Here is a 112,021-nt window from a genome sequence, read left to right as displayed (position 1 = left end):
GAGGTGAGGAAAGGGCCCCGAGGGGCCGGCACACCGCTTGCCCTCGGGCCGCCGGCACATGCGCCGAGCGCCTGAGGATCGGGGATGGTGCTTGTCGACCAGGCGTGGGTTTCTACGATCACAGGTGTGCGTCATTCCTTTCTTCACCGCGGCCGTCGTTTGTCCTACCTCGATTTCGGCGGGCCCGGCCGGCCCGTACTGGCCCTGCACGGGCACTACAACGAGGCCGCCGCGTTCGCTCCCCTGGCCGCCGCGCTCTCCCCGGATTGGCGGGTGTTGGCGCTGGACCAGCGCGGGCACGGGGAATCCGATCGCGCCGACTCCTACGGCCGGGAGGACTACGTCGAGGACGTGGCCGCCTTCCACGACCACCTCGGGCTCGGCCCACTGCCGGTGGTGGGGCACTCTCTCGGCGGGGTCAACGCCTATCAGTACGCCGCCCGCCGCCCCGGACACGTCACGGTCCTGGTCGTCGAGGACATCGGCGCTGTCGTCGACATCGACACCGCGTTCACCCGCCGCCTGCCCGGACCGCAACCCACCCGTGAGGCCCTGGCCCAAGCGCTCGGAACCGCCGCACCCTACCTGGAGTGTTCCTTCCGCGAGAAGGACGACGGATGGGGGTTCTCCTTCGACATCGACGACACCATCGCCTCCCAACAGGCCCTCACCGGCGACCACTGGGCCGACTGGACCGGCGTGACCTGTCCGACCCTCCTCGTCCACGGAACCCGCAGCGACGAGATCACCCCCGCACACGCCCGCGAGATGCACGCCCGCCATCCGGGCCCCGCCCATCGCGTCGAACTCTCAGCCGGACACGTCGTCCACCACGACGCCCCGGACGACTTCGCGAACGCCCTCCGCACCTTCCTCGCCACCTGACGGCCGCACACACCGTGACCCGGCGTGAGCCGGCCGGGTCGTACGGGCACCTGGGGTGCGTCGCCGCTCTGCTGCTCACCGGCGGCCTGCTGCTGAGTCTCACGGTGGCGGAATCCTGGTTCTGGCTCGCTCTCACCGGCTTCGCGCTCATGACCGCCGTCCACGCCGTGAAGGACGTCCGCCGGCTCCGCACCCGCCGCAGCGCCGCTTCCTGATCCGTAGGACAGGCCGTAGGGGCGGTCGCGCCAGCCGTCAGCCGTCAGCCCCACGCCTACGAGCGGGCTCGGTAACAGCCCCCGACTGCGCTGAACCCCACGACGAGGTCAGGCCGTCAACGACGATGCGCCTCTCATCGCCCACGCACCGACTCAGCCACCGCGGGCATCGGCCGGCGGTGGCTCAGCCGGAGCGTCATCGCCCGGGTATTTCGCACCACCGGATCACCGGGGCTGCTCCGCCCCCGGCTCACCGCCGGAGTCCCCACCTTGCTGCCGCCCGGGCTCGTTACCAGGGTTCGAGCCCGTGCTTCCGCCCGGCTCCTGCCCCGGCACCCGGCCCGGCGTCTTTCCCGGGCCGTTGCCGGGGACGGCGCCCGAATCCTGGCCCGGCGCCTTCCCGGGAGCCTGGCCCTGATCCCTGCCCTGACCGTTCCTGGGCGCCGTTCCGGGATCGTTGCCAGCGCTCCTTTCCTGGGCCTTGCCCGGCTCCTGGCCGGATTCCGGCGCCTTCCCGGGAGCCGTGCCGGGGGCCTGGCCCGGCGAGCTCCCGGACTCCTGACCGGTGTCCTTGCCCGTGTCGTGACCGGGGGCCTTCCCAGGTTCGTGGCCGGATTCCGGCGCCTTCCCGGGAGCCGTGTCCGGGGCCTGACCCGCACCCTTGCCAGGGTCCCTACCGGGTGCCTTCCCGGAACCCGTGCCCGACTCCTGGCCTGGCACCTTCGCCGGATCGTGGGCGGGCCCCTTGTCGGGCTCCTGGCCAGGCACCTTCCCCGACTCCTTCCCTGGGGCCTTGCCCGGATCCTGGCCGGGCACCTTGCCGGGCTTCCCGCCCGACTCCTGACCGGGCACCTTCGCCGGATCCTGGTCCGACTCCCGGCCCGGCACCTTCCCCGAGTCCTTCCCAGGGGCCTTGCCCGGGCTATCGCCCGATTCCTTGCCAGGCGTCCTCCCCTGGTGCTCGCCGGACTCCTGGCCCGGGTCCTTCTCCGAGTCCTTGCCCGGCACCTTCCCGGGAGCCTGGCCGCGCTCCTTGTCTGCGTCCGGTCCGGGGGCCTTGCCAGGCTCCTGGCCCGACTCCTTCCCCGGGTGCTCGCCGGACTCCTGGCCCGGGTCCTTCTCCGAGTCCTTGCCGGGCGCCTTCCCGGGCGTCTTCTCGGGCGTCTTCTCGGGCGTCTTGCCCGGGTCCGTGCCGGATTCCTGGCCCGGTGCCTTGCCGGACTCCTGGCCCGGTGCCTTCTCCGAGCCTTCATCCGGGTTCTCGCCCGGCTTCCGGCCCGGGTCCGGTGCCTTCCCAGGGGCCTGGTCCGGGACATCGCCCCGGGTCTGGCCCGGGATGCCGCCCGGGGCATCGCCCGGGCTCCGAGCGGGGACGTTCCCGGGGTTCTGGCCCGGCGCCTGGCCGGGGGCCTTGCCGGGAGGCTGGTTCGACGCCTGGCCGGGGGTGGTGGTCCCCGGGGGCTGGTTCGGGGGCGTGTCAGAGGGTGGCTGGGCCGATCGCGGGTGGGCCGCCGGCAGGACCGGGTAGGCAGAGCCGGGGGTCTGACCCTTCGGGGGCGGGACCTCGCGGTCGTGATTGCCCTCCGCCGCTCCGCTCGGGCGCTCGTACCATCCCCTGCGGTCCTGGTCGAAGACCGTGACGGTCTTCACCGGCTCCACCGCGGGCTTGACCGCGACGAGGCCGGAGGACCGGAACGAGGACCACTTCGCGCCGCTGTACGTCTGCCTGCCTCTGACCGCGACGGGCGGATTCAGGGGGTTGCCGCAGGCGCAGCGGACCCGGGGCACGCCCCGGCCGTCGACCAGCACGGGAGTGCCGGCCTGCAGCACCGCCTGGTAGCCGGTGGGTGCGCCGTTCCGGTATCCGTGATTGGTGACCCTGGTGTCCCAACCCAGCCGGACGGGCGTCAGCGACCGCAGGTACGAAGGAATTTCGGGCTGCCGGATACCCAGCGAGACGGCAAACGCCCTGCCCTTGTCCGGGTGCTGCGTGAGGAATCGGCTCTGTTTCTCGACGTCACAGCTCGCGACGTTGCGCGTTCCGCCGTACAGCCCCGGATATCCGCCGTCGACCTCGAGCGTGCGCGCAGTGCCCGTGGTTCCCTTGCTGCCCGTACCGTCCTTCGCATTCACACCCGCGGTCATGGGCGTGACCTTGGCGACGCTCTCGGCCTGTGCGGCCGTCGAAGGAGTGAACGGGTCGGGCCCGGCCTCCGGAGCGGCCTGGAGGAAGACCTCACCGCCCACCGCGGTGTTCCCGCCCAGCACGGTGAAACTGAGGACCACAGCCGACACCACGGCCACCGCCGTACTCACGCCCAGCACGGCTCTGCGCGATCGCCACCTGCGAACCCGTCCACCACCACCCGCCGGCGGCAGCGAAGACCCGCCGGAAGAGGCCGGAAGAGGCCCCGACGGGGGCCCCGGGGGAGGCGGAGGGCCTGGTGCCGGCCGGGAGGGCGGCGGCGGGGGCGGGGGCGGCGGTTCTGCATGCGCGCCCCGGCCCGACAACGGGCCGGGCGGCGGGCCGGTGGGGCACTCGGAGGAAGGAGGCAGGGAATTCACGACGCCCGCCTCCCGACACAGGGCAGCGGGCAAACCATGGTGACTCGCATGCTCTCACTCCTTCCGAACCGTCAACGCCTCCACATCCCGGAGGTGGAACCTGGAAATTTGGAACTCTGGACGTCTGGAAACGCCTCGGCGGGAACTGCCCACTGCGCGTGCGTCCGTCTTCTGAGTAGGCCCCCTCCCCCGCACCTCGTCAGGCCGCGACCTTTCGGGACTTGACAAACCCCCCTGCATAAAACCGGGCGTCTACCAACAGCCCGACCGGGCTCGTCGGCGGTCGTTGCCCGGCACGACGGCTGCGCTCTCTGGGCCGGCAACAGACGGGGCCGGGGGCCAGAGCCCATCGGCCGCTACCGGTGCAGTCGGCTCCACTCGGCGCAGGCGGGCGCGAGGAGGAGCCACGTCGCGGGCGCGAAGCCGCTCTCCGGAAAGCCGGTGCAGGGGATTGCGCGCTCTTTGGGGCTCTGATCAGGGCGTTAGCCTTCCGCCAACGTCTCGGAAACTGCTGTATCGCGGTCGGCACCGCCGTCCTGGCGGGCATCGCGGAACTCCGGTTCGCCGACCGCCAGCACAGCAGGCCGGTCCGTCAAGTCACGGAATATGGGGACATGTGCGCCGGGGGCGTGGAGGGCCTACTGGAGTTGTTCCGCTTAACCGATTCCCTCCCGAAGGAGCACTCCCCATGCCCTGTTCATCCCGTAAGTAGCGCTTTGCCCTTGTTACCGTCTCGGCCGCGTTCGTCGGCGCCGGCGTGCTGGTGCCCAGCAGCGCCTTTGCGGCGCCGGCGCCCTCGCCGGTCAGTGAGGTCGCCACGACGACCGTGAGTCACGTGGACCTCGCCAAGGGTGACCGCGGCGACCACCACAAGAAGGGCGACTGGAACAACAAGCACAAGAAGAACAAGAAGAAGGGCAAGCCCAAGGACGTGAAGAACATGCCGGGCTGCAAGGTCTACTGCGAGCACAAGCCCAACCCCGCCCCCGCACCGGCCCCCGGCGGGTGACCGACCCACCACCGAGACCCTCGCACCACCCGGGACGGTGGACCCCACCCGCCCCGGACGACCCGGCGCCGATCCGCTTCGCGATCAGCGCCGGGTCGCATGCTGCCACGAACCACGGAACCCCCGGCTACTGAGCGAGCCCACTCTAGTCAAAGTTGACTAGAGTGGCTGCATGAGCGAGAAGACGATTCCGATCCTGCCGTGCCTCACCCTTCAGCCCGTTCTCGATTTCTACATCGCGCTCGGATTCGAGGTGACCTACCGGCAACGAAGTCCCAACCCCTACGCAGTCGTGGAACGAGGAGGTATCGAGCTCCAGTTCTTCGGTCTGAAGCAGTACGAGCCGGCCGAGTCGATCAGCACGTGCTACGTGGTGACCGATGACGTGGACGGGCTGCACCACGCCTTCCGAGCCGGCCTCAAGGCGGCCTACGGGAGGGTCCCGACCCGCGGGTTGCCACGTATCGGGCCGCTGAAGGACATGTCGTACGGCGTGCGGCAGTTCCTCATGACCGATCCGGGCGGCAACTGCATCCGTGTCGGGCAGCGGACGAGCAAGGACCAACGCCACCGACCCGCCCCCGACGAGACCTTCGCCCGGGCTCTCCACATGGCGTCCCTCTTCGCGGATTCGAAGGACGACCCGGCGGCCGCTGCAAAGATCATCGATCGCGTCCTCCGTCTGGAGGACGAGCGCCCCACGCCGGCGCAACTGCTGCGCCTCCTGGTCCTGCGAGCGGATACCGCCGGGCGCCTCGGTGACAGGGAGACCATGACCACCGCCCTCGATGAGGCCGCCGCGGTTCACCTCACCGCCGAGGAGCAGGAGTCGGTGCACGACGACATCGAGCGCCTCGAAGACCTCCGAGACCAGGGACCGCGATGAGCCCGTGAGGACGTTCTCCTGGTGTGCGCCCGCCGCCCGCCGGCGCAGTTCCCCTGCCGCGTGCGCGTCGGTCAGGTTCCGGGCCCGAGCTGCTCCGCTTCCTCGGCGGGCTGCGTAGAGTACCTGCGGTCATCGAACGGAGAAGACGTTGGACGCGGTCGAGTTCCCTCTCGGCGCTCGGGTGCGCCGGGCCCGGCGATGGCTCGTGGCCACGAACACGGCGGGTGCTGTGGTTGCGGGAGCCGCTGTGGCGTCCGTGGTGGCCGACGCCTCCGGCGGGGTGCCGGTGCCGCGGGCGGTTCAGGCGGGCCTGGTGCTGGTGACGCTGTTCGTACTGCCCGTCGCATGGGTGGGGGTGCGCGCCGTCTGGGCGCTGCGCGGGCGTGCCGAGCTGTTCGCCGCCGCCCAGGAGCACCGTCGGCGGCGTCCCACCGACCGGCAGCTGGTCGACCACATGCGCGACGAGCACCCGCTCACCCCGCTGTGGTGGATGGTGGCCGTCCTCGGCGGCCTCGGCACGCTCTGCCTCGGGTTCGCGCTTCCGTTCGCCGTGGCGGGCGGTGCCGTACTCGCCGGTGGACTCCTCGGCACCGGGCTGGCCGCGTCCCTGGCCGCCCTGGCCCTCGCCGTGCCCGGGATCCGCCGTGCCGACCGCCAAGGCGCGCAGGACCGGAAGTTGCGCAGCGAACTGTGGTCGCTGCCGAACGCCGTCGAACGCCGGCTCACGGTCTCCCTCCTCGGCGCCGGCGACGGGGCACACTCCGGCGTCTGAACACACGGCCGGGGAACCGGCTTTGCATACCCGCGGCCGAACTCGGCGTGGGCTGGGCGCGGTAGACCACAAGGACCGGGAACCGTCAGGATGTGGGAGAGAGGGCACCGGGCGCAGGGTCAGTTCTCGGGCGGCTCGGCGGTGAGGAGTTCGCGCTTCACGTACTCGTAGTCGGCCAGGGCCTGTGGGTCGCCGTGGGCGTAGTCGGTCCAGAATCCGGGGCGCTGCCAGCGGGCGTCCGCGAGGCGGGTGCGGCCGCCGTCGATGACCAGGGTCCAGCCGGGGGGGGGTATTCGGGTGTCCACTGTCTCGAAGTCGGCAGGGTCCCAGAGGAGTCCGGGGTCGGGTGTGCCGGGGCCGAGCACGCGGATCTGGCAGTCGATGTCGTAGGTGACCATCTCCAGAACCGGGTAGATGCCGCCCACCCGGATCCCGTCGAACTCCGTGACCGGGACGTCGGCCGCGGGGTGGATGATCTAGACCACGAACCGTCGCCGCGCCGGCCGTGCGCTGGCGACACTCGCCCTCGGCCTGTCCGCGGTCGCGATCTCGGCCGCACCGGCACCGGCCGCCGCAGGCGGCGAGAGCACCGTCCTGGCGGGCACCCCCTGGAACAAGACCCGCGGCGAAGGCGGCGGCAGCGGCGAAATCTGCGACGGGGCCCGGGCCACCGGAACCATCTTCGACGCCAGGGCCGACGGCCGGTGCCCGTTCATCAAGTTCTACTACGCGGGCGGCGGCCACAAGTCCAGCCCGCACGTCGGCCCCGCCGGAGTCAGCAGGTGGATCGAGGTATGGGCGGATCAGGGCAAGTACTTCAACGGCACGGCATCGGCGGAGTGGCGCTCCTGCTGATCACCGCCGAAGGGTGGCCCCCGGGCCGGACGCTTCCCGGTGCTCCGCCGGGCAGCCCCGGACACCCGGACACCCCTTCGTACGGAAGAGCCCCGACCAGCCGGGGGGTGGGCTGGCCGGGGCCGGCCCCGGCCGGCGGGGGGGATGCCGGCCGGGGGCATGCGGGGTGGAGCCGCCGGGGCAGTCGCTTCGCAGCGGATCCCCCGACTCCAGCCAGACGATCCTCGCAGGCGAACACCCACCAGGCCCGCCGGACACGCATCCCGGCGGGTACCACGCGAGCGGATCCCGTCCGGGCCGGTGGAGAGCGGGTGCTGTTCCGGAATTCCGGAACAGCACCCCCGTACGGATACGGCGGCGCGACCGGGAAACACCACCGGCAAGGACCGGGCTCCGATGCTCACCCATTCGGCCCGTCGGTCACGTGATCAGGCCCGCGTTGCGCAGTGCGGTGAGGCCCTCCGCGTAGTTCGCTTCGATGTGGGCCAGGATGTCGGCGTCCGAGATAGTGAGCTGCTTGTGCGCGGCGCACTCCTGGAGCCAGACGATTCCGGGCTGGACGCTCAGACTCTTGAAGCTGCTCTTGCCGTCGCTGCCCTGGAAGCCGTACTTCTTGTGGTTGTTGGTGAGCCACTGGATGACCGAGGCGGTGTCCTTGGGCAGCGGTGCGAGGGCCGCGACGCCGGGTGTCTGGGCCTTGCCCTCGATCCCGGTGGCCACCTCGGATGCGCTGGAGTCGCCGCCGAGCACCCCGGCCTTGTAGAGCGCCAGGCAGGCCCTCATGTACTCCTGGCGGCGTGCCGCGTTCACATTGCCCGTGACGCTGTCGGCGGCGTTCCGGGCGTGGTCGAAGAGGCTGGGGCTGGTCTGGAGGATGTCCTTGCGCATGAATTCCATGGACACCTCGAACCGCCCGCGTTCCATCCAGTAGTTCGCGAAGATCATGGGGTCGTTCGTGATGGCGGGGCTGCCCGCGTTCTGCCACTTGGCCGCGTTCGACTCGACCGTCTGTGCCGTCACCTGCGGATAGGCGATCTCGGCCACGTACGGCTTGGTCTGCCACCCGGAGCCGTCCTTCTCGAAGATGTGCCCCAGGCTCTTCGCGGACGTGATGTCGTACCAGGCGACGTCGCTCCCGCCCAGCTGGAGGACGACATCGGGGCGGGTGTTGCCGTGGGTGACCTGCATGGCCACGGAGAACTTGAGGCCGGAGGCCGGACCGGTCCAGGACTTCCGCTCGGTGAGGAACACCTTGGTGGCGAGGGACTCGATGGCGTAGCCGGCCATGGCGGGTACCAGCGCGGCTATCTCCGCCTTCTTGCCCGGGGCGGCCTGGAGGTACTCCTGCCACTGCTCCGCCCACCGGCCCAGATATCCGTCCGTGAGCGCGAGATTGGCGTCGGTCGGGTTCTGGGTGGCCTGGAGCCAGGCGATCTGGACGGCCGCGTCGAGCTTCTCGCCGAAGCCCACCAGGTCCTTCCCGACCTCCTCGCTGGGGGCCTGGCCGGACGTCGGGTAGGGGTGGACGGAGCGCTGCACGGACTCTTGGCCGGCGCCGGTCCGTTCGGCCGGGCCCTGCGTCTCCCGGCTGGGCACCGGTCCGCTCAGAACCCTGGTGGCGTTTGCCTCCGCCTCCCGCTCGAAGCGGTCCGACGGGTCCGAGAGGTGCAGTCCCGACCCGTTGTCCGTGCCGGCCACCGGGCCCTGCCGCTGCTGGATGACGTGGGTCAGCTCGTGGGCCAGGGTGTGCCGGTCCGCGCCGCCGCTGCCGATGACGACGTGGTTGCCGGAGGTGTAGGCGCGGGCTCCGATCTCGGCGGCGGAAGCGCGGGCCGCCTCGCCGGTGTGGATCCGTACGTCGGAGAAGTCGGCGCCGAGGCGGGCTTCCATCTCGGTACGGGTGGCGTCGTCGAGGGTGCTGCCGGGGGTGCGCAGGACGCCGTCGACGGCGGAGCGCTGTACCGGCTGCCCGGTCTGCTGGTGGTTGCAGTCGGCGCCGTGCCGGTGTCGTTCCTGGGCCCCTGGCTGTCCGGGCCCGCGGAGCATCTGGACGACTGCCGCGTTGCCGACGGTGCCCTGCAACGCGAGGAGGCCCGGGGACGGCGTCGGGCTCGCGGCCCGGGGCTGGCGGGCCGGGGCCCTGCCCTTGCGTACCTCGGCGGACCCGGCCCGTTCTTCGGCGTGCATGCAACCTCTTCCTCGGCGAACAGACGACTTCCCGTCTGGATACCCGAGGCGCGGGCGGTCGGGGGATGTACCCGAGGGCAGAACAGGGGCAACGTGCGTGGGCCGTACAGGTCGAACTCAGGTCCCGTCGAAGGCCGCGTGGCCTGCACCGGGTCTTTGCCGCCTGCTGTCCGGCGGTCCCGCGCACCCACGGCACGGCGGGTGAGCGCCGTGCCGTGGGTGCGCGGTGGTGGGGGGGTCAGGAGAGGGTGAAGGCCACCGTGGCGTTGTCGCCGGATCCGCCGGTGCGGGTGCAGGTGCGGCCCGCGGGCGCGGTGCAGCTGTAGGAGTTGCTGCCGCTGTAGGGGTTGTTCCAGTGGACGGTGACGTGGCCGCCGCCCTGGACCTGGTAGGTGGCATAGCCCTGGGTGCCCGTCATGAATCCCTCGGACTCGCTCTGCCACGTGCCGCGCTGACCGGGCATGACGTTGACGGGCGGCAGCTGGTTGTCGCTCCAGATCCCGTGGGAGAGGCCCGCGTCCGTGCGGGCCAGCAGGCCGCCGGTGCTGTTGTTCAGGGTCACCTGGGTGCTGCGGGCCGCCTGGACCGAGGCGGGGCCGGCGGCCGGATCCGACGCGGCGAGGGCCCTGGGGCCGCCGGTGATGGTGAACTCCACCCCGGCGTTGTTCCCCGAACCGCCCCTGCGCTGGCAGTAGTAGCCGGTCGGGACGTCGCAGCTGTAGGAGTTGCTGCCCGCGTACGGGTTGTTCCAGTGGATCTGGACCTGGCCGCCCGGGACCGCGAAGTTGGCGGACCCCTCGGTTCCGGTCAGGGCGCCGCAGGACTCGCTGGCCCAGCTGGTGGTCACGCCGGCCGGGATGTAGTCCACGGGCAGCTGGCCGTTGGTCCAGCACCCGTGGTCCAGGTTGGCCCACACCCGCTGCATGCCCTGGCCGGACTGGTTGCGTACGACCACGTTGGTGCTGCGTGCGGCGTTCACGGACACCGGGGCCCGGTCCGGGTCCGCGGGAGAGCCCGCCGCCTGGGCGGCCGGGGCCATGGCCAGCGCACCGGTGAGCATCACGGCGGCCGTGAACAGCGAGCGCAACCGGACGCGGGAGGAAGGGCGGCGGGAGGGGCGGGAGTCGCGCGAGGAGAACATGGCAGGGCCAACTTTCTTACGGGGCTGCGGGGTTGAGGAGCGGGCGCAGGTCGCAGGGCTCACCGGCGGAAGGGTCACCGGTACCAGAGGACGTACTGCTGCTGGCGCACGTACTCGACGTAGTAGGTGACGGCCGAGGCGCTGAACACCATCAGGTTGCCCGCGAGTTCCGCGCCGGCGCGGTCCGTGTACTCGCCTCCCCACTGCCAGAACTGGGCGGCCTGCGCCGTTCGCGCGGAAGGGGCGGGGGCCGGGGCGGCGGAGGCGGCGGGTACGGCCGCGCCGGCCACCACGACGGCGCCGAGCAGTGCGAGGGCAAGGGTTCTGACACGGCGGCGGGAAGCGGCGGACATGAGCGGTCCCTTTCTTCTACGGACCCCCCTGGGCCGGGCGGTCGGTACGGGCACCACCCTGCCCGTGGCGCTCAGGCCCGGGCATCGTGGAAATCCACGAACACGGCCCCGCCCGCGCCCGCGTCCGTGTTCACATCCGCGTCCGCGTCCGCGTCCAGTCGCGACGTGAGCTGGGTGCGGCGGGTCACGCCGAGCTTGCGGTAGGCGTGCGTCAGGTGGGTCTCCACGGTGCGGCGGGCCAGGTGGAGCGCCGCACAGATCTGCTCGTTGGTCTCGCCCCGGACCGCGAGCCGTACGATGCGCAGCTCGGCGTCGGTGAGTGCGGCGCCGCCCGCGGTCGTCGGCCTGGTCCGGCGGGCGGAGGCCGCCCGCAGGGCGTCCTGGGCCGCGCGCACGAGCCGTCCGGTACCGGCCGCTGCGGTGTCCGTGGTGGCGTCCCCGGCGGCATCCGTGGTGGTGGGGGTCTCGGGTCGCAGGAGCCGGAGCGCCAGGGCGTGCGCCTCGTCCAGCAGGTCGCGGCCCTTGCGGCCGTTCCCGCCGGCGATCCGGGCGCGCCCCAGGTCGATGAGTGCTTCCACGAGTTCGACGGGTGCCCGTGCCGGGCGCAGCAGGGACACGGCCTCCTCCAGCAGTTCCAGTCCCGCCCGGGACCCCGAGGCCGCGGCGCAGGCCCGCAGGGCGCGGCCGACCGTGCGCGGGGTTCCCCAGACCCGGGCGTGGGCCAGTTCCTCCTCGGCGAGCTCCCTGGCGCGTGCCGGGCTGCCCAGCCGTACCAGGGCCAGGGCGGCGCCGGACCGCCAGGGGGTGGCGACCGGGCTGACGAAGTCGCGGGCGTGCTGGCCCGAGCCGCAGGCGAGGTGGTCGGCCAGGGCGGCCTGCCAGTTCCCTTCGGCCGCGTGCAGTCGGGCCCGGGCGTAGCGCACCTCGTTCCATTCCCACGAGCTGCTCGCGCCCTGCCCGCCCAGGCTGTGCAGCACCTGCCGGGCCGCGCCGGGCCGGCCGAGCTCGCAGTGCGCCAGGGCCACCATGGACGCCACGTGGGGCATGCGGATGCCGTGGCCGGTGCACGCGTCGAGGAGTGGGGTGTTCTCCCGTACGAGCCGGTGGAAGGCGCCGGACATGAGTGCCGCTTCCGCCCGGATGCTGATCAGGCACTGGCGGCCGATGTCCGTCAGGTCGGGCAGCGCGGGCGCGGCGGGGAGGGAGCTGTCGGCCAGGGCGCGGGCCTCGTCCAGCCGGTCGGCCCACTGGAGGAGGGTGGCCGCGCTGCCGAGCCAGGCCGTACGGATCGCGGGGTGTACGGGCGCCGACAGCCGCGGCCGTACGCGTTCGAGGACCTCGGCGGCCGAGAGCTGCCCCGCTCCCGCTTCGTACTCGGTGATCAGTCCGCACGCCAGCGGTTCCAGCGCGGGGGGCGCGGAAGCGGCGAGGTCGCGCATGGCGGCCACGGCGCCGCGCCACTCGGCGGCGTCGTGCGAGGCGATCAGGGCGGCCACCGACTGCAGGACCCGCACCAGTTCCCCGCAGTCCGTGGCGGTGCTCTCCCGGTGCAGTACGCCGATGGCGGTCGCGGGACGGCCCCGGGCCACCAGGGCCGCGCCGAGGGCGGGGGCGATGGCGGCCCGCTCCTCGTCGCAGGCGAGCTCCAGGGCGGCGCGGAGCCGGCGGATCCCCGCATCGGCGGAGTGCGGCAGTTCCAGTGCGCCGAGGCGCAGGGTGAGCGCGGCGCGCCGGTCGGGGGCGAGCGGTCCGGTCAGCGCGTGCCGCAGGAGGGGGACGGCGTCGGTGGTCCGTCCCGCCTGCAGGGCGTCCTCCGCGGCGTCCTCGAGCGATTGGATCATCCACTCCTCGTCGGGGCTCTCCACGTGCAGCAGGTGGGTGGCGACGAGCCGTGCGGGGGCGCCGCGTTCGTCGAGCCGACGGGCGATCCTGGTACGCAGGGAGCGCAGTTCGGCGGGGTCGGCGACCGCGAGGGCCGCCTCGCGCGCCAGTGGTTCGGCGAAGAGGCGGACGGCCCAGGCCGTCCCGGGGGACTCGGCCGGCGGGCCCGGACGGGGGTGGGGGCGGGGGTGGGTCCGATCGGTGAGCAGGGTCCGGCCCGGCCGGTCGGCTCCGTCGCCGTCCCGGGTCCCGTGCTGGGTGCCGTCCTGGATGCCGTCCGGGGTCCCGTCCTGGATGTCGTCCCGGTCTGCCTCCTGCGGCGCGGACTCTGCCGCGATGGAGAGCGTGAGGCAGGCCTGCCGGGAGAGCGGGTCGGCGCGTGAGGTGAGCCAGTCGCCGATGGCAGCGCGGTAGTGCGGCACCGCCCGGCCGGCGGCGGCGAGGTCGGCGGCGGCCGGGCCTGCGAGGTCGCGGAGCAGGGCGTGCAGCAGTACCGGGTGGCCTGCGGAGGCCCGTACACACAGGTCGAGGGCTTCGGCGTCGGCGGCGTGGCCGTGGGCCCGTGCGAGCCGCAGGACGGCCGGGGCGCTGAGCGGTTCGAGGGTCGTGGCCGTGCCCGTGCTCTCGTGCAGCGCGAGCGGGTACGAGCCCGAGCGCTCGGTCAGGAGCAGCAGGACGGGTAAGTTGCCGAGCCTGCGTGTCAGATAGCCGATCCAACGCCGTGAGGCCCGGTCGGCCAGGTGCACGTCGTCGACGGCCAGCAGGGCGGGCCGGTCTGCCACCCGCCGTGCCAGGTGGGCCAGCAGGCGGTGGAAGGTCCGCTGTTCGTCGGCGGCCGGCTGCTCCGCGAACGGGACGCCGTCCGCCTCGGGGAAGAGCTGACGGACGGCCGCGAACGGGAACCGGGATTCCTCGCGCGCGCACCGCAGGTGCACGGCTTCCATGGACCCGCCCGCCGTCTCGCGCCGTACCGCCTCCTCCAGCAGTGCCGTGCGGCCCATGCCGGGCAGGGCTCCCCAGAGCAGCCAACGGCCTGTGCCGGCCCGGGCCGAGGCTCCCGCGGCCGCCGCCCTCGCCCATGCGTCATCCCGTTCGACCAGCGAGTTCCCCGCCACCCGTAACACCTCCGTCGCGCTGTCGCCCCCGGCCCGGCCTCCTTATGAATCATCGGCGGGCGGGTCGGGCGGGGAACCAGTGCTGTCGGCCATCCTCGAATCTGGCGAGATCCATGCAGAGGACACGTAATCCGGCCCCGCGGCGGCTCGAACCCGTCGTGCGGCTCGAAGGATCCACCACGGTGGTCGCCGTCGTGGGCCGGGTGGCGGGTGGCGGGTGGCGGAGCGGTGTCGGCCCGGTGTCGGGGACTGTCGGTCCGCTGTCGGCGGCTCGTCGGCGCCGCTTGGCACTTTTGCAGAGGCGGCCGCCCCCTTCACCGGGCGGCCCGATCCCCTGAGGAGCCTCCATGCACACGCCTGTCACGATCATCGGCGCAGGACTCGGCGGACTCACGCTGGCCCGCGTCCTGCACGTCCACGGCATCGCGGTCACGGTCTACGAGGCCGAACCGTCCCCGTCGGCGCGCATGCAGGGCGGGATGCTCGACATCCACGACTACAACGGGCAGCTCGCCCTCAAGGCGGCCGGCCTGATGGACGAGTTCCACGCCATCGTCCTGGAGGGCCGCCAGGCGATGCGCGTCCTCGACCCGGACGGAACCGTACTGCTCGACAGGGCCGACGACGGCACGGGCGGACGCCCCGAGGTGCAGCGCGGCGAGTTACGACAGATCCTGCTCGACTCGCTGCCGGCCGGCACCGTCCGGTGGGGGCACAAGGCCGCCGGTACCCGCCCCGTCGGCGGGGGCCGCCACGAGGTGACGTTCGCCGACGGCGGCACCGTCGTCACGAGCCTGCTGGTCGGTGCGGACGGCGCGTGGTCCCGGGTCCGGCCGCTGCTCACTCCCGCCGCACCCGAGTACGCCGGCACGTCGTTCGTCGAGACGTACCTGTTCGACGCCGACACCCGCCACCCTGCCGCCGCGAAGGCGGTCGGCGGCGGGATGCTGATCGCGCCCGCACCGGGCAGGGACATCTTCGCCCACCGGGAGAGCGGCGACACCCTGCACACCTACGTGGCGCTGGCCAGGCCTCAGGAGTGGTTCGCCGCCATCGACTTCACCGATCCTGCCGCGGCCACCGCCCGGATCGCGCGGGAGTTCGACGGCTGGGCGCCGGAACTCACCGCGCTCATCACCGACGGCGACACCGGGCCGGTCCTGCGCCCCCACTACACCCTGCCGACCGGGCACCGGTGGGACCGGGTCCCGGGGGTGACCCTGATCGGCGACGCCGCCCACCTCGCGGCACCGAACGGCGAAGGCGCCAACCTCGCCATGCTCGACGGCGCCGAACTCGGCCGGGCCCTCGCCGCCCACCCCGGCGACATCGAGGCCGCGCTCACCGAGTACGAGCAGGACATGTTCCCCCGCAGCAGCGAGGCCGCCGCCTTCGAGGGTGCCGAGATCCACGGGATCGGCCCCGACGACACCACGGACCACACCCTGCAGGCCCTGCACGCCCTGGTCGACAGGGTCACCGGGAAGGACCGATGAGTCACCGGGAGCGTGGGAGGACGGCGAACCGCCCGAGGGGGACGGCGCCACCGCCGGGCCCCGGGCGGGTACCCGGAGCCAACCCCGGGACGGCCTCCGCGCCTTGGGCCGACCGGAGCAAGCCGGGGCCCGGTCGGGGCACGGTTCCCGTGGCGCGGCCGGATGCGCCCTAGGGTCGGGCTCGGTGTCTGTGCCGGAACGAGGCGGCCGCCGGGAGATCCGGCGCGCCGGCCGTGCCGCCGTCCGGCGACGGCGGATGCCCCTGGGGTGAGGAGTGTGGATGAACGGCTGGGCCGTCGTGGTCGCCGGGGGTGCGGTCGTCGGGTACGGGGTTCTGTCGCGGCGCTTGTCGACCACGGTGGTCTCGGGGCCGTTGGTGTTCATGCTGTGCGGGCTGGCGATCGGCCCGCTGGGCCTGGACCTGTTGGACCCGGCGCGGGACCTTGAGGTCACGCGGGCGTTGCTGGAGGGCGCGCTGGTGCTCCTGCTGTTCTCGGACGCGGCCGGGATCAGGGCCCGGGACCTGCGCCGGGAGGAGTTCCTGCCGCTGCGGCTGCTCGCGGTGGGGCTGCCGGCCACGATGGCGCTGGGATGGCTGGTGGCCTGGCCCCTGCTGCCCGGCCTGGGCGTGTGGGAGCTGGCTCTGGTCGCGGTCGTCCTGGCGCCGACGGATGCCGCACTGGGCCAGCAGGCCGTCTCCGACAAACGGGTGCCGGCGCTGGTCCGCGGCGGCCTGTCCGTGGAATCCGGGCTGAACGACGGCCTGGCGCTGCCGTTCTTCGTGCTGGCCCTGGCGGCGGCGGGCGAGGGTCACGGTCATCCGGGGATTGCGGAGACGTTCCTGCGGGCGCTGCTGCTCAGCAGTGCGATCGGAATCGCGGCCGGCCGGAGCGGGGCGAGCCTGCTGCGCTGGTCGCTCTCGCGGGGGTGGAGCAGCTCCGACTGGCAGCAGTTCCTGGCACTCGCCGTTCCGGTCATCGCGTACGCGGTGTGCGTCTCGGCCGAGGGCAGCGGTTTCATCGGCGCGTGGGTCGCGGGCCTGGCCTTCGGCATCCAGCTGCGGCGGGCGCCCGCCGACCGGGACGCCCGTCCCCGAGGCGTGGAGCCCGAGGAGAGCACGAGGTTCACCGAACGCCTGGGCCTGCTGCTCTCCTCGCTGTCCTTCCTCGTCTTCGGCGCGGTCATCCTGGGACCGGTACTCCAGCACCTGACGTGGCGACCCGTGGTCTACGGGCTGATCAGCCTGACCGTCGTCCGTATGCTGCCGGTCGCCCTCGCACTGGCCGGCAGCGGTCTGCGTCCCGCTTCCGTGGCCTACATCGGCTGGTTCGGTCCGCGCGGACTCGCTTCCCTGGTGTTCGGCCTGATCGCCTTCGAAGAACACCTGCCCGGAGGGGCCTTGACGAGCGAAGTGGTCGCCGTGACCGTCGGTCTGAGCATCCTCCTCCACGGGGCCACCGCCCCCTACCTGGGAAACCGCTACGGCGCCTGGTTCACGCGCAGGCTCCGCGACGAACCGAACCTGCGGGAGAACGCCCTCGCCCAGGACGACACACCCCGCTGAAGGGCTCGCACCCGAAGCCACGACCTGGCGCCGGACGGCCGGCAGCAGCGCGGGCTCCTCGGCGGAGTGCAGCGGGACCGGGGTCACCCCGGGTGCGCGGCCGTTGTACGCCCGTCCGTCAGTGCGCGGACGCTCCGAATTCCGCGTGCTGCGGGTGGAAGGCGTACTCCGCATCGTCGTCGCAGGGCGGAGAAGGAGATCCGGCGCGCCTCCGCCCGTGCCTGGTGGTGCGGTATCGCCGAAGCCGTGTCGTCGCCGGCGGCCCGGGAGTGTGAGAAGGGTGGCGCCGAGGCACCGGTCGGGGCTGTCACGCCCGTTGCGGCCGGTCGCTGCGCCAATGGGGTGGTCTCCCCCGCCCGGGACCGTCCGCGAGCACGCCCTCTCCGAAGTAGCCCCGGGCCCAGCACCATCGTGGTCGGGCCATCAGCCATGCGAAAGGTGAACATGCGTACTCGCAGCACTGTCATCGCCCTCTCCGCCGTTCTCGCGGCGGCCTGCGCGACCCCCGCGCTCGCCTCGGCCTCCGACATCGACACCCCGGCGCAGACCCTGCCCGCCATGGACCACCGGGGTCTGACGGCGATCGGGCTGACCTCCGACCAGCGTCTGGTGGAATTCGCCGTCGCCCAGCCGTCCAAGACCCGGGCGGTGGGCAGGGTGGCGGGCCTGCAGGGCGACACCAGGCTCGTCGGTATCGACTTCCGCGTGCAGAACGAGAAGCTCTACGGGGTCGGCGACCGCGGCGGCATCTACACCCTGGGCACCACCGACGCCCGGGCCGTGAAGGTCTCCCAGCTCACCGTGGCCCTGTCCGGCATGCGGTTCGGTGTCGACTTCAACCCCGCCGCCAACCGGCTGCGCGTCGTCTCCGACACCGGCCAGAACCTGCGCCACAACATCGACGACGCCGCGGCCCCCCTGGGCACCACCGTCGACGGCACGCTGACCAACCCCACCACCCCGCCGTCGACCGCCATGGGCGTCACCGGCGCCGCCTACACCAACAACGACCTGAACGCGGCGACCGCGACGACCCTGTTCGACCTCGACACGATGGCCGACCGGATCTCCCTGCAGTCTCCCGCCAACGCCGGCACCCTCGCCCCCACCGGAAACCTGGGCGTCAACGCCGCACCGGACGCCGGCTTCGACATCTACTACGACGCCAAGGCCGGCACGAACAAGGGATTCGCCGCCCTCGGCACGGGCAGCTCCTCCAGCCTGTACGAGATCAACATCCTCAACGGCAGGGCCACCGGCCGGGGCGCGTTCGCGAACCGGCAGCAGGTCACCGACATCGCTCTGCCCCTGAACCAGGAGCGCTAGAGCGCCGGAGCCCCGGCGAAGTCCGGCGCGGCCGCCCGGGGCGGCCGCGCCGTGTTCCGGAGCTCGACGGGGTGTTACTTCGGCATCAGGACGGTGTCGACGATGTAGACGTTGGCGTTGGCCGTCTTCACGTTGCCGCACACGACGTTCGAGGTGTCGTTGACCTTGTAGGACTCGCCCGAGCCGCTGGTGGTGAGCCCGGTCTTCTCCAGTGTGTCGAAGGAACCGCTTCCCAGCTGCTGCGGGGTCAGCTTCTCGCCCACGACGTGGTAGGTGAGGATCTTCGTCAGCATGGCCTTGTCGGCGAGCACCTTGTCCAGGTCGGCCTTCGGGAGCTTCGCGAAGGCGTCGTTGGTCGGCGCGAACACCGTGATGTCCTTGGCGTTGTTGAGGGTGTCGACCAGGCCGGCCTGCTTCACCGCGCTCACCAGGGTGGACAGGGCGGGGTTGTTGGAGGCGGCGGTGGCGACGGGGTCCTTGGCCATGCCGTCGAAGGAGCCCGCGCCGTCGGCGGGCACGCCGGCACAGGCCGGGCCGAACGGCTTGTCCATCGCCGTCGAAGCGTCCGGCGTGGCCGGCTGGGACGCGGCGGAGGTATCGCTGCTCTTGTCCGCGGAGGATCCGGAGGCGGAGTCGCTCCCGGAGTCGGAGCAGGCAGCGAGGGAGAGGGGCAGGACGGCGGCCGCGGCGACGGCGAGGGCGGTACGGCGGAAACGGAGCGTGCTGGACATGGCGAATCTCCTGGTGGTTTCCATACGGTTTGCTGCGGATGAGAGGTCTGGGGGCCGGCGCGTGGCGGGCCGGCCGCGGGCTATCCGGCGGTGACGAAGACGCTGTGCCGGCCGCTGGCGCCGTCGGGGATGGTCCGCGTGCGCTGTTCGGTCTGTGCCGTGCCGGTGCCGTCGGTGGCGCGGACGGTGAGGTTGTGGCCGCCCGGGGTGGTCTTCCAGGGGAGGGACCACTGGCGCCAGGTGTCGGCGGTGGCCTGGGGGGCGAGGTCGGCGTCCTGCCACGGCCCGTCGTCGATACGGACTTCGACGCGCTGGATGCCGCGGTGCTGGGCCCATGCCACCCCGGCGATGGTGACGGTTCCGGCGGCGGGCCGGGCGAAGGGCTTGGGGGTGTCGATGCGGGCCTGGGTCTTGACCGGGGCCCTGCGCGCCCACTTGCGTTCGACCCAGTACGGGTCGTAGGCGTCGAAGGTGGTGAGCTCGATGTCCTCGATCCATTTGCAGGCCGACACGTACCCGTACAGGCCCGGGACGAGCATCCGTACGGGAAAGCCGTGGTCGAAGGGCAGGGGCTCGCCGTTCATCCCGACGGCCAGGATCGCGTCGCGGCCGTCCATGACGTCCTCGACCGGGGAGCCCAGCGTCATGCCGTCCACCGAGCGGGCGACCAGCTGATCGGCCGTGCCGCCGTCGGACGGCGGCCTGACGCCGCATTCGCGCAGCAGGTCGGCCAGGTGTACGCCGAGCCAGCGGGCGTGGCCGACGTAGGGGCCGCCGACCTCGTTGGAGACACAGGTCAAGGTGATGTCCCGCTCGATCAGCGGCCGGGCCAGCAGTTCCCGGAAGGTGTAACTGCGGGGGCGGGTCACCCCCTTGCCTCGGATGCGCAGCCGCCAGGTGTCCGCGTCGACCCTGGGGACGACCAGCGCGGTGTCCACCCGGTAGAAGTCCTTGTTCGGGGTGGTGAAGGCGCTGATGCCCGCCGCCTTCAGCTGGACCCCCTCGGGCAGCGGCCGGGCCGGGGAGGACGGGGCAGGCAGCTCGACCGCGGCGCGCGAGGCCACGGCTCCCCGGCCGCGGCGGCCGGTCAGGGCCCGGCCGGCGGCGCCCGCCCCGGTCGCGGCGACTGCCGCGACCGATGCGGCCAGCAGGAAACCCCGCCGCGACCAGCCGTCCGGCCCCCTTTCGGGGGAGGCCGGGCCGGTGGACAGCTTTCCGGCCAGGAAGTACAGGATCGCCGCGCCCGCGGTCGCGCCGGCGACCGAGGGCAGGGCGTCCGCGGGCCCTTGCGCGTCGGGGCGGGTGAGGGCCGCCGCCGCACCGATGAAACCGAAGAGGAGCACGCCCGCTGCTCCGGCACGCCGGTGGCGCAGGGAGACGATCCCGAGGACGACACCGAGGAGACCGAGCACGGCGAGGATCCCGAGCTGCAGGACGAGCTTGTCGTTCTCTGCGAAGGTCCGGATCGCGAAATCCTTCACCGCGGCCGGTGTCCGGTCGATGGCGGCGCCGCCCACGACGGTCACCGGGCCTGCCTGCGGCCGTACCGGTGAGGCCGCCAGTTCCGCCACAGCCAGCGCCGTGTAGCCGGCCAGCAGGCCGGATACGGCGCCGAGTGCGCCGCGTGCGAAGGATGTACGGAAGTTGCTCACATGGGCCATTCGCGGTGCTCCGTCCGGCGGATTGGTTTCCCGATCAGGGCTTTTCCTGCCGTCCGGAACGGACGGGTGCTGCGGGTGGCGGTACCGGCCGTCACCCGCAGCAGATCCCCCGGCCCGTGACCGGCCGTTGCAGGCAGCGCGGAGTCACGGGCCGAAGTGGGTGGGGGTCAGGCGTTGATGCAGGTGTTGCCGAAGGCGGGGTTCAGCAGCCCGATGACGCTGACGGAGTTGCCGCAGGCGTTGACCGGAATGTGGATCGGGATCTGGATGAGATTGCCCGAACCGACGCCGGGCGAGTAGGCGGCCACGCCTTGGGCACCGGCATCGGCGGAAGCCGCCGATCCGGCACCGAGGACGGCGGCCGCGGCGGTGAGGGCCAGTGCGGCACTCTTGATAACTCGGGACATGACTGCCTCCAAAGGTCGGAAATCCGGACCCGGAGCCCGTCTCGGGCTCCGGGGAGGCACTGCTTTCGGGCCTCAGCACGGGTTTCGGTGCCGCGGGAGCAGCGGCTGGGCCGTAGGGGCCGGGTTCGCTCGATCGGATGACCACCGGGGTGCGGTGTTGCCTGCCGTAGGGCAATCCGCGCAGGTGGCCGCTACGAAGCAGGTGCAACACCGGCAGGACGCATACAGCCGGCCCCGGGGCATGGAGGGGCCGGTCCTTCTCTCTGTGAAAGAGCGGTTGATGGCATCGAGGCGCAAGGGTCGGCCGTCTTTGCGCGGCGTCGGGCCGCAACAGGTCGTGCGGCGACGCGGGGCGGGGTGCCGGTGACACGGCCGCTGCGGTTCGGGAACGCGGACGCGGGCGGGCCGCGGCTGGAGGAGGTGATGGAGAAGGTGGGCCACGGGGACAAGGACGCCTTCGCCGTGCTCTACGACGCTGTCGCCTCCATGGTGTTCGGGATCGCCGTCAAGGTCGTCCGGGACCGGTCCCAGTCGGAGGAAGTGGCGCAGGAGGTGATGATCGACCTGTGGCGGCAGGCCGCCCGCTACCGCCCGGAGCAGGGGTCCGTCATGACCTGGGTGGCGACGATCGCGCACCGCAGGGCGGTGGACCGCGTGCGGTCCGCGCAGGCCTCCGCCGACCGCGAGCACGCCAACGCCGTACGCGATCAGGTGCGGCCCTTCGACGCAGTCGCCGAACAGGTCGAAACCCGCCTGGACAGCGAGCAGGTACGCCGCTGCATGCGGGGGCTGACCGAACTCCAGCGCCAGGCCGTGACCCTCGCCTACTACCGGGGCCTGACCTACCGCGAGGTCGCAGAGGCGCTGCGGGCCCCGCTCCCGACCGTCAAGACCCGGATGCGCGACGGACTGATCCGGCTGCGCGACTGCATGGGGGTGACCACATGAAACACGACGCACACCTGCACACCCTCACCGGCGCGTACGCACTGGACGCACTCACCGGCGAGGAACAGCACGCCTTCACCGCGCACCTCCGCCGCTGCGAAGCCTGCCTCGGAGAGGTCGGCGAGTTCGAGGCGACCGCCGCGCGTCTGGCCGCGGCGGTCAGCCTGCCTGCGCCCGCCCCGATGAGACAGGCGGTCCTCACCCACATCGACACCGTCCGTCAGGCGTCCCCGCGCACGCGGCCTGCGGCACCGGCCCGGCTCACCTCCGCGCTGACGCGCAGGGCCGGAGCCTTCGTGATCGCCGCGAGCATCGCCGCCGCCGCGGCTTTCGGCGGAGTCGCCGCCTGGCAGCACCGGCAGAGCGAACAGGCCCGTACCCAGGCGCAGCACAGCGCCCGGCAGGCCCAGGACCTTGCCGTCGTCCTGGCCGCCCCCGACGCCCGGACCGTGCACGGCCGCACCACCGGCGGAGCCACCACGACGGTGGTCACCTCCGCACTGCGCGACCGGGCCGCCTTCGTCAGCAGCGGCCTGCCCACCCCACCGGCCGGCAGGACCTACCAGCTGTGGTTCGACGATCACGGCACCATGCGCCCCGCCGGCCTCGTGTCCCGCGACGGCGCCACCCTCATGGAAGGCGGTCCCGGGAACGCCCGTGCCGTCGGCCTCACTCTCGAACCCGCGGGCGGCTCCCCCCGGCCGACCACGACTCCCCTGCTGCTCCTCCCCCTTACCGTCTGACCAGGACGGGAGTCCGCGTCAGGCGGTCAGGACGAGGGGGTGGGGCCCGGCGCCGCCGGGGTTTCGGCGGACCAGAAGTCGGAGCGGACGTTGGGGGTGGGGACGGAGGCCTCGCCCTCGTAGGTGGGGCCGTTCGCCACCTTCGTGGGCGGTGCCACCTTCGACTCGCCCACGCAGGGGCTGGTGACTTCGAAGAATGCCTGCCCCGCGTGACCGAAGAGGAGGCTGATGCCGAAGCCGTCACGGGAGGTGGCGTAGATGGCGGGCATGTCCTTGCTCGGATTCACCGGGCCGATCCGGTAACCGCTCGCCTTCCAGAAGTTCTCGACCACCCCGAGGAAGTTGCCGCGACGCTGCTCGGAGACGACCGTCGTGACGGTCCAGTAGCGCGTCACGTCGCAGCTGCCGGTCGTCGTCGTGTCGTGGGCCCATTCGATGTCCGGCTTGATCGCTCCGATCGTCGCGTAGAACATCGCGTCGGCGCGCTCCGCCGCTCCCTGCATGTCCATGCCTGCCAATGCCCCGTTTCTCTGCTTGGTGCCGCCCAACAGCCCGCACCCGGCGAGCAGCGCTCCGGCCACGGCCATCGCAAGAACCAGGCGGATGGTCCGCGTGATGCGCTTCATCGATGCTTCTCCCTCACGATGTTCTCAGGATGTCCGGCGACGATGGTGGCGATGTTGTCGGCCGACACCCTGTCCTTCTCCGGTGTGAAGTACTGGGAGTGGGCGTCGAACCCTCCGCCCTCGACGACCATCCTCGGCCCGTCGTCGACCAGGAAGCGCTGTGCCCCGAAGGCCTTGCTCGCCGGGTCCTTGCCGAAGTACACGTCGTCGTTGTCGATGTCGAAGAGGTCACGTCCGACCACGACCCCGACCGGGCCGCCCAACATCCAGCCGAGCGCCGACTCGTCCTTCGTGGGCAGGTGGGTGACCGGGTCGTTGTCGGCGGCACCGACGAACACGTGGTCCTTGCCCACGCCGAGCTCCGTCGCCTTCTGCGCGTCCACGCCGGGGCTGCCGAGCAGGATCACATCGTCGACGCCCGGGATCCCGCCGGACTGCTTGGCGGCCGTGCCCACGGTGAGCGAGCCGTAGGAATGCCCGATCGCCGTGACGTGGGGGTCCGGGTTCTCGTTCGTTGCCGAGATGCCCGCCATGAACTGGTTGTAGGCCGGGGCGCCCCGCTGCGCGTCGCCCTTCGACATCACGTCCACGTTCTGCGGGGCGTCGTAGCCCAGCCAGACGATCGAGGCACTGGACGGGTCCACGCGCTGGGCACCCTTGGCCGTGTCCTGGGCCCGCTTCATCGTGTCCTTGACGAACTCGTCGTTGAGCTTGGTGCTGAGACCGGGGACGTACGCCGAGACGTTCTTGGAGGTGTCGGGGTTGCCGTACGAGACGATCGCGCGGCCGTTGCCCTCGTCCCCGATGCCCAGGAGGAACATGGGCGGGCGGCTCGGCTCGTTCAGCTTGTCCTGGATCATGCGCAGGGCGTTGAGCTTGGTCTTCGCGTCGTCGCCGCCGTGGCGCGCCAGGTCGTCGATGAGGACCGGCAGGTAGTTGCGGTTCGCCTCGTCGCGGGAGACCGCCGGGATGCCGTCCAGGCCGCCGATCAGGTCGGGGGCGATCTCCAGGTACTCCCGGCGCTGTTCGTCGCTCAGGCCGTCCCACCACTGCTTGCGCTCGGCGGGGCTCTTGTCCTGCGGGACGCCTTCGCCAAGGTAGGTGCCGGCGGTGGAGCGGACGTCGGAGGTGTCCTGGAAGACGTCCCTCAGCGTGGCCTCGGTGACGTCGAGGCCCTTCTCCGCCTTCAGTCCGCCGAGGGTCTTCGCGTACCGGGCGTCTATCTCGTGTGCGGACCGCAGGGCCCGGGCGACACGGTCGGCCACGTCCTGCGCCTTCGCCGCGTTCGGGTTCAGCGGCTTGAAGCCCGTGTAGCCGGGGTAGAGGGGCGACTTGCCCTGCGAGCCGAGGCCGGGCGGTTCCAGCGCGAGGCGGGAGCTGCCCTGGACCGTGCTGCCGGGGGCCTGCTTCTTCGCCCCGGTCAGGTCCTCGACCTCGGTGGCCGGGTAGCTGACGGAGCCGTCCTCGTGGACGGTGAAGTTCAGGGCGGCGGCGTCCGCGAGGGCCTGCTTCAACTGGTTCTGGGGCTCGGCGAGATCGCTGGCGAGTCCGTTGAGCGCCGTACGGACGAGGGCGCACTCGGAGTGCAGGTACTGGAAGTTGCGGCTGAGGCGCTGGAGCCTGCCGAGGGCCGCCTCCGCCGAGTCGCTCTCCTGGGTCTCGCGGAGCTTGGCGGACATCGCGCGGTCGACCCGTACGCGGTCGGAGTCCGAGCGGCCCGAGACCTCGTGCCACTTGTCGCCCGCCTCCGTGAACTCGGAGGTCTTGAGGTCGCGCAGCAGCTTCCAGGTGAGGGTTGTGGTCATCGCTTCTCGTCCGCCTTGTCGGCGCCGTCGACGCCCTTGAAGGACGTCTTGATCGCGGCGTCCGTCTCGCCCATCTCCTTGGCGACCGTCAGCAGGGTCCCCTTGAGCTGCTCGCACTCGTCCCGCACCGACTGGAGGCGTTCCTCCCAGGACGTCAGTACGCCCTTGAGGGCCGCGACGGAGCTGAGGCCGGCGGCTCCCGTCTCGATGCCCTCGTGGCCGGGGCCGAGCGCCGCCCGGCTCGTCTCCGTGCTGGTGCGCAGCTCGCCGGCGGTGCCGGAGGCGCTGGTCCAGGGGCCGTTGCTGTGCTTGAGGTTTCCGGGGCCGCCGCCGGGCCCGCCGCCGGTCCCGGGGTCGGGGGCCGCCGAGGCGAGTCTCATCGCGGGCCCGCCGTCGGTCGGTCCGAACAGCTCCTGCCAGCGCTCCGAATAGGACACTGCTCCCCCGTCTACGTCTGTGTTCCGCTTCTGCGCCCCGAGAGACTAACGCAGGCCACGCACGTGTGTGCGATCGGGAACGGGTCCCGCCCCGGGGAGCGTGGCCCGCTGCCCCGGACCGGGCCGGGGGCTGCGCGTAGGGTGGGCGGAACCTCCGTGCTTCCCGCCGCCGTCCCCGGGAGAGAACTGCCGTCATGCGTATGGTCTTCGCCAGTCAGGTGATCGAGTGGCGCGGGCCTGCGCCGTTCTACTTCGTCCCCGTGCCGCAGGAGCAGTCCGCCGACGTACGGCAGGTGGCGGCGGCTGCCACCTACGGCTGGGGGGTCGTTCCCGTCGGGGCGAGGATCGGCGAAGTCACCTTCGAGACGTCGCTCTTCCCGAGGGAGGGCGGGTACTTGCTGCCGGTCAAGAACGCCGTCCGAACGCCGCTGGGGCTGGCGGCGGGGGACGAGGTGACCGTGGAGATGACGGTGCGCCTGCCGGGCTGAGCGCTGCCGGTCCTGTGGGCGTGCGACGCGTGAGCGGCCGGGTCGGCGGGAGCCGGCGGGGCGGCTCCTGACCGGAGTCCTCCGCAACCGCGCGTCCTGCCGGACCGGTTCATGTACTGCTCCGGTCCCCGCTCGCCGGCTCGTCCTGGGGGCGGGGACCGGAGCCGCAGCCGCCCGGCCGTTCTTCGGCTGCCGGTGGGGCGGCTCCGTGGGTGCCCCCGCCGGATCGTGTCTCAGCCCACCGGGTGACCGGGCTCGTAGTTGGTCAGCACGCAGCCGTCGGCCTGTGCCTTCTCCAGCCGGTACCCCGTCGGCGCGGAGAAGCCGGGAACGCAGTTGAGGTAGAGGAACTGCTGCTGGTACAGGCCGAACCGGGCGGCCGGGTCGTTGGTCTCCACCGCGATGTTCTCGCCGACGAGCAGCAGGCTCTGGGTGGCCCGCAGCCTGCCGTCTTCCTTCAGGTCGGCGAGCTGGGCCGCTTTGGCCCTGGTCTGGAGCTTCTTCATGTCCGAGACCGTGTCCAGCCAGCTCAGGCCGTGGGCGCGCTGCGCGCCGGCCGGCTCCCCGCACAGGGCCCGGCCCGACAGACCCCAGGTGAGCGGGGCGTCCTTCACCACCGGCGCGTAGTCGATCGACTCGACCGCGACGGTGGCCGGGTCCGTCGAGAAGTGCGAGCAGTCGAGGCTGGATTCCACGAGCTTCCTCAGCTCGCCCATGCTCGCGGCGCGCGGGAGCCCCAGGCTGCCGTGCGCGGGCTGCCCCGGCTTTCCGGTCGCGCCGGCTCCGCCCGCCGGGTCCTGCGGGGTCTGCAGGTTCGGGCTGCCCTGGCCGTCCTCGCTGTTGACGAAGTCGCCGAGCACGCAGCCTTCGACCAGGGCCTTCTCCCGCTTGTAGCCCTCGGGGACGGCGGCGGTGGGATTGCAGGTGAGGACGCGCAGGTCGGAGCGGACCAGGGCGACGGCCGTGCGTGTCCGGGTCGGGACGGCGACGAAGCCCTTGCCGACCAGCACCCTGCTTTCGAGCCCGTACGAGCCGTCACCGGCGGCGATCTTGTCCATGACGTATTGCTTGTAGCCCTCCTGGAAGGCCTTCATGTCCGCCGGGGCGGCGATGGCGATGTCGCCCTTCTCGGGCTCGTCGCTGCAGACGCCGAGCTCCTTGACCGACCACTGTCCGGCCTCGGGGAAGTCGCCCGACGGCAGTCGCGGGTCGTCGGGGGACGCGCCGAGGTCTTCGCAGGAGGTGAACTGGCGCATGTACCGCTGCGCTTCGGCGAGCGGTCCTGTGCTGCCGGCGGACGCGGTCGCGGCGGGCGGGGCGGCTTCCGTGCCGCCCTTGCACGCGGAGAGGGCGGCGAGGCAGGTCAGGGCGGCGGTCGTGGCGAGGGTCCGCTGGATGCGCATGGGTCGCTTTCGTAGGGGCGATGGGGGTGGCATGCGCATGCTAGGCAGCCGTCCGAAGCTTGATCAAAATGGTTCCGCCGGTACCGGCCCACGGGTCGGCCGGGCCCCGCGGCCGTCGTATGTCTCTCCGGGGCAGGGCGGTCACCGCCCGCGTTCGGCTCCGCCGGGCGCCGCGCGCGGTGCCCGGCCTCACCTCGCGGGCCTCCTGCGGAGCGCCCATGCTGAGGAGTAGGGCGCCGTCGTCCTGAGACTTGTCCTTCCCGAAGGCCGAACGGAGGCGCCTGAGAGGAGGAGGAAGTCATGCGAATGCGGAGAATCCTGGGCCTCGCCCTGGCCGCGGCGACCCTTGCCGGCATGAGCGCCGTCGGCGCTGTCGGCGCCGAAGCCGCCTCGTCTCCGAACATCACCAGGGACGAGTGCACGGCCGCCGGCGGACAGGTCACCTCACGCCCGTACGCCGGCTACTCCTGCGCGCTGCCCGACGGGACCACGCAGCCGATCACGTGACCCGTCGGCGCACGGCCGGGCGACCGGCGGCCGTCAGCGTCTGCGGCCCCATCCGCGGGCGGGCCGCGCGCCGCCGATGCCGGCGACGTGCAGCGCGAGTACCGCGAGACCGATCAGCATGAAGTTGGTGGAACTCAGGACGTCGTTGGTGGCGATGTCGGCCGCGTTGATGAGGAACGCGATGAAGAACAGGACTGCGGCGGCGATGCCCAGCATGGTCGGGCTCCTTTCGGTCGGTGCCGACCGTGTGCCCCGTGCGGGCCGGACCATGTGCTGCCGCTCGCGCACCGGGGCCGGACCGCCGGACCCCGACCCGCAGCGGCCGTAGCCCCGCGGGGGCAGTTCGGGGTCCGGAGGCTCTGCGAGCCCGAGCCGGACGAGTGGCCGGTCGTGGACGCCTTCGAGCACGGGCGCGGGACCGTGACGTTTCCCCGGCCGTGCGGGCCGTCCCGGTGAACGCGGCCCGCGCGGCAGCACCCTCTCCGGCTGAGCCGTACTGCCGCAGGCCGGCGGAGCCCCTACCGCACAGCCGGCGGCCGCCCCGTGAGCCGCGTACCCGAACTGCGCGGCCGGCACCTGAGGCTGCGCGAATCCGCGTCACGGATCATCGTGGGCCTCGCCCTCGTCCATGGCGGACGTGATGCACGCCGCGGGCCTGCGCCGCGAAGCGATGCTGCGCCGGCTCTTTCGCACCCAGGGCTGCTGGCACGACGTCACCACGTACGCGGCGGTCGCCCCGGAGTGGAAACTCCAGGCCACGGAAGCCGAGTCGGCGATCCTCGACGGCGCGCCACGCCTCCAGGGATGTCACTGAGCGGGTGCCGGGGACACCTGCGGACCGGGTGGTGCGGGCGGGGGCCCGGACAGTCCGTCAGTACAACGGGCCGGAGGGAAACCCGTGATCCGGCGGGAACGGATCGGGCAGGAGGGGAGCCGGCTGGGCGGCGGCTCCCTGCGCGCGCCGGTCGGCCAGGCGCGCGGGCCACTCTGCCGCCCACATGATCGCGGCGGCCCCCGCCAACTGCCGGAAGCCGTCGGCGTGAAGACGGGGCTCCACGAACGCGAAGGCCGCGCAGGTCAGCCACAACACCAGGCAGTGGTAGGCGACGAGGACGATCGAGGCGATCCCCGGTACGGGCAGGGACAGCGTGATGCGCGGCAGCATGAAGAGGGACGCCACCGCACACAGGGCGAGCGCCTGCCGCCACCCCGGCGCGGCGTCGAGCCGGACGCCGTCCAGCACGAGCACGGCGAGCGCGAGTCCGGCGGCATTGAGCAGTACGGCGGCCAGCGAGCGCGCGGCCGCGGCGCGGCCGGCCCGGCGGCGGCGGAACAGGCCGAGGAAGGTCCCGGCCGTGGTGGCAACGACCGCCACCAGCAGCCCCGAGACGAAGACCGGCCACAGTCCGCTCAGGCGCGCCGGCAGACCCGCGGCGGCGCAGATCCGCACGCCGGCCCAGAGGCCGAGCGGATACACGGTGAGCAGGACCAGCAGGTTGACCAGGGTCTGCACGACTCCGAGGAACATCAGACGACGCATCGGGGCGAAGAACTCCCGGTCCGAGCCCCAGAGATCGGGCTCTTCCGCGAGGAGCCCCCGGGCCCGTCGCAGGGAGGGCCGCATCAGGAGAGCCGTAAGGCTCGACGCCGCCCATATGCCCGCGCTCACCAAGGCGGCCGTCAGTGCCACCACGAGTATCTGCCGGCCTGCCGAACCGGTCAGCCGGAAGTCGACGACCAGGAGTGCGGCCACCGCCACGCCGGCGGCCACCGAAGCCAGCCGCAGCACGGCGGCGGCACCCCTTCCCGTACGTCCGTGCCCGAGACCGGTATTGACCGTCATCAGCCCGCCCCCTCCGTGAGTCGCGACTCCGACAGAAGGCATGCCCTGCTCGGGCCCTCACCAGCCATGCGGGGTCGCGCAGGTCCGGCGGGGCCGAACTCTGCGGGCGGCCGTCACTGATGCGGGATGCGGATGCCGGCGGCGCGCAGGTTCGTTTCCGGCTGGACGAGCCGGTGGGCCCCTGGCTGCCCGAACTCGCCGACCGCCGGGTGCTGAAGCGGCCCGACGGCGGCTGTCAGTGGGCGGGGGCCCAGAAGGCGGTCAGGTGGCCGTCGCCCGGGGTGAGGCTCTCCCACACGCCCGGAAGGTCCACCACCACGACGCCCGACGTCGGGAGCCCTTCCCTCAGCCGGTCCAGCAGTCTCGGCGGGCCGGTTCCGCACAGGGCCGTGGCCAGCTCGTGGATGCCGGTGTTGTGGCCGACCAGCATCAGGCGGCTCACCCCCGCTCCGCGCTCCGCCAGTACGGTGGCCAGCACGTTCGGGGCCGCGTCGTAGAGCCTGTCGTCGTACACGGCGGGCGGCACGTCCGGGAGGGCCGGGGCGATCAGCTGCCATGTCTGCCGTGTCCTTCGGGCCGGGGAACACAGAACCAGACGGGGCGCGAAGCCCGACTCGGCGAGCCAGCGCCCCGTCTCCGGCGCGTCGGCCCGGCCGCGGTCGCTCAGGGCGCGTTCGAAGTCCTCGGCCACGTCCTTCGGCACGGCCTTCGCGTGGCGTACCAGCAGCAATCGGCATGCGGCCGGCGCGTCGGAGGCCGAGGACCTCACGTGGGGCGCGGGACCCGGGGACATGGCCATCTCCTTCACGGCGGTGCCGGTAGCGGTAGCGGTAGCGGTAGCGGTAGCGGTACAGGCTCATGGTGCGGGGAGGCCGGGGAGTACGCATCCTCATGTGCGCGGCGGCGGTTGCCCGGGCGGTCGCGTCCCTCGCACGCGGCGGGTCCGCTCGGGGGGTGGCGTCCAGTGACGTTTCTGTGGTGAACGGGATGGCCCGTTGGGGTGAGTAAAGACTTGGTATGCCGCAAAACAGGGGATGGCTAGGAAATGATCAGTTTTGGGTAAAGCGCTGCTGCGTCGCAGTCGCTCCCCTCCCCCATGCGCCACGCACCCTCGAAGGAGCTGACGATGAGTTACGGGACCAAGCTGCGGGCCCAGATCGCCGAGCCGGGCACCACACCCCTGATCGGCGTGCACGACATGTACTCGGCCTCGGTCGCGGCCGGGCACTACGACGGGATGTTCGTCTCCGGTTTCGGGTTCGCCGCGTCCCACTACGGACTGCCCGACATCGGGTTCATCGCCTGGCCCGACATGCTGGCCTTCGTCCAGCGGCTGCGCGGAGCGTTCCCGCAGCACCACCTGCTCGTGGACATCGACGACGGTTACGTCGATGTGGAGGTGGCCTGCCACGTGGTGAGGAGCATGGAGCGCATCGGCGCCTCCGGTGTCATCCTCGAGGACCAGAAGCGTCCGCGCCGGTGCGGGCATGCCGACGGCAAGCAGGTCCTGCCGCTCGCCGAGTACCTGGAGAAGCTGGAAGCGGTGCTCGAGACCCGCAGGGAGCTGCTCGTCGTCGCCCGCACGGACGCCACCGAGGAGGCCGACATCCTCCACCGGGCCGAGGCGCTGGCCGCCACGGACGCCGATGTCGTCCTGGTCGACGGTGTCCGCAGCGTCGAGTGGATCCGGCGGATCCGCGACGTCGTCGGGTCCAAGCCGCTGCTCTTCAACCAGATCGCCGGCGGCAAGTCCCCGCGGCTCTCCCTCGGTGAACTGACCGACCTCGGCGTCGACGTGGCCATCTACAGCACGCCCTGCCTCTTCGCGGCGCACCGCGCGATGGACACCGCCCTCGCCGAACTGCGGCTCGCCGACGGGCGGCTGCCCGCCGCGGAGGGCGGCCGGGAGATCGGCGTCGGGGAGTCCACGGAGCTGCTGGCGAAGAACATCGCCCGGCACCAGCCGGTACCTCCCGCGCGCGAGAGCGCGGGCGTATGACCCGCGCGCGCGTGCGGGCCGCCGCCTGCCTGGCGGTGACCCTGATCTGCGGCAGCGCCGGACCCGCCGCCGCCCACGGAAGCCTGATCACCGTCATCGACAACTCGCACTCCGACTCCGTCCTCGAAATCGACCGGACGGCCAATGTGCAGAGCGGGAGCGGGACCGCCGGCAGCGACCACGACGGCAGTGTCGTCGAGGTACTCACCGCCCTCGTCCCCGCCGTGCGCGCCGGCGGCAGCGGCGCCTGACACGAGCCTGCCCCGGCGCTCCTTCGGGAGTGCCGGGGCAGGCTCGCGGTCGGCCGGGTCAGGCGGGGCGGCCGCCGAAGGGGGCGCCGGTGCCGTAGTAGGTGCCCAGCTCCCGGTGGTAGCCGGCATCACCGAGGTGCTTGTCCCGGTGGAACTCGGGCGCGTCCTTGATCTGGTCCTTGGTGCGGTCGACGTAGACCTTCTCCTCGGCCTCGTCGATCCGGATCACCGTGCTCGCCGGCAGCAGGACCTCCTTGCCGAAGATCCACACACCGGTGTCGACGACCAGGTAGGCGTCACCGACCTCGTCGGAGTGCTTGTCGACCTTGCCGATGCTGCCGTCGGTGGCCTCGACCTTGTAGCCGGTGAGGTCCGTGGCCTGCAGACGGCCCGCAGTCGACTTGTAGCTCCATACGTTCTCAGTCACGCGAAACAACTCCTCCGAATTACCTGAGGGCCACCATGATTTCGGCCCTCGTCTTTCGTGCTTCGGCCTGTTCGTCGTGTGCCCCCGTATCGCCGGTTCATTCACGGCGGGCGAATCGGGTGCCGGTTGCGGGTCCCGGTCCTCGACCGGGTTTCCCCCGTCAACCGGTTGCACCTGCCGGGGGAATCGGCTTTCCGGCGTGCGGACTACCAGCGGTACCAGCGTCCGTGGCCGGTCTTCGGGCGGGCCACGAAACCGATCAGCCACAGGATCAGAACCGCGATCGCGAACCACCACAGGATTTTCACCGCGAAACCCGCACCGGCGAGAATCAGGATCAGCAGAAGAACAAGAAGCAGGGGAACCATGATTATCAACCTCCGGACAGTCGAATGCCCAGGGTTTCCCGTCATACACCCGGGATTTTGCGGGTAATTCCGGCCGCCGGCGCCTTCGGGCTGCGAGCCCGCCGCCGGGTTCCGGGCCCGGGCGGGCGGCTTGCTGTTCCTTCTTCTCCCGCGGCGGGCGCAGGTTGCTCAAGCATCTGGACGACACGGGCTACGACGTCGACCGCGAGATCGCCGCCCTGAGCGCCGCCCGGGCCGGACTCCGCGACACGGACACCGCGCCGGACGCGCCGGCCGCCTGACCGTCCGGCCCCGCCCCACCGCGGCGCCCGCGCGCCGGTCCGTCAGTTGAGCTGCAGGACGGTCTCGTCCGCCTCCTCGAACAGCCGGACGATCATGTTGCGGAGCTGCCTCGTGCTGTTGGCCCGGGCGGTGAACAACTCCAGCATGTCGGCGTGCCGTTGGGCGCGGGGTGCTCGGGAGACCCTCTGGGTCCACCCCGCGACCTGGCCCTGCAGGGTCGTCTCGATCACGTCGAATGCGGAGCCGGCGGACTCCTTCGTGATCCTCTTGCTGATCAGCATGTCCGCGATGCGGCCCAGTTCGCGGTGTACGAGGACCAGGGCGACGTGGGGGCTCATCCGGGCGCCGGGGGGCGTCACCTCCCGGTTCGGGTGTTCTTCGATCTCGTCGATCAGGATGTCGATGTCCTCCAGTTCGTCCTCGACGGCGTCCACCGCGGACGCCAGGGTGGAACTGGCCGGCCGCGCCGAAGACTTCACCTCGATCACGGACCCCCGCTGTGCGGGGGGCAGCACGGAGGTGCCGGGCACCGCCCGGTCCGGTGTGCGGATCGGCGTACGTCCCAGTCGTGCAAGGCCGGTTCGGGTGTCCAGGGCGGACGCGAGTGCGCGGTGCAGGTCCGTCTGGTGCTTGGCGAGAAGGGCGTCGAGAGCGGCCTCGGCCGTGGCCTCGGCGCAGGTTCGGGTGTCCTGGTAGTGGTCACTCATTGGTCTCCGCCTCCTTCATCAGACCGAGAACGTGGATCAGTCGCGCGCGTGCACGGGAGTAGGCCTGCCGCACCGCGGCGGGGTTCTTGCCCAGGATCTCGGCGGTCTCCTCGTGACTGAAGCCGTCCAGGTTCCAGGCCATGGCCTCTCTCTCCGCCGGCGACAGTGCCGCGAGGAGGTCGACCATCCGTTGCTGCTCGTCGGTGAGGATGACGAGTTCGACCGGACAGGTGCCGCCTTCCCGGTCCGGGACCGGGTCCGTGGGGAAGGCGCGGCTGCTCGTCTGCCGGAGGTAGTTGCGGTACGCGACCTTGCGGAGGTAGGCCGCGGGGTGCTCCAGCGACCTCCATTTGTCCGGCAGCAGTGTCAGGAACGCCTCGTGTGTGGCATCGGCCGCCTCATAGGGGCTGGCGCCCAGGTGCATGAGGAATGCCGACACCCTGGTCATCTCCACGGTGTAGAACGCCTCGAACCCGTTGTCCTGCTGGGTCGGTGGCGTGTTCAGCAGTGCCGGGGGGACGGTCTTGATGTGGGTCGGGGCGGGCAGCTCTGTCACAGTCACCGCTCCCCGCCGCGGCCGGCGAAGTCGCCGATCAGGATCTCGACCTCGCGGTCGGTGGACCGCTCCGAGAGACGGCTGCCCGGCGGCAGCGACCGGACCCGCTCCGAGAGGCCCTGCTGTGCGACTTCCGCCCGGCGGACCTCCGCCCGCTCCTTGACCACCCTGTACGCCAGTCGGGCCAAGGCGCCGACCACTGCGGTCACCACCGCCGACACCGTCATCATCGTCGGATCCACGATCTGCCTCTCGACTCAGCGGTGCGAATGCGCGCCGCGTCCGGCCCTTGAAGCAACGAGAGGGCCCGAATGTGACATCGCACCGAAAAATTTCGCCGGCCGGGACCTGAGTGGGCGTGACGCTCGCCCGTCCGGGTCGTTGAACCGACAGGTCAGCGAAGTGCACGAAGGCCCCGAGTCGATGTCGGGGCCTTCGTGGTGTCTGCCGGCATGTGGCGCGGGGCCCGGGTCTGCCGTGCGTCCCGGCCCACGGTCGCGATGCCGGGTGTCGTGCTCCGGAGCCGCCCGGGCCGTGACCGGCCCGCAGGATCTGCCGTTGCGGACCGATACTGTCCGTAATGAGACGGATCGTGCCGTTGATGAGGTCGACCGCCGACACGGCCATGGGTGGCGGTGTCCTCCAGGGCCCCGATGACCCGGTCGGCGGCGGCCCCGGTCGTGGGCGTGTACGCAGCTCGCCGGCGCCCCGGCGTGCCCGGCGGGCACGCGATCGCGGTCCGGGGCGGGCGGCCCGCTCTGATCGCCAGAGCGCTTTGCCCTCATTACGTAGATATTCTGTGAAGTGTGATCGAGTCTGGACGGCCGCGGCACCGCCGGCGCCCCGGCCCGGGAAGACTTGTGCGGCTGTCGCCGGTCATCCTGACCGTCGTCATCGCCAGCCTGGCTTACAACACTCCGCCGGACATGGCCTTCAGTCGCCTCCTGCCCGCGGCCCCGGCCCTCGCCGCTGCCATGTGGCCGGTGCTCCCCACCGTCCTGCTCGGGACGGTCTGCCTTCTTCTGATGATCGGCCTCGGTCTGGTCTTCCCCGATCTGGGGACGTGGTGGACGGCTGCGGGGATCATCGCGGTCACCGTGGCCGCCGCGTACGGAAGCCACGTCCGGCTCCAGCGGGAGCGCACCCTCTTCCAGGTGCGGCTCGTCGCCGACGCGGCGCAGCAGGTGGTGCTCAGCCCCATGCCGCGCCGCTTCGGCAGTATCGAGATCGAGTCGCTGTACCTGGCGGCCGCGGCCGAGGCACGCATCGGCGGGGACTTCTACGAAGTGGTCGACACGCCGTACGGGGTCAGGCTCCTCATCGGTGATGTGCGGGGCAAGGGCCTGCCTGCGGTGGGGGCGGCCGCGGCGATCGTCAACGCCTTCCGGGAGGCCGCCTACGGCGAGAGCGACATGGTCGACGTCGCGCGCCGTATGGATGCCAGCAGCACCCGGTACAACGCCGCCTTTCCACCCGAGGGGCCGATGGAGCGCTTCGCCACCGCCCTTCTGGTCGAGATCCCGCACGAGGGCAGACGTATCGGCATCCTCAACTGCGGGCATCCTCCTCCACTGCTCCTGAACCGCGGGAAACTGCGTGTCCTCGATCCGACCGCCACCTCGCCGCTGCTCAGCCTCGCGGACCTGATCGGCGACCGCTACAGCGTCGACTTCTTCGAGTTCGCCCCCGACGACCTGCTGCTGCTCTATACCGACGGGATCGCCGAGGCCCGCGCGCGTGACGGCGAGTTCTTCCCGTTGGAGGCCTGGATGAGTGTGCAGCCCCCCACGCCGCCCGGCGAACTGCTGACGGCTCTTCACCGTGACCTCGTCCGTTACAGCAGAGGACGGCTGGACGACGACATCGCCGCTCTCGCCGTGCGCCTGTGCAGGCCCTGAGGCTGCGGTTCGGCCCTCGGGGTGCGGAAATGCCGGTGGCGGCGCGCGGGTGCGCGCCGCCACCGGGGGGTGCGGATTACTTGGACTGGTAGACGCCGAAGACGTCGAGGACCAGGTCGGCGTCCTGGTCGCCCTGGTTCCAGAAGGTGATGGCGCCGTGCTCGCCGTCGCCGGCCTGCACCAGGTTCGGGACGATCGCGCCGGCCGTCCAGTTCAGGGTGGAGGAGCCGGGGCGCGGTCCGGTGGGTGCGGCGGGCTCGCCGGGTGCGGGCAGCGGGTAGGGGCTGGGGGCCACCGAGAGGAATCCGTCGCCGCCGGTCTCGGTGACGGTGGTGTTCAGTACGTAGGCCTCGACGCCGGTCGCGGTCGCGGCCTCGGGCGTGAATCCCTGTGTGATGGCTTCGCGGGCCCGGAACCTGCCGCCGGGCCAGCCGTAGGCCTCCTCGCGGGTGTCGAGCGTCCGGAACGGGGTGAAGGGCAGGAAGGCGGCCTTGCTGTCCTTGCTGTAGTAGCCGACGACATCGACGACCACGTGGGCCGGCAGATAGGCCCCGTTGAAGATCTTGATCGTTCCGTCCGGGGCCACCGGCACGATCACCGCGTTGGCGACGGTCTGGCCGGCCAGGAAGTTCAGGTTCGATGCCGTCGGGACCGGGCCGTCGCCGGAGAAGGCGGTCAGGTGGCCCAGTCCCCCGGGTTCGGTCACCGTGACGTTCAGTGCCACGGCCGTGATGTTCTGGGGCACCCCGCGCAGCCCGCTGATGGGGGTCGTGAACGCGCTGCGTGCGGCGAGCTTGCCCGGGGACGTGCCGAGGCCCTCGCGGGTGTCCACGAACCGGGCGGGCGTCATCGAGGTGTAGCCGTCGGCGGAGGCCCGGGTGAAGTAGCCGGTGACGTCGGCGATCAGGTCGACCGGCTGCTGGCCGCCGTTGTAGAGCTCGATGTACCCGTCCTCGCCGACCGGCACGATCACCAGGTTCGGGATGGATCGGCCGGCCGTGTAGTTCAGGTTCGAGGTGCCGGGGCGGTCGTAGCCGGCGCCGGGCCACGCGGTCACGTACCCGCTGTCGACGGTCTCGGTGACCGTGACGTTGAGGGCGACCGCGGTGACGCCCGCCGGGACGGCGGCATTGCCCGCCACCTTCACCCGGGCGGAACCCTGCCCCGGGACCTTGGCCGCGGGGGCGCCGGTGCCGGTGCCGTAGCGGGTGTCGAGGAGGCGGGTCGGGGTGTGCGGGGTGAAGTCGGATCCGGGGGTGAGGAAGGCGCCTCCGTTGGTGGCCTGGACGGCGTTGGCGGTGTCGGTCACCGTCACCTTGACCTGGTACTCGCCGGACTTGTCGTACGTGTGGGAATGGTGCAGTTCGGCGGCGCCCTGGGCGGTGAGCGTCTCGGTCTTCCCGTCGCCCCAGGCGATGACGACGCCGAGTGCGAAGTCGGCGCTCGTGATCAGGGTGGTGAGCTCGATGCCGTGTGCGGTGTAGCTGGTTCCGCTGACGTCGACCGCGAGGGTCGGGTTGGCTCCCGCGTCCGGTGCGGCTGCCTGCGTGGTCTGCGCGGCTTGCGCGGTCTGTGGTGCGGCGGTCTTGGCGTTCGCCTTGCCGCTCCCCTCGGCGGCGGCGGGCAGGGCGGTACGGACGGTGCGGTCGGCCGGGCTGTGGAAGCCCTCGGAGGTGGATGCCTCGGCTATGGCCTCGGCCACGCCGGCCGCGACGGGTACGGGATCCGCCGCCTGCGCGGTGCCCGGGATGATGCCGAGACCTGCGGCCACGAGGGCAGCGGTCATTACGAGTCGGTGGTTGCGCACCGGCCCCCCAGTTGTGGTGATGAGCGAAGAGCGGCCACCGTATGGAAAGTTCCGGCCAAGGGTCACGGGGTTCTGACGCGATTCACTCCATAGGGGCCAATGCTTTACCCGCTGTGCGGTTTGCGATCGACAGGAGGGGGGTGCGGCGGCCGAGGGGCAGGAGGTACTGGAGGGGCTGGTCCGGGTCGTGGAGGCCGAGGAGTTCGTGGGCCAGGTCGTCGTGGAAGCCGCCCAGCGGGGTCCCGCCCAGGCCCAGGGCCGTCGCCGTGAGCAGCAGGGTCTGGGCCAGGTGGCCGGTCTCCAGGAGGGCCAGGCGCAGTGCGCGCAGTCCGTAGCGGCGGCGCAGCAGGCCGAGGTCGGCGTAGAGGGCGAGGAGTACCGGTGCCTGCGCGATGCCGATCCAGTCCGGGTCGGCCGACGGGCGCGAGAGGTAGGTGGACAGGGCGGTGATGTCCTCCTGCGGTGCCACCGGGCCGATGCGGCGCAGGGTCCGGCGCTCGGGGACGCAGTCGTAGGTGCCGGCCGGGAGCCCGGCCACGTCGAGGACGAGGAGGCGGACGCGTGCGGTGTGCAGGGCGCCTGCGCTGGGGTAGGGGCGGTGGGTCAGGGTACGGGTCGTGCCGTCGGCGAGGTGCTGCTCGCTGCGGCCGCTGTCGGCCAGGGAGTGCCACAGCAGGGCGCCGAGCGTGCCGGCGTCGAGGGGGCCGGTGAGGGCGCCGCGGAGTGAGGAACGGGCCGCGAGGACGGCGCCCAGGGACACCTGCGGCAACGGATCGGCGGGGAGCGGGACTTCGGCGGCGGCCGTGGCCGGCGCGGTGTCCTCGACGGGGGCGGACGGACGCAGGGCCGAGTCCTCGCCGCGGCCGATCTGGAACTTGCTGCGCTCCAGGTACTGCAGGTCGGGGGCGGTGTGGCCCGGCGGGAAGAATCCGGCCGGGCCGTCCTGCGTGTCCAGCAGGGTGCGCGCGGCCAGCCGGCACACGGCTCGTTCCTCGTCGGGGCTCACGCCCAGCCGGTTGAACAGCATGTGCAGCTGCGAGCCCCAGACCGCGGCCCGGGTCCGCTCCCCCAGGCCGTCGAGCAGTGCGTCGGCCTCCCGGACCCGTTCGGCCCAGTGCGCCGGCCAGGGTGCCGCCGTGCCCGCCCGGAGGCGGTCGCGCAGGTCCGCGGCGCGTCCGCCGAGGGTCGTGCGCTGCGCCGCGTGGACGGTGTTGACGCGGGTGTGGACGGCGGCGGCGGGCAGCAGCGGTACCTCGGTGACCCAGCGCCAGCCCGCCGCGTGCGCGCGCAGCCAGCGTGCGGCGGCGAGCCGGTCCATGCCGAGTGCGTACGCCGTGGTGTGCGCGAGGTCCGCGGCCGCGGTGAGCCGGGACGCGGCCGCGGACCCGGTCCCGGTGGGCAGGGCCCGCAGTACGTCGAGGGCGGTGCGGGTGGAGGCTGCGAAGACGGCCTCGGCGACGGGCAGCGCCTGCGGTCCGCCGTAGCGCCGGGTTTCGGGTGCGTAGGGCACGGCGCGGATCTCGCCGTGCCGGGAGGGCCAGGGGCCGGGTACGGCGGGTACCTGCCGTGCCTTCCGGGCGAGCAGGTCGGGGAGTTCGGGGAGCCGCGCGGTGGTACGGACCCGGATCCGTACGTGGGGGCCGTCCTGCCCGTAGCGGATGTAGAACCAGTCGGTGGCTTCGCCGGCGGCCACGAGGCCGTCGAGGAGCGGGGCCGCGTCATGGACCAGGAAGCGGTCGGTGTCCTCGGTGGTGGAGTGCAGGAAGAGGTGGTGGCTCTGCCAGGTGCCGGCGCCTGTGCCGGTGGCCGTGGCGGTGCCGGTGTCGGTCGCGGTCGCGGTCGCGGTCGCGGTCGCGGTCGCGGTCACCGTGGCGGTGTCGGTGCCTGTGGCGGTGTCGGTGCCTGTGTCGGTCGTCGTCACGTCGTCCGGTCCTCGTCGTCGCAGGTCGGGTCAGGGGAAGGGGTGGGGGTGCAGGGGCAGTTCCTCGTGGCGCCCGGGCCGGGCCGTGCGGCCCAGGCGGTGGGGCACTTCCAGCAGCCGGGTCAGACCGAGGGTGCGCCGGTTGACGTGCCCGAAGGTCATCGGGAGCGCGCCGGGGACGATGGCCTTCACACAGTGCAGGCCGAACCTCTCGCGCAGCCCCGGCTCGCTCTGGTCGACGGTGATCACCTCCAGTCCGGTGCGGGCCAGCCGGTCGACGGTCCGCGTCAGGAGGCCGGAGAGGTCGGGCACCGGTGCGGGGGCGCCGGGCCAGGCCTCGGCGACGGGCACGGCCGGGGTGTCGGCGAAGAGGAACTCCAGCCGGGGGGCGGCCTCCGGCAGGGTGCTCAGCCCGACGTGGTCGTCGAGGGTGAGTACGAGTTCCGGGCGCTCCAGCATGGGCCGCAGCCGCTCGGGGTCGCGCGGTCCTCCCTCGGCGAAGGAGCGGTGCGGTGCCTCCAGAACGTTGGTGACGACCTCGGCGACGGCGGAGCGGATGGCGGCGCGCGGATCGTGGTGGGCGCCGGCCGCGAGGAACATCCGCGGCGCGTCCGGCCGGCCGCCCTCGTAGCGGCAGACCGCCAGGACGGCCGGGACGGCGAAGTCGTTGGTCGCGTCGAGGAGCAGGAGCCGGTAGCCGGCCGCCGCCGCCCGGTCCGCGAGCAGCAGGGTGTCGGTGTCCTCGGCCGGCGGGCGGATGCGGCGCAGTGGGGTGGCGGCGTACCAGGCCATGAGGAAGGCGTCGCGTTCCGCGACCTCGAACAGCCCGTACAGGGCGGCCTCTTCGGGGCTGTTGCCGAGGCCGCAGCCGTTGGAGGACTCGTACACGACGCGCGGGCGGCCCGGGCCCGGCACGTCCCAGTACGCGACGTGCTCGGGGACCGCGGTCGGTCTGCGGTGGGTGAGGGACCAGCCCTGCACCCAGTGGAGCGGCAGGTCCGGGGTGTACGGGACGGTGGGCGAGCCGGGGTGGCCCTGGTGGGCGGGGTCGGGCAGGCCGAGCCGCTCGGGGTCCAGTGCCCGGTCGGGGCCCAGCTCGGCGAAGGAGGCCCGCAGGTCGGTGCGGCGGCCGGTGGGGCGCATGCCCGCATGGCGTTCGACGGCCTCGAAGAGGGCGATGCGCTCGCTGTCGGCGTAGGTGCGCGCCCGACCGTGGCCGCCGTCGTCGACGGACCGGCCGTCGGTGACGAGCGCGCTGGTGAGGCTGAACGCCGAGTCCTCGGAGCGGTGCAGCAGCCGTACGGGCCCGAACCGCTCGTCGTACAGGGCGGTTCGCAGTGCGGCGCCGGTCGTACGGGGGTTGGAGCCGCGCAGGAGGGCCGGGTCGGGTATCGGGCGCGGCCCCGAGGGCAGCGGGCGGAGCCGGGCCTGTGTGTCGGAGGGCAGTGGGTGGCACACGTCGCAGCCGCCGACGGGGCGGACGCGGTGGGTGGACCAGGTGGCGCGGCCCTGGTGGACGATGTGGACGACGGCCGAGTCGTCCTGGTCGAGGAGCCTTTCCCCGTCGAGGAGTTCCTCGTCGAGGAGTTCCTGGACGAGGGCCTCCACGGCCGGGGTCAGGGCCGGTGAGGGCACTCCGGCCAGGGTCAGCTTCGGGCTCTGCCACGGGACCCGGCCGCCCGCGGTGGCCAGGCGCTGGTACTCGGTGCAGACGAGGCAGGCCGCGCCGCCCGGCCGGAGCACGGGTCCGATCACCGCCAGCGGCCCGTCGTAGCGGACCGGGACCAGGGCGACGGGCCGGCGCAGGGCGTGGCGGCTCAGTTCCTCGGCGAGGCCGAGGGTCCAGTGGGTCAGCAGGACCGCGGCCCGGCCGGTGGTGGTGGCCAGGGCGGTGGCGGCGTCCAGTACGGGGGCGGCGGCGCGGGCCGGGGCGGGGGCGGTCATCGGGTCTCCTCGGCGGTGCGCAGCACGGTGAAGCCGAAGGAGCGCAGCAGGCCGGCGGGTTCGGGGGCGGGGGCGGGGTCCGGCGTGGGCGCGGGGCCTGCTCCGGACAGCCGGTGCAGGGTGTCCTGGAAGGCTTCCTCGCGCCCGGCCAGGTCGGCGAGCCAGCCCCCGCTCCAGCCGAGGTCCTCCCAGGCGGCGGTGCGTGCACCGGCCACCGCCAGCGGGGCGACCGCGCCGCCGGAAGGGCGGGGCCGGGCGGCGGACGGCCCGGCCGCGGCGGTGCGGGCGGCGGTGACGGCGGCCAGCGCGGCGAAGGCCGCGGCGTCGCCGGGCGTGGCCTCGACGGCCTCGCCGAGCACCGGGCCCGGCCCGTGCCCCGGGCCCGCCGGGGTGCGGCGGACCACGGCCCGGTAGGCGTGCGCGCGGGGGGCCGCCCGGTGCACCTCCAGTCGCGCGGCGACGTCGAGCCGGTCGGTCAGGATCTTCCACCAGTGGCGCAGCTGCGGGTGGCCTGACCATCGGGCCGGGTCCACCGCGGTGCGCCCGTCCGGGGCGGCCGCGGCGAGGCGGCGGGCGGCGCCGTGGCGCAGGGCGCGGCCGAGGGCGTGCCCGGGGCCGGCTCCGACGGTGAACGTGTCGTCCCCGAGGAGGAGTTCGGCGGCGCGGCAGAACAGTTCCAGCCGGGCCAGGTCCAGCCGGGGCGCGCCGCCGGTCAGGGTCCGGGGTGTTCCGGTGTCCCGGGTGGCGGGGCCGGGGTCGGGGGCGGGGGCGGGGGCGGGGGCGGGGGCGGGGGCGGGGGGGGGGGCGGGGGCGGGGGCGGGGGCGGGGGCGGGGGCGGGGGCGGGCAGTGTGCAGGTGGCGAGGGGTACCGGGAGTTGGGGCAGGTCCCCCGGCAGCGGTCCGGGCAGGGGTCCGCAGCGGGGCTCCCCGAGGGCGGCGATGCGGCGCAGTGCCTCGGCGAGGTCGGCCGGGGGTGCGAGGCGGACGTGGCGGTCCGCGTCGATCCGCCGGGGGCCGAGCCAGCTGTGGAGGTCGGCGCGCGGCGGGCGGGCGTCGGCGAGGAGGACGGCGGGGATCCCCGGGAGCAGCCGGGGGTCGTCTCCCTCGGCGGCCGGGTCGGGCAGTGCGGCGGCCGCGCACAGCAGCCGGTGCGCGGCGGCGCCGGCCAGCAGCGCGGCGAACGCGCCCGGGACCTCGTGGGGTTGCGGTGCGCCGGCTTCCCCGGCGCCGTCGGCGGCGTGGGTGAGCCGGGCCTCCAGGGCCGCGGCGTCGGCGCGTGCCTGGGCGGCGCTGCCGGGGGCGGTCACGTATCCGGTGCTGCCGCTGCGGCCGGCGGCGACCGTCCGGTCCCGGCCGGCGCCGCGGACGGTCAGCAGGACCCGGTCCCCGGGCAGCCCGGGGTCGGGGGTGGGGGTGACGGGCAGACCGCCGGCCTCCAGCGCGCGCACGGCGGCGGTGGCGGCCGGGGATGCCGGGTCGAGGGCCAGGACCTCGGCCCGGGCGGTGGCGAGGGCGGCGGCCGCGTCGGCGGGGTGCGCGGCCGTGGCGTCGATCCACCGTGCGACGGCCGGGTCCGCCGGGCCGGTGGGGGCCGGGGTCGCGGCGGCGGGTGGGGCGGGGACGAGGAGGTCGTGGTCGGCGAGGCGGCCGACGAGGGTGTCGACGGCGGTGCGGACGGACGAGCCCGGCGCCAGGCCCTCCCGGAACTGCGCGAGGCGGCCGGTGCGCAGGGGTTCCTCCAGCAGGCCCCACACCACCGGAACGGCGGTGCTGCCCTCCAGCGTGACGCTGCCGCGCCGGCCCCGCAGGTGCAGGCCGGCGCGCAGCGGTGTGACGGCGGTGCCGGGGCGCAGCCGGTCGCCGGGGTGCGGCCGGGCGTCGCCGTTCGCGCGGCCGCCCGTGCCGGGGTCCGTACCGGGGGCCGTGTCGGGGTTCGTGCCGGTCATGTCCGTGCCTCCACCGCGTCGATGACGGCGTCGATCTCGGTGCGCCAGTCGCAGCCGGTCAGGGCGGGCACGGCGCGGACGACCAGGTGCGCGGCGAGGTAGCGCTCCAGCGGGCGGACGTCGCAGATGGTCAGCAGCCGGTACAGGGCGTTCGTGCAGGCGCGGTGGATGAGGTAGTCGGGGCGGCTCCACATCGCGCCCTGCGGGTCGGCGCGGCGCAGCAGGCGGTGGAACTCGCTGTAGCGGGTGCGGATGTCCTGGTTCCAGCGCTCGTACGCGACGGTGTCGCCGGTGGCGGCGGCCCGGACCCGGTAGGCCAGGGGGTCTCCGTGGAGGTCGGCGCCGGCGTCGTAACGCTCCTGCGCAAGGCGCCAGGCGCCCTGCGAGAAGGCGGCCCAGGCCTGTTCCCAGTCGTCCGCGTGCCCGTCGGCGATCCGTGCGACGAGGGCGGTCGCGGTGTCCCCGGCGCGCTCCGCGTGCCGTTCGAAGGCGGCGCGCAGCCTTCCGTCCGGGTCGTCGTGGAGCAGGAAGTCCTCCAGGTGGGAGACGTAGGACCAGTGCCCGCCGGTCAGGCCGCCGGGGTGGGCGCAGGCGTGGGCCGCGAGGGCGGTCACCGCGAGGCGGAGCCGGGCCCGGTCGGTGTCCTGGTGGCGGCCGAGGAATTCGGCGCCGGAGCGCAGGGCGTCCAGGCCGGACCGCAGCAGGTCCTCCCGCAGTCGGGTCCCGTCCGCTCCGAGCAGGCCCCGTACGAAGGACCGGTCGACGGGCTCGATCCGGACCGTGTTGTCGGGGTGGACCGGCCCGTAGGGCGGGGGGACGAGTTCGGCGCGTCCGGACTCGGCGGCCCGTTCGAGGAGTTGGGCCTCGGTGAGGTCGCTGTGCGAGGGGTGGGCGCGCAGCCGGGCCCGGATGCGGGCGGCCGCGGCCTCGGCGGTGTGCGCCACCCGGGCGGGGTCGGTGCCCTGCAGGCGCAGCCGCAGGTGCGGGCCGTGCAGCCAGTGCCGCTCGACGTGGGCGGCGATCCCGCCGTCGGTCCCGTCGGCGGAGACGGAAACGGAGGCGGCGAGCGGCAGCATCACCTCGCGCAGCAGCGGGGCCTTGACCGGGTGGTGGTAGTACGCGACGACGTCCAGCGCGCTGCTGTCGCGCGGGTCGTCGCCTCCTGCGGGTGCGGGGGCCTCGGGGTCGGGGGGCGGCATGTCCGGTGTGCTCCTCTCCTGGTGCTGCGGGCCGGGCGGGCGGGTCGGCGGGCGGGGCATCGGGCGGGTCATCGGGCCGGGCGTCGCGGGCGGCCGTCGCGGTAGACCTCGAGGACGAGTTCGACGGCCCGGGCGGGCGTGTCCAGGCCGCCGGGTGCGGGCAGTGCCTCTTCGAGGACGACGCCGTCGGTGTGCCGGGACAGCCATTTGGCGAGGCAGCGCAGGTGCAGGGCGTTGCCGAGGTCGGCGAGGTGCGGTTTGGGGCGGGCCAGCCGGCTCAGGAAGTCCTCGGTGGCCCGGCCGGTGGGGGCGCCGGCCAGCGGGTGCAGGAAGATCTGCTCGGGCAGGCCGAGCAGGGCGCGCCAGTGGGCGGCGGCCGCCGCGGGGACCCGGCCGGGGCCGGTGTCGGCGGTGAGGTCGGTGCGCAGCCGGGCCACGACGCCGGGCGGCAGCAGCCAGCGGCGGCGCTGGAGCACCACGTGCCGGTGGCGGAGCCGGGAGCCGACGGTGACGGTGCCGCCGGGCGCGGGCAGGGCGTGGCGGGGGGCGAGGGGGCGGAAGTCGACGACCCCGCCGGGGTGGTCGCCGAGGTGGGCGGCGATGCGGGCGGGCAGCAGTACGGGGGCGAGGAAGCCGGGGTAGAGCACGTCGAGCGGTTCGCCGGTGGCCCGCAGGTGTATCCGGACCTGGTCGGTGGCTTCGTCGTGGACGAGTTCGAGGTCGGCCTCGGAGATCGGGGTGCGGTGCCGGTCGGGGCCGATCTCGTCCGGGACGAGGAGGGGGTGGAGGTTGGCGTTGAACCCGCCGACGGGGCGGATCTGGGCGGGGCGGGCGCCGGGGGCGAGGCCGCGCCGGATCTGCCGGGACATCTCGGCGGTGGCGCGGGGGTCCAGGGAGTCCAGGAAGCGGCTGGCGAACCGGCCCCATCCGCCGTAGACGTGGTTGACGGCCAGCAGTCCGGAGGCGGGGTCGCGCTGGAGGAAGTAGGCGTAGCTGAGGGGCCGTTCGACGGTCGGGGCGGGGAGCCGCTCCCCGAGGGTCTTGAGGGTGTCCGCGGGCAGCAGCGCCTCGTCGCGGTCCCCGGCGGGGTCGGGGGTGCGGTGGCCGGCGGGGCCGCTCCGGTCGCGCAGGGCGTCGGCGATCTCGGCGCGCAGCCGGGCCAGTGGCTCGGTCGCGCTGGGGAACGCGTCGCGGTCGGCGGGGTCGAGGAGGGCGATCCGTCCGGCGGACTCCCAGGCGGCGGTGACGTCGGCGCCGAACTCCCAGGGGTGCGCGCAGCGTCCGCCCGGGCCGTAGCGCTCGACGAAGCGGTCGCGGACGGCGCGGCGGACGAGATGGCCGAGGTCGAAGAGTTCGGCGAGGGCGGTGACCTCGCCGAGCGCCTCGTGGTCGGCGGCGCCGAGGAAGCCGTCGAGGGCCAGCGGGTGCGGGGCGACCACGTCCTCGGACAGGACGGTCAGCGGGGCGGAGGCGGTGGGGACGGGCCGGCCCGCGGCGGCAAGTTCGGCGGTCCAGCGCCGGGTGAGGTCGGTGAGCCGGTCGGGGCGTTCGGCGGCCGGGGCGGCGGCGAACCGGTCGGTCAGCGAGCCGAGTTCGGCGATCCGGTCGGCGCGCTGCGCGTCCTGGGGGTGGCCGGGCGCGAAGGAACGTAGCCAGGCGGCGAGGCGGCGCAGGGGGTCGGGGTCCTGCGGGGGGACGGGGTCCTGCGGGACCAGCAGGCCCGCACGGGCGAGCCGGTCGAGGAAGGCGGCGGCCGCGGCCCGGCCGCCACCGTCGTCGTCGCCGGCGGGGCGCAGCGCCGTGGCCAGGTGCTGCGTCAACTCCGCGAGCGGTACGGGGTTCTCGGCGAGGCCGGTGAGCAGGCGCAGTGCTCCGCCGGAGGCCACTTCCGCCTCGTCCTCGCCGGGCACGAGGTAGCGGCCGCCGGCGAAGGAGGGCCGGTCGCGGGAGTACGCGGCCCGCCCGCCGGCGGTCCGTGCGGTGCTGGTGATGCGGTGGGGCAGGGTGGTGCGGCGGTGCGGTGCGTCGAGGAGGGCGAGGGTCAGCGCAGTGGTCAGGGTGCGGTTGGCCCGTACGACGGACCGCAGGGGGCCGTCGAGGAGGGGTGCGGCGCCCCAGGAGGTCACCGGGCGGGCCGGGCCGGCGGCGAGGGCGGGGCCCGCGGCGGCATCGGGGGCGGGTGCGGGTGCGGGGGTCAGTGGGCCCCATCCGACCGCCGTGAACCACGACAGCGGGCTGGTCTTGGTGCTGGCGCGCAGGGCGTAGCGCAGCACGGTGGGCTCCTCCTTGCGGGCCCGGCGGTCGTCGGCTCCGGTGGCGGCGCGGTTCACGGCGCGCAGCAGGTCGGCGCTGGTCAGGGCGGTGGCCCGGGCGAGGGCGGGTTCGCGGCAGAGGGCGGCGAGTGCGGTGCGTTCGGCGGCGAGGGCGGGGCCGGCGGCGGCGTCGAGGGCGGTGAGGAGGGTGTCGCGGTCGGCGCGCAGGGTGAGCCAGGCGGCGAGCCGGGGCAGGCGGGCCGGGAGGTCGCCGAGTCGGGCGAGGACGGCGGGGCGGGGTTCACGGCCGTTGTGCAGGGCCCGTCGCAGGGGCAGGACGACGTCGCGGTGGAAGTCGGCGGGGTGGCCGTCGCGGGCGGCGTACAGGTCGTCGCAGAGCGGTGCGGCGGTCAGGGCCAGTTCGGTGTCGAGCCGGTGGAGGCGGGCCAGCAGGTCGCGGAAGGCGGCCGGTGCCGGCTGCTGGGCCGGGTGGGCGAGCACGGTGGCGCGGGCCAGCGCGTAGGGGGCGGAGCGTACCCGGTAGCCGTCGGCGCCGGGGGTGGGGTGCGGCTGCGGCTGCGGCTGCGGCATGGGTTCCCGTCCTGTGGGTGGGTGCGGCGCGCGGGCTTCCCGCCGGGCACGGGGCACGGCGGGAAGCGTCTGCCGAGCGGTGGTGCGGTCATGCGGTGGTGCGCCGGTGTCCTGCGTTACACGGGGAGTTCCGGCAGCTGCGGGTGTGCGCAGGAGGACGAGCCGCAGGAACAGGAGCTGCCGCCGTTGGACGCGCCGCCCTCGGGCAGTGCGACCGTGTCCCGCATGGAGGTCACGGTGAGTTCACCGAGGTCGAGGTCGTCGAGGTCGAAACCGGATGACTGTGTGCCGTCGTTCATGGGTTTCCTCTCGTGTTCGGGGTCGGGGTCGGATCGGGCCGGGGTCAGGCCTGGAGGGCGACCGCGTCGTGCGGCTGGGCGCACGACGACGAGCCCTGGCAGGAGCAGGAGCCCCAGGACGCGCCGCCCTCGGGCAGTGCGGCGGTGTCCCGCATCGAGGTGACGGTGAGGTCGCCGAGGTCGAGCTCCAGGTCGTGGAGTTCGGCCTCGGGGGTACGCGCGGCGTCGGACATATGTGTCTCCCGGGATGTGGAAGCGGAAAGCCGAAGGTGCACTGAACGTCGGTCGGCCGGATCGTTCGAAAGCATTGCGAGGCCTAACGGAGGGCGGCAAGCGCGTGGGACTTCTGCTCGCTACCTGGGCAAGTCCGGTTCGACTCGGTCACGTTGCTGCCGGCCGAAACCGGCCGTACGGGTGTGCCGGCCGGTGTTCCGGCCGCTCTCCAGTATTCCCCGGGGTCCCTCGAGGCCCGCCGGAGCGTAAGCGGCCGCATTTTCCCGGTGGGGGCTCGGGAATTGCGAGGTGGGGCGGTCCGAGCCGGATGGCGCAGGCCGGGTGCGGGCCGGCGACTTCCGGCAGACCGGAAAGCGGTGGTCCGCGGTCCGCAGGGCCTGGGTGGACATCCGGTCACGGGAAGGGGATTCGGCCGTACCGGGATTTCCGTTCCCCCTTTCCCGGTCGCTTTTCCGTCACACGACGCAGGGGGCGGAATCGGTTTTCCGCCACTCGGGGGCCACCCCCGATCGGATTTCATTCATCATGCATTTATCGCATGCCCGCATGCGACCGCCGAGATCAATTGTCCGATTCGGACACCGATATGACGGAGTATGTTCTTGACCAATCACCTCAGGCCCGGTTCTTCCGGCCCACGGCTGTTCCTGGCGCTGCTCGCGGCCCTGTGCGCAGTCATCGGTACCACCGCGCTCGGTACGGCCCCGGCCGCAGCAGCCGACCAGCGTCGCCCGATCTATGCCGTCGCGCACCGCGTCAACACCCTGGACGGCGTGGACGCCGCGCTCCGGCACGGCGCCAACAGCATCGAGATAGACGTGTGCGCCTGGTGGAACCCGAACGAATGGCGGGCCTATCACGACTGTTCCTCGGCCGGCGACAACCGGCTGGGCCCCGGCTTCGACAGCATGATCGACCGCATCCTCTCCCACGCCGGCTCGGGACGCCGGCCGGCGCTGGTCTGGCTGGACATCAAGGACCCGAACTACTGCGGGGAACGGGAGAACCGCGGGTGCAGCGTCGCCGGACTGCGTGACAAGGCACAGCGGTTGACGGCCGCCGGGATCCCGGTGCTCTACGGGTTCTACGAGTACCACGGCGGCAGCACCCCGGACGTCGGCGGCAGGGGCTGGAAGAGCCTGGAGGGCCGGCTCGGCGCTCTGGAGGGGATCACGACGACCGGAACCCGCGACCGGGTGCGGGATGCGTTCGACCGGTCCGGTTCCGGATTCCCGGCGGGTCGCCGGGTGATGGACTACGGCGACAGCGACATCACCAAGGGGTTCGGCAACTGCACGGAACCCACTTACTACACGTGCGCGGAACTGAAGAAGGGTGCCGGGGACCGTGATGCCGGACAGCTCGCGGCCACCCTGTCCTGGACGACCACCTACAACGATCCGTGGTACGTCGACAAGCTGCTGGGCGAGGGGCGTGTGGACGGCATCATCGCGGGCTACGGGGCCTTCACCGGGGTGCGCGAGTACGACGACAGCTGGCAGTGCGCCAATGCCGTCGGCCTCGTCCGTGACTGGGTGAACCGCCACAGCGGCACGCATCGCATGGCCGGCCCGGGTGACCGCCTGTTCCGGTAGGGCACGCGCATCGCCGGTCGCACCGATGCGTGTGGTGCGTGTGGTGCGTACCGGTGCGGATGCCCCGCGGCGGTCGTTGCACCGGTTGCGGCCGATCGGCCGGGCGCGGAGCCGTGGTTCACAGGATTTCGATCGCACGTACGATGCCGGGCATGATCGTCGCTTCCGTCGACCCCACCTCTCAGGCTTTCGCCATCGGCGAGGTCATCGGAGTCATGTCCGCCGCCGCCACGGCTGTCGGACTGCTCTGGTGGCTGACCCGCTCCTGGCGCAAACAGTCGGCCCCGCCCGGCACCGACCCGGCATCGGCTCTGCGCGAGAGGAGGAAGCGGACCGGTTTCATCGCCGGTGCGACCGTGCTGATCGCGGTGGTCGCGAGCGTGAAGGCCGCGGCCTCCTACCATCCCGAACCCCGCGCCGTCGAGGCACGCGCCTCGGACGGCGCCCAGGAGTCCCTCGTCATCGTCCTCCCGGCCGCTTTCGAGGACTACCGCCTGCTGAGCGGTGAGGCCGCCGAGCGCGCCGAGACCGAGGTGCTGGCCGGCCGTGAACTCCCGCACAGCATGAGGACCGGCTACTACGATCGGGGCGCGGACGGATCCTTCGACCTCTTCGTCCTGGTCAACAGCGCCGACTGGGACCCCAAGGTGGCCGAGGACAAGGCGACCAAGTCCATCTCGCAGGAGTTCCGCAACTACTTCACCGCGGCGAAGGCCCGCGACGTGACCGGTTTCGACGCGGGCGAGCACGGCGGCGGCCTCAGCTGCGGCCTCGTGGCGGGCCCCGACGGCGACCAGACGCTCTGCGCGTGGAGCGACGCCGCCAACTTCGTCGGGGTACGGCTGGTCCGGGAGAGGGACCTGGCCGGCGCCGCCCGGACCACCCTCGCGCTGCGCAACGCGGCCACACGCTGACGTACGTGCTGCCGGTCCCCTGATCCGGCCGGTCTCTTTGCGAGAGTACGCAGTGGTTGGTTCGGGTTCGGTGCGACGGTCCACGCGGGCGACGGCGAAGGGGTGCAGGCGTGCGGAAGCCGGCGATCGTCGAGGCGCCGTCCGTGCTGGGGCTGCGGCCCTCGGGGGTCCAGGACCTGCCGGCGGCTCTCCTCGGTGCCGGCCTGGCCGAGCGGCTGGGGGCCGTGCGGGCCGGCCGGGTCGAGGCCACGGCGTACGACCCGGGGCGGGACGGGAGCACGGGGATCCTCAATCCGCTCGGCATCGCACGGTACTCGCTCGCCCTGGCCGACGCCGTCGGCAGCGTCCTGGACGGTGGTTTCTTCCCCGTGGTCCTCGGCGGCGACTGCAGCATCCTGCTCGGCAACCTCCTGTGCCTGCGGCGCCGCGGACGGTACGGCCTGCTGTTCCTCGACGGCCACACCGACTTCTACCAGCCGGCGGCGGAGCCGACCGGCGAGGCGGCCTCCATGGAGCTCGCACTGGCCACGGGCCGTGGGCCCCGGCTGCTCGCCGACCTCGAGGGCCGCGGGCCGCTGGTGCGCGACGAGGACGTCGTCGCCTTCGGCTTCCGTGACGCCTGCGAGTCCGCCGGGGCCGGGATGCAGCCCCTGCCTCCGGGGCTGCTCACCGTCGATCTGGAGGGTGTGCGTGCGGCCGGTGCCGGCGCGGCGGCGCGCCGGGCGATCGAGCGTCTCGGGGACGGCGGGAGCGCCGGATTCTGGGTCCATCTCGACGTCGACGTCCTGGACGACGCCCTCATGCCGGCCGTCGACTACCGCATTCCCGGCGGGCTGACGTGGCCGGAGCTGGAGAGCGTGCTGCGGATCGCGCTGGCCGACGAACGCGCCGTCGGACTCGATGTCACGATCTTCAACCCGCGCCTGGATCCCGACGGGACACTGGCCGCCCGTCTCTGCGCGTGCCTGTGCCGAGGGTTGTCGGCGCGGACCGGCCACGGGAGTTGAGCGGCGACGCGCACCCGGGAGGGGTGGCGGGAGGGGCTTCAGGCGGGCAGGGCGGCGAGCCAGTCGGTCAGGATGCGGTTGATCTCGGTGGGGCGCTCCTGCTGGATCCAGTGGCCGCAGCCGTCGAGGATCCGGGAGGAGACCAGGCCGGGCAGGGTGGTGGGGAAGGCCTTGATCGCATCGGCCATCCATGTGGTGGAGGCGTCCAGGCCGCCGCCGACGAACAGGGACGGCTGGGTGAGGGGGGCGCCGTCGAGTTCGGCGAGGTCCTCCCAGTCCCGGTCCATGTTCCGGTAGCGGCCCAGGGCCCCGCTCAGGCCGGTCCGCTCGAACTCCCCGGCGTAGACGTCCAGGTCCCTCTCGCCGAGCCAGCCGGGCAGCCGGCCGGTGGGGAAGCGGTCGCGCAGTTCTGTGCCCCGGCCGACGAAGTGCGGGCCGGGTGCGTCGGGGGCGGGCATGGTGTCGGCGGAGAAGGCGGCGTAGAAGCCCGCGAGCCAGCCGCGCACGTCGGGCTCGATCTCGGCCTCGGCCCGGCCGGGCTCCTGGAAGTAGGAGACGTAGAACTCCTCGTCCCGCTCCGCGCCCAGCCGGGTGAAGACCGTGCTGGGCCGTGGCCCGCCGCGCGGGGCGTAGGGAACGCTGAGCATCCCCACGGCGCGGAAGACGTCCGGTCTGAGCAGGGCGGAGTCGGCGGCGATGACCGAGCCCCAGTCGTGGCCGACGATCACCGCGGACCGTTCGCCCAGGGCGTGCACCACGGCGGCGTTGTCCGCCACCAGTTCCGGCATCCGGTACGCCTGCAGGTCGCCGGGCCGGGAGGAACGGCCGTAGCCGCGGACGTCGATCGCGGCCGCGCGGTATCCGGCCGCGGCCAGGGCCGGCAGCTGGTGGCGCCAGGAGTACCAGGATTCCGGGAAGCCGTGCACGAGCAGCACCAGCGGCCCGGTGCCCTGTTCCACCACGTGGATCCGGCCTGCGGGCGAGGGGACCAGGCGGTGGGTGGCTTCCGGGGCCTGCTGCGACATGAGTCCTCCAGGGTTCTCGACCTGCCGTGCGCCAGGATCGCTGCCCCGATCATGCGAGGGGCGGCGCGGGGGCGGCGAGTCCTGTTGCCGGTTCGGCAAAAAGGGAGTGGTGCCGGGTGCGGCCGCTCTCCCCCGCCGCTCCCCGCCGCCGCTCCCCACCGCCGCTCCCCCGCGTGACCGCGGCCCGGACCGGGCGGCCGGTCCGGGCTCTATTCGGCCTGGAGCGCGGCCAGCCGTTGTGCGAACGGCACGATCGTGAAGCCGTTCGCCGGATCCGTCGAGGTGATCGCCCCGGTCAGGGAACGGGGTGCGATCGCGGCGGCGGTGTCGATGTCCGGGGCTGCCGCGGGAGCGGCGGGCGCCATGGAACGTGCCAGCTCGGTGCCCGCGCGGGTGATCCGCCGGTCCAGTCCCTGCTCGCCCCAGTCCTCCGAGGCCGCGTACACGGCGGTCGGCAGGACGAGTGCGCGCAGGTAGGTGAACAGCGGGCGCAGGGCGTGTTCGGTGACCAGGCTGTGCCGGGCGGTGCCGCCGGTCGCGCCGAGGAGGACCGGCTTGCCGGTGAGGGCGTCCTTGTCGATGAGGTCGAAGAACGACTTGAACAGGCCGCTGTACGAGGCCGCGAACACCGGTGTGACGGCGATCAGGCCGTCCGCGGCCGCCACCGCGTCGAGGGCGGCGGCCAGCCGGGCGGGCGGGAACCCGGTGACGAAGTGCTGGGCGATCTCCGCCGCCAGCTCCCTCAGCTCCACCACCTCGGGTTCGGCGTCCACGCGGTCCAGCGTCGCGGCCGTGAGCCGGTCGGCGAGCAGCCGGGTGGAGGAGGGCGAGCTCAGCCCCGCCGATACGACGACGAGCTTCATGCCTGCGGCTCCTCCTTCGGGGTCTCCCGGGCCGCTGCGACGCGGGCCGGGTGGGTCGGGGCGTCCGGTACGCCGGCCGGGCGCAGGTTCGCGAACTCCTTGCGCAGGACCGGTACGACCTCTTCGCCGAGGAGGTCGAGCTGTTCCAGGACGGTCTTCAGGGGCAGGCCCGCGTGGTCCATCAGGAACAGCTGGCGCTGGTAGTCGCCTACGTAGTCCCGGAAGGACAGGGTGCGTTCGATGACCTGCTGGGGCGAGCCGACGGTCAGCGGTGTCTGGGAGGTGAACTCCTCCAGGGACGGGCCGTGGCCGTAGACCGGTGCGTTGTCGAAGTACGGGCGGAACTCGCGCACCGCGTCCTGCGAGTTCTTGCGCATGAAGACCTGGCCGCCGAGTCCGACGACGGCCTGCTCGGGGGTGCCGTGCCCGTAGTGGGCGTAGCGCTGCCGGTAGAGGTTGACCATCTGCTCGGTGTGGGAGGCGGGCCAGAAGATGTTGTTGTGGAAGAAGCCGTCGCCGTAGTAGGCGGCCTGTTCGGCGATCTCCGGCGAGCGGATGGAGCCGTGCCACACGAAGGGCGCGACGCCGTCCAGCGGGCGCGGGGTGGAGGTGAAGGACTGCAGCGGGGTGCGGAACTTGCCCTTCCAGGTGACGGTGTCCTCGTCCCACAGGCGGCGCAGCAGGGCGTAGTTCTCGATGGCGAGGTCGATGCCGTCGCGGATGTCCTTGCCGAACCAGGGGTAGACCGGTCCGGTGTTGCCGCGGCCCATCATGACGTCGACGCGGCCGTCCGCGACGTGCTGGAGCATCGCGAAGTCCTCGGCGATCTTCACCGGGTCGTTGGTGGTGATCAGCGTCGTGGACGTGGACAGGATCAGGTTCTCGGTGCGTGCGGCGATGTAGCCGAGCATCGTGGTCGGCGAGGAGGGGACGAACGGCGGGTTGTGGTGCTCGCCGGTGGCGAAGACGTCGAGGCCGACCTCCTCGGCCTTCTGTGCGATGGCGAGCATCGCCTTGATGCGTTCGTGCTCGCTGGGCACGCGTCCGGTCGTCGGATCGGCCGTGACGTCGCCGACGGTGAAGATCCCGAACTGCATGGCTCCCCTTCCCAAGATTGTTTATTGTTCAACCATACCTCGGAACGGGGGGTGCTCCCCGGATATTCCCGGGGCGGGCGCGGAGACGGGGGGCGGGGGCGGGGACAGCGGACCGCCCCCGCTCCGCCGGACCGGACCGGGCCGGGCGGAGCAGGGGCGGCGTGGGGTTGGTCAGCCCTGACAGAGGCCGCGGGCGTAGTCGTACGTCGCGGTGGCCTGCGAGTACCGCCACTGCGGGTCGAGCAGGTCGCTCTTCAGCTGTCCGGCCGCGGCCGGGCTCTCGACGACGTACCCGAAGTCCTGGAGCCAGGACGGGTACAGGTTCTTGGAGCCGATGTAGAAGGCCGAACCGTCGACCGAGACCAGCTTGTGGTGCTGGGCGTACGGCTTGCCGTCCGCCCAGGTCGGCCGGTCGGAGGCGCGGTAGGTGGCCAGCTGGAGGTTCTCGCACAGGGCCGTGCGCGCCCGGCCGCCGTCACCGGTCAGGGCCGTCAGGCGGCCGCGCAGGGCGTCGCTCACCTCGGAGAGCGACTTGATCTGCGAGTAGCCGCCACTGCCGATCGTGCCGCGGTTGGCGGGGTCGCTCACGACGATGCGGACCTTCACGCCGGAGACGAGCTTCGCGGCGAGGGCGTCGTAGAGGCGCACGTCGTAGCGGGGCAGCGGCGGGCAGGTGGCGTGGACGTCCTGCTGGGAGATCTCGATGTGCGAGGTCGCGCTGGAGACCAGGGCGCGCAGGGCACTCTCCTCCGGGTTGACGGTGTCGTAGTCCCGGTCGGCGTTGGTCCTGTCGTGGATCCCGATCCCGCACTTGGTGTCGCCGGCCGTGGGCAGGACGGGGCGGAAGGCGGAGGTGGGGTCGCTCTCACGGATGCCGACGCCGAGGCCGCCGACGGCGAGCGCGGGGACGTCGCCGCCCCCGGGGGCGGCGGGCCGGGGCAGGGAGGGCATGCAGTCCGCGCCGGGCGAGGCGGCGAACCAGACCGAGCTCCAGTTGCTCCTGTTGCGGCAGGTCCAGTCCCACAGGGAGTCCAGGTAGCGGCCCGCGGAGCCGGCGGCGGGCCCGGTCAGCGCGAGGTCGACGTCGCTGACCGGGTGCGAGGTCTCCAGGTAGTCGTCCTTCCAGCTGTTGATGCCGCCGGTGATCACCGAACTGCCGTCGACGACGACCAGCTTGGAGTGGTTCCAGGAGAACGCGGTCTTCGAGGTGGTCATCGAGGCCACATTGAGGGTGATGTTGCCGGCGGCGGCCGGGCCGAGCTTCGCGAGCAGCTCGTTGCGGTAGGACGAGGGGATCACCGTGGAGTGGTAGACGGGCGCGGCGCCCACCAGGATGCGCACCTTCAGCCGGTTGCCCTTCTGGGCGGATTCCCTCAGGCCCGCGACGATCGCCTCCTGGTAGCCGCCGTCGGGGAAGGGCGCCAGCGTCGATATGTCCACCGTCTGGCGTGCGTCGGCGATGTCCTGGCGGATCTTGTCCAGGAGACGGCGCGATCCGGGCCGGTCGGTGCAGGCGGCGTCGCCCCAGCAACCGGGGGTCTGGAGCAGCCAGTCGGCGCCCCCGGGAGCGGAGGAGCCGAGCCGGTTGCCGGCGGTGCGTTCCCAGACCGAGCCCTCCAGGCCCGGCGAGACCTGGCGCAGGGTCTGCTCGACCGAGTCCAGGTGCGGTGTGGGTGCGTCGTCCGCGGCGGACGCGGGGGCGGCGGCGAGGAGGGAGAGGCCGAGTGCGAGGGCCGTGGTGGAGACGAGGGCCGTCGTACGGACGGTGCGTGCCAATGTGGTTCCTTGACTGGGGGGTGGCTCCGGCCGGGAGCGTGGTCGGCCACGCCTCCGACCTTGATCAACTCGCGCAAGTTACCAGCACGTAGCCCGCTGTTCACCCTCCTCGGGTGAGTTCCGGCCACCCCCCGGCCGGGCCGGCTGCGGGGCGGTGGCCCTACGATGCCGGGACGGGCGGAGCCGTAGCGCAGAGGTCGACGCGCGCGGTCTCCAAAACCGCGAGGACACCGGTTCGACTCCGGTCGGCTCCGCCCGCCCGGACGGCGCTTTTTGCGCGGTTCGCGGTTCGCGGTCAGGCGACGCGGATCACGCTCTTGCCGTGGGTGGCGCCCTCGGCGAGCCGCTGTACGGCGGTGGCCAGGTCCGCCAGGTCGTATTCGGCGGTGATGTCGATCCGCACGCTGCCGTCCGCGACGAGACGGAGCGCGTGGCGGGCGCTGTCGGCGAGGCGTTCGGGGTGGGTGCGGCTGAGCAGGTTGCTGTTGTGGGTCAGGAGCGACGCGCCGCGCATGAGCAGGTCGTCGGGGTCGGCGGGGGCGGGTTCGTGGGGGCCGAGGCTGCCGAAGGCCGCGAGCCGTCCGTGCTCGGCCAGCAGCTCCAGACCGGCGCGGCGGGTCGGGCCGCCGACCGGGTCGAGGATCACGTCGAAGCGTTCGGCGTGGAGCCCGCCCGGGAATTCCTCGCGCAGCAGGACCCGGTCGTAGCCGAAGGCGGCGGCGTAGTCGGCCCTGGCGGCACTGCCCGCGACCCCGACGATCCGGCCGGCTCCGGCGAGGCGGGCGAACTGGGCGGCGAGGGTGCCGACCGAGCCGGCCGCGGCGTGGATGAGGACGCTCTCGCCGGGGCGTACCCGGGTGGTGGTGTTGATCAGGTCGTAGGCGGTCGGTGCGCCCCAGCCGAGGCCGGCGGCGGTCCGCAGCGGCAGGTCGCCGACGTCCAGGGTGAGCGCGGCGGGCGCCAGGACCACCTCGGCGCAGGCGCCCGCCTCGGTCAGCGCGGCGACGGGCGTACCGATGCGGTTCGGGTCGACGCCGTCGCCGACCGCGGTGATGCGTCCGGAGGCCTCGAAGCCGGGGACGAAGGGGCGCGGGAGGGGGAAGCGGCCGTCGCGGACCATGGTGTCGCCCCACTGGATCCCGGCGTAGGCGACGCGGATCGCCACCTGGCCGGGGCCGGGGGCGGGCTCGTCGAGTTCGGTGACGCGGTAGTGGTTCTCGGCGTCGAGGAGGACAGCCTTCATCGTTACAGCCCCTTGTGCTGACTCAGTATCCTTACAGTCGAGGACAGTAGGTATATAAGGTTCCTGAGTCAACCCATGAACCTGTCAATGGAGTGGGAGTGCGTGATGGAAGCCCCGGTCGATGAGACGCTCTGCACCCGGATCAGGCGGTCGGAGCAGGCGCTGATGGCGCATCACGAGGCGGTGCTGCGCGCCTACGGACTGACCATGACGCAGTACACCGTGCTGCTGGCCCTCTCCCGGGAGGGCGGCATGTCCGGCGCCCAACTGGCCCGCGCCTGCGGAGTGACGCAGCAGAGCATGAGCAGTGTGCTGGCCAACATGGAGACCAAGCGGCTGATCCGCCGCGAGACGTCCCCGGTGCACGCCAAGGTGCAGATCGCGAACCTGACCGAGGAGGGCCGGGCGCTCCTCGACCGCGCCTACCAGGAGGTGGCCGTCCTCGAGCGTGCGCTCACCGACGCGTTCACGCCCTCCGAGCACGCCGCGCTCAGTGAACTCCTGGACCGGGCGACCGCCGTCCTGATCGGGCAGACCCGCCGGACCGGGTCCGCGCAGGGCTGACCCGCCGGGCCGCGGAACCTGCCCGGGGCCGGGTTCCGGGCAGGTTCCGCGGGGTGGCGCCGGGTTCAGGAGGCGGTCAGGGCCTCCAGGGCGGGGACCGTTTCGGCGGGGGTGGGCAGGGCCGCGTTCTGGTCCCGGAGGCGGGCGGCCGCCTCGCGCAGGGCCGGGTCGGCGGTGAGGCGGGCAAGGAGCGGGGCGTCGACGTCGTCGGAGGCGGAGCGCAGGGCGGCGCCGGTGGCGGTGAGGGCGTCGGCGTTGGTGAAGTGGTCGGCGCCCTGGGGCAGCAGGAGCTGGGGCAGGCCGGCCTGCAGGGCGGTGAGCAGGGTGCCGGAGCCGCCGTGGTGGATCAGCGCGTCGGAGGCGGTCAGCAGTTCGGCGAGCGGGACCCAGGGCAGCGGGCGGACATTGTCCGGGAGGGTGCCGAGCGGGCCGAGGTCGGCGCCGCCGACGGCGAGCAGGAACTCGGCGTCCACCGAGGCGGCGGCCTCGATCAGGCGGACGATGGCGCGGACGCCGTCCAGCTCGGCGAGGACGGTGCCCAGGGTGACGGCGACGCGCGGGCGGGCGCCGCGCCGGAGCAGCTCGGCGGGGACGATGCCGCCGCCGTTGTAGGGGAGGTAGCGCATGCGCAGGCCCTCCGGGTCGCCGCCGAGGGAGGCGGGGACGATGTTCAGGGCGGTGGGCTCGGCGGGGCCGGCGACCCCGTACGTCTCGTAGGCCTCGGTGAAGTGGGCGGCGAGCCGGCCGATCATGTCGAGGCCGGAGGTGACGCCGAAGTTGTGGACCACCGAGGGGATCTTGAGCTTGGCGGCGACCAGCGGGGCCGCGGCCTGGAAGGAGTCGTACACCAGCAGGTCGGGGCGCCAGCTGTCGGCGGCCTCCAGCAGTCCGTCGACGGTGGAGCGGGAGACGAGCGCGAAGCCGCGGGCTGCCCTGCCGAGGATCTGCTCCGGGGTCATGTCCGGGGCGACGTAGCGTATTTCCTCGCCGGTGGACTGCTCGAACACGTCCCGGATGCTGCGGCCGTCGCCTGTCTCGACGATCGGGAAACCGGCCTCGCGGAGCTGGTTCAGCGGCTGCGAGCCCGCGAACAGCACCTCGTGGCCGGCGGCGCGTAAGGCCTGTGCGGTCGGGATCATCGGGAAGAGGTGACCGGCCGCGGGCGGGCCGGTGAAGAGTATGCGCACGGTCTCTCCTTGCTCATGGTCTGCCGGTCGAGGGCGGGTCGTGCGGACGCGCCCCCGGTTCCGTTCGGTGAACTGACGGGAATGCGCGCTGTGTTCCCTGCGAGGGGTCGATAACCAGACGTTCTGGGACGCCCGGTGACCGGCCGGCAGGTGCACGGGAAAGGGCCGCCACCCCCGGGCGGGGGTGGCGGCCCTTTCCCGTGCGACCGGGGACTACTTGCGGAAGATGTTTCCGGTCCACTGGCCGGCGCCCTGCATCAGGGCCTCGTTGCTCATGATCTGGGTCGCGGGCACGGTCGCCATGCCGATGTCACCGGCCGGCGCCGCGCCGTTGTGGGAGCCGACCGTGTTGTCGTGGCCGGCGTTGAAGATGTCGTCGCCGGCCACCTGGTTCAGGTCCCCGAAGACGATCGAGTACGTGTTGCTGATCGGTGCGTAGACGGTGAAGGCGTCGTCGGCGGAGGCGGCGGAGGCGCCCGCCAGGAGGATGCCACCGGCGGCGAGAGCGGTCAGGGCGCAACGGATCGATCGCACGAGTACTGCCTTTCGTGAGGGGTGGGGAGCAGTGCGAAGGTAGGCCGCTTCGTGCGGCGGGAGCCCGTACCGGCCACCGTACGGTCCGAGTCCATCCGTACGGCGCAGCCCGCTACCGCTCCTCGACCTGTTCCGGGACGGCGAACTCGGCCCCGCAGTCCGGGCAGGTCGCCCGGCCGAAGAGGTACGTCAGCCCGAGCGCGACCTGCTCGTGGCCCGCCCGCGACGCCGTGCGGTGCAGGCGGGCGGGCAGCGGGCCGAGCGCGCGGGGATCGGCGGGCAGGAGCGCCGCCTTGACCGGATCGGCCGTCACGTAGTCACCGGCCGAGGCGAAGGTTCCGTGGTCGCCGAAGGCGATGAAGAGCTCCGCCGTGCACTGCGGGCACTCGATCTCGTACTCCTGCTCGAACAGGCCCTCCAGTCGCCCGGCGCTCCACACCCGTTCGCCCTCGAAGGCCAGGACGCACTGGAGGAGGTGGACGAAGGTCGGCGGGTGGCCGGTCGCCGCGTCGAGGAGGCGGCGGGCGACGGGCAGGAGCACGGACGTCTCCCCGGCGTACCGCGCGCCGTGCTCCTCGTCCGCCGCCGAGGCGATGAGGCCCGCCATCAGGACGGCCTCCTGCGGTTCGCCGGGGGCGCGGCCGGTCGCGATCGCCGCCAGGTACGGGAGGGCGAGGAAGCTGTCCTCGTAGACGCAGCCCTGGTGGCACAGGTCGTTCCAGAGGTCGCTCCAGACCTGCTGGTCGTCCTCACCGCCGAGGCGGGCGAAGGCGGCGGTCAGATCGTCGGAGGGGTGCGGGCTCATGCGACCGCATTCTCGCCGACGCCGCGCAGGTCACCGCGACCGGAGGGGCCTGGGGTCACGGACTGGGCCGTCTCTTTCGGGTCTTGTCGGTCAGGTCCGCGTCGTCCGGCGGCGTGCCTCGGCGTGCTGCCGGGGCTGCCGTGTACTGGACGCACTCGGTTGCCCCGGCAGTGCGGCGAGGTGCGGTGCCGGGCAGCGCGGGCCCGGCAGGATCCGGAAGAGACGGCCTAGCCGCGTACGGCGGCGGCCGCGCCGAGGAAGGTCCAGCCGTCGACCTTCGTGTCCCGCCGCTCCCCCGGCTGCCACCCGCGGGCCAGCGCCGCGTCGAGCAGAACCCGTACCGTGCCCGGTTCGTGCAGGTTCAGCGCGCCGGTGCCGATCTCCCCCACCTCGCCCGAGCCCGTGGTGAATCCCGAGACGTACCGGCCCGGGCCCTCGTCGAAGACGAAGCGCAGCAGGCCGCCGGTGCCGGGCGGCTGGGAGTGCAGGGTGAGGGTTTTGCGGCAGCCGTTGTCGTCGAGCACGTGGTGTCCGTGGCGGACGGTCCACAGGTAGGTGCGCCCGTCGGCGACGAGCCGGCGGGCCTTCTTCGAGGAGCGGGGCATACGGGCGAGCGTACGTGCCGCGGCGGGAGCGTCCCCAGGGGTTTTCGCGCGCGGCGGGGCACCGACGCGGTGGGTGATCCTTGGATCGTGCGTGCCGCCCGTCCGATCCGCATTGCTCTCCTCGTCCAGTCCCGCCCCGGCCCGACCGCCGCCGTTCTCGCCCGCGAGCCGGAGATCTCCGAGCGGACCGTGATCCGTGACGCCCAGGCGCTGCCGCGAGGCCGCCGAGTCCTCGGTGCGCCGCTTCCACTTGGACGCCCCGGCCCGGTTCCGCGAACCCGCAACCCTGCCCCGTACGGGCGCCCTTCGGCACCCGTACGGCGCCGACAACGTGTGCGGTGGGGTGCGTGCGGTGGGGTGCGCTGCCTCAACACGCCGCTGACAGGGTTAAATCCGACATTCGGTGAGGGTTAATTTTGCTAGGGTTCCCGGTGGAGGTGGGCCATGCCGAGCCAGGAAGAGCTGTTCGACGCGGTGGACGCACTGCTGGAGGGCGAGCCGCGGCTGCCGTCTCCGGCGGAGCGGGCGCGGCTGCGCGAGGCGGCCGGGGTCACGCAGGCCCGGCTCGCGGCCGCGTTGAAGTCGACGCCGCAGACGGTGAAGAACTGGGAGAACGGCCGCTCCGAGCCGAGGCCGCCGCGGCTTCAGGCCTATCTGCGGCTGCTGGAGGGCTGGGCCGAGCGGTACCCCGCACCGGCCGCCTCCGAGTCCGTGCCGGTTCCCGTGCCCGTTCCCTCGCCCGCTCCGGTTCCCGTGCCCGCTCCGGCTGCGGTTCCGGCGGCGTTCACCGGTCCGGAGGGGCCGGCCGCGGCGACGGCGGCGGTAGCGGTGGTGGCGCGCCGTCCGGCGGGGAAGGCCGCCGGGCCGGCGGCCGCGGGCGACCCGCGGTTCCCGCACGGCCCGTTGGCGGTGCTGGACGGCGACGGGAGCGCGTACGGCATCGACGGGATCGTGCTGGACTGCCCCGCCACGACGGTTGCGCAGCTGGCCGAGTGGACCCTCAAGGAGTCGGGGCTCGGCGCCGCACGCCTGAACCGCTCGGGGAAGGACGCCGATCCGCTGGTCGTGCTGACCGCGGCGGCCGCCGTGAGGTTCGGTCTGCCCGAGCGGCTGGAGGGGCCGGAGGCCCGCCGTTCGCTGCGGCTGCCCGACGACCACCCGGTCGTCAGGCAGGTGGCCCGGGCGAAGTGGAAGCTGACGCAGCGCGGGTTCGGCCCGTGGGCGCGCCTCTACCGTCCGGCGAAGGCCGGGGAGCGGCAGTGCGTGCAGCTCGCGGTCCTGTCGTGGGACGCGCTGGACGCGCGGTCCTGGCCGGGGGTGGCGGAGATGGCGCCGGCCGAGGTGGCCCGCGTGCTGGGTACGTACGCGGCCCGGGTCCTGACCCCGCGCGGCTCCACCGCGGTCAACGGCCTGGAGCTGATGACCGCGCTGCGGCCGCCGACGCGGGCCGTGAAGAACGAGAGCACGGGCGAGTGGGAGTCCGGCTGCAACCCGGGCTCGCTCGGCAGCGAGCCGATGGACCCGGCCCCGCCGGAGGCGCCCGCCGAACACCCGGTCGCGCAGGGGTGGACCGGCGGGTTCCTCGACGAGGAGGCGTACCAGTGGGTGCGCGAGGTGGAGCTGCTCACGGACGAGGAGTGCCTGCTGCCCTACGCGGTGGGCCTGGACCTGAACACCGCGTTCCTCGCCTCCGCGGCCCGCCTCATGGTCGGCCTGTCGGGCCCCGACCACTTCCACCGGCCGAGGTTCAACAAGAAGATTCCCGGCAGCTGGCTGGTGGACCTCTCGCACATCGAGCTGGACCCGCGGCTGCCGTCGCCGTTCACCCCGTCGGGGAGGCGCCCCGAGGGGCCGGCCTGGTACCAGACCCACACCGTCGCCTACGCGGAGGAGCTCGGCGCGTCGGTGGCGCCGATCGAGGCGTTCCTGCGGCGGGAGACCGGCGCGTACCTCGACCCGTGGCACGACCGTCTCAAGACCGCCTGCGCCGACACGCTCGCCGACCTCGGCGTGACCGCGGACCTGGACGAGCGCCGGTTCCTCGCCGCGATGGAGCACCACAAGGACGTCGACCCCGCGATGGCGGCCGTGCTGGCCGCGATCAAGGCCACCGTCAAGGGCGGCATCGGCAAGCTCCGCGAACGGCCCCAGGGACGGCACTACCGGGACGGGGAGCGGTGGCCGGCGCTGGAGCGGCCGACGTGGCGGCCCGACATCCGGGCCGCGGTCATCTCCAAGACCCGTGTCAACATGCACCGCAAGATGGCCAACACCGCGCGGGCGACGGGCCGGTACCCCCTCGCGGTACTGTCCGACTGCGTCGTCTATCCGAGCCCGGGGGCGTCGCCGCTGGACTTCCTCCCCTACACCGCCTCGGGCAAGCCCCTGCCCGGGTCCTTCCGCCTCGGGACGACCCCGGGGCTGGCCAAGCTCGAAGGCGTGCAGGAGATGGCGTGGGCCGTCGACTTCATGGAGAGGGGCCTCAACCCGGCCCGCCACATCAAGGGCGGCGACGCCGTCACGGACGAGGGAGAGTAGCGGGCCGTGTGGGACATCGAGGACGCCATCGACCGCGCCGACCGCGAGGTGTTCACGCGGGAGCCGCCCAAGGCCCTGAAGGCCCGCATCAACTTCCTGATGGGCAGGCTGAAGACCACCAAGGCCGTCGCGCAGGAACTCGGCGTCAGTCAGAGGTCCGTGGAGCGCTACCGGACGGGCGAGCGGAAGACCCCGCCGAGAGCCATCGCGGACCGCATCGAGGCGGCGGTCCGTTCCCGCTGGCAGCCGGTGGTGCGCAACCGGCGGCGCAAGCAGGCCGCCGACCGCACCGGGATCACGGTCGAGACCCGCGCCCGGTTCGGCTACACCGCCCCCGTCGGCACCACCGACGACGGCCGCATGCGCCGCCTCACCGTCCATCTCCCGGCCGCCTACGCGCAGCGGCTCTTCGACGCGCAGCAGCGGGGCGCCGGCGACCGGGAGCTGCGCGCGATCGTCGCCGAAGGCCTCCAGGAGACGTACTTCAAGGACGGCGGCACCCGCGCCGACCGTCTCGAGGTCGAGTTCACCGACATCGACTACATCGACGTCTCCTACTGACACCGGACGGCTACGACGACGGCTGCGCCCGGCGCGTGAGCCGAAGCGCGACAGTTGTCACAGAGGCAGTTTCCTGTCATCAAAGCCGAGGGCTTCGCCCTCGAGGTAGCCCAAGAGCTGACGGTGGAGTTGGCCAGCTCCCGCCCAACGGGACCAGGCCCGACGCGGCGCTCCGGTATCCGCTATTTCTGTCACCCGGTTCCCATGTCAACCACCGCCACCTGACCTATCGTCGACCTGTGGATGCTCTGACGCCCGAAGATCCGACTCACATCGGCCCATACCGTCTCATTGGCCTGCTCGGGGCGGGTGGGATGGGGCGGGTGTACCTGGCACGGTCCATGGGCGGGCGCACAGTCGCGGTGAAGGCGGTGCGGGAAACGCTGGCGCAGCAGGACGAGTTCCGGTGGAGGTTCGCGCGGGAGGTCGAGGCGGCGCGCAGTGTGGGCGGCTCCTGGACGGCGCCGGTTCTGGACGCGGACACGCAGGCCGATACCCCCTGGGTCGCCATCGGCTACGTACCGGGCCCGGATCTACACACGGTGGTCGTCGGCGACGAGTACGGGCCGCTTCCGGAGGAATCCGTCCTCGCCCTGGCCAACGGACTCGCGCACGCCTTGGCTGACATTCACGTGGCCGGCCTCGTGCACCGCGACATCAAACCGTCCAACGTCCTTCTCACCGTGGACGGGCCGCGCGTCATCGACTTCGGCATCGCACGGGCGCTGGAGACACCGGTCGACGGGGTCAGGACCCGTACGGGTGTGGTGATCGGATCGCCCGGTTTCATGTCGCCCGAGCAGGTTCGGGGCGAGAAGCCCGGCCCGGCTTCGGATGTGTTCTGTCTGGGCTCCGTTCTCATGTACGCCGCGACCGGCCGGACTCCGTTCGGTGAGCTGGGCAGCGGCGCGCATGCCTTGATGTTCCGGATAGCCGAGGAGGCGGCAGATCTGGAGGGCCTGTCGGATCCCCTGTACGGCCTGGTGCGCGACTGTCTGGCGAAGGACCCCGCCCGGCGCCCCTCCACGGGCGATCTTTTGGAGCGTACGTCGCAGTGGGACCTCACGGCGCGGCCGGACTGGTTACCGGGCAAGCTCCTCGCCAGCCTCGGGTCCAGCGCCGGCCGCCTGCTGGACGCCGACGGGCCCTCCGCGCGGACCCATCTCATCCCCCCGGCGCAGGCAGTGCTTCCGCCGCCGGACGCGCCCTCCGCGAAGCGGCCGCGCCGCGCGATCCGCAGGCCGAGGCTCCTCGTGCTCGCGACGGCACTGGCCCTCACCGCGGTCACGGTGGTTCTCCTCCCCCACTTGTTCGGCGGCGGTGACGGCGCGGACGGTAACAACGACAAGGACGAGCCCGGACGGGCCCTACCACGCAACAGCTCCGCTTTCGTAGGGAATTGGGCAGGTGTGGTCGAGGCTCAACCCGGGGGGCCCATGCAGTTCCTCCGGATGAGGATCGGCCCGGGCAATGCTTCGGGCAACAGCGGAACGTACTCCTTCCTCCGAGGGCAGCATCTGTGTAGGGGAACTATCGGACCTGTTCCGGTCAGCGGTGACCAGATGGTCGTCAAGGGCGAAAACCTGAAGCAGGCGGAGGTCTTCGCGGACCGACCGGAGGACGAAGCGTTGGCGTGTCGACCACCGGAGACCCAGACGCTCACCCGGAAGGGAGACGAACTCCACTTGCAGGTCGGCGTGTGGTCCGCCATCCTGCGCGACGAGGGGGACGAACCCACCCCGCGGGCGGTCAGTGAGAAGTACACCGGCGCATGGACCAGCGAGGGTCTCAGCCCCAACTTTCATCTCCGGATCGAAGAGGTGGAGCTGGATTCGGTGATCAGGATCACCGCGGGTACCAGCCCCAATGAGTGCTACGTCACGGGCAGGCTGTTCGCGATCGAGGAGGGCAGTCTGTCCGCCGGGTTGATCGAAGGCGAAACGGTCGCACAGGGTGCCTGTGCCGGCTTCGGCTCTTTCACGCTCCGCTCGACCGGTAAGGACACGATGGATGTGAAGGCGGAGGGCAACAGCGGGCCGTTCGGGTTCCGTCGCACCAAGCGGTAATCCGGAGCGGCGGGAGGGGAAGACCGAGGTCGACGCGGGTGCCGAAGTCCATCGTCCCGAGGACTATCCGGGGTCTCGGGTATCCAGGCCGCCCATCCTCGGATCTGAAGCGCGCTCCCGGTCAAGAGCGGTTGTGGCGGGTATTTCGGGACCGATCTCCGGGTGACGGTGCCGTGTGCGACGGACGCACGTGACGATGGCCCGTCGGCGGTGATCCTGATAGGCAGCCTGCCGAACAGGTCGCACAGGGCCACAGGACAGGCCCGCCACGCCGCGCAGATGGCCTATGGGACGCCGGAGCTGGTGGCAGGCGCAGTGCTTCCTGAGCTGCTGGTGACGAGTAGCACGCCGCCCCGGTGACAACTGCCGTGCCTCGCCGCGCCGAAGCCGCAGGTCAGCAACGGCCTTTTGGCGACAACCATCTTACTTCGGCACAGCGCGGCACGGTGGCCCGGGCCTGTCCGGCGCGGGGATCGACGCGCCGTGGCCTGCCCGGGCCGGCCCGGAACCGCTCGGGGCGGCCCGGATTGCCGCCCGGATTGCCGCCCGGATTGCCGCCCGGCTGTCAGGATGGTGCCGTGATCGAACGTGATGTGCCGGCGGACTCGTGGTGGTGCGGTGAGCGGTCCTGCCTCTCGCTCTGGTCGAAGGACTCGGTGCTGTCCATCGGCTCGGTGGGGTCGGTCCTGTCGATCGGCTCGGTGGGATCGGTGCTGTCCGTCGGATCCGTGGGCTGCGCCCTCTCCGCCGCCTCCATCGGATCGTCCCTGTCCGTACTGTCCGCGGCCTCCTGGCTCAGCACGGGCTCGGTGCTGTCCGCGCAGTCCCGCTGGTCGGTACTGTCCTGGCGCTCGCGCGGCGGTTTCATGGCGGCCGGTGCCGTCGCCGCGACGGCCCTGGCCGGGCTCGCGCTGCACCGCGGAGCGGGCCGACGCCGCCGCTAGGCCGTCTCTTCCGGATCCTGCCCGGGCCCGCGACGCCCGGCAGGATCCGGAAGAGACGGCCCAGGCCGCGGGGAGGGCCCGTGCGGCGGCGGGTTCCTGCCGGATCGGCCGGGCGGCGCGGATCGGGCCGGGTTCGCGCGTCACGATCCGCCGGGTACGCGAGAACGCCCGGCCGGGGATCCGGTCGGGCGTTCTCGTGCGTGTGCTGTCCGCTGGTGGCTCAGTACCAGTGGTGGGCCTGCCAGAAGTTCCAGGCGCCGACCGGGCTGCCGTAGCGGTCGTTCATGTAGTCCAGGCCCCACTTGATCTGGGTGGCGGGGTTGGTCTTCCAGTCCGCGCCGGCGGAGGCCATCTTCGAGGCCGGCAGGGCCTGGACCAGGCCGTAGGCGCCGGAGGAGGAGTTCATGGCGGTGTGGTTCCAGCCGCTCTCGCGGGAAACGATGTTGTTGAACGCCGCGAACTGCGCCGGGTCCTTGATCATCTGCTGGGCGATCGCCTTGGCGCTCGTCGGGGCCGCCTGGGCGGGAACCGTGGCGAGCATGGAACCGGCGACACCGAGGGCGACGACGGCACCCGCGAGGGTCTTCTTCGAAGCGGCGATGCGGCGGATGACGGGGTTGGACACGGATTGACCTTCCACAGGGAACAAGGGCGGTCGCGGCATGCCGGAGGCATGCGTGAGCCACTCACGCGCTGGAGAGGGGTTCGTCGGCGGCGGGTGAAGCACCCGTGCCGCCCGGCGACTCATCCAGTTCTACAGACGCCCCGACCCCCTGGCAACGGCCCCTCTTACTAGGGGGCCTCGGAGTCGGGGACCTGCGGCCCCCGGGGGGAGCCGGTCCGGGGCAGCGGTGGCGGGGCCCCGGGGAGCTACTATCCCGGCCCGTATGTGACGTGGGCCCTATGGGGCGGCTCACCCCCAGAGCGCCCGAATCTCACCGAATGTCGCCGTATGTGCACCTTTGAGAGGTGCGGCCGGATGCCGGAATCGCCTCGGGATCGAAGGAAACGGGCACGGAGGAGCACCGGAGGAGCACCGGAGGACACCGTCTCCGCAAGAGGTCAGGGGCTGCGGCGGCCCGGCTCCCGGGCGGTGTCGTCGCCCGCCCGCATGGACAGGGGCGGGATCCTGCCGAGCGTCACGAGCCGGTGGCGTACGGCCATGACCACCACCGCCGTCGCGACGATGACCAGCCCGCCCAGCCGCAGGATCACGTCGTAGGCCTCCTCGGGCGGCCGCTGCGGGGTCATCGCGGAGATCGCCGCCGCCGTCCCGGCCAGGGCGATCGCACCGAGGGTGACCAGGAACGTCAGCAGCACGCCCGACGCCTCCCCCGCCCGGGCCGGTGCGACGACCTGCTGGGTCGCCACGCCGGAGAAGGTCCAGCCCAGCCCGAGGCCCAGGCCGCACCACGCGAACACCGGCACGTACAGCCACCACGTGCCGACCCCGGCCAGGGCGTACATCCCCGTACCGGCGACGGCCCCGGCGAGCGCCATCACCGCGGTCGGCCGCATGTGCCGGCCCAGCCGCGCGCCGAGCGGCCCGCTGAGGGCCACCATCAGGGCCGGGGCCAGGAACACCGTGCCCGCCAGGAGCGGCGAGAGGCCGCGCACGCCCTGGGGTGGTGGCGTGGCTGGTCGCCGAGGGGATCGTGTGCCCCGAGCAGCGGTACGAGGTGCTCGGCAGGCCGGTGTACTCGCCGGGGCCGCGGTGGGGCGACGTCACGCAGTGGCCGGTGCGGGGCTCCTGCGACGGGCTCGCCGTCCGCACCGGCCGCACCGTCTTCTGGGGCTCCCTCGGTTCGGACGGCTCCCCCCTGTGCCCGCACGGCGCGGCGCCGGCCGCCGCCGCGCCGTGGCCCGAGGCGCTGGATGCCTGGTACCGGACGGGCGCCGCCCCGCTGCGGTGCCCGGGGTGCGGCCGTTCGGAGGCGCTGCCCGAGTGGGCGTGGGAGGACGACCGGTTCGCTCTTGCCCATCTCGGTTTCGAGATCCGGAACGCGGCCCGGCTCCGCCCGGAGTTCGTCGCCGGGTTCGGCCGGGTCCTCGGTCACCGGGTCCGTACGGTCGCGGGGAAGCTCTGACTTCACCCGCTGTGCGGCGCCGGCCACGTGGAGCCGCGGGCTTGTCGTGGCGTGCCGCCGAACGGTCAAGTGATGGCCAACCAGAGCAACCCGAACGGTCGTTCGCACGTCTAGCAGCCCGGTTGGGGCTGCCTGCCGTTCTCGCGACCGCACGAGGCGCGTGGTGGCTGCTTCCACGCACAGCGTCTTTCGAAAGGTTCCACCATGCACGTGCCCCATGCCCCGTTCAGCGTCCTGTCCGAGGACTTCGCCGCTGACCCCTACCGCTACTTCGCACAGCTGAGGGAGCAGCTTCCGGTGCACTACGAGCCGGGGATCGACAGCTACTTCCTCTCCCGCCACGAGGACGTGAAGAGGGTCCTGACCGACCATGATGCCTTCACGACCGAGACGTTCCAGGTGCGCGCGGAGCCGGTGATGCGCGGGCCGGTCCTGGCCCAGATGGCGGGAGCCGAGCACACCGCCAAGCGGGCGGTCGTCGTACGGTCCTTCACCGGCCGGGCCCTGGAGAGACAGGTGCACGCCATCCGCGCCAACGCCGCCGAGCTGATGGCTCCTTTCCTCCCCGCGGGGCGGATGGACCTGGTCAACGACTTCGGCAAGCCCTTCGCCGTGCAGGTGACGCTCGACGTCCTCGGCCTGGAGAGGAAGGACTGGCCACAGGTGGCGGCCTGGTACAGCGGGGTCACCGAGTTCATCACCAGCCTGACCCTCACACCCGAGCGTCGCCGGCACTGCCTGGACTGCGCCGAGCAGTTGGAGGCGTATCTCGCGCCGATCATCGAGGAGCGTCGCCGCCGTCCCGGCGAGGACCTGATATCGGCGCTGTGCAGCACCGAATTCGGCGGCGCGGCCATGAGCAAGCGCGATGTCACCGCCCTGGTCATCAATGTGCTGTTGGCCTCGGCAGAGCCCGCCGACAAGACGCTCGCCCTGCTCTTCAAGCACCTGATCGACCATCCCGAGCAGCTGGCGCAGGTCCGCCGCGACCCGCAGCTGCTGGGCTCCGCGATCGCCGAGACGCTGCGCTGCACCCCGCCGGTGCAGCTCATCCCCCGCCAGGCGGAGCACGACGCCGTCTTCGCGGGCACCGTCGTCCCGGCCGGGGCCACCGTCTTCTGCATGATCGGGGCGGCCAACCGCGACCCCGACGCGTTCACCGACCCGGACACCTTCGACATCCACCGCGCAGACCTGGGCACCGCCCGCTCCTTCACCGCGGCCGCCGAGCACCTGTCCTTCGGCAGCGGCCTCCACCAGTGCGTCGGTACGGCCTTCGCGCGCGCCGAGATCGAGACGGTGGCCGCCATGCTCCTGCCCCTGTTCGACGAGGTGCGCTACAGCCCCGGTTTCCGCTACCGGGAGGCCGGTCTCTACACCCGCGGGCCGCTCTCGCTGTCGCTGGACTTCACTCCCGTCCGCTGAGACCGCGGCGCCCACGCGCCCCGCACCCCGTACACCCCCCCACTCCGTTCAGGACATGACGATGACTTCCACCGACATCAGCCGCGCCATCAACGACCTGCTGTTCACCCCGGGTCTGGACCTCACCGAGGCCATCGACCGGCACTTCGCCCCCGACTACCGCCAGCGCACCAACGGTGTGTGGAGCGACCGGACTTCCTTCGCCCAGCACATGACGCGCCTGCGCTCCCTGATCCGCAGCGGACGGGTCGAGGTCCAGGACGAACTGCGCGACGGGCTCTCCTACGCCGACCGGCACACCGTCACCCTCACCCATCAGGACGGCCACATCTCGCGCACCGAGGTCTACCTCTTCGCCCGGATGGCCCCCGACGGCCGTTTCGAGCGCGTTGAGGAGACCACTCTGCTGATCACCGGCGAGGCCGACGACGCGAATATCGGACTGGTCAAGTGACACGTTCCGCAACGAGGGACAGGGGAGCCGCCATGGGGTCCGTGGGGGAAAGACTGAGCAGGGCGCGCGTGCAGGCCTTCGTCGGCCGCGACGAGGAACTCGGGCGGTTCGGGGAGGCCCTGGCCGGTGATCCGCAGGCGCCGTTCGCGTTCTACGTGTACGGGCCGGGCGGTATCGGGAAGTCGACGCTGCTGCGGCGGCTCGCGGACCACGCGCGGGCGGCCGGGCGGCTGCTCGTCGAACTCGACGGCCGGTTCGTCAGCCGGGACCCGGCCGATTTCGAGCGCGCCGCCGGGCCGTTCCTGGACGTGCCGGGGACGGTCCTGTTCGTGGACTCCTTCGAGCACTGCCAGTGGCTGGAGAGCTGGCTGTGGCACCACTTCCTGCCGCGGGCCGCGGACGACGCCCTGGTCGTGCTGGGCGGCCGGCGCGCTCCGCAGCCGCAGTGGGCCGCCGATCCCGCCTGGTCCGGGCTCCTGCACGTGAGCGAACTGGGGCCGTTCTCCTCGGAGCAGGCCCGCAGCCTGCTGGTGGCGGCGCAGATCCGGCCCGAGCTACGGGACCGGGTGCTGCGTTTCGCCGGGGGCAACCCGCTGGCGCTGTCGCTGGCGGCCGCGACCGGATCGGCGGGCTGCGGCCGGGAGGAGATCTGGGCGCCCACCGCGGACGTGCTGCGCACACTGCTGGCGGGGCTGATCGGGGAGGTGCCCACGGCGGCCCACCGCCGTGCCCTGGAGGTGGCGGCGCAGGCCCACTCGACGTCGGAGGAGCTGCTGGCCGCGGTGCTGCCCGGGGAGGACGCCCATCCCCTGTTCTCCTGGCTGCGGGACCTGCCGTTCATGGAGTCCACCCTGCGGGGGCTCCATCCGCACGACGCGGCGCGCGAGACGCTCGCCGCCGACCTGCGGTGGCGGGCGCCCAACGCCTTCGAGGCGATGCGACAGCGCCTGGCGGACGAGTACCTGCGCATTCTGCGCGAGGCGCCCGAGGAGCGGGTGTGGACCGTCACCGACGATCTGTTCTACCTGTTCCGGGAGGGTCCGACGCTGGCCCGGCTGCGGTCCTGGTCCCGCGAGGACGAGGTCCACGACCGTCCCCTGCACCCGGACGACATCGATGTCGTCCTGCGGATGGCCACCGAGACGGAGGGGCCCGCCTCCGCGGAGCTGGTCCGCTACTGGGCCGAGCGCCAGCCGCAGGCCTTCAGCGTCTACCGGCTGGTGAGCACGGGCCGGATCGTGGCGTTCACGGCGCGGCTGGTCCTGCCGTCCCCGCCCGACGCCCAGGACCTGGCCACCGATCCCGTGGTGGCCGCCGCGTGGCGGTACACGGAGGCCAACGCCCCGGTGAGCCCCGGTGAGCACATCGGTGTCAGCCGCTTCTCGGTCTATCCCGAGCAGTACCAGGTTCCTTCGCGGGTGATCGACCTGAGCAGTTCCCGGGCCCAGGCGGAGGCGGCCCGGGCGCGCGGGCGGGCGTACGGGTTCGCGGTGTTCCAGGACGCCGAGACGTGGGCCGAGCGCGTGCGGGGCACCCTGCAGGACACGGGGGCGCGGCCGCGGGTGGGTGAGTACACCTATGGCGTGTTCGGTGTCGACTGGCGCCGGCTGCCGGTGGAGTCGTGGCTGATGAACTTCATATCGGCCACCGAAATGCCGGCTGCCCCGGCGGGGCCGTCGCCGGTCTCGCGTACGGCGTTCGACCAGGCGGTGCGCGAGGCGCTGGCGCACTGGCGGGACGCGGACGCGTTCGCGGCCTGTGCGCTGCTGCGTACCCGGCTGGCGGCCGATCTGGGTGAGCCGGTCGGGGAGTTGCGTGCGCTGCTGCGCGCGGCGGTGGACGATCTGGTGCAGGATCCGCGGGGGGTGCGGGCCCGTGACGCGCTGACGGCGGGCTATCTCTCGGGGGCGCCGACGCAGGAGGCGGCCGCGCGCCGGCTGGGGCTGCCGTACGGCACCTACCGTCGTCATCTGCGGCAGGGCCTGGATCTGCTGTGCGAGGCGTTGTGGGAGCGGGAGTTGCACGACCCGCGGTAGGGGTTGATGTGCGTGTGGACAGGTGCGGACAGCAGTGGACAGTGCGCGGCGCTGTCGGGTCTGGAGAGTGGACAGCGTCCGCGCCGAGTCTGTGTCCATGAACGTTGCAGGCATGCACGCGGAGGGACCGCACCGCATGCGCGGGCGCGGCGCGTGCGGTGCGGGGGGGGGTCCCGCGTCTGCCTGACGTTGCATCACATCAATGAGAGGGATTTCCGCCATGACGACTTCGAAGCCGTACCTGACCGGCCACTTCACGCCCGTCGCCGAGGAGGTCACCGCCACCGGTCTCATCGTCGAGGGCACCCTGCCGCCGGAGCTGAACGGCCGGTTGCTGCGCAACGGGCACAACCCCAAGCCCGGCGTCACCCCCACCCACTGGTTCAAGGGCAGTGGCATGGTGCACGGCATCCGGCTGCGTGACGGGCGCGCCGAGTGGTACCGCAACCGCTGGGTGCGGACCCCGGCCCTGCACGGCGCCCCGTACATGACCGAGCGCGGGCCCGATCTGACGGCCAGCGCCGCCGGTACCCACATCATCGAGCACGCGGGGCGTCTGCTGGCGCTGTGCGAGGCGAACCTGCCGTTCGAGATGACCGAGGAGCTGGAGACGGTCGGCGCCTACGACTTCGAGGGCAAGCTGCGCAGTGCGATGACCGCGCACCCCAAGGAGGACCCGGTGACCGGGGAGCTCCACTTCTTCGGGTCCTCGCCGTTCCCGCCGTTCCTGACGTACTACGTGTCCGATGCCAAGGGCCACATCGTTCACGACGCCGAGGTGCCGGGGGCGACCGCCGCGCTCAAGCACGACTTCGCGCTCACCCGCCGCCATGTGGTGTTCGTCGAGGGGAACGTCACCTTCGACCATGCGGAGGCCTCGGGCATCCCCTACAGCTGGAACGACCAGCAGCCCTCCCGTATCGGGGTGATGCCGCGCGGGGAGGACGGCGCCGGGCGGGTGCGCTGGTTCTCCATCGAGCCGGGGAACATGCTGCACGTGTCCAACGCCTACGAGGACGGGCAGGGCCGGATCGTCCTGGAGGGTCCCACCGTGGACCGCGAGGGGTTCCGGCTGTCGTGGAACTGGTGGGTCGGTGCGCCGGGGCGGGGCAGTGAGCCCGTCTCCCGCTCCTACACCCGCCGCTGGGTGCTGGACATGGCGGCCGGTACGGTCGACGAGCAGATCATCGACGATCTGCCGGTGGAGTTCCCGACGCTGAACGAGGAGTACCTGGGCGCCGAGAACCGCTACCAGTACGCCATTTCGTTCCCCGACGAGAACGGTCTGGGCGGCTACGGAGTGGTCAAGTACGACCGCACCACCGGTGCCCGCCGTATCCACCGGGTGGGCGACGCCCGGATGCCGAGCGAGGCCGTGTTCGTGCCCGCCGCCGGCGCGACGGGCGAGGACGAGGGTTATCTGCTGACGGTCGTCTCGGACCTCAAGCAGGATTCCTCGCAGCTGCTGGTGCTGGACGCCTCCGGTCTGGAGCGGGTCGCCACCGTGCACCTGCCGCACCGGGTGGCCGCCGGCCTGCACGGCTCGTGGATCCCCGACAGCCGGCTGGAGGCTTCCGCGGGCTGACCCCGATCGTGGACGCGCCCCGGCTGGCCCCGGGTGCGTGCGTCCACCCCCCGCCGGCCCGCGGAGCCCCCCTGCCCCGGGCCGGCCGCCGGAGCCGCGAGCATCTCGCGGCTCCGGCTCCCCGCGTCGCTCAAGACTTGCTGGAAGGTCGCTCGATTCCCCCGCGACGCGGGCCACCCTCGCCCGTATAGTCGCCATGACTTGACGATTCGATGACCCGTTCCCGAAGAATCGATGACCGAGAAGCTCCGTGGACGGGCGAGCAGGGGGACACACGATGGAGACCGCACGCCTGGCCTCGCTCATCGCCGCCACGGTCACGATGGGGTTGGTCAGTGGCCTGTTCTACGGCTTCTCCGTGTCCGTGATGCCGGGGTTGAAGCGCACGGACGACCGGACGGTCATCGAGGTCATGCAGCACATCAACAAGGCCATCCTCAACGGCTGGTTCGTGCTGGGCTACATCGGCGCATTCCTGTTCACCGCGCTGGCGCTGGCGTTGCACATTCCCTCGGACGGCCGTGACGTGCTGCCGGCGCTGATCGCGGCCCTGGTCTGCTACATCCTGTCGATGGGGCTCACCAACAAGGTGAACATCCCGTTGAACAACGCGCTGGAGAAGGCCGGTCCGGTCGCCCGTATCGGTGACCCGGCCGCGGTGCGCCGCGCTTTCGAGGGGCCGTGGGCGCGGGCCAATGTCTGGCGGACGCTGCTGTGCACGGCCGCGGTCGGCTTCCTGGCCTGGGCCCTGTACCTGCACGGGCAGACCGGCTGACGACGAACGGGAGTCCTGCGGCCGGGGCTGCCGCGGGACTCCCGTTCGTGGCGCTCGGATTCAGCGGGTGGCGCGCCCGTAGAGGACCAGGGCGCGGGAGAGGGCCGTGAGGGCCACCGTGCACAGCAGGGTGCGGATGATGTTGGTGGAGACCCAGGTGCTCTTGAACTTCTCGACGATGGAGAAGTCGGTCAGCTTCGCGGCGTCGCCCGCGTCGGCGAGTTCGTTGTTGAGGGGGATGTTCACGGAGAAGGTGATCATCAGGACGACGAAGTAGGCCACGGTGGCGACGGCGACCCAGACGGCGACGTTGCGGCGGCCGGCCCGGAACTCGACGATCGCGGAGGCGGCGGCGACCAGCAGGGCGAGGACGAACACCATGCCGAAGAGCCCGTTGCCGTCGATCGCGGCGTTGAAGTTCTGCATCGCCGTGACGTAGGTGCGCTCGTCGCCCGCCGCCAGACCCGGCATCACCGAGACGTCGAAGGCGAAGAAGAGTCCTGCCATCAGGCCGACGAGGACGGTGGAGACCAGGAGGAGGACGGTGGCCACCTTGCCTCGTTCGGCGGCCTGCGGCGCCGGGGCCGGCGGTCCGGGCTGGGCCCAGGCGCCGGGCGGGGCCGCGTAGGGACTCGGGCCGCCGGCGGGGGGCTGCTGGGGGCTACCGGCCGGATTGGGGTTCATGGGACATCCTCATCTGCGGTGGTGGGAGTTGTGCTCGCCCTCGGCACGGACATTTTGATCGTGGCATTCCCCGGGGTGCCCGGCCATGGGGTTTCCACCGGCTCTCGAGCGGTGCTCGAGAGCCGGTGGCGTGAACTGTTCGGTCAGTAGCGGTAGTGGTCCGGCTTGTACGGGCCCTCGACCTTGACGCCGATGTAGGCGGCCTGCTCCGGGCGGAGCGTGGTCAGGCGGACGCCGAGGGCGTCGAGGTGGAGACGGGCGACCTTCTCGTCGAGGTGCTTGGGCAGCACGTAGACCTCGGTCGGGTACTCCTGCGGCTTGGTGAACAGCTCGATCTGGGCCAGCGTCTGGTCCGCGAAGGAGTTCGACATCACGAAGGACGGGTGACCGGTGGCGTTGCCCAGGTTCAGCAGACGGCCCTCGGAGAGCACGATCAGGACCTTGCCGTCGGGGAACTTCCACGTGTGGACCTGCGGCTTGACCTCGTCCTTGACGATGCCCTCGATCTTCGCGAGACCGGCCATGTCGATCTCGTTGTCGAAGTGACCGATGTTCCCGACGATCGCCTGGTGCTTCATCCTGGCCATGTCCGAGGCCATGATGATGTCCTTGTTGCCGGTCGTGGTGATGAAGATGTCGGCCGTCTCCACGACATCGTCGAGGGTGGCGACCTGGTAGCCGTCCATCGCCGCCTGCAGCGCGCAGATCGGGTCGATCTCGGTGACGATGACCCGCGCGCCCTGGCCGCGCAGCGACTCCGCACAGCCCTTGCCGACGTCGCCGTAACCGAAGACGACCGCGACCTTGCCGCCGATCAGGACATCGGTGGCACGGTTGATGCCGTCGATCAGCGAGTGACGGCAGCCGTACTTGTTGTCGAACTTCGACTTCGTCACGGCGTCGTTCACGTTGATCGCCGGGAACAGCAGGCTGCCCTCGGACATCATCTCGTACAGACGGTGGACACCGGTCGTGGTCTCCTCCGTCACACCGCGGATTCCGGCGGCCAGGGCCGTCCAGTCGATGCTCGTCCTGCCCAACAGGCCCAGGACCAGGGCCATTTCCTCGTTGTCGGCGGTGGAGGGGTCCGGGACGCGGCCGGCCTTCTGGTACTCGACGCCCTTGTGGACCAGGAGGGTGGCGTCGCCGCCGTCGTCGAGGATCATGTTGGGTCCCGCGTGCCCGGGCCAGGTCAGCGCCTGCTCCGTGCACCACCAGTACTCCTCCAGCGTCTCGCCCTTCCAGGCGAAGACCGGGATGCCGGCGGCGGCTATCGCGGCGGCGGCGTGGTCCTGGGTGGAGTAGATGTTGCAGGACACCCAGCGGACCTCGGCGCCGAGCGCGACGAGCGTCTCGATGAGCACGGCCGTCTGCACGGTCATGTGCAGCGAGCCGGTGATACGGGCGCCGGCCAGCGGCTGCGCCCGGGCGTACTCCGCGCGGATCGCCATCAGGCCCGGCATCTCGTGCTCGGCCAGGGTGATCTCCTTGCGGCCGAACTCGGCGAGAGAAAGGTCTGCGACCTTGAAGTCCATGGGTTCTACTCCGTGATGGTGGTGGCTGGGTCGTGGCTGACGTTCAGGTTCTGATGGATCTCTAGAGTCGCGGTGGACTTGTTGAGGGTGATGTAGTGCAGGCCGGGTGCGCCCTCGGCGAGGAGGCGCTCGGACATGGCGGTCGCGTACTCGACACCGATGCGGTGGCCGGCCGCCGGATCGTCCTTGGCGGCTTCGAGCCGCTGGGCGAGGGCGTCGGGGAAGCGGGCGTCGCTGAGCTCGGCGAAGCGCCGGATCTGGCGGAAATCGGTCGCCGGCATGATCTCGGGGATGATCGGGGTCAGGCAGCCGACGGCGAGGAGCCGGTCCCGCAGCCGCAGGTAGTCCTCGGCGTGGAAGAACATCTGGGTGATGGCGTAGTCGGCGCCGGCGTGACACTTGGCGGCGAAGTGGCGGATGTCCTCGGTCCAGGAGGGCGAGCGGGGATGACGCTCGGGGAACGCCGCCACGCCCACGGTGAAGTCGCCCAGCCGGCGGATGAGCGAGACCAGTTCGTGGGCGTGGGTCAGGCCGTCCGCATGGCGCGTCCACTCCCCCTTCGGATCGCCGGGCGGGTCACCGCGCAGGGCGAGGATGTCGCGGATACCGGCGTCGGCGTACTGGCCGATGATGTGGCGCAGTTCGGCGACCGAGTGCCCGACCGCGGTCAGGTGCGCGACCGGGCGCAGGGTGGTCTCGGCGGCGATGCGCTTGGTGACCTCGACGGTGCGGCTGCGGGAGGAGCCGCCGGCGCCGTAGGTGACGGAGACGAAGGACGGGGCGAGGGCCTCGATGCGGCGGACGGCCGCCCACAGGGTGCGCTCCCCGGCGTCCGTCTTCGGGGGGAAGAACTCGAAGGAGAAGGTCCGCCGGCCCTGGGCCAGCAGTTCACGGACGCCGAGCGGGGCGGGGGTGCGTTGGGGGGTGGGGGTGGGGGCGCGGGACGTGCGGGGGCGTTCGGCGGTGGCGGCCGGGGCAGCCGGCATGTCGGACTCCTTTCCGGCTGGTGGGGGTCAGCGCGCGTTGAAGTAGTTGGCTTCGGGGTGGTGGATGACGATGGCGTCGGTGGACTGCTCGGGGTGGAGCTGGAACTCCTCGGAGAGCCGGACGCCGATGCGTTCCGGCTCCAGGAGGTCGGCGATCTTGGCGCGGTCCTCCAGGTCGGGGCAGGCCGGGTAGCCCAGTGAGTAGCGGCATCCCTGGTACTCGGTGCGGAACATGCCGGCCATGGACTGCGGGTCGGAGCCGCCGATACCGAGGTCGGCGCGGACGCGGGCGTGCCAGTACTCGGCGAGGGCCTCGGCGAGCTGGACGGACAGGCCGTGGAGTTCCATGTACTCGCGGTATGCGTCGGCGGCGAAGAGCCGCGCGGTCTCCCCGCCGATGCGGCTGCCCACGGTGACGACCTGGAGGCCGACGACGTCGGTCTCGCCGGACTCCTCCGGGCGGAAGAAGTCCGCGAGGCACAGGCGGCGGCCGCGCTGCTGGCGCGGGAAGGTGAAGCGGGTGCGCTCCGAGCCGTTCTCGCCCAGGATGATGAGGTCGTCGCCCTTGGAGACGCAGGGGAAGTAGCCGTGCACGACGGCGGCTTCGAGGAGGCCGTCGGTGTGCAGCTTGTCGAGCCAGCCGCGGAGCCGGGGGCGGCCGTCGGTGGCGATGGTGTCGGTGTCCTTCAGGCCCCACTGGCCCTTGAAGAGGGCGGTCTCGTCGAGCCAGGAGGCGTAGTCCTTGAGCGGGATGCCCTTGACGACGCGGGTGCCCCAGAACGGCGGGGCGGGGACGGGGTTGTCGAGGGCGACGTCGGAGCGGCCGGCGTCGACCGGTTCCGCCGCCGTCAGGAGGGGTGTGTCGCGCTTGGGTACGCGGCGCTGCTTGAGGGGCGGGAGTTGGGCCCCGGGAACGCCGCGTTTGACGCCCATCAGTGCGTCCATCAGGCGCAGGCCCTCGAAGGCGTCGCGGGCGTAGCGGACCTCGCCCTCGTAGATCTCGTGGAGGTCCTGTTCGACGTAGGCGCGGGTGAGGGCGGCGCCGCCGAGGATGACCGGGTAGTCGGCGGCCAGCTTGCGCTGGTTCAGCTCCTCCAGGTTCTCCTTCATGATCACCGTTGACTTCACCAGCAGGCCGGACATGCCGATGACGTCGGCCCTGTGTTCCTGTGCGGCCTCCAGGATCGCGGAGACCGGCTGCTTGATGCCGATGTTGACGACGTTGTAGCCGTTGTTGGTGAGGATGATGTCGACGAGGTTCTTGCCGATGTCGTGGACGTCACCGCGGACCGTGGCCAGGACGATGGTGCCCTTGCCGTCGTCGTCGGTCTTCTCCATGTGGGGTTCGAGGTGGGCGACGGCGGTCTTCATGACCTCGGCGGACTGGAGGACGAAGGGGAGCTGCATCTGGCCGGAGCCGAACAGTTCGCCGACGACCTTCATGCCCTCCAGCAGGGTGTCGTTGACGATGTCCAGGGCCGGCCGGGTCTGCAGGGCCTCGTCGAGGTCGGCCTCCAGGCCGTTCTTCTCGCCGTCGATGATCCGCCGCTGGAGCCGCTCGTCCAGCGGCAGCGCCAGCAGCTCCTCCGCCCTACCGGCCTTCAGCGACTTGGTGTTGACGCCCTCGAAGAGCGCCATCAGCTTCTGCAGCGGGTCGTAGTCGCCCTCGCGCCGGTCGTAGATCAGATCCAGCGCGGTGGTGACCTGCTCGTCGTCGAACCGGGCGATCGGCAGGATCTTGCTCGCGTGGACGATCGCCGAGTCCAGACCGGCCTTGACGCACTCGTCCAGGAACACGGAGTTCAGCAGCACACGGGCGGCCGGGTTCAGACCGAAGGAGATGTTGGAGAGACCCAGGGTCGTCTGCACGTCCGGGTGGCGGCGCTTCAGCTCACGGATCGCCTCGATCGTGGCGATACCGTCGCCCCGGGACTCCTCCTGGCCGGTGCAGATCGTGAAGGTCAGGGTGTCGATGAGGATGTCCGACTCGCGGATCCCCCAGTTCCCCGTCAGATCCTCGATCAGCCGCTCGGCAATGGCGACCTTGTGCTCGACCGTGCGGGCCTGACCCTGCTCGTCGATGGTCAGCGCGATCAGAGCCGCACCGTGCTCCTGCGCGAGCCGGGTGACCAGAGCGAACCGGGACTCCGGACCGTCGCCGTCCTCGTAGTTCACCGAGTTGATGACCGCGCGGCCGCCCAGCTTCTCCAGACCTGCCCGGATCACCGGGACCTCGGTCGAGTCGAGCACGATCGGCAATGTCGACGCCGTCGCGAAACGGCCCGCCAACTCGGCCATGTCGGCAACGCCGTCACGGCCCACGTAGTCCACGCACAGGTCGAGCATGTGCGCGCCCTCGCGGATCTGGTCGCGGGCCATCTCCACACAGTCGTCCCAGCGGGCCTCCAGCATCGCCTCACGGAACTTCTTCGACCCGTTCGCGTTCGTCCGCTCACCGATCGCCATGTACGAGGTGTCCTGGCGGAACGGAACCGTCTGGTACAGGGAGGCGGCGCCGGGTTCGGGGTGTGGATCGCGCGCGGTCGGGGTGAGGCCGCGGACCCGTTCCACCACCTGGCGCAGGTGCTCGGGGGTGGTGCCGCAGCAGCCGCCGACCAGGGAGAGCCCGTAGTCACGGACGAAGGTCTCCTGCGCGTCCGCCAACTCGCTCGCGGAGAGGGGGTAGTGCGCTCCGTCCTTCGTCAGGACGGGCAGGCCCGCGTTGGGCATGCAGGAGAGCGGGATGCGGGCGTTGCGCGCGAGGTAGCGCAGGTGCTCGCTCATCTCGGCCGGGCCGGTGGCGCAGTTCAGACCGATCATGTCGATGCCGAGGGGCTCCAGCGCCGTCAGGGCGGCGCCGATCTCCGAGCCGAGGAGCATCGTGCCGGTGGTCTCCACGGTCACCGAGCAGATCAGCGGAACGCTGACGCCCAGCGCCTCCATCGCCCGCCGCGCACCGATGATGGAGGACTTCGTCTGCAGGAGGTCCTGGGTGGTCTCCACGAGCAGCGCGTCCGCGCCGCCGGAGATCAGACCCTCGGCATTGATCTGGTAGGCGTCACGGATCCGGCCGTAGGTGATGTGGCCCAGCGTCGGCAGCTTCGTACCCGGGCCCATCGACCCCAGCACCCACCGCTGCTGCCCCGTCCTGGCAGTGAACTCGTCCGCGACCTCACGCGCGATCCGCGCACCCGCCTCCGACAGCTCGAAATTGCGTTCGGCGATGTCGTACTCGGCCAGCGCCGCATAGTTCGTACCGAAGGTGTTCGTCTCGACGCAGTCCACACCCACCGAGAAATACGCCTCGTGCACCGAACGCACGATGTCGGGGCGGGTCACGTTCAGAACCTCGTTGCAGCCCTCCAGCTGCTGGAAGTCCTCCATGCTGGGGTCCTGCGCCTGGAGCATCGTCCCCATGGCCCCGTCGGCGACGACCACACGGGTCGCGAGCGCCTCCCGGAGGGCGGTCACCCGTTCCTGCGCGTTCGGCGCGTGTGTCGTCATGCCGGCTGCTCCAGCTTCGGTCCCAGCAGGCCGGCCGCCTGCTCCCCGTACACCGTGCGGACGGTGGCGAGGAGCCGGGCGGGCTCGACCTCGTAGGACTGCGAGCCCACGGCCCGGAGGACCAGTGCGGACATCGCGCAGCCGAGCTGGGCGGCGGTCTCCAGCGGCAGTCCCCAGCCGACGGCGGCCAGGAAGCCGGAGCGGAAGGCGTCTCCGACGCCGGTGGGGTCCTCGGCGCGGACGTCGGGGACGGCGGGGACGGTGAGGGTGGGCGCGCCCTTGGTGTCGATGCGGACGCCCTGCGCGCCGAGGGTGGTGATCCAGGTGCCGACGCGGTCGAGGACCTCCTCGTGGCTCCATTCGGCGCGTTCGCGCAGCAGCGCGGACTCGTACTCGTTGGTGAAGAGCCAGCGTGCCCCGGTGACGAGGGTGCGTACTTCGGGGCCGGTGAGGCGGGCGAGCTGCTGCGAGGGGTCGGCGGCGAAGTCGATGCCCAGTTCCCGGGCCTGTTCGGTGTGGCGGACCATCGCGCCGGGGTCGTTGGGCGAGACGAGGATCAGGTCGAGGGGGGTGCGGGCGTGCAGGGCGTGCAGGTCGATGCGGGCGGACTCGGCCATCGCGCCCGCGTAGAAGGAGGCGATCTGGTTGGAGTCCTGGTCGGTCATGCACATGAAGCGGGCGGTCTGGTGCCGGGCGGAGACGTGCACCGCGCCGGTGTCGACTCCGTGTTCCTTGAGCCAGACCTCGTACTCGGCGAAGTCGGAGCCGACGGCGCCCGCGAGGAGGGGGGTCAGGCGCAGGCCGCCGAGGCCGTAGGCGATGTTGGCGGCCACTCCCCCGCGCCGCACCTCGAGGGTGTCGACGAGGAAGGACAGGGAGATGTGGTGCAGCTGGTCGGGGAGCAGCTGGTCTACGAACCGGCCCGGGAAGGCCATGAGGTGATCTGTGGCGATGGATCCGGTCACCGCGATACGCACGTGGACTCCTGTGAGCTGGTCTGTGGTCGGCGGGGCGAGGTGCTGGGCTGGAACATCAGGCAGGGGGCATGGGCCGTGGAGTGTGGGGTGTGCGGGTGGGGGTGCGGGGCGGGCGGCGCCGGCCGGCGCTCGGCGCCGCCCGCCCGGCCCCCTCGGGGCTGTTCAGGCTCCGGCGGCGGCCTTCAGCAGCTCGGCGCGGTCGGTGCGCTCCCAGGTGAAGTCCGGCAGTTCACGGCCGAAGTGGCCGTAGGCGGCGGTCTGGGCGTAGATCGGGCGCAGCAGGTCGAGGTCGCGGATGATGGCGGCCGGGCGGAGGTCGAAGACCTCGGCGATGGCGTCCTCGATCCGGGTGATGTCGGTCTTCTCGGTGCCGAAGGTCTCGACGAACAGGCCGACGGGCTCGGCCTTGCCGATGGCGTACGCGACCTGGACCTCGCAGCGGGAGGCGAGGCCGGCGGCGACCACGTTCTTGGCGACCCAGCGCATGGCGTAGGCGGCGGAACGGTCGACCTTGGAGGGGTCCTTGCCGGAGAAGGCGCCGCCGCCATGGCGGGCCATGCCGCCGTAGGTGTCGATGATGATCTTGCGGCCGGTGAGGCCTGCGTCGCCCATCGGGCCGCCGATCTCGAAGCGGCCGGTCGGGTTGACCAGGAGGCGGTAGCCGGCGGTCTCCAGTTTGATGCCGTCGTCGGCGAGCCGGGCGAGGACGTGCTCGACCACGTGGGCCTTGATGTCGGGGGCCAGCAGGGCTTCCAGGTCGATGTCGGAGGCGTGCTGGGAGGAGACGACGACGGTGTCCAGGCGGACGGCCTTGTCGCCGTCGTACTCGATGGTGACCTGGGTCTTGCCGTCGGGGCGCAGGTACGGGAGGGTGCCGTTCTTGCGGACCTCGGAGAGCCGGCGGGAGAGCCGGTGGGCGAGGTGGATGGGCAGGGGCATGAGTTCGGGGGTCTCGTCGGTGGCGTAGCCGAACATCAGGCCCTGGTCGCCGGCGCCCTGCTTGTCGAGCTCGTCCTGATCGCCTTCCACCCGGGTCTCGTAGGCGGTGTCGACGCCCTGGGCGATGTCCGGGGACTGGGCGCCGATGGAGACGGACACGCCGCAGGAGGCGCCGTCGAAGCCCTTGACGGACGAGTCGTAGCCGATCTCCAGGATCTTGTCGCGTACGAGCTGCGCTATCGGTGCGTAGGCCTGCGTCGTCACCTCGCCCGCGATGTGCACAAGACCGGTGGTGATCAGTGTCTCGACCGCGACGCGCGAGGTCGGGTCCTGGGCGAGCAGCGCGTCGAGGATCGTGTCGCTGATCTGGTCGGCGATCTTGTCGGGGTGTCCCTCGGTCACGGATTCCGAGGTGAACAGACGACGGGACATGTCACTCCTGGTGGTGTGGGACGGGGTGTCGGGTCGGGCGGGGCGGGGGCGGTCAGGGCCGGGCGGTGGTGGTGGCTGCCGCCGTGGCCGTTTCCAGGGTTCGGGCGAGGGCCCGGACCGGGTCGGGGCCGGGGCCGCCTTCGCCTTGGGTGGTGAGGGCGCCGCCGATCGCGACGAGGGGCGGGTGCCAGCCGTGCGAGGCGATGCGTTCGGCCACCGCGCAGGCGAGGGAGCCGGCGCCGGAGAAGCCGGCCAGCAGCAGGGGTTCGCCGCGGGCGAGGGCGGGGCGGAGCGCCGCGAGTACGGTCGTCGCGTCGGCGGGCGGCGCCACGGTGGTCAGGGCCTGCGGGCCGGGGTAGGCGGCGGCAAGTGCGTCGTAGCAGCCCGGTGGTGCGTCGGGCGGCGGGACCAGGCAGATCGTGCCGGCGCCGGTACGGGAGGCCGCGCGCAGGATCCGCAGGGTGCGGGCGGTGGGCGCGGCGACGCGGGGTACGGGGCTGCCGTCGAGCAGGGCCAGGGCGTCGGCGACGGTGGTGACGGCTTTGCCGGGGGCGTGGGGCAGTTCGCGCAGCAGCAGGGTGGTCTGGGCGAGGGTTTCTGCGGCGTCGGAGTCGGCGATGCGGGTCCGGTCGTACACGCAGGTCAGGACGAGGGCGCCGTCGGCGTCGTGGTGTGCGGTGACGGTGAGGGGGCGTGCGGTGTGCGCTGCGATGGTTTCGGCGGGGCCGACCCGTATGCCCTCGGTGGCGAGTTCGGTGTGGATGGGGTCGTCGGCGGGTGCGGGGGGTGGTGTCGCTTCGAAGGCGATGAGCGAGTCGGGGACCGGGTGGGTGGTGGCGGGGCCGGGGTGGTTCGTGGCCGGCGGGGACCACAGTGCCGCCTGGCCCGGGGAGACCCATTCGTGGGAGGCCGCTTCGAGGGCCTGGCCGGCCAGGGTGGTGAGCAGGCGGGTCAGGGGGGTGGCCGGGTCGATGCGGACGTGCAGCGGCAGGGCGCCGCGCAGCGGGCCCGGGAGGCGGTCGGCGCCGGGGAGCGGGATGCCGCGGCCGGAGACGGCGGCGGCGAAGGCGACCGCGGGGGCGGTGGGGGCGGCGCGGTGGAGCTGGAGGGCCCAGACGGTGTGCAGGGCGGTGCTTTCGGTCGCGCCCCGGTCGGCCGCCCAGTGGCGCAGGCGCAGTGCCTCGTTGGGGGTGAGGCGTTGGCGGGTGCGGCCGTGGCCGCGCCGGCGGGGGCCGGCGCCGGGCTGCCGGTCGGGGCGGGTCGGGTCGGGTCGGCCGGGGAGGCCGGCGGCGCCCGCGGGGGCGCCGGCGCGGGCCCAGAAGGCGCGGGCGGGTGCCTGGTTGCGGCGGGCGAGCCAGTGCATGTGGTCGCGGAGGTCGGGGCGTCGTTCGCTGCCGAGGGGCCGGCCGTCGGCGAGGTAGGCCCGGTACAGGGTGCGCCGGAGCAGCCGGGCGCTCCATCCGTCGAGCAGTGCCTGGTGGTAGGTCAGCAGGATGCGGTACACCTGGCCGGGTTCTTCCAGCAGGGCGATGCGCAGGGCCGTGCCGGGCCGGTGGAGGTCGAATTCCCGCATCCGTTCGCTGAGCAGCAGTGCGTGCCAGTCCTCGCTGCCGCGGGGGTGGCGTTCCAGTTGCGGGGCGGCGTGCGGGTGTACGGCGATGAGCGGGCCGGTGCCGGGTGCGGCGGGCCCGGCCAGGGCGGTGCGCAGCACTGCCTCGCTGTCGTGGAGGTTCTGCCAGGCGGCGGTGAACCGCCGGGCGTCCAGCGGCCCGTACCAGCGCCAGTGGAGTTGTTCCACGTGCAGGCCGGCGCCGGGGTGGGTCATGGCGTCGAGGAGTACCTCGCGTTGCAGGGGTGTGGTGGGTGGGAGTCTTTCCGGCTCCGCGGTGGTGCCTGCGGGGTGTGGGGTGCATGCGGGGTGTGGGGTGCGGCCGTGGTGGCGGGCGCATTCGGGGTGTCGGGTGCAGGGGACGGCGGCGGGTTCCCGGGCGGGGTGGGGCCCGTGTCCCGCCGCCGTGGACCCGGTGAGCAGGTCGCAGAGCCGACCGGCGGGGAACGGCGGCGGGGGCAGGGTGAGGGTGTGGTGGTGGTCGGTGTGCCGCTGCAGCCTCGGGGTGCACGGGGGCAGCGACGCGAGGGCGGCGGTGAGCGCGGCAGGGGTGAGGCTGCCGTGGAGGTCGAGGGAGGTCGGAGGGCCGGGTGTGAGCACCACGGTCATGGCCACAGTGGCGGCCATCGGCTTCCCTCCTCTTCCCTTTCGGTTTCGGACACATGCAGGACTCGTGGGGGACACGGCCGGACATGGTCTGTTGTCGAGGATTCTTCCGCCCGGTCCTCGGCCCGTCCTTGAGCGCGCATCGAGTCGGGATGCCGTCAGCGGATCCGGAAGTTGGCCATCATTCCCATCGCCGAGTGGTCCAGCAAATGGCAGTGGTAGACGTAGGTGCCCTTGTAGGTGTCGAAGGTGGCGTGGAGTTTGACGGTCTCGCCGGGGAAGAGACGGACGGTGTCCTTGAGGCCGGCCTCGGCCGGCCCGACCGGGGCGCCATTGCGTTCCAGGAGCCGGAACTGGACCAGGTGCATGTGGAAGTTGTGCGGGACGAGCTTGTTGGCGTTGGTGACGGTCCAGATCTCCGAGGTGCCGTGTGTGATGGTCTGGTCGATGCGGTGGTGGTCCCAGACCTGGCCGTCCATGAAGCCCTGCGGTTCCTGCCGGCCGTCCTCGTCCATGCTGAGGACGACGGTGCGCTGCACGGTGGCGGGCGGCAGGGCGGCGAGGGTGCGCAGTACGTTCGGGACGCGGCTCGGGTCGGGGGCGGTGCGTACGACGTCGAAGCGCAGGACCTTGCCGACCTGGTCGGGGGTGCCGGGGCCGAGGGTGTTCTCCAGGACGATCCTGGTGCCGGTGGGGTAGCGGGAGAAGTCGATGACCACGTCGGCGCGTTCCGCCGGGGACAGTCCGATGGTGTCGGTGGTGAAGGGGCGTTCCAGCAGTCCGCCGTCCGAGCCGATCTGGATCATCTGGCCGCCGTCGGACAGGCGCAGCTGGAAGAAGCGCATGTTGGAGGAGTTGAGCAGCCGGAAGCGGTATTTGCGGGCGGCGACCTCGAAGTAGGGGGTGGGGCGGCCGTTGGCGAGGATGGTGGTGCGGCCGAAGACGTCGTCCATGACGTAGACCAGCTGTCCGCTCTCGTCGAAGCGGGCGTCGCGCAGGGCGATGGGGACTTCGTACTGGCCGGCGGGCAGCGGCAGGGAGCGTTCGTTGTCGTCGGAGAGCAGGTAGGTGGCGGACAGGCCGCGGAAGACGTGTTCGGACTCCATGTGGTGCGCGTGGTCGTGGAACCAGAGGCCGGCGCCGGGCTGCTGGTTGGGGTAGGTGTAGGTGCGGGAGGTGCCCGGGGCGAAGGTGTCCATGGGGCCGCCGTCGTTCTCCGGGGAGACGTTGCCGCCGTGGAGGTGGACCGCGACGGGCATGGTGAGGGTGTTGCGGTGGCGGATGACGACTTTGCGTCCGGTGCGGGCGCGCAGGACGGGGCCGGGGAAGTGGCCGTCGTAGGTGAGGACCTTGGTGCGCACCCCGGGGATGATCTCCCGTGCGGCTTCCTTGATCGTGACGGCGTAGGTGTCCTGGCCGGCGGGCCCGGATATCGGTGAGAGGACCGGCAGGGTCGGCATCCGTACGGTGAAGGGCGGCGGGACGGTGACCGCGTCCGTGCCGGCGGAGTTGGCCTGCGCGGACCCGGAGGCGAGCAGTGGCGTCAGCCCGCCGGCGGTGAGCAGGCCGGCGCCGGTCGCGGCGACGGCTCCGCCGAGCAGGCTGCGTCTGGTGACCATGGGATGTCCTCCTGGGAAGGGTGGGTGCGCGGGCCGTCCGGGAGGGGGCCGTTCGCGCTGCCGGGGCCGGCGCGTGGTGGTGCCGCGCAGGTGGCGCGCCGCGAGTGCACCAGATGCGGCTTGCGGGCGGCTCGAGCCCGGATGGTGTGCGGGGGTTCGGCGTTGCGCGGGCCTTGCGGGGGCTGGGCAAGGCTCCTCGTGCGTACGTATGACCGCGTACGCGCGACTGTGCCGCCGATCGGGGCGGCCGCTGGGGGGAGGCACCCGTGGACCTGAGGGACCTGCACGACTTACGCGACTGGCTGCCGCGCGCGCTGGGGGTGGCGGAGCGGTGGGGCGGTCAGTTCGGGCCGTACGAGAGTCATGACGCGCACCGGGTCGCATCCGACGCGTTCACCGAGGCGTTCGACCGGCTGGCCAAGCGGATGGACCACAACTATCCGTTCTTCCACCCGCGTTACGCCGGACAGATGGTCAAGCCGCCGCACCCGGCGGCCGTCACGGGCTATCTGACCGCGATGCTGTTCAATCCCAACAACCATGCCGCCGAGGGCGGTCCCGCGACGACCGAGATGGAACGCGAGGCGGTCGCCGCGCTGGCCGGCATGTTCGGGTTCGACGCGCATGTCGGGCACCTCACCACCAGTGGCACGATGGCCAACCTGGAGGCCCTGTACGTGGCCCGGCAGGTGCATCCCGGCCGTGGGATCGCCTACAGCTCCGAGTGCCACTACACGCACGAGCGGATGTGCCACGTGCTGGGCGTGGAGGGCCATCGCATCCCCGTCGACGGGTACGGCCGTATCGATCTCGACGCGCTGGAGGATGCGCTGCGCGGCGGGCGGATCGGGACCGTCGTCGTCACCACCGGCACGACCGGGCTGGGGGCGGTCGACCCGGTGCACGAGGTGCTGGCGCTGGCGCGCCGGTACGGGGTGCGGGTGCACGTGGACGCGGCGTACGGCGGGTTCTACGCGGTCCTGGGCCGGGTGGGGGCCGGCGGCGTCGACCCGGCGCCCTGGCGGGCGATCGCCGGCTGCGACTCGGTGGTGGTGGACCCGCACAAGCAGGGGCTGCAGCCGTACGGGTGCGGGGCGGTGCTCTTTCCCGATCCGCGGGCCGGGCGGCACTTCGCGCACGATTCGCCGTACACCTATTTCACCGACGCCGAGCTGCACCTGGGCGAGATCAGCCTGGAGTGCTCGCGGGCGGGTGCGGCGGCCGCCGCGCTGTGGCTGACGCTGGAGCTGCTGCCGCTGACCCCGGACGGGTTCGGGCGGATCCTGGCCGCGAACCGGCGGGCCGCGCTGCGGTGGGCGGACCTGCTGGCCGCGTCCGGGGAGCTGGAGCTGTACCAGCGCCCGGACCTCGACATCGTCACGTATTTCCCGGTGACCGCCGACCGGGCGCTGTCCTCGATCGACGCGGCGTCGGAGCGGCTGCTGCGGGCGGGGATGACGGCGGAGGCGGACCCGGTGTTCCTGAGTGTGCTGCGTGCGGACGCGGATGCGTTCGTGCGGCGTCACCCGGGCGTGGTGCGGGACGCGCAGGCGGCGCGGGTGATCCGCAGCGTCCTGATCAAACCGGAGTCCGAGCACTACCTGCCGACCCTGCACGCCCGTGTGGCGGAACTCGCGGCGGACGCCCGGGCCACGCCCTGACCCCTCTCCCCCATTTCTTCTGTGCCCTTCCTTCCTCCATCCCGTCACCTGACCGGAGGCCTTGCCTTGTCTGCCCTGCCTTTGAACCGGCTGAGCCCATCGGCCGTCACCGACCTGTCCGCCCTCCTCGCCGCCTGCTTCCAGCAGGACGCCCTGACCCGCTGGATGATCCCCGGCGAGCGGCGGCGCGGCGAGCTGCTGCCCGGGTTCTTCCGGGTGTTCGTGGAACTGTCCGCCGCCTACGACGGGGTGCTCACCGGCCCGGACGGCGACGCGGTGCTGTTGTTCCTGCCGCCCGGCGCCGAGCCGGACGGCAGGGCCCTGGACGCGGCGTTCGCCGATGTCCTGGGCGAGTACGCGGAGCCGATGCGCACCATCGCGGGCCTTCAGGAGGAGGCCCATCCGCACGGCGCGCCGCACTACTACGTCTCCTTCGGGGCGGTCCGCCCCGGCCGGCAGCAGAGCGGCCTGATGTCGGGGCTGCTGGGGCGGGTGGTGGCCCGTGCGGATGCCGACGGCGTCGGCGCCTATGTGGAGGCCAGCTCCCCCGGCGGTGAGGCGGCCGCCCGGCGTGCCGGTTTCCGGCTCCTGGGCGCGGACGTCGCGCTGCCCGGCGGAGGACCTGTACTGCGACCCATGTGGAGGGACCCCCGATGAGGGGAGACGATCTGATCCAGTCGTGGACCGCCGGCGAGATAGCCCGCGGTGAGGCTCCGGCGGAGTACCTCGGGCCGTTGCTCCAGGTGCTGATGTGGAGCAGGGACTTCCTGGTCTCCAGCCATCCCGAGCTGGGGCGCAGCGGCCCGGTGTGCCCGTACACGCAGCCTTCGCTGCGCAAGGAGCTGTTCCATCTGGCGGTGCCGGCGGCGGGGTGCGAGGATCTGGCCTCCGCGGTCGACTCGCTGCGTACCCGTCATGCGGTGCTCGCGCAGCGGCTGGCGCCGGAGGACCGTGAGCTGCTGACGATCCTGCTGGTGCTGCCGGGGTTCGATCCGACGGATTCGGTGGAGTTGGACGAGCTGCAGCGCAAGGCGAAGGACGAGTTCGTGGCGGAGGGGCTGATGATCGGTCAGTTCCATCCGGTGTGCGAGGAGCCGGGTCTGTACAACGAGGCGTTTCGGCCGCTGCGTTCTCCGGTGCCGCTGCTGGCGGTTCGCAAGCTGTTGGTGTTCGACCTGCCGTTCCTGGTGGGTGACGACTTGCACATGGATCACTACCTGCAGCGTTTCGCGCCGGATCTGCCGTCGCGGATCCGTGATCAGTTGGTGAGCCGGGTGGTGGCCGCCTGATTTCGGTGCGGGCACGGCTGTGGCCCCGGTGGCGTCTGCCACCGGGGCCTCGGTCTGTCGGGCGGTGCGTCGGGCGGTGCTTGGGGCGGGTGGTTCAGTGCGGGGCGGCCCGCAGGCAGTCCTCCAGGAAGGTCAGGACGCGCAGGTGGTAGGCGGGGGCGGTGTGGCCCAGGCTGATGTTGTGGCCGGAGGCGGCCAGGTGGTCGACGGTGACGGAGGGTGCGGCCGTCAGCCGGGAGGTCATCGCGGACAGGGTGGGGGCGTCCAGGTTCCACCAGGCCTCGTGTTCGGCGAAGGTGAGGCGGACAGGGACGCGGACGTCGGGGGCCAGTGCCTCGTACTGGGCGGTCCAGCGCAGGGTTTCCGCGGACTCCAGCGGTGGTGTCGTGGCGAGCAGGGTGCGGCTGGCCTGGAAGGTGCCGCGGGGGTAGAGGTTCAGGGGGCCCCAGTTGAGTCTGGTGGCGCCGGCGCCCAGGGTGGAGGGGAAGTGCAGGGCCTCGGGGTTGTAGCGGTAGCCGACGCCGGAGGCGTCCAGGCCCAGCAGGGGGGTGCCGCCGCCGTCGGCGGCTGCGGTGTGGAGGGCGACCTTGCCGCCGTCGGAGTGGCCCAGCAGGAGGATTCCGGCGCCGATGTCGTACTCGGCGGCGTGCTCCTTGAGGGCGGCGTGGAGGGTTTCGGCCTGGCCGGCCAGGGTCTGGCCCTCGGGCAGCGGGCCGGCGGAGTCCCCGTAGCCGGGGCGGTCGACGGCCAGGACGGCGTGGCCCAGGCCGGTGGCCACAGGGACGAAGGAGTTCCAGTACGCGGCCCGCATGCCGCGGCCGTGGATGGCCAGGATCGTGGCGCGGGTCCGTGTGCCGTCCTGGGGCAGGGCCAGGAGGGCCGAGAGGGTGATGCCGCCCGCGTTGAGGGTGTAGGGCCGGGTGTGGGGGTGCTGTGTCGTCATCGGACCGCCAGCCCCTTTCGTGTGCCTTCCATCGCGTCCACCCAGGCGGCGGGCGAGCCGGTGCGCAGCAGTGAGGTGCCCACGAGGAGGCCGCCGAAGCCGGCGTCCAGGAGTGCGGCGGCGGTGTGCGGGCTGTCGATGCCGCTGGCGCTGACCGGGCAGGCGGCGCCGGCGGTACGGACGGCGGGCAGCAGGTCCAGGGATCGGCCGAGGTCGCCGGCGCCGCGTTCGCGGGTCTTGATGTCCTTGTTGTTGACGGCGATGACGCATTCCTCGGGGTGGTGGACCGAGTCGAGTTCGCTCTCCTTGGTGATCTCGACGAAGGGGGTGAGGCCGGTCAGCAGGCATTCGGTGACCAGGGTCCGCATGCTGGACGCCGGGAGCAGTGCCGCGGTGAGCAGCACTGCGGAGGCGCCGAGCTCCCTGGCGGTGCGGATCTGGTCCTTTCTGGTGATGAAGTCCTTCTGGAGGATGGGCAGTGCGGTCAGTGCGGCCACGTCGCGCAGCAGGGCCGGTGAGCCGCCGAACCAGCGGCCTGTCACGACCGAGACGCAGGGCGCGCCCGCGCTCTCGTACGCGGCGACGATGGCGGCGGGGGTTCTGCCGCCGAGCATGTCGTAGCCGTGGGCGTCGCGTCGTTTCACCTCCATCACCACGGGGGTCGGGGAGGCCAGGAGGGCCTCGAGAAAAGGGAAGCCGGTCCGGTTGTCCTTCGTCATCGCGACAGCTCCAGTCGGGGGTGGTCGGGGAGGGGGGTGTGGCCGGTGCCGGTGCCGGTGCGCCAGGCGCGGGCCAGGGCGGCGATCTGCGGGACGCCGAAGCCGCCGGTGGTGGTGCGGGCGGCGGTGTCGACGTCGATGCCGCGGAATCCCGGGTGGTGGACGACGTCCTCGTAGGCGGGGCGGTTGGCGGGGGTCAGGCCGCCGGCGAGCAGGAAGGGGCGGGTCAGTCGGGGCAGCAGGGCGGTGACGCGGTCGGGGTCGAGGGCGGCGCCGGTGCTGCCGATGCGGCCGTCGCCGGTGGCGGTGTCGAGGAGGAAGAGGTCGGTGCCGGCCCGGTCGTAGGCGCCGATGAGGGGGCGTTCCACGCAGCCGCCGTTCTCCTGGACGTGGAGGACCTTGACGATGCCGACGTCCGCGGGGAGTGCCTCGCGCAGGGCCCGTACGAGGGCGGGGGGCTGGTAGGCGTGGAGTTGGATCCAGCCGACGCCGGTGCGCGCCGCGATCGCGGCGAGTTCACCGGCGTCGGACAGGAAGGTCACCAGGACCGGCAGGAGGCCGGTGGAGCGGGCCGCCGCCGCGAGGGCGGCGAGCCCGTTCCGGTCCAGTTCGCTGGGGCCGCCGGGTACGCCGTGCCAGAGGCCGACGCAGTCGGCCCCGGCGGCCGCCGCGGCCTCGATGTCCTGCGGGGCGGTGGCCCCGCAGACCTTGAGCAGGGTCCGGGACAGGGGGCGGGTGGTGCTCACTTGCCCAGTCCCAGCATCGAGGCGATGCGGTTGTACTGGATTTCGTTGGTGCCGGAGTAGATCGTGCCGCCCACCGCGTTGCGCACGTCCTGCTCCAGGCCGAACTCGGCCATGTAGCCGTGGCCGCCGAAGATCTGTACGGCGGTGAGGCTGGTGGCGAGGTTGGATTCGCTGGTGACGATTTTGGAGATGGCGAGGTCGGTGGTGATGTTCTCGCCGGCCTCCAGTTTTTCGCCGGTGTCGTAGAGCCACTTGCGGGCGGTCTCCAGCTGGATCTTCGTGTCGACGATCTTGTTGGCGATCGTCTGGTACGAACCGATCGCCTTTCCGAACGACTTACGCGTCTTCGCGTACTCGACACACCGTTCCAGCCGGTGCTGCATCTCGCCCACGTTGACGATGAAGGAGAAGAGGATCTCCCGTTTCATCACGTGGTCCAGGACAAGGAAGCCGCCTCCGACACGGCCGAGGACCGCGGTTTTCGGTACCCGTACGTCGTCGAAGAACAGCTCGCTGAGCGGTGAGGTCCGCAGGCCCATCTTCTTGATGGGTTTGCCGGCGCTCAGGCCGGGGGTGTTGCGGTCGACGAGGAAGGCGGTGGTTCCGAGCGGGCCGCCGTCGGGGTGGGTGCGGGCGTAGACGACGATCACGTCGGCGATGGGGCCGTTGCTGACGAAGACCTTGCTGCCGTTGATGACGAAGTCGTCGCCGTCGCGGACGGCCCTGGTGGTCATGGCCATGGCGTCGGAGCCGCCCTCGGCCTCGGTGATGGCGTGGGCGCCGATGGCCTCGCCCGAGCAGATCCGGTGCAGGTAGCGCTCTTTCTGTTCGGTGGTGCCGAACTGCTGGAGGGGGATGCCGGTGGAGCAGATGGAGGTGGTGATGCAGAAGCTGAGGCCCGCGTCGCGGTTGTACTCGCCGAGGCCCTCCAGTACGTACATGGTGGTCAGGAGTGACTGGCCGAGGCCTCCGTGGTCCTCCTCGAAGGGCAGTGAGAGGATGCCGGTCTTCTGGACGAGCTTCCACTTGTCCTCCGAGAAGGCGGACTGCTCGTCGAGTTCGATGTGGTCTGCGCTGAGTGCGTCTCCCCACCGTTCCAGGCCGTCGCGCAGCTCTGCCTGGTCGGCGTTCCAACGGATCACGAGGGACCCCTTTGATTCGGTGATGGTGAGGACGGGTGGTGCGTCGGGTGCCTCAGTAGGCGGAGGAGCTGTGGGCGTCGAGGCTGTGGACCTCGTCGCCGCGCAGGGCGGGCGAGAAGACGCAGACCAGGCGCAGGTCCTCGTGCGGGCTGGCGACGAGGAAGTGGGCGTCGTGCTGGTCGAGTGCGTACATGCGGCCCGGGACGATCTCGTGGGAGGTGCCGTCGAGCTCGATGACCTCGCCGGAGCCCTCGATGCAGTAGCAGGCCTCGAGGTGGTTGACGTACTCCAGGCGGGACTTGGTGCCGGCCAGGACGGTGGTGTCGGTGAGCGAGTAGCCCAGTCCGTCCTCGGCGAGGAGGAAGCGGCGGCTGAGGCCGTTGCCCCACTCGACGGTCTTCACGGACTCGATGTCGCGAACGATCATGGCAGTCTCCTGGTGTGAGGGTGGTGCACGGGATGGTTCGGATGAGGGGTGGAGCTCGCTTTCCCGCCGGTCAGGCGGTTCGGTGCGGTGTTGCGGGCAGGACGGAGCGGACGAAGGTGCGGAAGGCTTCGGTCACGTCGGTGCCGGCTTCCTGGGCCCGTTCGACGGCGGCGACCGCGGCGGAGCCGATGATCGCGGCGTCGGCGCCGGCGGCGCCGACGGCCTGGACGTCCGCTCGTGTGCTGACCCCGAAGCCGACGGCGATCGGGGACGTGGTGTGCGCCCGGAGTGCGGTGACCGTCTGTGCCAGCGCGGCGTGGCCGGCGGCGGGTGCGGTTCCGCTGCGTCCGTAGTGGGCGACGAGGTAGAGGTATGCGCAGGCCTGTGCGGCGGCCTGGGCCTGGGTGGTGGGCGGGCTCTGGGTGTAGCAGGTGGTGACGACGGGCAGGCCTGCCGCTGCGGCCGATTCCAGGTGGGTGGCGCGCAGCCGTGGGGGGAGGGCGTGGACGAGGAGTCCGTCCGCGCCGGCGGCGGCGATCTCGCGGGTGGTGGTGGCCAGGTCCCGGTGTTTGAGGGAGTGGCTCCAGTCGGCGAGGAGGGCGATCCGCAGGTGTGTCAGGTGCGGCCGTACGTCGGCGATGAAGGCGAGTACGTCGTCCAGGTCTGCGGCGCCGCGGTCCAGTGCCCGGCGGGCCGAGCGGCGGATGACGGGGCCGTCGGTGACCGAGTCGGGGAAGGGGACGGCCAGTTCGAGGCAGTCGACGCCCTCCTCGTCGAGCATGAGGACCAGGTCGCGCAGGACGGGCAGGGGCGGGTCGCCGGCGTTGAGGAAGAGGGCGAGTCCGGGGGGTCCGCCCGGGGTGCGGCGGGTGAAGAAGGGGGCGGGGGCCGGTATCGCGGTCGGGGCGGTGTCCGTCCCCGCCGCCGGGGCGAGTCCTGCGGGGCTAGGCACCGGTCACCGCCAGGGTGCGGGGGGCGGGGGCCGGGGCGGCGGCGAGGCGCTGTGCGAGGTCGTGGGCGGCGCCGGAGCGGATGGCTTCCTCGGCGAGGGAGACCGCCGAGAGCCAGTCGCGGCGGGTGCCGGAGGCCACCACCAGGGCGGCGGCGCCGAGGCAGACGGTGCGGGTGGCGACGCGGCCGGCGTTGCCGGACAGGACGGTCAGGAAGTGTGCGGCGGCGGTGGTCGTGTCGGTGGCCGGTCGCAGGTCGGCGAAGGAGCCGTCGGCGGGGGTGAGTTCGCCGGGGCGGATGATCCGGGTCAGGGAGTTCTCCCCGTGGATGGTGTTGGTCGCGAAGGGCAGCAGTTCGTCCGCGCCGGTGTCGTTGGAGGTGAGCCAGATCCGGCGGGTGGTGGTGGCCTGGGCGAGATGGCGCAGGGTGTCGAGGGGGGCGGCCGCCGAGACCCCGGTGACCTGGGCGGTCACCGGCAGGTCGGCGAGGAAGGGGCCCAGTGCGTTCAGGAACCGGCCGAAGGGTTTCATGCTGTGGGGGGCCACGGTCCGTGCCAGCCGGGTCAGTTGGGTCGGGTAGACGAACGGTCCTGCGAAGGCGATCCCGTGGGCGGCGAGGGTGTCCTCGGTCTGGGCGCGGGAGGAGGTGAGACGGATACCGAGCCGCTCCAGCAGGTCGACGGAGCCGAGTGAGCTGGTGTAGGCGCGGGAGCCCGTTTTGACGACCTTGACCCCGGCTGCCGCGGCGACGAACGCCGAGGCGGTGGAGATGTTGAAGGTCCTGGGGCCGCCGCCGGTGCCGACGACGTTCACGGTGCCTTCCCAGGCGGTGCCGGCCTGCGCCGCCGGCCGGCGCTCGGCGAGCGAGTCCAGCAGGTGGCGCAGGGTCTCGTGGTCGGGGAGCCGGCTGGTCAGGGAGGCCAGCAGGGCGACGACCTGGGCCTGGTCCAGGCCGCCGTCGCCGAGCTGGTCCCACCAGGACCGCCAGGTCTCGCGGCCGACCGGGGCTCCCTGTTCCAGCAGGCCGGTGAGTGCGTCGTGCACGGTCGGTCTCCGTCTCGTCTGCGTCGTGGTCAGTGGTGGTGGCGGGGCCGCTCAGGCGGCCGCGGTGCGGCGGGATTCGGTGATGAAGGTGTCGATCGCCTCGACGCTGCGGAAGTTGTTGGGGTCCAGGTCGGCGTCGCCGATGGCGAGCTCGAAGCGGTCCTCGACCCAGGCGATGAGCTTGAGGACGCCCAGGCTGTCGATGACCCCGTCGTTGAGCAGGTCGTGGTCGGTGGCGAGTTCGGCGGCGGCGGTGCCGGGGAGGAACTCGGTGATGACGAAGTTCTTGATGGTGTCGATGTTGCTCATGACGGGATTCCTTCGGCGAGAGGTGTGGCGACGGGTGCGGTCGTGGGTGCGGTGGTGGTGGGGGCCGGCCGGTCGAGTCGGTCGAGTGCCTTGCGGTCGACCTTTCCGGTGGCGGTCTTGGGCAACGGGTTTTCGGTGACGGTGAGTTGGTGCGGTACGGCGGCCCTGGGCAGGTGGCGGGCGCAGTGGGTGCGCAGTTGCAGGCCGGTCAGGGTGGAGCCGGGGGCGCGCTGGACGCCGGCGACGAGGCGTTTGCCGGCGATGGGGTCGGGCAGGGCGGATACGCCGGCTTCCAGGACGTCGGGGTGTTCCTGCAGGACCCGTTCGATCTCGGCGGTGTTGACGGCGACGCCGCGGACCTTGACCTGGAAGTCGGTGCGTCCGGTCAGGTGCAGGGTGCCGGCGTCGTCGCGTCGTACGAGGTCGCCGGTGCGGAACCAGCGGCGGTCGTCGAGGCCGAGGGGGTGGCCGGTGAACTTGTCGGTGTGGCGGGTGCGGTCGAGGTAGCCGCGGGTCTGGAAGGGCGTGGAGACGAAGAGTTCTCCGCTGCCGGGTCCCTGGACGGGGGTGTTGGTGTCGGGGTCGATGATCAGGGCGCGTACGCCGGGCAGCGGGCGGCCGATGGGGACGGGCGTCAGCGGGCCGGTGGTGGGTGCGGTGTCGACCTCGTGGAGGAAGCTGTCGTTGGTCTCGGTGCATCCGTAGATGTTGTGGATGCGGGCGTGGGGGAAGAGCTGGGGCAGGGCGGCGAGGGTGCGGTCGGGGATGGCGTCGCCGGTGAACATGACGTGTTCGACGTTGGGGAAGGTGTCGCCGGTCTTGGCGGCCGCGTCCTGGAGGAGTCCGAAGGCCATGGGGACGGCCTGGACGATGTCGACCTTGTGGTGCAGGACCAGGTCGCGCAGGTGGCGGCCGTGGGCGGCCAGGGCCGGGTCGACGAGGACCACGCGTCCGCCGCGGGCGAGGGTGGTCCACACGTCGAGGAGGCAGAGGTCGAAGTTGAGGGGGGCGTAGTTCAGGACGGTGCGGCCGGGCCCGATCTTGAAGGCGCGGCCGGCCCAGCGGGTGAACCGGTCGACGGCGTCCAGGCCGAGCGGGACGATCTTGGGGAGGCTGGTGGATCCGGAGGTGGTGAGCATGAGGGCCACCTCGGCGGCCTCGGCGGCCGGCAGCGGCCGGGCGGTGACCTCGGGGTTGGGGGCGACGCGGGCGGGCTCCCCCCCGGGGGCCAGTACCCGGGCGCAGCCGGCCTGGGCGAAGAGGTCGGCCAGGAGGGTGTCGGCGAGGGCCGGGGACGGCAGGAGCAGGGGGCGGCGGGCCAGCAGGCAGGCCAGGACGAGGGCGAGGGCGGCGGGTGACTTGTCGGCGAGGATGCCGACCGGTTCGCCCGGGGCGAGGTCCAGGAGCGCGAGCCGGTCGCGTTCGCGGCCGGCGAGTTCGTACAGCTCGCGGTAGGTGGTCTCCTGGCCGTTGAAGAGGAGCGCGGTGGCGTGGGGGCGGTCGCGGACCTGGGTCAGGAAGCCTCCGAGGAGGCCGAGTTCGACGGTGGGGGCGGTGCGGTCCGCGGCGGCGGCCGTGCGGGGGGTGCGGGGTGCGCTCATCGTGGGCCTCCGGGTGCGGGGGCGGCGAACTCGATCCAGCCGGACTTCACGGCGGCGCCCTTGGGCGTTTTGCAGGTGAAGCGGACGACGCGGGCCTCGGCGTCGGGCTGGAGGGTGATCTCCAGCGGGATGCCGGGGGGTACGGGGGCGGAGAAGCGGCAGCCCAGGCCCCGGACGCGGGCGGAGTCGCCGGCGGCGAAGCGGTCGGTGGCCTCCTCGACGGCGAGGGCGACCACGCTCATGCCGTGGGCGATGACGGTGTCGAAGCCGGCTGCGCGGGCGGCGTCCTCGTCGAGGTGGATGGGGTTGAGGTCGCCGGAGGCGTGCGCGTAGGTGGTGATCCAGTCGGTGGTCAGGGCGTGGACCGCGCTCTGCGGTTCGCCGGCCCCCAGCGGGGCGGGGGCGGCGGGGCCGCCGGCGATGTCGCCGAACGGTTCGAGGAGTGTCGCGCCGACCAGCAGGGCGGAGATGACCAGTTCCGCGAAGGGCTCGGGGCCGTCCTCGCCGGTCAGGCGGACCCGCAGGGCGATGCGGGCGCCGCGGGGTTCCCTGCGGATGCCGAGCACGTCCAGGGTGACGGTGACCTGCTCGCCGGGGCGGACCGGGCGCAGGGTGCGGATGTCCTGGCCGAGGTGGACCACGGAGACGGGGCCCGGCTCGGCGGCGGTCAGCGCGGCGACGGTCTGTTCGGCGACGGTGTGGGCGAGGACGAAGGTGTGGACGGGCGAGGCCTGGCCGGGGCGGGCGGTGGGCAGGCCGCGGCGGGCGGCGCCCCGGTAGTCGGTGATCTCGGGTTCGGTGACGGTGAGCGTGCGGACCGGGGCGGGGAGGGAGAGGGTGGTCATACCGGCGTCACCACCACGGAGGAGTTGTGGCCGCCGAACCCGAAGGAGTTCGTGATCGCGGGTCCCGGGCGCACGGCGCGGGGTGCGCCGTGGACGACGTCGATGTCCATTCCTGGCTCCTGCTCGTGGTGGTTGGCGGTGGGCGGCACCTCGCAGTGGCGCATGGCCTGCACGGTGGCGATGAGTTCGACGGCGCCGGCGGCGCCGATGAGGTGGCCGATGACCGACTTGGGTGCGGTGACGGGCGGCTGGGCGGTGCCGAAGACCTTGGTGAGGGCGGCCGCCTCGGACCGGTCGTTGTACGGGGTGGAGGTGCCGTGCGCGTTGACGTGGACGATGTCGGCGGGGTCGAGGCCGGCGTCGGCGATGGCTGCGGCCATGGCGGCGGCGGCTCCCGAGCCGTCGGGCAGCGGCATCGCGAGGTGGTGGGCGTCGGCGGTGGCGGCGTATCCGGCGACGAGGCCGTAGGTCTTCGCGCCGCGGGCCTGCGCGTCGTCCAGCCGTTCCAGGACGACGAATCCGGCTCCCTCCCCCATCACGAAACCGTCGCGGTCCTTGTCGAAGGGGCGCGAGGCGTGCTCGGGGTCGTCGTTGCGGAAGGAGACCGCGCTGAGGTTGCCGAAGCCGGCCAGGGTGACGGGGGTGAGGGTGTGTTCGGTGCCGCCGGCGATGACCAGGTCGGCGCGGCCGGTCTGCAGGAGCATCAGGGCGTGGCCGATGGCGTCGGCGCCGCTGGCGCAGGTGTTGGCGACGGTCAGGGCCGGTCCGGTCCAGCCGAGGCGGATGGCGATCTGGGCGGCGGCCGCGTTCGGCATCGTCATCAGCGGCATCAGCGGGTTGACCCGGGCGGGGCCGCCTTCGGTGAAGTGGGCGGACTCCAGGTCGCTGGTGGCGCGGCCGCCGACGGCGTTGCCGACGACGATGGCGGTGCGGCCGGCGTCGGCGGTGGGCGATCCGGCGTCGCGGTGGGCGGCGAGGGCCGCGGCGGTGCCGTAGTGGGCGAAGGGGTCCATCCGGCGGGCTTCCTTGGCCGGGACGAGCCCGGCGAGGCCTTCCAGGCCGCGGACCCGGCAGCCGATGCGTACGCGGTGGCGGCTGAGGTCGATGTGGGTGAGGTGGGCGGCGGTGGAGCGGCCGGCGCGCAGCGTGTGCCACAGCTCGTCCGGGGTGCACCCGCCGGGGGTGACCACGCCCATGCCGGTGATGGCTACGGGCGGTTGCGCCGTACTGCCCCTGGACGGTGAAGGCATGTCTGCTCCCTGAGGCGGACGAAGTCGTATGGAGGGGTGGGCCGGTCGGGCGGTGCGGGGGGCCGCGGTGGGGCGCTCAGATGATGCGGCACTCGCGGGCCGAGGTGATGAGGGCATCGGCGGCGAAGTCGATGTCGGAGGTGGTGTGGGCGGCGGTGATGGCGATGCGCAGCCGGGCCAGGTCGTTGGGGACGGCCGGGGTGACCACGGGGAGGCCGATCGCGCCGTTCTTGCGGTAGGCGGTCGCGAGGTCGTAGGCGGACTCGTCGGAGCCGGCGATGACCGGGACGACGGCGGTCTCGCTGTCGACGGTGCTGATGCCGGCCTGGTTGAGGATGCTGCGGAAGCGTGCGGACTCGCGCTGGATGAACTCCACCCGCTGCGGCTCGCGCTGCATGATCCGCAGGGATTCCAGGGCGGCGCCGGTCTGTGCTCCGCCGAGGGCGGCGGAGAAGAGGAAGGGGCGGGCGGCGTAGCGCAGGTGGTGGACGAGTTCGGCGGAGCCGGCGACCCAGCCGCCCATGGAGGGGATGGCCTTGGAGAGGGTGCCGAGCTTGATGTCGACCTTCGCCTCGTAGTGGAAGTGCTCCTCGATGCCCTTGCCGGTGGCGCCGATGACGCCGAGCGCGTGGGCCTCGTCGACCATCAGGAGGGCGTTGTGGGCGTCGCAGACCTTGCGCAGGTCGACCAGGGGGGCGATGTCGCCGTCCATGGAGTAGACGCTGTCGACGATGACCAGGCGGACGCCGGTGTCGGGGGCGGCGGCGAGGCGGCGCTCCAGGTGGGTGACGTCGTTGTGGCGGAAGCGGGTGACGGTGGCGCCGGAGAGCTTGCAGCCGTCGACGATGCTGGCGTGGTCGTACTTGTCGATGAAGACGGTGTCGCCGGGGCCGACGATGGCGCCGACGGTGCCGACGTTGGCGGCGTAGCCGGAGCCGAAGACCAGGGCCCGCTCGCGGCCGGCGACCTTGGCGACCTCGGCCTCCAGTTCCTCGTGCAGGGGGGTGGTGCCGGCCAGGGCGCGTACGCCGTGGTTGCCGGTGCCGTAGCGGTCGACGGCGGCCTTGGCGGCGGAGACGACCCGCTCGTCGCCGGCGAGTCCGAGGTAGGAGTAGCCGGACATCATCAGCAGGCGCCGGCCGTCCTGGTCCGCGTACGCGGAGTCCCGCTCGGCCGTGTAGGCGACGAAGCTGTTCTTGCGGTTGGGTTCGTACTCCAGGGAGCGGACCCGGTCGCGGAAGTAGGCCAGCTTCGGCTCGAGGCGGTCCCAGGCAGCGGATGCGTTCACGTGCTTCTCCTCGTCGCGATCGTCCGGCGGACCCGGAACTCCATCGATGCCCCGCCGTTTCTCCGGCCGGGCTCTAGTGGAATTCCATTAAGACTCGGGGGGCGCAATAGCAGCGCAAGAGGATGGCTGCAGCGGGACTGCAGCGGTACTGCACCCGGACCGCAGCGGTGCTCGAAAAGCGAAAGGGATTGCCCGTACCTCGGGTTTTATTCGGATGGGAATGTTCATCGGCCGCTGTTGACATGCCGAGAAGGCCCGCCGGTATCCTCTGAATCGCACGGACTTGGGGGACACGGCCGGAAGCCGACCGTTTCGGAGTGTGCATAGTGCTGATCAGACTCATAGGTCTTGTCACGATCGAGCCGGACGGAGCACCGCCTCAACACCTCTCGAGCGCACAGGCGCAGGTCGCGTTCGCCCGGCTGCTCCTGGAGCGGGCGGGCGGTACGGACCGTGATCAACTGGCCGAGACCGTATGGCCCGAGGGCCTGCCGGACACCTGGGCGTCGGCCCTGCGCAGCCTGGTGAGCCGGGTGCGTACGTTCGTCACGACGCCGCAGGACGGGCCGGGGGCCACTCCCCTGGTCTCGCAGGGCGGCCGCTACCTCCTGCGGGTGCCGCACGACGCGGCCGTGGACGTGGAGGTCGCGGAGACCGCGCTGGCCGAGGCCGCGGAGGCGTACGCCGAGGGGGCGTACGCGGTGGCCCAGCAACTGGCGGCCGGCGCGGTGTCGAACCTGCGCGGCTCGTTCCTGCCCTCGCACGAGGGCGAGTGGGTCAATGCGATGCGTGAGCAGCTGGAGGAGCTGCGGCTGAAGGCGCTGGAGACGGCGAGTCTGTCGTCCTCGGCGCTGGGCGACGAGCACCATGCGCTGCGGTACGCGGAGGAGGCCGTGCGGCGGGCTCCGTTTCGGGAGAGTGCGTACCGGTGCCGGATGGCGGCTCATACCCGGGCCGGTAACCGGGCGGAGGCGCTGCGCAGTTATCAGCAGTTGCGGGAGGTGCTGGCGGAGGAGCTGGGGATCGACCCGGCGCCCGAGACGGAGGCGGCGTACCTGGAGCTGTTGCGTACGCCCGAGCCGCGGCCGGCGGTGCGTCAGCCGACGTGTCTGGACCCGGTGCTGATGGGGGTGTTCGAGGTGGATCACCGGATGCCGGTGCCGCGTCCGTGCTCGCTGGCCGACCACGGCTGTGTCACGCACCGGATGTCGTCCTCCCCCGCCGCCTGATCCGGGCGCGGGGAAGCCGCCGTCGCGCTGATGCGCGGCGGCGGCTGCGTCTGCCCGCACCCGTACGGACCCCCGCGATGCCGGTGCGCCCGTACGCGTACGGGTGCGGGTGCGGGGGTCCGTGCGGGTGCGGGCCGGTCGGGGGACGGCGGGCGGCCCCGGCCTCCCCTGGGGGGGAGGAGGCCGGGGCCGGGGGGTGCGGCGGGGGGATCAGGTGATGGACACGCCGCTGTCGATGCTGATGACCTGGCCCGTCATGCAGTCCTGGTCGAGGAAGAGGCCGACGCTGCGGGCGACCTCCTCGACGGTGACGAACCGCGGGATGGGGGCCTTGTCCTCCATGCCCTCGATGACCCGGTCGGGCAGGGTGTTGGTCATGCCGGTGATCATGAAGCCGGGTGACAGCGCGTTCACCGTCACCCCGCGGCGGCCGCACTCCGAGGCGAGGGTGCGGGTGAAGCCGATGAGTCCGGCCTTGGAGGCCGAGTAGGCGGTCTGGCCGGCGGTGGCGATGATGCCCGACGGTGACACGATGTTGATCACCCGGCCCCACCTCCGGCGCAGCATGTGCGGCACCGAGGCCCGGGCGGTGTGGAAGGAGCCGATCAGGTTGGTCTGGATGACCTGGGCCCAGTCGGCCGGGTTCTGCATGGCCATCAGGCTGTCCTTGCGGATGGCCCCGTTGTTGACGAGGACGTCCACCGGGCCGAGTTCGGCCGATATCTGCGCGTAGAGGGCCTGGGTGGCCTCCCACGAGCCGACGTCACCGGTGACCAGGGCCGACGGGTTGGTCAGCTTCTCCCGGACCGCCTCGGCTCCCTGCCGGGAGCTGTTGTAGTGGACGGCGACCCGGCAGCCCAGCGCGTCCAGTTCCAGCGCCAGGGCCTGGCCGAGGCCGCCCGAGGCGCCGGTCACGAGCGCGACCGGGGATTCGGGCCGCACACCCGCACCGTTCTTGCTCATGCCGCGACACCGCCCCACTCCATCAGGATCGAACCCCAGGTCATTCCGGCTCCGAAGCCGGCCAGCAGGACCTTGTCCCCGGTCTTGATCCGGCCCTCCTCCAGGGCCTCGGTCAGTGCGATCGGGATCGACGCCGAGGCGGTGTTGCCGTACTTCTGGAGGTTGGTGATCAGGGCCTCGGGGCGCAGGCCGGTGTGCGAGAGGATCGAGTTGATGATCCGGATGTTGGCCTGGTGGGGTACGACGTGGTCGATGTCCGCGGCGTCCACCTTGGCGCTCTCCAGCGTCTCGCGGACGGTGCGGACGGTGTAGCGGACGGCGTTGAGGTAGATCTCGTTGCCGTTGATCTGTGCGTAGTGCAGGCCCGCGTCCAGGGTCTCCTGGGTGGTGGGCATGCGGCTGCCGCCGGCGAGGACCTTGAGCGAGCCGGTGCAGGCCCCGTCGGCGCCCAGGTTCCACGCCTTGACGCGGTTCTCCGGGCCGGGCTGCAGGACGATGGCGCCCGCGCCGTCGCCGACGAGGATGGACAGGTCCCGGTCGGCCGGGTTGGCCGTCAGGGTGTGGGTGTCGGAGCCGATCAGGAGGATCGGCCGGGGGTCGATGGCGATCAGTGCCATGGCGGACACGAGCCCGTAGACGAAGCCCGCGCACTCGGAGTTGACGTCGTGCGCGCTGCCGGCGATGTCCAGTTCGTGGTGGACGAACGCGGAGGTCGCCGGGGACGGCTGCTCGGGCGTGGCGGTCGCGACGATGAGGTGGGCGATGTCGGCGCCGGTCAGGCCCGCCTTGTCCAGCGCGCGCCGGCCGGCCTCGACGGCCAGGGAGGCGGTGGTCTGCCCCGGGTCGACCGCCCGCCGCTCACGGATGCCGCAGCGGCTGACGACCCAGTGCTCGTCGACGCCGAAACGGGTCGCGAGTTCGGCACTGGTGACGATGCGTTCGGGTACGGACATGCCCCACCCGGTGATGTCGAAGCCGGTCACGTCACCCCTCGCTACGCCTGAGCCGGGACGAGATCGACGATCTTGGCGTACACGTCACGCAGGGTGGTCGTGTCGTCGAGGTCGGCGAAGAGCGACTCGTCGGCCGGAATGTGCGGGTACTGGTTCTGGAAGCCGTACAGCCACTCCATCAGGTCCAGCGAGTCGACGTCCGCGATGTGCTGGAGCGGGGCGTCGGGGCTGACCTCCGCGGCACCCGAGACGGCCTCGAGCTGGCTCGCCAGTTCTTCGATGGTGGGCAGCGACATGGGGTCGGTCCTCTCTCGGCAATGCAACTCGGCAGTGCGTGTCTGGTTTTCGAGAGCGATGAAATCCCTGCCCCCGCAAGGAAGACGCAACACGGTTGCCGGCCGTGTGTGCGGACCGTCTTGCGCGCACCTTGCGGGGCATCCGGTTTTCTCGACGCGAATTCGGAAAACAAGGCCCGCCGGACACGCAGGAAAGAGGATCAGGATGACAACGGTCGCCCCCAAGTCGGTGGACCCCGAGGTCGATGCGATCAGGCACCACTACGAGGTCAGCAACGATTTCTACCGGCTCCTGCTGGGCCCCACGATGATGTACTCCGGCGGCTACTGGGAAGACGGCGAGGACCTGGTCGCCACTCTCGACGAGGCGCAGGAGCGCAAGCTCGACAAGTTCGCCGAGCTGGCGGGCGTCGCCGCCGGCCGGACCGGGCGCGTCCTGGACATCGGCTGCGGCTGGGGCACGATGCTCAACCGCCTGACGACGGTGCACGGTGCGGAGCAGGCCGTCGGTCTGACCCTGTCGCGTACGCAGGAGGCGTTCATCGCCGGCCTGGACAACCCGCGGATCACCACGCTGGTGCAGAGCTGGGCCGACTACAAGGTCGCGGACGACAGCGAGAAGTACGACGCCGCGTTCTGCATCAACGCGCTGGAGCACTTCGTCTCCTCGAACCTGCCGCCGAAGGAGCGCACCAAGCGCTACCGGTACTTCTTCCAGCAGGTCGCGAACGCCCTGAACCCGGGTGCGAAGTTCGTGCTGCACACCATGACCGCCGAGGCGCTGCCGATGAACCGGGCGCTGCTGGACGACCTGAAGTTCCTGCAGCGCTCGGAGTTCGAGGGCTGCCACATCCCGCACCTGAGCGAGCTGTCCGCCGCCGCGGAGGGTCTCTTCGAGATCGACGAGATCGTCAACGAGCGCGAGTCCTTCGCGATGGCCTGCCGTGCCTGGCTGGTGCTGCTGGCCGAGCGCCGGGACGAGGCCGTGGCCATGGAGGGCGAGGAGGTCGTCTCGCGCTTCGAGCGCTACCTCGACATCTTCGCGTACACGCTCGAGGACAAGTTCTTCAACAACTTCCGCGTCACCATCACGCGCCGTTAAGGAGGTTGACGTGACGAGCATTCTCGAGCCGGCCAAGGACGGCGGGGCACGTACGGGCACCGAGGGGCGTCCCGGCGGCGGCGGCCCGACCCGGCATCTGCGGGTCGCGGTCATCGGCACCGGCTTCTCGGGCCTGGGCACCGCCATCCGGCTGCTGCAGTCGGGCATCGACGATTTCCTGGTGTTCGAGCGGGCCGACGAGGTCGGCGGCACCTGGCGCGACAACAGCTATCCGGGTTGTGCGTGCGACGTCATGTCCCACCTCTACTCGTTCTCCTTCGCCCGGAACCCGAACTGGAAGTCGACGTTCGCCTCGCGGGACGAGCTGTACGCCTACCTGCGGGAGACGGCGGACCGTTTCGGTGTCCGCCCGCACATCCGGTTCGGGCACGAGCTGGAGGCCGCCCGCTGGGACGAGGGCGAGCGGCACTGGAGGATCGAGACCTCTCAGGGGCAGTACACCGCGCAGTTCCTGGTGACCGGTACCGGCTACCTCAGTGAGGCGGCGGTGCCGGACATCAAGGGTCTGGCGGACTTCGAGGGGAAGGTCTTCCACTCCTCGAACTGGGACCACGACCACGACCTGGCCGGCCGCCGGGTGGCCGTCATCGGTACGGGTGCCTCCGCGATCCAGTTCGTCCCGGCGATCCAGCCCGAGGTCGGGCACCTGGACCTCTACCAGCGCACGCCCGCGTGGATCGGCCCGAAGCCGGACAAGGTCAACAGTGCGCGGCACACCGCGATGCTGCGTTCGCTGCCCGGCTACCAGCAGTTCCGGCGGGGCTTCAACATGTGGGGCCGGGAGATCCTGGCGTTCTTCTGGAAGCGGCCCAAGCTCGCCGAGAAGGTCCAGAAGATGGCGAGCGACCACCTGGAGAAGTCGGTGGCGGACGAGGCGCTGCGCAAGCGGCTCACGCCCGACTACCTGGTGGCGTGCAAGCGGCTGCTGTTCTCCAACACGTGGTACCCGGCGATCCAGCAGCCCAACGTGGAGATCGTCACGGAGGGGATCGCGGAGGTCCGGGCCAAGTCGATCGTGGGGAGCGACGGGGTCGAGCGCGAGGTCGACACCATCATCCTGGGTACCGGTTTCCAGGCCACCGACCGTCCGGTGGCGCGCCGGATCTGGGGCCGGGGCGGGGCGCAGCTGCGTGAGGTGTGGAAGGACGGGATGTCCGCGCACCGCGGCACGACCGTCGCCGGGTTCCCGAACCTGTTCATGCTGCTGGGTCCGAACACGGCGCTGGGTCACTCCTCGCAGACCGTGATGATCGAGGCGCAGGTCCGGTACGTCGTGGACTCCCTCAAGCAGGTCGAGAAGCGGGGCCTGGCCAGTATCGAGGTCCGTCAGGAGGCTCAGGACGCCTACAACCGCAGGCTGGACGAGCACCTGGAGGGCACGGTCTGGATGTCGGGCGGCTGCAGGAGCTGGTACCTCGACGCGAACGGCCGCAACACCTCGATCTTCCCGACGTACACCTGGCGCTTCCGCCGGGGCACCAAGCGCCTCGACCTGAGCGAGTACCAGCTCGCTTCCCAGGTACGCAGCACCAAGCCGGTACCTCACCAGTAGGAGACGTACGAAGATGAGCAGCACCCACAGAACTGCCGCGGGCACCGCCGCCGAGCCGTCCCGTCGCCGGGTCCTGGGCGGGATCGCGACCACGGCCGTCGCGGTCGTCGGCTGGAACACGGTGTCCCAGACCTGGGCGACGGCCGCCGAGGCGGCCGGGAGCTCCGATGTCGTCCCGGTGCCGGGGCTGGTCGGGACCCTGGAGACGACCCCGGGCGTGGTCGACGCCTTCGCCAACGACTTCGGTCACCTCTTCGACGGCGCCCCGAGCAAGCCGTGGGCCGTGCTGCGGCCGGGCGGCGTGGACGACATCGTCAAGATCGTCAATTATGCGCGGGCCAACAACATCAAGGTCGCCGTCAACGGTCAGGGCGGTACCGGCGACGACATCGAGTCGCACTCGGTGTACGGGCAGGCGCGTGTGCCGGGCGGTATCTCCATCGATGCCAAGGGGATGTCGAAGATCCTGTCGATCGGCGCCGACCACGCGGTGGTCGAGGCCGGTGTGACCTGGGGTCAGCTGACGGACGCGACCCTGCGGGTGGGCAAGACCCCGCCGGCGCTGCCGGACTACCTGTACATCTCCGTCGGCGGCACCATCAGCATCGGCGGTATCGGTGGCACCGTGCAGCGGTACGGTCTGCTGTGCGACACGGTGCAGTCGATCGACATCATCACCGGTGACGGCAAGCTGGTCACCGCGACGGCGACGCAGCGCACGGAGCTGTTCAACGCGGCGCTGTCGGGCGGCGGTCAGGTCGGCATCATCGTCCGGGTCAAGGTCAAGCTGATCCCGGCGCCGAAGCGGTCGGTGATCTTCAGCCTGTTCTACGCGAACGTCGAGACGTATCTGGCGGACTCGGAGAAGGTGCTGGCCGAGGGCCGGTTCCAGGTCCACGCGGGCGAGATGATGCAGAAGCCGGACGGCAGCGGCTGGCGCTACAAGCTGGAGGTCGGCGCCACCTACAACACCACGCCGCCGAACCGCGAGGCGCTGCTGTGCGGTCTGCAGGACGTGCGGGCGGACGCGGTCATCGAGGACGTGGCGTTCCGGGACTACATGTTCCGGCTCGATGCGTACGAGGCGGTGCTGAAGGAGGGCGGTCACTGGTACACGCCCAAGCCGTGGCTGAGCATGTTCCTGCCGGCGTCGAAGACCAAGCAGTTCATGAAGCGGGTGGAGCAGGAGCTGGACGCGAACTCGCTGGGCGGCGGGTTCCTGCTCTTCTATCCGTTCTTCACCTCGAAGATCAAGCGTCCGCTGGCGATGATGCCCAACGAGTCGGTGGTCTACCTGTTCGACCTGCTGCGGTTCCCCAACCCGGGTGAGCCGGGCATCCAGGCGATGATCGACCAGAACCGGCGTCTGTACGACATCGCGGTGGAGCTGGGGGCCAAGCGCTACCTGGTGGGTTCGATCCCGATGTCGAATGCCGACTGGAAGAAGCACTTCGGCAACCGGTGGACCGGTTTCGTGAACGCGAAGAACAAGTTCGACCCCCAGAACATCTTCACCCCCGGTCAGGGCTTCTTCGCCTGACAGCGGGAGCCCGACCGGTCGTGAAGTCCCGGCGGCGGGGGCGGGGAGAGGGACCCCGCCCCCGCCGCTTCCTTGTTTTCCCGTATGCAGTGGAGGCTTCGGCATGACGACGTACGACCTGATCGACGAGGCGGTGATCGACGCCCCGGCGGATGCCGTCTGGGAGGCGCTCGTCGCGGAGTTCCGCGGGGCCCGCAAGTGGTGGGTGCCGGCCAATACGTTCACGGCGGTCTCCGGCGCCCCGGACGAGGTCGGTGGCATGGTGGGCGTGACGGTGCACACCAAGGGCTCCGACAACGGCGGGCTGAAGCTGCGCTTCACCTCGCGCACGGTGGCGGTGGAGCGGGGGCGCCGGCTGGACATCGAGTACGTGGACGGGGTCTTCCGGGGTCCGAGCAGCTTCCGCCTGGAGCCGCTGGCGGACGGCCGTACCCGTATCTCCATGCACTTCACCGGCAGTCCGCACGGCTGGCTGAAGGTGTTGGCGAAGGTCGCGGACCTGGGCGTGGAGCATTCCAGGGGCACGCTCGCCGCGTTCGAGTCCCTGGACCGGCAGCTGTCGGCGGTGCCGCGGTGAGCGTGGCGGCGCATCGCTCGCGTGAGCTGACGGTCCGTACCGACGACGGGGCGGCTCTGGAGGTCACCGTGCTGGCCCCGCTGGCTGGCGCGCCGGCGGGTGCGGACGTGGTCCTGGTGCACGGCTGGGCGCACACCCGCCGGGTGTGGGGCACGGTCGCGGACCGGCTGATCCGGGCCGGGCACCGGGTGGTGTCCTACGACCAGCGCGGGCACGGTGCGTCCACGCTGGGCCGCACGCCGGTCTCGGTGGAGCGGCTGGCCGCGGACCTGGCGGCGGTCCTGGGTGAGACGGACGCGCGGGAGGCGGTGGTCGTGGGGCATTCGGGCGGCGGGTTCGCGGCGCTCTCGTACGCGGCGACGTCGCCGTCGGCGGGCCGGCTGCGCGGGCTGGTGCTGCTGGGCACGGCGGGGCACGGGCAGGACACCCCGGACAGCGAGGTGAAGATGATGGGCAGTCCCGTCTTC

102 protein-coding genes, 1 tRNA gene and 1 pseudogene (1 of these 104 running past the window's edge) are annotated in these 112,021 nt (G+C 72.2%); 41 read left to right on the top strand and 63 right to left on the bottom strand.

Annotated features, from left to right (window positions below; translation table 11 throughout):
- Positions 1–126: 126 nt before the first annotated feature.
- Together OG373_RS40875 and OG373_RS40870 are read left to right on the top strand one after the other, a co-directional pair.
- A complete protein-coding gene (locus tag OG373_RS40875; RefSeq protein WP_405435089.1) occupies positions 127–885 on the top strand; it encodes an alpha/beta fold hydrolase in 759 nt (252 codons plus the stop codon).
- Between the two features lie 14 nt (positions 886–899).
- Positions 900–1,100 (top strand): hypothetical protein, encoded by a 201-nt coding sequence (locus OG373_RS40870; protein ID WP_405435090.1) that lies wholly within the window; start codon positions 900–902, stop codon positions 1,098–1,100.
- Between the two features lie 225 nt (positions 1,101–1,325).
- Here the strand turns inward: OG373_RS40870 and OG373_RS40865 are convergent, their stop codons facing one another.
- On the bottom strand, positions 1,326–3,416 hold the full coding sequence (locus tag OG373_RS40865) for a DUF6777 domain-containing protein (RefSeq protein ID WP_405435091.1): 2,091 nt from the start codon (positions 3,414–3,416) through the stop codon (positions 1,326–1,328).
- Positions 3,417–4,500: 1,084 nt separating this feature from the next.
- On the opposite strand from OG373_RS40865, the gene OG373_RS40860 reads away from it, so the two are divergent.
- The 3 genes from OG373_RS40860 to OG373_RS40850 all read left to right on the top strand — a co-directional run bounded on the left by OG373_RS40860 (position 4,501) and on the right by OG373_RS40850 (position 6,332).
- Complete coding sequence (locus tag OG373_RS40860) at positions 4,501–4,674, top strand: hypothetical protein (protein WP_405435092.1); 174 nt, start codon at positions 4,501–4,503, stop codon at positions 4,672–4,674.
- 172 nt (positions 4,675–4,846) lie between these two features.
- Positions 4,847–5,560, top strand: a complete 714-nt coding sequence (locus tag OG373_RS40855; RefSeq protein WP_405435093.1) for a bleomycin resistance protein — start codon at positions 4,847–4,849, stop codon at positions 5,558–5,560.
- Between the two features lie 247 nt (positions 5,561–5,807).
- A complete protein-coding gene (locus OG373_RS40850) occupies positions 5,808–6,332 on the top strand; it encodes a hypothetical protein (RefSeq protein ID WP_405435094.1) in 525 nt (174 codons plus the stop codon).
- Positions 6,333–6,451: 119 nt separating this feature from the next.
- Here the strand turns inward: OG373_RS40850 and OG373_RS40845 are convergent, their stop codons facing one another.
- The 5 genes from OG373_RS40845 to OG373_RS40825 form a co-directional block, all read right to left on the bottom strand.
- Positions 6,452–6,757, bottom strand: coding sequence for a hypothetical protein (locus OG373_RS40845; RefSeq protein ID WP_405435095.1), 306 nt, complete (start codon positions 6,755–6,757; stop codon positions 6,452–6,454).
- Between the two features lie 850 nt (positions 6,758–7,607).
- Positions 7,608–9,374 (bottom strand): DUF4157 domain-containing protein, encoded by a 1,767-nt coding sequence (locus OG373_RS40840; RefSeq protein WP_405435096.1) that lies wholly within the window; start codon positions 9,372–9,374, stop codon positions 7,608–7,610.
- Positions 9,375–9,612: 238 nt separating this feature from the next.
- Positions 9,613–10,515, bottom strand: coding sequence for a Crystal protein ET79 (locus OG373_RS40835; RefSeq protein WP_405435097.1), 903 nt, complete (start codon positions 10,513–10,515; stop codon positions 9,613–9,615).
- 74 nt (positions 10,516–10,589) lie between these two features.
- On the bottom strand, positions 10,590–10,868 hold the full coding sequence (locus OG373_RS40830; RefSeq protein ID WP_405435098.1) for a hypothetical protein: 279 nt from the start codon (positions 10,866–10,868) through the stop codon (positions 10,590–10,592).
- A gap of 71 nt (positions 10,869–10,939) precedes the next feature.
- Positions 10,940–13,864, bottom strand: a complete 2,925-nt coding sequence (locus OG373_RS40825; protein WP_405435099.1) for a LuxR C-terminal-related transcriptional regulator — start codon at positions 13,862–13,864, stop codon at positions 10,940–10,942.
- A gap of 347 nt (positions 13,865–14,211) precedes the next feature.
- Here OG373_RS40825 and OG373_RS40820 point away from each other — a divergent pair, with 347 nt between their 5' ends.
- The 3 genes from OG373_RS40820 to OG373_RS40810 all read left to right on the top strand — a co-directional run bounded on the left by OG373_RS40820 (position 14,212) and on the right by OG373_RS40810 (position 18,250).
- Positions 14,212–15,360, top strand: coding sequence for an FAD-dependent oxidoreductase (locus tag OG373_RS40820; RefSeq protein ID WP_405435100.1), 1,149 nt, complete (start codon positions 14,212–14,214; stop codon positions 15,358–15,360).
- Positions 15,361–15,640: 280 nt separating this feature from the next.
- Positions 15,641–16,924 (top strand): cation:proton antiporter, encoded by a 1,284-nt coding sequence (locus OG373_RS40815; protein ID WP_405435101.1) that lies wholly within the window; start codon positions 15,641–15,643, stop codon positions 16,922–16,924.
- A gap of 444 nt (positions 16,925–17,368) precedes the next feature.
- Entirely contained in the window at positions 17,369–18,250 is an 882-nt protein-coding gene (locus tag OG373_RS40810) for a DUF4394 domain-containing protein (protein WP_405435102.1), read from the top strand.
- Positions 18,251–18,324: 74 nt separating this feature from the next.
- On the opposite strand, the gene OG373_RS40805 is transcribed toward OG373_RS40810, so the two are convergent.
- The 3 genes from OG373_RS40805 to OG373_RS40795 form a co-directional block, all read right to left on the bottom strand.
- Positions 18,325–18,981 carry a fasciclin domain-containing protein gene (locus tag OG373_RS40805; protein WP_405435103.1) on the bottom strand — a complete coding sequence of 219 codons (657 nt, stop codon included), beginning with the start codon at positions 18,979–18,981 and terminating at the stop codon, positions 18,325–18,327.
- Positions 18,982–19,061: 80 nt separating this feature from the next.
- Positions 19,062–20,642, bottom strand: coding sequence for a molybdopterin-dependent oxidoreductase (locus OG373_RS40800; protein WP_405435104.1), 1,581 nt, complete (start codon positions 20,640–20,642; stop codon positions 19,062–19,064).
- 167 nt (positions 20,643–20,809) lie between these two features.
- Complete coding sequence (locus tag OG373_RS40795; protein ID WP_405435105.1) at positions 20,810–21,049, bottom strand: chaplin; 240 nt, start codon at positions 21,047–21,049, stop codon at positions 20,810–20,812.
- 363 nt (positions 21,050–21,412) lie between these two features.
- On the opposite strand from OG373_RS40795, the gene sigK reads away from it, so the two are divergent.
- A complete protein-coding gene (gene sigK / locus OG373_RS40790) occupies positions 21,413–21,997 on the top strand; it encodes an ECF RNA polymerase sigma factor SigK (RefSeq protein WP_405435106.1) in 585 nt (194 codons plus the stop codon).
- Positions 21,994–22,740, top strand: a complete 747-nt coding sequence (locus tag OG373_RS40785; RefSeq protein WP_405435107.1) for an anti-sigma factor domain-containing protein — start codon at positions 21,994–21,996, stop codon at positions 22,738–22,740. The genes sigK and OG373_RS40785 overlap by 4 nt, the downstream gene beginning before the upstream one ends.
- 26 nt (positions 22,741–22,766) lie before the next feature.
- Here OG373_RS40785 and OG373_RS40780 read toward each other — a convergent pair whose 3' ends face one another.
- The 3 genes from OG373_RS40780 to OG373_RS40770 are packed head-to-tail and all read right to left on the bottom strand — an operon-like array spanning position 22,767 to position 25,608.
- Positions 22,767–23,366: a hypothetical protein gene (locus OG373_RS40780; protein ID WP_397738133.1), complete on the bottom strand. Its 600-nt coding sequence runs from the start codon at positions 23,364–23,366 to the stop codon at positions 22,767–22,769.
- Positions 23,363–25,171: an alpha/beta hydrolase gene (locus OG373_RS40775; protein ID WP_405435108.1), complete on the bottom strand. Its 1,809-nt coding sequence runs from the start codon at positions 25,169–25,171 to the stop codon at positions 23,363–23,365. Before OG373_RS40775 ends, OG373_RS40780 begins: the two co-directional genes overlap by 4 nt.
- Positions 25,168–25,608, bottom strand: a complete 441-nt coding sequence (locus tag OG373_RS40770; protein WP_405435109.1) for a hypothetical protein — start codon at positions 25,606–25,608, stop codon at positions 25,168–25,170. Before OG373_RS40770 ends, OG373_RS40775 begins: the two co-directional genes overlap by 4 nt.
- Before the next feature lie 194 nt (positions 25,609–25,802).
- Here OG373_RS40770 and OG373_RS40765 point away from each other — a divergent pair, with 194 nt between their 5' ends.
- Positions 25,803–26,096, top strand: a complete 294-nt coding sequence (locus OG373_RS40765) for a DUF1905 domain-containing protein (protein WP_405435110.1) — start codon at positions 25,803–25,805, stop codon at positions 26,094–26,096.
- Between the two features lie 233 nt (positions 26,097–26,329).
- Here the strand turns inward: OG373_RS40765 and OG373_RS40760 are convergent, their stop codons facing one another.
- The gene (locus OG373_RS40760) at positions 26,330–27,499 is read right to left on the bottom strand and encodes a hypothetical protein (RefSeq protein WP_405435111.1); all 1,170 of its coding nucleotides are present in this window, start codon (positions 27,497–27,499) and stop codon (positions 26,330–26,332) included.
- Between the two features lie 300 nt (positions 27,500–27,799).
- Between OG373_RS40760 and OG373_RS40755 the strand changes: the two genes are divergently transcribed.
- The gene (locus OG373_RS40755) at positions 27,800–28,006 is read left to right on the top strand and encodes a hypothetical protein (protein ID WP_405435112.1); all 207 of its coding nucleotides are present in this window, start codon (positions 27,800–27,802) and stop codon (positions 28,004–28,006) included.
- Positions 28,007–28,039: 33 nt separating this feature from the next.
- Here OG373_RS40755 and OG373_RS40750 read toward each other — a convergent pair whose 3' ends face one another.
- Positions 28,040–28,222 carry a hypothetical protein gene (locus OG373_RS40750; RefSeq protein WP_030390112.1) on the bottom strand — a complete coding sequence of 61 codons (183 nt, stop codon included), beginning with the start codon at positions 28,220–28,222 and terminating at the stop codon, positions 28,040–28,042.
- Between the two features lie 412 nt (positions 28,223–28,634).
- On the opposite strand from OG373_RS40750, the gene OG373_RS40745 reads away from it, so the two are divergent.
- On the top strand, positions 28,635–28,820 hold the full coding sequence (locus tag OG373_RS40745) for a hypothetical protein (protein ID WP_405435113.1): 186 nt from the start codon (positions 28,635–28,637) through the stop codon (positions 28,818–28,820).
- A gap of 57 nt (positions 28,821–28,877) precedes the next feature.
- Here OG373_RS40745 and OG373_RS40740 read toward each other — a convergent pair whose 3' ends face one another.
- A complete protein-coding gene (locus tag OG373_RS40740; protein ID WP_405435114.1) occupies positions 28,878–29,849 on the bottom strand; it encodes a hypothetical protein in 972 nt (323 codons plus the stop codon).
- 235 nt (positions 29,850–30,084) lie between these two features.
- Positions 30,085–30,642 carry a SixA phosphatase family protein gene (locus tag OG373_RS40735; RefSeq protein WP_405435115.1) on the bottom strand — a complete coding sequence of 186 codons (558 nt, stop codon included), beginning with the start codon at positions 30,640–30,642 and terminating at the stop codon, positions 30,085–30,087.
- A 333-nt stretch (positions 30,643–30,975) separates the two neighbouring features.
- On the opposite strand from OG373_RS40735, the gene OG373_RS40730 reads away from it, so the two are divergent.
- Positions 30,976–31,848 carry an oxaloacetate decarboxylase gene (locus tag OG373_RS40730; protein WP_405435116.1) on the top strand — a complete coding sequence of 291 codons (873 nt, stop codon included), beginning with the start codon at positions 30,976–30,978 and terminating at the stop codon, positions 31,846–31,848.
- The gene (locus OG373_RS40725) at positions 31,845–32,099 is read left to right on the top strand and encodes a hypothetical protein (protein ID WP_405435117.1); all 255 of its coding nucleotides are present in this window, start codon (positions 31,845–31,847) and stop codon (positions 32,097–32,099) included. Before OG373_RS40730 ends, OG373_RS40725 begins: the two co-directional genes overlap by 4 nt.
- Positions 32,100–32,157: 58 nt before the next feature.
- Here the strand turns inward: OG373_RS40725 and OG373_RS40720 are convergent, their stop codons facing one another.
- The 5 genes from OG373_RS40720 to OG373_RS40700 all read right to left on the bottom strand — a co-directional run bounded on the left by OG373_RS40720 (position 32,158) and on the right by OG373_RS40700 (position 34,681).
- Entirely contained in the window at positions 32,158–32,526 is a 369-nt protein-coding gene (locus OG373_RS40720; protein WP_405435118.1) for a PRC-barrel domain-containing protein, read from the bottom strand.
- A 206-nt stretch (positions 32,527–32,732) separates the two neighbouring features.
- The gene (locus tag OG373_RS40715; protein ID WP_397738155.1) at positions 32,733–32,894 is read right to left on the bottom strand and encodes a hydrophobic protein; all 162 of its coding nucleotides are present in this window, start codon (positions 32,892–32,894) and stop codon (positions 32,733–32,735) included.
- Positions 32,895–33,217: 323 nt separating this feature from the next.
- On the bottom strand, positions 33,218–33,883 hold the full coding sequence (locus OG373_RS40710; RefSeq protein WP_405435119.1) for a hypothetical protein: 666 nt from the start codon (positions 33,881–33,883) through the stop codon (positions 33,218–33,220).
- A complete protein-coding gene (locus tag OG373_RS40705) occupies positions 33,876–34,439 on the bottom strand; it encodes an RNA polymerase sigma factor (RefSeq protein WP_405435120.1) in 564 nt (187 codons plus the stop codon). The genes OG373_RS40710 and OG373_RS40705 overlap by 8 nt, the downstream gene beginning before the upstream one ends.
- 2 nt (positions 34,440–34,441) lie before the next feature.
- Positions 34,442–34,681, bottom strand: a complete 240-nt coding sequence (locus OG373_RS40700) for a hypothetical protein (RefSeq protein ID WP_405435121.1) — start codon at positions 34,679–34,681, stop codon at positions 34,442–34,444.
- 684 nt (positions 34,682–35,365) lie between these two features.
- Here OG373_RS40700 and OG373_RS40695 point away from each other — a divergent pair.
- The gene (locus OG373_RS40695) at positions 35,366–36,337 is read left to right on the top strand and encodes a PP2C family protein-serine/threonine phosphatase (protein WP_405435122.1); all 972 of its coding nucleotides are present in this window, start codon (positions 35,366–35,368) and stop codon (positions 36,335–36,337) included.
- A gap of 76 nt (positions 36,338–36,413) precedes the next feature.
- Here OG373_RS40695 and OG373_RS40690 read toward each other — a convergent pair whose 3' ends face one another.
- The 8 genes from OG373_RS40690 to OG373_RS40655 all read right to left on the bottom strand — a co-directional run bounded on the left by OG373_RS40690 (position 36,414) and on the right by OG373_RS40655 (position 48,529).
- Positions 36,414–38,123 (bottom strand): PKD domain-containing protein, encoded by a 1,710-nt coding sequence (locus OG373_RS40690; RefSeq protein ID WP_405443885.1) that lies wholly within the window; start codon positions 38,121–38,123, stop codon positions 36,414–36,416.
- Positions 38,124–38,226: 103 nt separating this feature from the next.
- The gene (locus OG373_RS40685) at positions 38,227–40,065 is read right to left on the bottom strand and encodes a thiopeptide-type bacteriocin biosynthesis protein (RefSeq protein ID WP_405443884.1); all 1,839 of its coding nucleotides are present in this window, start codon (positions 40,063–40,065) and stop codon (positions 38,227–38,229) included.
- Between the two features lie 30 nt (positions 40,066–40,095).
- Positions 40,096–42,009 (bottom strand): TOMM precursor leader peptide-binding protein, encoded by a 1,914-nt coding sequence (locus OG373_RS40680; protein ID WP_405435124.1) that lies wholly within the window; start codon positions 42,007–42,009, stop codon positions 40,096–40,098.
- Positions 42,006–43,955, bottom strand: a complete 1,950-nt coding sequence (locus tag OG373_RS40675) for a hypothetical protein (protein WP_405443883.1) — start codon at positions 43,953–43,955, stop codon at positions 42,006–42,008. The genes OG373_RS40680 and OG373_RS40675 overlap by 4 nt, the downstream gene beginning before the upstream one ends.
- Entirely contained in the window at positions 43,952–45,154 is a 1,203-nt protein-coding gene (locus OG373_RS40670; RefSeq protein ID WP_405435126.1) for a lantibiotic dehydratase C-terminal domain-containing protein, read from the bottom strand. Before OG373_RS40670 ends, OG373_RS40675 begins: the two co-directional genes overlap by 4 nt.
- 68 nt (positions 45,155–45,222) lie before the next feature.
- On the bottom strand, positions 45,223–47,997 hold the full coding sequence (locus tag OG373_RS40665) for a hypothetical protein (RefSeq protein WP_405435127.1): 2,775 nt from the start codon (positions 47,995–47,997) through the stop codon (positions 45,223–45,225).
- Positions 47,998–48,113: 116 nt separating this feature from the next.
- The gene (locus tag OG373_RS40660) at positions 48,114–48,296 is read right to left on the bottom strand and encodes a thiazolylpeptide-type bacteriocin (RefSeq protein WP_397738182.1); all 183 of its coding nucleotides are present in this window, start codon (positions 48,294–48,296) and stop codon (positions 48,114–48,116) included.
- 44 nt (positions 48,297–48,340) lie between these two features.
- Complete coding sequence (locus OG373_RS40655) at positions 48,341–48,529, bottom strand: thiazolylpeptide-type bacteriocin (protein ID WP_189974056.1); 189 nt, start codon at positions 48,527–48,529, stop codon at positions 48,341–48,343.
- 603 nt (positions 48,530–49,132) lie between these two features.
- Between OG373_RS40655 and OG373_RS40650 the strand changes: the two genes are divergently transcribed.
- The 3 genes from OG373_RS40650 (at position 49,133) to OG373_RS40640 (ending at position 52,046) form a co-directional block, all read left to right on the top strand.
- Complete coding sequence (locus tag OG373_RS40650) at positions 49,133–50,125, top strand: phospholipase (RefSeq protein ID WP_405443882.1); 993 nt, start codon at positions 49,133–49,135, stop codon at positions 50,123–50,125.
- Positions 50,126–50,277: 152 nt separating this feature from the next.
- On the top strand, positions 50,278–51,039 hold the full coding sequence (locus tag OG373_RS40645; protein ID WP_405435129.1) for a hypothetical protein: 762 nt from the start codon (positions 50,278–50,280) through the stop codon (positions 51,037–51,039).
- Positions 51,040–51,149: 110 nt separating this feature from the next.
- Positions 51,150–52,046 (top strand): arginase family protein, encoded by an 897-nt coding sequence (locus OG373_RS40640; RefSeq protein WP_405435130.1) that lies wholly within the window; start codon positions 51,150–51,152, stop codon positions 52,044–52,046.
- A 38-nt stretch (positions 52,047–52,084) separates the two neighbouring features.
- On the opposite strand, the gene OG373_RS40635 is transcribed toward OG373_RS40640, so the two are convergent.
- From OG373_RS40635 to OG373_RS40620, 4 genes are all read right to left on the bottom strand, one after another.
- Positions 52,085–53,071, bottom strand: coding sequence for an alpha/beta fold hydrolase (locus OG373_RS40635; RefSeq protein ID WP_405435131.1), 987 nt, complete (start codon positions 53,069–53,071; stop codon positions 52,085–52,087).
- A gap of 209 nt (positions 53,072–53,280) precedes the next feature.
- Positions 53,281–53,934, bottom strand: a complete 654-nt coding sequence (locus tag OG373_RS40630) for a CE1759 family FMN reductase (protein ID WP_405435132.1) — start codon at positions 53,932–53,934, stop codon at positions 53,281–53,283.
- Positions 53,931–55,031, bottom strand: a complete 1,101-nt coding sequence (locus OG373_RS40625; protein ID WP_405435133.1) for an LLM class flavin-dependent oxidoreductase — start codon at positions 55,029–55,031, stop codon at positions 53,931–53,933. The genes OG373_RS40630 and OG373_RS40625 overlap by 4 nt, the downstream gene beginning before the upstream one ends.
- Before the next feature lie 171 nt (positions 55,032–55,202).
- The gene (locus OG373_RS40620; protein WP_405435134.1) at positions 55,203–56,807 is read right to left on the bottom strand and encodes a phospholipase; all 1,605 of its coding nucleotides are present in this window, start codon (positions 56,805–56,807) and stop codon (positions 55,203–55,205) included.
- 179 nt (positions 56,808–56,986) lie between these two features.
- Here OG373_RS40620 and OG373_RS40615 point away from each other — a divergent pair.
- Positions 56,987–57,061, top strand: a tRNA-Trp gene (locus OG373_RS40615).
- A gap of 41 nt (positions 57,062–57,102) precedes the next feature.
- Here OG373_RS40615 and OG373_RS40610 read toward each other — a convergent pair.
- Entirely contained in the window at positions 57,103–58,050 is a 948-nt protein-coding gene (locus OG373_RS40610; protein ID WP_405435135.1) for a zinc-binding alcohol dehydrogenase family protein, read from the bottom strand.
- 75 nt (positions 58,051–58,125) lie between these two features.
- On the opposite strand from OG373_RS40610, the gene OG373_RS40605 reads away from it, so the two are divergent.
- Positions 58,126–58,614 carry a MarR family winged helix-turn-helix transcriptional regulator gene (locus OG373_RS40605; protein WP_405435136.1) on the top strand — a complete coding sequence of 163 codons (489 nt, stop codon included), beginning with the start codon at positions 58,126–58,128 and terminating at the stop codon, positions 58,612–58,614.
- Positions 58,615–58,679: 65 nt separating this feature from the next.
- Here OG373_RS40605 and OG373_RS40600 read toward each other — a convergent pair whose 3' ends face one another.
- From OG373_RS40600 to OG373_RS40585, 4 genes are all read right to left on the bottom strand, one after another.
- Positions 58,680–59,801, bottom strand: a complete 1,122-nt coding sequence (locus OG373_RS40600; protein WP_405435137.1) for a nucleotide disphospho-sugar-binding domain-containing protein — start codon at positions 59,799–59,801, stop codon at positions 58,680–58,682.
- 213 nt (positions 59,802–60,014) lie between these two features.
- A complete protein-coding gene (locus OG373_RS40595) occupies positions 60,015–60,335 on the bottom strand; it encodes a hypothetical protein (protein WP_405435138.1) in 321 nt (106 codons plus the stop codon).
- Between the two features lie 112 nt (positions 60,336–60,447).
- Positions 60,448–61,140: a hypothetical protein gene (locus tag OG373_RS40590; protein ID WP_405435139.1), complete on the bottom strand. Its 693-nt coding sequence runs from the start codon at positions 61,138–61,140 to the stop codon at positions 60,448–60,450.
- Between the two features lie 227 nt (positions 61,141–61,367).
- The gene (locus tag OG373_RS40585; RefSeq protein ID WP_405435140.1) at positions 61,368–61,745 is read right to left on the bottom strand and encodes a hypothetical protein; all 378 of its coding nucleotides are present in this window, start codon (positions 61,743–61,745) and stop codon (positions 61,368–61,370) included.
- An 87-nt stretch (positions 61,746–61,832) separates the two neighbouring features.
- Between OG373_RS40585 and OG373_RS40580 the strand changes: the two are divergent.
- From OG373_RS40580 to OG373_RS40560, 5 genes and pseudogenes are all read left to right on the top strand, one after another.
- Positions 61,833–61,958, top strand: a pseudogene (locus OG373_RS40580) (transcriptional regulator); the annotation flags it as partial.
- Positions 61,959–62,189: 231 nt separating this feature from the next.
- Positions 62,190–64,283 (top strand): telomere-associated protein Tap, encoded by a 2,094-nt coding sequence (gene tap / locus OG373_RS40575; RefSeq protein WP_405435141.1) that lies wholly within the window; start codon positions 62,190–62,192, stop codon positions 64,281–64,283.
- 6 nt (positions 64,284–64,289) lie between these two features.
- A complete protein-coding gene (gene tpg / locus OG373_RS40570) occupies positions 64,290–64,844 on the top strand; it encodes a telomere-protecting terminal protein Tpg (protein ID WP_405435142.1) in 555 nt (184 codons plus the stop codon).
- A gap of 239 nt (positions 64,845–65,083) precedes the next feature.
- Positions 65,084–66,910, top strand: a complete 1,827-nt coding sequence (locus OG373_RS40565) for a serine/threonine-protein kinase (protein ID WP_405435143.1) — start codon at positions 65,084–65,086, stop codon at positions 66,908–66,910.
- Positions 66,911–67,491: 581 nt separating this feature from the next.
- Positions 67,492–67,854, top strand: a complete 363-nt coding sequence (locus OG373_RS40560) for a hypothetical protein (RefSeq protein WP_405443890.1) — start codon at positions 67,492–67,494, stop codon at positions 67,852–67,854.
- A 220-nt stretch (positions 67,855–68,074) separates the two neighbouring features.
- Here the strand turns inward: OG373_RS40560 and OG373_RS40555 are convergent, their stop codons facing one another.
- Positions 68,075–68,479: a transglycosylase SLT domain-containing protein gene (locus tag OG373_RS40555; protein WP_397738215.1), complete on the bottom strand. Its 405-nt coding sequence runs from the start codon at positions 68,477–68,479 to the stop codon at positions 68,075–68,077.
- 437 nt (positions 68,480–68,916) lie between these two features.
- Complete coding sequence (locus OG373_RS40550) at positions 68,917–69,471, bottom strand: hypothetical protein (protein ID WP_405435144.1); 555 nt, start codon at positions 69,469–69,471, stop codon at positions 68,917–68,919.
- Between the two features lie 11 nt (positions 69,472–69,482).
- Here OG373_RS40550 and OG373_RS40545 point away from each other — a divergent pair, with 11 nt between their 5' ends.
- The 6 genes from OG373_RS40545 to OG373_RS40520 all read left to right on the top strand — a co-directional run bounded on the left by OG373_RS40545 (position 69,483) and on the right by OG373_RS40520 (position 76,216).
- Positions 69,483–69,941 carry a hypothetical protein gene (locus tag OG373_RS40545; protein WP_405435145.1) on the top strand — a complete coding sequence of 153 codons (459 nt, stop codon included), beginning with the start codon at positions 69,483–69,485 and terminating at the stop codon, positions 69,939–69,941.
- 204 nt (positions 69,942–70,145) lie between these two features.
- Positions 70,146–71,366 carry a cytochrome P450, cyclodipeptide synthase-associated gene (locus OG373_RS40540; protein WP_405435146.1) on the top strand — a complete coding sequence of 407 codons (1,221 nt, stop codon included), beginning with the start codon at positions 70,146–70,148 and terminating at the stop codon, positions 71,364–71,366.
- 55 nt (positions 71,367–71,421) lie between these two features.
- Positions 71,422–71,820 (top strand): nuclear transport factor 2 family protein, encoded by a 399-nt coding sequence (locus OG373_RS40535; protein WP_405435147.1) that lies wholly within the window; start codon positions 71,422–71,424, stop codon positions 71,818–71,820.
- 41 nt (positions 71,821–71,861) lie between these two features.
- Complete coding sequence (locus OG373_RS40530) at positions 71,862–73,856, top strand: ATP-binding protein (RefSeq protein ID WP_405435148.1); 1,995 nt, start codon at positions 71,862–71,864, stop codon at positions 73,854–73,856.
- A gap of 220 nt (positions 73,857–74,076) precedes the next feature.
- Positions 74,077–75,441, top strand: a complete 1,365-nt coding sequence (locus OG373_RS40525) for a carotenoid oxygenase family protein (protein ID WP_405435149.1) — start codon at positions 74,077–74,079, stop codon at positions 75,439–75,441.
- Between the two features lie 277 nt (positions 75,442–75,718).
- The gene (locus tag OG373_RS40520; RefSeq protein WP_405435150.1) at positions 75,719–76,216 is read left to right on the top strand and encodes a DUF1772 domain-containing protein; all 498 of its coding nucleotides are present in this window, start codon (positions 75,719–75,721) and stop codon (positions 76,214–76,216) included.
- A gap of 60 nt (positions 76,217–76,276) precedes the next feature.
- Here OG373_RS40520 and OG373_RS40515 read toward each other — a convergent pair whose 3' ends face one another.
- The 8 genes from OG373_RS40515 to OG373_RS40480 form a co-directional block, all read right to left on the bottom strand.
- Positions 76,277–76,900, bottom strand: a complete 624-nt coding sequence (locus OG373_RS40515) for an anthrone oxygenase family protein (RefSeq protein WP_405435151.1) — start codon at positions 76,898–76,900, stop codon at positions 76,277–76,279.
- A 143-nt stretch (positions 76,901–77,043) separates the two neighbouring features.
- Positions 77,044–78,435, bottom strand: a complete 1,392-nt coding sequence (gene ahcY, locus OG373_RS40510) for an adenosylhomocysteinase (RefSeq protein ID WP_405435152.1) — start codon at positions 78,433–78,435, stop codon at positions 77,044–77,046.
- A gap of 5 nt (positions 78,436–78,440) precedes the next feature.
- Complete coding sequence (gene metF / locus OG373_RS40505; protein WP_405435153.1) at positions 78,441–79,421, bottom strand: methylenetetrahydrofolate reductase [NAD(P)H]; 981 nt, start codon at positions 79,419–79,421, stop codon at positions 78,441–78,443.
- Positions 79,422–79,448: 27 nt separating this feature from the next.
- On the bottom strand, positions 79,449–82,925 hold the full coding sequence (gene metH, locus OG373_RS40500; RefSeq protein ID WP_405435154.1) for a methionine synthase: 3,477 nt from the start codon (positions 82,923–82,925) through the stop codon (positions 79,449–79,451).
- A complete protein-coding gene (locus tag OG373_RS40495; protein ID WP_405435155.1) occupies positions 82,922–83,902 on the bottom strand; it encodes a carbohydrate kinase family protein in 981 nt (326 codons plus the stop codon). Before OG373_RS40495 ends, metH begins: the two co-directional genes overlap by 4 nt.
- Before the next feature lie 162 nt (positions 83,903–84,064).
- Positions 84,065–85,273: a methionine adenosyltransferase gene (gene metK / locus OG373_RS40490; RefSeq protein ID WP_405435156.1), complete on the bottom strand. Its 1,209-nt coding sequence runs from the start codon at positions 85,271–85,273 to the stop codon at positions 84,065–84,067.
- Positions 85,274–85,325: 52 nt separating this feature from the next.
- Positions 85,326–87,509, bottom strand: a complete 2,184-nt coding sequence (locus OG373_RS40485) for a condensation domain-containing protein (protein WP_405435157.1) — start codon at positions 87,507–87,509, stop codon at positions 85,326–85,328.
- Between the two features lie 137 nt (positions 87,510–87,646).
- On the bottom strand, positions 87,647–89,107 hold the full coding sequence (locus OG373_RS40480) for a multicopper oxidase family protein (RefSeq protein ID WP_405435158.1): 1,461 nt from the start codon (positions 89,105–89,107) through the stop codon (positions 87,647–87,649).
- A gap of 266 nt (positions 89,108–89,373) precedes the next feature.
- Here OG373_RS40480 and OG373_RS40475 point away from each other — a divergent pair, with 266 nt between their 5' ends.
- From OG373_RS40475 to OG373_RS40465, 3 genes are all read left to right on the top strand, one after another.
- Positions 89,374–90,768 carry a pyridoxal phosphate-dependent decarboxylase family protein gene (locus OG373_RS40475; RefSeq protein WP_405435159.1) on the top strand — a complete coding sequence of 465 codons (1,395 nt, stop codon included), beginning with the start codon at positions 89,374–89,376 and terminating at the stop codon, positions 90,766–90,768.
- Positions 90,769–90,834: 66 nt separating this feature from the next.
- Complete coding sequence (locus OG373_RS40470; RefSeq protein ID WP_405435160.1) at positions 90,835–91,425, top strand: hypothetical protein; 591 nt, start codon at positions 90,835–90,837, stop codon at positions 91,423–91,425.
- 86 nt (positions 91,426–91,511) lie between these two features.
- Positions 91,512–92,057, top strand: a complete 546-nt coding sequence (locus tag OG373_RS40465; RefSeq protein ID WP_405443891.1) for a DUF6875 domain-containing protein — start codon at positions 91,512–91,514, stop codon at positions 92,055–92,057.
- Positions 92,058–92,151: 94 nt separating this feature from the next.
- Here OG373_RS40465 and OG373_RS40460 read toward each other — a convergent pair whose 3' ends face one another.
- The 12 genes from OG373_RS40460 to OG373_RS40405 all read right to left on the bottom strand — a co-directional run bounded on the left by OG373_RS40460 (position 92,152) and on the right by OG373_RS40405 (position 103,321).
- Entirely contained in the window at positions 92,152–93,000 is an 849-nt protein-coding gene (locus OG373_RS40460; protein WP_405435161.1) for an alpha/beta hydrolase, read from the bottom strand.
- Positions 92,997–93,719: an indole-3-glycerol-phosphate synthase gene (locus tag OG373_RS40455; protein WP_405435162.1), complete on the bottom strand. Its 723-nt coding sequence runs from the start codon at positions 93,717–93,719 to the stop codon at positions 92,997–92,999. The genes OG373_RS40460 and OG373_RS40455 overlap by 4 nt, the downstream gene beginning before the upstream one ends.
- The gene (locus OG373_RS40450; protein ID WP_405435163.1) at positions 93,716–94,465 is read right to left on the bottom strand and encodes an N-(5'-phosphoribosyl)anthranilate isomerase; all 750 of its coding nucleotides are present in this window, start codon (positions 94,463–94,465) and stop codon (positions 93,716–93,718) included. The genes OG373_RS40455 and OG373_RS40450 overlap by 4 nt, the downstream gene beginning before the upstream one ends.
- Entirely contained in the window at positions 94,462–95,607 is a 1,146-nt protein-coding gene (locus tag OG373_RS40445; protein WP_405435164.1) for an acyl-CoA dehydrogenase family protein, read from the bottom strand. The genes OG373_RS40450 and OG373_RS40445 overlap by 4 nt, the downstream gene beginning before the upstream one ends.
- A gap of 52 nt (positions 95,608–95,659) precedes the next feature.
- Positions 95,660–96,034: an ectoine synthase gene (locus OG373_RS40440; RefSeq protein ID WP_030721055.1), complete on the bottom strand. Its 375-nt coding sequence runs from the start codon at positions 96,032–96,034 to the stop codon at positions 95,660–95,662.
- Between the two features lie 70 nt (positions 96,035–96,104).
- Complete coding sequence (gene trpA / locus OG373_RS40435; protein ID WP_405435165.1) at positions 96,105–96,986, bottom strand: tryptophan synthase subunit alpha; 882 nt, start codon at positions 96,984–96,986, stop codon at positions 96,105–96,107.
- Positions 96,979–98,028 (bottom strand): hypothetical protein, encoded by a 1,050-nt coding sequence (locus OG373_RS40430; RefSeq protein ID WP_405435166.1) that lies wholly within the window; start codon positions 98,026–98,028, stop codon positions 96,979–96,981. Before OG373_RS40430 ends, trpA begins: the two co-directional genes overlap by 8 nt.
- 51 nt (positions 98,029–98,079) lie before the next feature.
- Positions 98,080–98,337, bottom strand: a complete 258-nt coding sequence (locus tag OG373_RS40425) for a phosphopantetheine-binding protein (RefSeq protein WP_397739563.1) — start codon at positions 98,335–98,337, stop codon at positions 98,080–98,082.
- Complete coding sequence (locus tag OG373_RS40420; protein ID WP_405435167.1) at positions 98,334–99,938, bottom strand: AMP-binding protein; 1,605 nt, start codon at positions 99,936–99,938, stop codon at positions 98,334–98,336. The genes OG373_RS40425 and OG373_RS40420 overlap by 4 nt, the downstream gene beginning before the upstream one ends.
- Positions 99,935–100,783, bottom strand: coding sequence for a MaoC/PaaZ C-terminal domain-containing protein (locus tag OG373_RS40415; protein WP_405435168.1), 849 nt, complete (start codon positions 100,781–100,783; stop codon positions 99,935–99,937). Before OG373_RS40415 ends, OG373_RS40420 begins: the two co-directional genes overlap by 4 nt.
- On the bottom strand, positions 100,780–102,033 hold the full coding sequence (locus tag OG373_RS40410) for a beta-ketoacyl-[acyl-carrier-protein] synthase family protein (protein ID WP_405435169.1): 1,254 nt from the start codon (positions 102,031–102,033) through the stop codon (positions 100,780–100,782). The genes OG373_RS40415 and OG373_RS40410 overlap by 4 nt, the downstream gene beginning before the upstream one ends.
- A gap of 76 nt (positions 102,034–102,109) precedes the next feature.
- Entirely contained in the window at positions 102,110–103,321 is a 1,212-nt protein-coding gene (locus tag OG373_RS40405) for a pyridoxal phosphate-dependent aminotransferase family protein (protein WP_030390268.1), read from the bottom strand.
- 326 nt (positions 103,322–103,647) lie between these two features.
- On the opposite strand from OG373_RS40405, the gene OG373_RS40400 reads away from it, so the two are divergent.
- Positions 103,648–104,550, top strand: a complete 903-nt coding sequence (locus tag OG373_RS40400) for a BTAD domain-containing putative transcriptional regulator (RefSeq protein WP_397739571.1) — start codon at positions 103,648–103,650, stop codon at positions 104,548–104,550.
- Positions 104,551–104,760: 210 nt separating this feature from the next.
- Here the strand turns inward: OG373_RS40400 and OG373_RS40395 are convergent, their stop codons facing one another.
- The 3 genes from OG373_RS40395 to OG373_RS40385 are packed head-to-tail and all read right to left on the bottom strand — an operon-like array spanning position 104,761 to position 106,762.
- Positions 104,761–105,513: an SDR family NAD(P)-dependent oxidoreductase gene (locus OG373_RS40395; protein ID WP_405435170.1), complete on the bottom strand. Its 753-nt coding sequence runs from the start codon at positions 105,511–105,513 to the stop codon at positions 104,761–104,763.
- Positions 105,510–106,496 carry a 3-oxoacyl-ACP synthase III family protein gene (locus OG373_RS40390; protein WP_405435171.1) on the bottom strand — a complete coding sequence of 329 codons (987 nt, stop codon included), beginning with the start codon at positions 106,494–106,496 and terminating at the stop codon, positions 105,510–105,512. The genes OG373_RS40395 and OG373_RS40390 overlap by 4 nt, the downstream gene beginning before the upstream one ends.
- Positions 106,497–106,507: 11 nt before the next feature.
- Positions 106,508–106,762, bottom strand: coding sequence for a hypothetical protein (locus OG373_RS40385; protein ID WP_030390264.1), 255 nt, complete (start codon positions 106,760–106,762; stop codon positions 106,508–106,510).
- Between the two features lie 205 nt (positions 106,763–106,967).
- On the opposite strand from OG373_RS40385, the gene OG373_RS40380 reads away from it, so the two are divergent.
- From OG373_RS40380 to OG373_RS40360, 5 genes are all read left to right on the top strand, one after another.
- Positions 106,968–107,864, top strand: a complete 897-nt coding sequence (locus tag OG373_RS40380; RefSeq protein ID WP_189974557.1) for a class I SAM-dependent methyltransferase — start codon at positions 106,968–106,970, stop codon at positions 107,862–107,864.
- A 10-nt stretch (positions 107,865–107,874) separates the two neighbouring features.
- Positions 107,875–109,437: a flavin-containing monooxygenase gene (locus OG373_RS40375; RefSeq protein ID WP_405435172.1), complete on the top strand. Its 1,563-nt coding sequence runs from the start codon at positions 107,875–107,877 to the stop codon at positions 109,435–109,437.
- A 13-nt stretch (positions 109,438–109,450) separates the two neighbouring features.
- A complete protein-coding gene (locus OG373_RS40370) occupies positions 109,451–110,977 on the top strand; it encodes an FAD-binding protein (RefSeq protein WP_405435173.1) in 1,527 nt (508 codons plus the stop codon).
- Between the two features lie 103 nt (positions 110,978–111,080).
- Positions 111,081–111,554 (top strand): SRPBCC family protein, encoded by a 474-nt coding sequence (locus OG373_RS40365; RefSeq protein ID WP_405435174.1) that lies wholly within the window; start codon positions 111,081–111,083, stop codon positions 111,552–111,554.
- Between the two features lie 2 nt (positions 111,555–111,556).
- Positions 111,557–112,021, top strand: the 5' portion of a protein-coding gene (locus OG373_RS40360; protein WP_405435175.1) for an alpha/beta fold hydrolase. Its footprint extends 366 nt past the window's final position; 465 of the gene's 831 nt are visible here — the first part of the coding sequence; the start codon lies at positions 111,557–111,559; its stop codon lies beyond the right edge, outside the window.

This window comes from Streptomyces avidinii, from assembly GCF_045161815.1.
Taxonomy (GTDB): Bacteria; Actinomycetota; Actinomycetes; order Streptomycetales; family Streptomycetaceae; genus Streptomyces; species Streptomyces avidinii.
Note: the sequence above shows the minus strand (reverse complement) of the source record. Positions and strands in the feature narration are given on the sequence as shown.

What these genes read in the sequence shown, in the direction of transcription:
- OG373_RS40855 (WP_405435093.1), top strand. Translation starts at nt 4,847, where the DNA reads ATGAGCGAGAAGACGATTCCGATCCTGCCGTGCCTCACCCTTCAGCCC.
- OG373_RS40840 (WP_405435096.1), bottom strand. Translation starts at nt 9,374, where the DNA reads ATGCACGCCGAAGAACGGGCCGGGTCCGCCGAGGTACGCAAGGGCAGG.
- OG373_RS40835 (WP_405435097.1), bottom strand. Translation starts at nt 10,515, where the DNA reads ATGTTCTCCTCGCGCGACTCCCGCCCCTCCCGCCGCCCTTCCTCCCGC.
- OG373_RS40830 (WP_405435098.1), bottom strand. Translation starts at nt 10,868, where the DNA reads ATGTCCGCCGCTTCCCGCCGCCGTGTCAGAACCCTTGCCCTCGCACTG.
- OG373_RS40820 (WP_405435100.1), top strand. Translation starts at nt 14,212, where the DNA reads ATGCACACGCCTGTCACGATCATCGGCGCAGGACTCGGCGGACTCACG.
- OG373_RS40815 (WP_405435101.1), top strand. Translation starts at nt 15,641, where the DNA reads ATGAACGGCTGGGCCGTCGTGGTCGCCGGGGGTGCGGTCGTCGGGTAC.
- OG373_RS40810 (WP_405435102.1), top strand. Translation starts at nt 17,369, where the DNA reads ATGCGTACTCGCAGCACTGTCATCGCCCTCTCCGCCGTTCTCGCGGCG.
- OG373_RS40805 (WP_405435103.1), bottom strand. Translation starts at nt 18,981, where the DNA reads ATGTCCAGCACGCTCCGTTTCCGCCGTACCGCCCTCGCCGTCGCCGCG.
- OG373_RS40800 (WP_405435104.1), bottom strand. Translation starts at nt 20,642, where the DNA reads ATGGCCCATGTGAGCAACTTCCGTACATCCTTCGCACGCGGCGCACTC.
- OG373_RS40795 (WP_405435105.1), bottom strand. Translation starts at nt 21,049, where the DNA reads ATGTCCCGAGTTATCAAGAGTGCCGCACTGGCCCTCACCGCCGCGGCC.
- OG373_RS40785 (WP_405435107.1), top strand. Translation starts at nt 21,994, where the DNA reads ATGAAACACGACGCACACCTGCACACCCTCACCGGCGCGTACGCACTG.
- OG373_RS40780 (WP_397738133.1), bottom strand. Translation starts at nt 23,366, where the DNA reads ATGAAGCGCATCACGCGGACCATCCGCCTGGTTCTTGCGATGGCCGTG.
- OG373_RS40775 (WP_405435108.1), bottom strand. Translation starts at nt 25,171, where the DNA reads ATGACCACAACCCTCACCTGGAAGCTGCTGCGCGACCTCAAGACCTCC.
- OG373_RS40765 (WP_405435110.1), top strand. Translation starts at nt 25,803, where the DNA reads ATGCGTATGGTCTTCGCCAGTCAGGTGATCGAGTGGCGCGGGCCTGCG.
- OG373_RS40760 (WP_405435111.1), bottom strand. Translation starts at nt 27,499, where the DNA reads ATGCGCATCCAGCGGACCCTCGCCACGACCGCCGCCCTGACCTGCCTC.
- OG373_RS40755 (WP_405435112.1), top strand. Translation starts at nt 27,800, where the DNA reads ATGCGAATGCGGAGAATCCTGGGCCTCGCCCTGGCCGCGGCGACCCTT.
- OG373_RS40750 (WP_030390112.1), bottom strand. Translation starts at nt 28,222, where the DNA reads ATGCTGGGCATCGCCGCCGCAGTCCTGTTCTTCATCGCGTTCCTCATC.
- OG373_RS40745 (WP_405435113.1), top strand. Translation starts at nt 28,635, where the DNA reads ATGGCGGACGTGATGCACGCCGCGGGCCTGCGCCGCGAAGCGATGCTG.
- OG373_RS40740 (WP_405435114.1), bottom strand. Translation starts at nt 29,849, where the DNA reads ATGACGGTCAATACCGGTCTCGGGCACGGACGTACGGGAAGGGGTGCC.
- OG373_RS40735 (WP_405435115.1), bottom strand. Translation starts at nt 30,642, where the DNA reads ATGTCCCCGGGTCCCGCGCCCCACGTGAGGTCCTCGGCCTCCGACGCG.
- OG373_RS40730 (WP_405435116.1), top strand. Translation starts at nt 30,976, where the DNA reads ATGAGTTACGGGACCAAGCTGCGGGCCCAGATCGCCGAGCCGGGCACC.
- OG373_RS40725 (WP_405435117.1), top strand. Translation starts at nt 31,845, where the DNA reads ATGACCCGCGCGCGCGTGCGGGCCGCCGCCTGCCTGGCGGTGACCCTG.
- OG373_RS40715 (WP_397738155.1), bottom strand. Translation starts at nt 32,894, where the DNA reads ATGGTTCCCCTGCTTCTTGTTCTTCTGCTGATCCTGATTCTCGCCGGT.
- OG373_RS40710 (WP_405435119.1), bottom strand. Translation starts at nt 33,883, where the DNA reads ATGAGTGACCACTACCAGGACACCCGAACCTGCGCCGAGGCCACGGCC.
- OG373_RS40695 (WP_405435122.1), top strand. Translation starts at nt 35,366, where the DNA reads ATGGCCTTCAGTCGCCTCCTGCCCGCGGCCCCGGCCCTCGCCGCTGCC.
- OG373_RS40690 (WP_405443885.1), bottom strand. Translation starts at nt 38,123, where the DNA reads ATGACCGCTGCCCTCGTGGCCGCAGGTCTCGGCATCATCCCGGGCACC.
- OG373_RS40680 (WP_405435124.1), bottom strand. Translation starts at nt 42,009, where the DNA reads ATGACCGCCCCCGCCCCGGCCCGCGCCGCCGCCCCCGTACTGGACGCC.
- OG373_RS40675 (WP_405443883.1), bottom strand. Translation starts at nt 43,955, where the DNA reads ATGACCGGCACGAACCCCGACACGGCCCCCGGTACGGACCCCGGCACG.
- OG373_RS40670 (WP_405435126.1), bottom strand. Translation starts at nt 45,154, where the DNA reads ATGCCGCCCCCCGACCCCGAGGCCCCCGCACCCGCAGGAGGCGACGAC.
- OG373_RS40665 (WP_405435127.1), bottom strand. Translation starts at nt 47,997, where the DNA reads ATGCCGCAGCCGCAGCCGCAGCCGCACCCCACCCCCGGCGCCGACGGC.
- OG373_RS40660 (WP_397738182.1), bottom strand. Translation starts at nt 48,296, where the DNA reads ATGAACGACGGCACACAGTCATCCGGTTTCGACCTCGACGACCTCGAC.
- OG373_RS40655 (WP_189974056.1), bottom strand. Translation starts at nt 48,529, where the DNA reads ATGTCCGACGCCGCGCGTACCCCCGAGGCCGAACTCCACGACCTGGAG.
- OG373_RS40645 (WP_405435129.1), top strand. Translation starts at nt 50,278, where the DNA reads ATGATCGTCGCTTCCGTCGACCCCACCTCTCAGGCTTTCGCCATCGGC.
- OG373_RS40635 (WP_405435131.1), bottom strand. Translation starts at nt 53,071, where the DNA reads ATGTCGCAGCAGGCCCCGGAAGCCACCCACCGCCTGGTCCCCTCGCCC.
- OG373_RS40630 (WP_405435132.1), bottom strand. Translation starts at nt 53,934, where the DNA reads ATGAAGCTCGTCGTCGTATCGGCGGGGCTGAGCTCGCCCTCCTCCACC.
- OG373_RS40625 (WP_405435133.1), bottom strand. Translation starts at nt 55,031, where the DNA reads ATGCAGTTCGGGATCTTCACCGTCGGCGACGTCACGGCCGATCCGACG.
- OG373_RS40610 (WP_405435135.1), bottom strand. Translation starts at nt 58,050, where the DNA reads ATGAAGGCTGTCCTCCTCGACGCCGAGAACCACTACCGCGTCACCGAA.
- OG373_RS40605 (WP_405435136.1), top strand. Translation starts at nt 58,126, where the DNA reads ATGAACCTGTCAATGGAGTGGGAGTGCGTGATGGAAGCCCCGGTCGAT.
- OG373_RS40590 (WP_405435139.1), bottom strand. Translation starts at nt 61,140, where the DNA reads ATGAGCCCGCACCCCTCCGACGATCTGACCGCCGCCTTCGCCCGCCTC.
- OG373_RS40585 (WP_405435140.1), bottom strand. Translation starts at nt 61,745, where the DNA reads ATGCCCCGCTCCTCGAAGAAGGCCCGCCGGCTCGTCGCCGACGGGCGC.
- tap (WP_405435141.1), top strand. Translation starts at nt 62,190, where the DNA reads ATGCCGAGCCAGGAAGAGCTGTTCGACGCGGTGGACGCACTGCTGGAG.
- OG373_RS40540 (WP_405435146.1), top strand. Translation starts at nt 70,146, where the DNA reads ATGCACGTGCCCCATGCCCCGTTCAGCGTCCTGTCCGAGGACTTCGCC.
- OG373_RS40535 (WP_405435147.1), top strand. Translation starts at nt 71,422, where the DNA reads ATGACGATGACTTCCACCGACATCAGCCGCGCCATCAACGACCTGCTG.
- OG373_RS40525 (WP_405435149.1), top strand. Translation starts at nt 74,077, where the DNA reads ATGACGACTTCGAAGCCGTACCTGACCGGCCACTTCACGCCCGTCGCC.
- OG373_RS40520 (WP_405435150.1), top strand. Translation starts at nt 75,719, where the DNA reads ATGGAGACCGCACGCCTGGCCTCGCTCATCGCCGCCACGGTCACGATG.
- OG373_RS40515 (WP_405435151.1), bottom strand. Translation starts at nt 76,900, where the DNA reads ATGAACCCCAATCCGGCCGGTAGCCCCCAGCAGCCCCCCGCCGGCGGC.
- ahcY (WP_405435152.1), bottom strand. Translation starts at nt 78,435, where the DNA reads ATGGACTTCAAGGTCGCAGACCTTTCTCTCGCCGAGTTCGGCCGCAAG.
- metF (WP_405435153.1), bottom strand. Translation starts at nt 79,421, where the DNA reads ATGCCGGCTGCCCCGGCCGCCACCGCCGAACGCCCCCGCACGTCCCGC.
- metH (WP_405435154.1), bottom strand. Translation starts at nt 82,925, where the DNA reads ATGACGACACACGCGCCGAACGCGCAGGAACGGGTGACCGCCCTCCGG.
- metK (WP_405435156.1), bottom strand. Translation starts at nt 85,273, where the DNA reads ATGTCCCGTCGTCTGTTCACCTCGGAATCCGTGACCGAGGGACACCCC.
- OG373_RS40485 (WP_405435157.1), bottom strand. Translation starts at nt 87,509, where the DNA reads ATGGCCGCCACTGTGGCCATGACCGTGGTGCTCACACCCGGCCCTCCG.
- OG373_RS40480 (WP_405435158.1), bottom strand. Translation starts at nt 89,107, where the DNA reads ATGGTCACCAGACGCAGCCTGCTCGGCGGAGCCGTCGCCGCGACCGGC.
- OG373_RS40460 (WP_405435161.1), bottom strand. Translation starts at nt 93,000, where the DNA reads ATGACGACACAGCACCCCCACACCCGGCCCTACACCCTCAACGCGGGC.
- OG373_RS40455 (WP_405435162.1), bottom strand. Translation starts at nt 93,719, where the DNA reads ATGACGAAGGACAACCGGACCGGCTTCCCTTTTCTCGAGGCCCTCCTG.
- OG373_RS40440 (WP_030721055.1), bottom strand. Translation starts at nt 96,034, where the DNA reads ATGATCGTTCGCGACATCGAGTCCGTGAAGACCGTCGAGTGGGGCAAC.
- OG373_RS40425 (WP_397739563.1), bottom strand. Translation starts at nt 98,337, where the DNA reads ATGAGCAACATCGACACCATCAAGAACTTCGTCATCACCGAGTTCCTC.
- OG373_RS40420 (WP_405435167.1), bottom strand. Translation starts at nt 99,938, where the DNA reads ATGAGCGCACCCCGCACCCCCCGCACGGCCGCCGCCGCGGACCGCACC.
- OG373_RS40415 (WP_405435168.1), bottom strand. Translation starts at nt 100,783, where the DNA reads ATGACCACCCTCTCCCTCCCCGCCCCGGTCCGCACGCTCACCGTCACC.
- OG373_RS40410 (WP_405435169.1), bottom strand. Translation starts at nt 102,033, where the DNA reads ATGCCTTCACCGTCCAGGGGCAGTACGGCGCAACCGCCCGTAGCCATC.
- OG373_RS40395 (WP_405435170.1), bottom strand. Translation starts at nt 105,513, where the DNA reads ATGAGCAAGAACGGTGCGGGTGTGCGGCCCGAATCCCCGGTCGCGCTC.
- OG373_RS40385 (WP_030390264.1), bottom strand. Translation starts at nt 106,762, where the DNA reads ATGTCGCTGCCCACCATCGAAGAACTGGCGAGCCAGCTCGAGGCCGTC.
- OG373_RS40380 (WP_189974557.1), top strand. Translation starts at nt 106,968, where the DNA reads ATGACAACGGTCGCCCCCAAGTCGGTGGACCCCGAGGTCGATGCGATC.
- OG373_RS40370 (WP_405435173.1), top strand. Translation starts at nt 109,451, where the DNA reads ATGAGCAGCACCCACAGAACTGCCGCGGGCACCGCCGCCGAGCCGTCC.
- OG373_RS40365 (WP_405435174.1), top strand. Translation starts at nt 111,081, where the DNA reads ATGACGACGTACGACCTGATCGACGAGGCGGTGATCGACGCCCCGGCG.